Source organism: Pararhizobium gei (genome assembly GCF_029223885.1).
Taxonomy (GTDB): domain Bacteria; phylum Pseudomonadota; class Alphaproteobacteria; order Rhizobiales; family Rhizobiaceae; genus Pararhizobium; species Pararhizobium gei.
Window position 1 is genome coordinate 3,999,750 of sequence record NZ_CP119409.1, and the last position, 115,343, is coordinate 4,115,092.

Genomic DNA, 115,343 nt, shown 5'->3' on the forward strand with positions numbered 1-115,343 from the left:
CTCTGGAATGCGGGCTCAAGCCACCAGGACGCTTTGCGGCGGCTGCAATTTCGCTTAAGCCTGTGGCGTTGGCAGCGATCGGGGGACAAGGGAATGGACACAGGGCACGACACAAGCCAGTTGGAGATGGTCGTTCTTATGACGCCGGACATGGCGAATTTCAGCGGCAAGGTCCATGGCGGCGCCCTGCTCAATCTTCTCGACCGCGTCGCCTATTCCTGCGCCTCCCGCTATTCGCAGGAATATGCGGTCACGCTGTCCGTCGATCAGGTGGTCTTTCGCGAGCCTATTCACGTCGGGGAACTCGTGACCTTCAGGGCCTCGATCAACTATGCCGGCCGCACATCCATGGAAATCGGGATCCGCGTGGAGGCGGAGACCATCCGCACGGGCGAGCGGCGCCATACCAATTCTTGTTATTTCACGATGGTTGCGGTCGATGCGGAGGGACGGCCGACTGCGGTGCCGCCTTATGCGCCCGTCACCGAGATAAGGAAACGTCGGTTACGGGCTGCCGAAACACGCCGCAGCTTGCGGCGTGAGTTCGAGGAGCGGTTTCGCGCCGCGGGCTCGACCCACGACGCCTGAGCGACGGGAACGTTCGCGCCGAAATCAGTTTACAGCGGTCAATGTCATCGATGCGCCGCCTGCTGCGACATTCAGCCCAAGTTGGCCCGTGATGCTGACGGCCTGGAGATGGATCGAACCGGTGGTCCCGCCAACCAGCACGTTGGCGCCGATACCGGCCCCGAGCGTCGCTTCTGCGCTGGCGCCCTGATAGATGCCGCTCAGCGAGCCGCGATGATAGCCGGCGGTCGGTGCAAGCACGGCCCAGACCAGACGACTACGCGTTGTGAAGCCGAGATCGACACCAAGCTTGCGCACCGTGCCGACATAATGATCGGTAGATTTCCGGCCGACTGTCGATTTGAAATCGCAGGCAATCTCCCGGGCCGAGCCAAGCACGTAGCCAGCGCCGCCGGCAATATCGCAGGTGAGATATCCGATCGTGACGCCGTCGCGGTCATCCGGCTCTTCATAGGTTACGGCCGGCCCATTGGCGGAGAGGTCGGCAGCGCCTGCCAAGGTCGCACTGGCAGTCAACAGGGACGCTGCGGCGAGCGTTATAGCGAGGGTCTTTTTCATCATCTGTTCCTTTTTGTCGCCGACTGTGACGAACGGCAGTCTGGGTGCTGGCATGCCCGGTCCCGTGGTTCCGCGAGGCCGGGCGCGCTGTAAATTAACGGACCTTTCACACTTCGGCTGCCATTCGGACATTTCGAAGGCAGGGCGATTCGGGATAGGGCCAAGCTGGTGCGCTGCGTCCATCGCCAATCAGGACTCCGGAAACAAACGCCGTTGGGGAAATCTAGTTCCCGTTGACGAGGTTTAGGATCAGCTGGTGGATGTTGCCGCCATTGTTCAGCTCCAGCCGGTCGAAATCGCGACTCTGCTGCCTCTGAGCCTGCGACAGCGCGCCGAGTCTCTTCGTCATTTCCGTCTTGATCTTGCGGCAACCCGGATCCTCAGGGATCCTGAGGCCGACCGTCTGGCTCTCGATCTTGCGAACCATGTCCTTGATATGATCGCCATGGACCTGCTCATGCTTGCGCACGCCGTCTATGAAAATGTCCCAGTTCCGTTTTGTGGAAGCGGGTAATTTTTGCGATGGTTTCGGCAAGGTGTAGGTAATGACGAGTTTCGGCCGCGCGGAAACCAGAACGCAGGCGCCGTCCTGGACCTCGTATTTGCGGGTCCAGGTCAATTTGAAATTGGTCTGCGCGATGCTGCGGACATTCCCGCCGATCGTTGGGCCGCGCTCACCGATCGAGGCATAGAGTTCCGGGCCGGTTTTGCCCGCAATGGCGTAGGGCGCCGCCTTTTCCACCGCCTGCCAATCCGCGGCAGCCAGCCCCGGCAGCGCAGCAAGACACGTGGCGAGAAAACAGGTTCGTGCATCCATCGTCACAAGGCGCCTCATTTGATCGCGATTCTCCGCCCGCATGACTAAAGGACCGTGCTGCCGCATTCAATGCACCCATGCGCTTTGCGCCCGGTGCGGAGGACAGTTTCGCCCCATCATCGGGTGCTAGCCTGATTGACGCACTATATGCAGATCATGTGAACACTGCGCCGGAGGCTTGCCATGTCAAACACGAAAACCGCCGACACCCGTCCGGTTGTGGAAGTCGACGACGAGCAGCCGTTCTTCGAGCAACTGCGGATGATGCAAAAAGCGTTTTCCGCCTCGCCATCGCGCAAAATGATTTCCTGGCTCGCAGTCGGGATCGTTGCCGTCATCCTCGCCACCTCCTTCGGCCAGATCCTGCTCAACAGGTGGTACAAACCCTTCTATGACACGCTGGAGCGGCGTGACCTGTCAGCCTTTCTCGCACAGCTCGTTGTCTTTGCCGAAATCGCGGGCGTACTTCTTATCCTCAATGTGCTGCAAACCTGGCTTAACCAGTGGATCAGGATCAAGCTGCGCGAAGGACTGACCACGGACCTGATTACGGAATGGATGAAACCCGCCCGCGCCTTTCGGCTTGCCAATGCCGGCTCCATCGGCATAAACCCGGACCAGCGCATCCATGAGGATGCGCGTCACCTCGCCGATCTCACGGCCGGCCTTTCCATCGGGCTATTCCAATCCGGGATACTGCTTGCCAGCTTCGTCGGCGTTCTATGGTCGTTATCGGCGGGTTTTGTCTTCCATATCGCCGGCTATGCCTTCGATATTCCGGGCTATATGGTTTGGGCCGCATTTCTCTATGCAGGAATCGCCGCGGCTCTCAGCTGGTTCGTGGGCCGTCCGCTGGTCAATCTGAACGGCGAACACTATTCCCGCGAAGCCGGCCTGCGGTTTTCCCTGATGCGAGTCAATGAGCATATCGAAGCGGTTTCGCTGTCGGCCGGTGAGGCGAACGAGCAACGCCGCCTGCAGCGCGACCTTGCCTCGGTGCTTGAGATCAGCCGTGGCCTGATGATGGCGCTGACCCGGCTCACCTGGGTAACCTCCGGTTACGGTTGGATAACAGTTGTCGCACCAATCATCATCGCGGCTCCGGTTTACTTCGCCGGCAATCTCAGTTTCGGCGGATTGATGATGGCCGTAGGTGCCTTCAATCAGGTCAACACCTCTCTGCGCTGGTTCGTTGACAATATTGACAGCATCGCCGACTGGCGGGCGACGTTGCTGCGCGTTGCAGCCTTCCGTTCGGCAATGCTGATGACGGACACCCGCCACGAAAAGGACAAGCGCATAGAATTTTCAAAAACCGGAGGGCGCATGGTCATCGACAAGCTGTCGATTTCCGTGCCTTCAGGCAATATCCGGCTGGTCGAGCCGCATGTCGAGATCGTTCCGGGCGACCGCATTCTGGTGACCGCCGGTTCCGATATCGAAAAGGCACCGTTTTTCCGCTCGATAGCCGGATTGTGGCCTTGGGGACAAGGGCGCGTCACACTTCCGGACGACGAGATGACCTTCGTGCCGCGCACACCCTATTTTCCTCCCGGCACGCTGGCTGAGACGCTTGCCAGTCCCAGAAGCCCGGACAGCTTCACGAAAACCGCACTCGAAGGGGTTCTCGTGAAAGTGGGTCTCGGCAAGCTGACCGGCCATCTTGATGACGACATGCGCAGAAAGCTCAAGCTCAACGAGCACGAACTGCGACTTCTGGCGATCGCCCGGCTCGGATTGCACAAGCCCCGCTGGGTCATTCTTGATGAAACGCTGGATGCGTTGCAGCCCGATTCCTACCGCGCCATCCTGGCATTCCTGGATAAGGAACTGGCCGGTGCGGCTGTTCTCAATGTTGGCCGGCAGGAGCGCGACAACCGCTTTTTCAACCGCGTGCTCGAACTCACCAACGATCCGGCCGGAAAATCGCTGCGATTGTTGCGGCCAAAGAGCTTGAGAACGCCCGATCCGTATGTCGGTCGCTGAACCGACGAAACCGCCGGATTTTCGAAAAGCCGGCGGTTTCGGTTCATCGAAGGATTTCAGTCTTCCTTGAAGATCGGATCCTGGGTGAACTGCCCCCCCTGATAAAGGGCCAGCGGCTCGGATGGCCCGGGTCGCGGCATCGCGGCATCCAGTTCGGCACGGAACCGCTCGGCATTGTCCTGCGGGCGCCAGCCGAGATAGGCGGCATGGCTATTGTCCCACCAGCGGCTGTCATTGTCCGAAACCCCCCAGATAATGGGGCAGCCGAGCATCGGCGCGCGGAAAACGCAGGCAATCAGCGCATCGAAATCGTCGTAGGACATCCAGGTCGAGAGCATGCGGTGGTTTTTCGGCTTTTCCATGCAACTGCCGATCCGAACCAGCGCCGTCTCCTGACCGAACTTTTCGAAATACATGCGTGCCAGGGCTTCGCCGAAGCATTTCGAAACGCCATATAAACCGTCCGGGCGCATCGGCGCGGTCACGTCGATCTGCTCGTCCTGCCGGTAATAGCCGACCGTGTGATTGGAGCTGGCAAAGAGGATCCGCGGCTGACCATGGGCGCGGGCGGCTTCATAGAGATTGTGAAGGCCAAGAATATTGGCATTGATGATCTTGGAAAACTTGTCCTCGATCGAAATGCCCCCAAGGTGGAGAATGCCGTCGCATCCTTCGACAAGCCGGTGAACAGCGCTGGCGTCGCCAAGATCGCAAGCCACCAGTTCTTCATGGGGCGCTGCGGCTCCCAGATCGGCAATGTCGGACACCCGCACTTTCTCTGCATGCTTGACAAGCCGCGCCCGCATGGCGCTCCCCAACCCGCCCGCGGCGCCCGTGATCAGCAGTCGCTTCAAAATCGTCTCTCCTCACATGTTAAGCGTGCATTGCAGCCGATATCGACGGGAAACTGTTCTGGCTGCCGTTAATTCATCATACAGGTTGACAAACATCCGTCAATAAGTTGCATAATCCGCAGCCTCCGTTCAGCCGGCTTGACAGGAGATTGCGCCGGCGGTCTTGTCGCCAGGATGCATATTGCAAAGGAAGAGCTCCCAATGAGCACATTGGCAAAATCCGAGATCCCGACTGGCACGCTGACGATGCGGCTTGGCGAGACGCTGAGACGTGCCATAGCGGCCGGACAATTTCCACCCGGTACGAAATTGCCGAGCGAAGCACGATTGTCCGAAGCCCACGGCGTCAGCCGGACAGTCGTTCGGGAGGCGATTGCCGCTCTTCGCGCCGATGGGCTTGTCGAGGCAAAACAGGGCGCAGGGGTTTTTGTTCTTGAATCTACACCGCCTTCGGGGTCTTTTTTGTCATTGCAAGTTATTGATCCGGCACGCGTATCGTCGATGATCGAGCTGTTGGAACTCAGGACCGCCATTGAAGTGGAGGCGGCTGGTCTTGCGGCCTTGCGCCGCTCGCCGGCGCAGGAGGAAGTCATTATTGAGCGGCATTACGCAATACGGGCCTGTGTCGATGCCGGTATGCCCAGCGCGGAGGCTGATTTCTCGCTCCACGTGGCAATTGCAGACGCAACCAACAATCCTCGTTTTCGTGAATTCCTGGCGATGATCGGCAAAAACTCCATTCCCCGCGCAGCCTTGCGCGAGAATGATACCGAAACCGACCAGCGAGCCTATGTCGCGCTGCTTGACAGCGAACATAACCAGATTGTGGTCGCAATTTCGAATGGGGATGAAGAAGGGGCTCGGGACGCGATGCGCCGGCATCTGCGCGGAAGCCAGGCGCGATACAGGGCATTGCTACGGCAGCAGCGGAAACCTGTATGATGATTATTGACAGGTTATTGGCGTATATGTAGGACATGTTTGCCGGTGGAGGCAGACGGAGGAACTTCATATGACGCCGCAAGAGATCAAGTCCGCGCTGGGCGCGGGGCTGCTGTCCTTTCCTGTAACGCATTTCGATGCCGAGGGAAAATTCCGGCCTGATAGTTACCAAAAGCATGTCGAGTGGCTGTCCAGCTATGACGCGCCGGTGCTCTTTGCAGCAGGTGGAACCGGCGAATTCTTCTCGTTGACGCCGCAGGAAGTGCCGCTTGTCGTCAAGGCCGCCAAGGAGGCCTCCGGCAAGACGGCGATCGTTTCGGGCTGTGGCTACGGCACCGAGATCGCGGTCGATCTGGCGCGCTCAGTCGAGAAAGCCGGCGCCGACGGCATCCTTCTGCTTCCGCACTATCTCATCGACGCGCCTCAGGAAGGGCTTTACGCCCATGTGAAGCGCATCTGCCAATCTGTCGGTATCGGTGTGATGGTCTACAACCGCGACAACGCAATCCTCGGCGTTGAAGCCCTGAAGCGGCTGTGCGACGAATGCCCCAATCTGGTAGGCTTCAAGGACGGCACCGGCGATATCGGCCTCATCCGCCAGATTACCGCGACCATGGGCGACCGGCTGACCTATCTGGGCGGCATGCCCACAGCCGAACTCTTCGCGGAAGCCTATCTCGGCGCTGGCTTCACCACCTATTCGTCGGCGGTGTTCAATTTCGTGCCTGGCCTGGCCGTCGAGTTTTACAATGCTCTTCGGGGCGGCGACCGCGCGCGTTGCGAGACAATCCTGAAGGATTTCTTCTATCCGTTCATGGCAATCCGCGGCCGGCGCAAGGGGTATGCGGTCGCAGCCGTCAAGGCCGGCGTTCGCCTGCAGGGCTTCGATGCTGGAAAAGTGCGTCCGCCTCTGGACGATCTGTCCGCCGAGGAAGATGCCATGCTTGAAAAACTCATCGCGCCCTGGAAGCGCTAGGATGGGGAAGTGCTGAGATGAAGATCGCCGCCGTCCATACGCATCTGCTCGAGCATCGGCTCGCGGTGCCGTTCGAAAGCGCATCCATGCGCTTTGATCGCCGCCTGCATGTGCTGGTGGAGATCGTCTGCGATGACGGCACGATCGGCTGGGGCGAATGCCTGGGCCCCGCCCGGCCCAATGCCGCGGTGGTTGCGGCCTATACGCCCTGGCTGATCGGCGCAAACCCGCTGGAAACCGAAAAGATCTGGGCGCGGCTTTACAATGCCCTGCGCGACCAGGGTCAGCGCGGTCTTGCCTTGACGGCGCTGTCCGGCATCGACATCGCGCTGTGGGATATCAAGGGCAAGCATTTCGGTGTCCCCGTCTCCACCCTGCTCGGCGGGCGTTTTCGCGAGGAGATCCGGGCTTACGCGACGGGGAGCTTCAAGCGCGACGGTGTCGATCGCATCGAAGACAATGCGCAGGAGGCCGCCCGTTACCGCGCCGAAGGCTTCCATGCCAGCAAGATGAAAATCGGCTTTGGCATCAAGGAAGATCTGGCTGTCATCCGTGCCGTGCGCGAGGCGGTCGGGCCGGACATGCGGCTGATGATCGACGCCAATCATGGTTACGACGCCATGGAAGCCATCAAGCTTGGACGTCTGGCGGCAGACTACGATATCGACTGGTTCGAGGAACCGGTGGTGCCGGAACAACTCGCCGCCTATCGCGAGGTTCGTGCCAACCAGCCGATCCCGGTCGCGGGCGGCGAAACATGGCACAGCCGCTGGGGCATGCGCGAGCCGATCGAGACACGTGCCATCGACATCATTCAGCCCGACCTTGCCGGCGTCGGCGGCTTCACGGAGGCCAAACGCGTTGCCGACATGGCCGCGCTTCATGGCATCCGCGTTGTGCCGCATGTCTGGGGTACGGCCGTGCATATCGCCGCCGCCCTTCAGTTCATGGCGTCCATGGTGCCGAGCCCCGTGCGCGTCAACCCGATCGAACCGATCCTCGAATTCGACCGGACTGAGAACCCTTACCGTCAGGCTGTCGTCAAAACGCCGATCGAGCATGTGCAGGGGGTGGTCAAAATTCCGGATGGCCCGGGCCTCGGCATCGAGATCGATCGCGATGCACTTGCCGAGTTCCGGATGAAGGATATCTGACATGCTGATCCGCCCCCTCTCAGGCCACCCCTTGAAGACAAGCCTGCCACCCGGTGCGGTGGATGCGCAGATGCACATGTACTTGCCCGGTTTCCCGGCAAGACCGGGTGGCCCTGATCTGCCAGCCGGCACCCTACCCGATGCCGGACAATACAGGCAGTTCATGTCCTGGCTCGGCATCGACCGCGTCATCATTACCCAGGGCAACGCCCACCAGCGCGACAATGCGAACCTTCTTGCATGTCTAGCTGAGATGGGATCCGTCGCCCGGGGTGTTGCGGCCTTCGGCAGCGATATCACCGACAGGGAACTGGACGATTATGCCGAAGCCGGGATGGTCGGCGGGCGGATCATGGACCTGCCGGGAGGAGCCGTTGGCCTGAGCGAGCTCGAAGCCATCGATGACCGCGCCAGCGCCCGCGGCTGGATGGTCGCGGTACAGTTCGACGGAAGCCATATTCTGGACCATGAGCCGCGCCTGGCGAAACTGAAGTCGCGCTGGGTCTTCGATCACCATGGCAAATTCTTTTCCGGCGCAGCGCCGGACGGGCCGGAGATCGCTGCCGTCAAGCGGCTGGTCGACGGCGGAAAATGCTGGTTCAAGTTCGCCGGCGTCTACGAATCGTCAAAAAGCGGCGCACCGGATTATGAGGATGTCGCGGCCTTCTCGCGCGCCATTGCCGCGTATGCGCCGCAGCGCATCGTCTGGGGCAGCAACTGGCCGCACAATCTGGCGAAAACGACCGAGGATTACCCCGATGACGCCGCCCTGACCGACACCGTCCTTGGATGGCTGCCGGACGAACGGGCGCGCCATCTCGCGCTCATTGAAAACCCGGAAGAACTTTACCGCCTGCCGCCTTTCGAAAGCCGAGGCGGCTGACGGCCTGACTGCGTCCGGGACGAGGAGGTCCCGGCGTTCATTTCAACGGAGGAGAATGACAATGAAAATCGCAAAATCCCTTTGGCTTGCTCTCGGCATGACGCTTGCCGCGGGTGCGCTTCAGGCGCAGGAAATCACGCTTCGCTCTGCCGACATCCATCCGGACGGCTATCCCACGGTGGAAGCCGTCAAATATATGGGTGAGCTTGTATCCGAGCGGACCAACGGCCGCATCAAGATCGAAGTCATGAACAATGCCACGCTCGGCAGCGAGAAAGACACGATCGAACAGACACGCTTCGGCGTCATCGACATGAACCGCGTCAATGCCGCACCGTTCAACAATCTTGTGCCGGAAACAACAGTTCTCGGTTTGCCTTTCCTGTTCCGCTCGACCGAACACATGCACAAGACCGTGGATGGACCGATCGGCGATCAGGTTCTGGCGGCCTTCGAGCCGCATGGTCTTATTGGTCTCGCCTTCTACGATTCCGGCGCGCGGTCCTTCTACACGACCAAGAAGCGGATCGAGAAACTGGCCGACCTTAAAGGCATGAAAATCCGCGTTCAGCAGTCGGATCTGTGGATCGCGATGATGGAGGCCTTCGGTGCCAACCCGACGCCGATGCCGATGGGAGAGGTTTATTCTTCCCTTGAAACCGGTGTGGTCGATGGCGCTGAAAACAACTGGCCATCCTACGAATCCGCTCGTCACTTCGAGGTCGCCAAGAACTACACGCTGACAGAACATTCGCTCAACCCGGAGATTCTCGTCATCTCCAAGATTGCCTGGGACAAGCTGACGCCCGAGGACCAGACGGTTCTGCGGACGGCAGCCAAAGATTCAGTCGGCAAGATGCGCGAACTCTGGACCGCACGTGAAAAAGCATCGGAAGAAAAGGTTCGTGCAGCTGGCAACATCATCACCAAGGTCGATAAGGACGAATTTTCCGCCGCGATGAAGCCGGTTTACGACCGCTTCGTTACCGATCCGAAGATGAAGGCCCTGCTCGAACAGGTCCAGGCTGTTCAATAATTGGCGGAGTACGGTTCTGAAGGGGAGGGCCGTACTCCTTTTTCCAGCAGCATCCCGCCGGGGAATTTCGGGAGGATTTCGAGAATGCGGCATTTCATGCAGGCCATCCGGCCCGGCCTGACCTGGCTCAGCCGGGCAGCACTATATCTGTCCGGCATCGGGTTGATCGTGATGACGGCTATCGTGGGCTGGCAGGTTTTTGCACGTTATGTGCTGAACGATACGCCGAGCTGGGCAGAGCCTCTGGCGCTGCAGCTGATGTCCTGGTTCATTCTGTTCGGCGCCGCGGTCGGCGTTCGCGAAAGCGTGCATCTTGGGCTCGACTATGTTCGCCACTATGCTCCCGTCCCTGTCCAGCGCGCCATGGACCTTGTCAGCCTTGGCCTGATCATTCTCTTCGGGGCGGCCATGAGCTTCTACGCCACATTGCTGTCGATTGGCACATGGACCGCGACCATTCCGGTTCTGGGCTGGCCAGGCGGCGTCGATTTCTTCCCGATGATCGGTGGCGGCGTCCTGATTTCCATCTTTGCCGCTGAGCGCTTTCTCGATGTTCTGCTCGGCGAAGCCGTGGCAGCCGATGTCCTCGTGCAGGAGGTCGCATAATGACCTATACCATTCTCTTCGGCACATTTGCCGTTCTGATGATGATCGGCATGCCGATCGCCTTCTGCCTCGGCATCGCCTCCGTCGCGACGGTGCTCTACATGGGACTGCCACCCATCGTCGTCTTCCAGCAGCTCAATTCCGGCATGAACGTCTTTGCCATGATGGCGATCCCGTTCTTTATCTTCGCAGGCGACCTGATGGTGCGCGGGGGCATTGCCGCCCGGCTGATCCGCTTCGCGGCGGGGCTTGTCGGCCATATGCGCGGTGGTCTCGGCCAGGTCAATGTCGTGGCATCGACGCTGTTCGGCGGCATTTCCGGGTCTGCGGTTGCCGATGCCTCGGCCGTTGGCGGCCTGATGATCCCGCAGATGGCTGCCCGCGGCTACGACCGCAGCTATGCCGTCAACGTCACGGTAAACGCTGCGATCATCGCCCTGTTGATCCCGCCGTCGCACAACATGATCCTCTATTCGATCGCCGCCGGCGGCAATGTCTCTGTCGCGGATCTTTTCACGGCCGGCATCGTGCCAGGCATGCTGCTTGCTGCGGCCCTGATGGTCACCGCCTATGTCGTGGCACGCAGGCGCGGCTATCCGGCTGAGCCCTTTCCGGGCCTGCGCCGCCTCGGCTACTATTTTCTAGCTTCCGTTCCCGGCCTGCTTTTGATCGGCATCATCTTCGGCGGCGTGCGCTCCGGCGTGTTCACGGCAACGGAAAGCTCCTGCATCGCCGTGTTCTACGCCCTGATCGTCGCCCTTGCGGTCTACCGCGAACTGGACTGGCATGGCTTCGTCGAGGCCGTGATGCAGGCGGTGCGCACCACGGCCATGGTGCTGCTGGTCATCGGCACCGCCGCCTCCTTCGGCTGGCTGATGTCCTTCCTGCAGGTGCAGCAGGCCATGGTCGTCCTGATCAGTGCGATTTCCGACAATCCGATTGTTGTCTTGCTCTTGATCAACGTTGCGCTGCTGCTGCTTGGCACCTTCATGGACATGGCGCCGCTGGTCATCATTTCGACGCCGGTTCTGTTGCCCGTCGTCAAAGCCTTCGGGATCGATCCGGTGCATTTCGGCGTGGTGATGATCCTCAATGCCGGCATCGGTCTCAATACGCCGCCGGTGGGCACCGTGCTGTTTGTCGGTTGCGCGGTCGGGGGCATTACGATCCGAGAAGCGATGAAGACCATCTGGCCCTTCTTCGGCGCCAGCATCGCCGTGCTTCTGCTGGTCACCTATATCCCGGCCCTGTCTCTCTGGCTCCCGAGTCTTTTCAAGTAGCGACAAAGCCGATCCAAGCAATGGCCGCCATGTGCGGCCCTTGCTGCTTTACATGACAGGCAGGCCGTCTGCGCAAAACAGTCTAATCGACCACCGTCCGCTGTGCCTCCATTCTCGCACTTCGCCAGGTCGTCCAGATGAAGGCGAGAATGAAGATCGCTGTCATCAGCAGAACGATCGTCGGTGCCGGCGCACTGTCGATGAAGAAGGACAGATAGACGCCGCAGAAGGATGCGTAGACGGCCACCAGAACGGCAACCATAAGCATCCGTCCCATGGTGCGGGTGATGAGAAAGGCGATTGCGCCGGGTGCGATCAGCATGGCGATGGCAAGGATCAGTCCAACGGCCTTGAGGGCGCCGACAATGGTCAGCGACAGGATTGCCAGCAGCCCGTAATGCAGCCAGTTGACGGCAAGACCGACGGCTTTCGCCTGAGCGGGATCGAAGGCATGCAGCAGGAAATCGCGCCACTTTACGGCCAGAATGCCGGTGGCCAGCAGTGCGATCAGGCCTGTCTCGAGAATGTCTCCCCAGCCGATGCCGAGCATATCGCCGAAAAGGATGTGGTCGAGATGCACGTCGCTCTGGATCTTGGTGTAGAGCACCAGGCCAAAACCGAACATGCCCGAAAACACCACGCCCATGACCGTATCCTGCTTGATCCGGCTGTTTTCCTTGAGGTAACCGGTGAGAAGCGCGCAGGACATGCCGGCCGTAAAGGCTCCGATCGCCAGCGGCAGGCCGGCAATGTAGGAAATGACGATCCCCGGGAAAACCGCATGCGAAATGGCATCGCCCATCAGCGACCAGCCCTTGAGCACGAGGAAGCAGGACAGCAGCGCCGTCGGAATGGCAACGAGCACCGAGATCAGCAGCGCATTGCGCATGAACTCGAATTCGAAAACAGCGAGCATCATGTCGAGGGACATCATCGGCCTACCTCCAGGGCTTCCGCGGTCCGCCTGCGCGCGGCAAGCAGGCCGTGTTTCGGCGCAAACACGAAGGCTCCCAGGAAGATCAGCGTCTGCAACACGATGATGATGCCACCCGTCGCACCGTCAAGGAAAAAGCTGATATAGGCGCCGAAGAAGCTTGTGAGAGCGCCGATCGCAACGCTGATCAGGATCAGACGGGGAAATCGATCCGTCAGCAGATAGGCCGTGGCGCCCGGCGTCACCACCAGCGCGATCACCAGGAAGGCGCCGACGGTCTGGAGAGCCGCGACGGTGGAAGCGGAGAGAAGCGTGAAGAACAGCACTTTCAGGAATGTCGTGGGAATGCCGATCGACCGCGCATGGCTTTCGTCGAAGAAGGTCACCATCAGGTCTTTCCACTTTGCCGTCAGAATAAGCAGCGACACGACGCCGATAATGGCGAGTTGCAGCGTGTCCGCCGGGGTGATGGCGAGAATATTGCCGAGCACAATCGTCTGGATGTTCACCGAGGTCGGCGACAGCGACACCATGAACAGGCCGAGCCCGAAGAAGGAGGTGAAGATCAGACCGATGATCGTATCCTCCTTCAGGCGCGTGCGCTGGTTGAGGAACAGCATCGCCCCGGCTGCAAGCCCGCCGGAAAAGAAAGCGCCGAGCGAGAAGGGAAGCCCAAGCATATAGGCACCGGCAACGCCGGGTACGATGGAATGGGAAAGCGCGTCACCGATCAGCGACCAGCCCTTGAGCATCAGATAGGCCGACAGGAAGGCGCAGACGGCGCCAACCAACGCGCTGACCCACATGGCATTGACCATATAGCTGTAGGTGAAGGGTTCCAGAAGCGTCGTTGCGTTCATTGACGATCGGCCTCCGGATCCTTGTCCGGCCCGGCCTGCTGTTTTGCCATCTGGCCTTTCCCGCCATACATGACCAGCGGCCTTTCGTCGTCGCTGAACACGGACAATTGCCGGGGGTCTTCGTCGTCATGCAGGTGCTCGCCGCCAAGCACGAAATGGCGCAGGACACCGCCGAACGCCAGTTCCAGATTTTCGCGTGTGAAGGTGGTCGCGGTCGGCCCATAGGCGAGCACGGTATTCTTCAGAAGGATGGTGCGGTCGCAGAATTCCGGCACGCTGCCGAGATTGTGCGTCGAAACCAGCATGACCCGGCCCTCGTCGCGCAAACCGATCAGAAGCTGGATGATGGCGTCCTCGGTCTTGACATCGACACCGGTGAAGGGTTCGTCAAGCAGGATGACACGCCCGTCCTGCGCCAGCGCCCGCGCCAGAAACACCCGCTTCTTCTGCCCCCCGGACAGCTCGCCGATCTGGCGCTTGCGGAAATCGCTCATCCCGACGCGGGCAAGCGCCGAATCGACGGCGTCATGATCGGCTTTTTTGGCAATGCGCAGGAAATTCATATGACCGTAGCGGCCCATCATGACCACGTCTTCCACAAGGACGGGAAAGTTCCAGTCCACCTCCTCGGCCTGCGGCACATAGGCAACCAGATTTCGTCCGAGCGCCTCTTTCACGGAAAGGCCGAGAATCGTGATTTCCCCGCGCGCCACACGGGTAAATCCCATCAGTGCCTTGAAGAGGGTAGACTTGCCGCTGCCATTGACGCCGACCAGGGCGGCGATCGTGCCCGTGGGAATTTCAAAGGACGCATCGCGCAGGGCGCGGTGACCGTTGCGGTAGGTTACCGTCACGCCGCTTGCTCGAATGCCGCTGCCGCTTTTTTCCACTGGGCTGCTTGCCGGCTCGGCCTTGACCTGAAGGTTCATTGCGAAAGGCCTTTCACGATTGTTTCGGATGTCACGCGGAGAAGGTCGATATAGGTTGGAACCGGGCCATCGGTTTCGCTGAGGGAATCCACATACAGCACGCCGCCATATCTGGCGCCCGTCTCGCGTGCTACCTGCTCGGCGGGATCCGGCGAAATGGTGCTTTCGGAAAAAACGGCCGCGATCTTATGTTCGCGCACCGCATCGATGACCTTGCGCACCTGTTGCGGCGTTCCCTGCTGGTCGGCATTGATCGGCCAGAGATAAAGCTCCTTGAGACCGAAATCGCGCGTGAGATAGCTGAAGGCGCCTTCGCTCGAAACAAGCCAGCGCTTGTCTTCAGGAATGCGCTCCAGTTCGGCCCGGATCGGCGTGATCGCCGCTTCGATCTTCTGCTTGTAGGCCTGCGCATTCGCTTTGTAGATTTCGGCATTTGCCGGATCATATTTGACGAAGGCGTCCCGGATATTGTCGACATAGATCAGGCCCGAAGAGGGCGACATCCAGGCATGCGGATTGGGCTTGCCTGTGTATGGTCCCTCGGCAATGCCCATGGGTTCCACTCCCGCGGACACGACGACGCCCGGAACAGCGTCGAAATTCTGGAAAAACTTTTCAAACCAGAGTTCCAGACCCAGGCCGTTCCAGAGAATGAGCTTTGCATCATGCGCCTTCAGGATGTCACGGGGCGTCGGTTGGTAATTGTGGATTTCAGCGCCCGGCTTTGTAATGGATTCGACAGTTGCAGCATCACCCGCAACGTTTTTCGCCATGTCGGCGATCACCGTGAAGGTCGTCACCGCCTTGAACTTTTCCTGTGACATTGCAAGACCCGGGACAACCGCAAGGGCCGCCAGCATTGCCGCCGTCAAAAGGATTGCGCGTCTCATCTGCTCTGTCATCAGTGCTTCCTGAAGATTACCTACCCTAGACCTAGGGGAATGGTTTGCATAAGTCAATGCAAATGAGAAGCATTCGCAACTAGCTATTTTCAAAATCTTCGGTCTTGGCTAGTGTCGCACTATGAAGCAGAACAAGAACCGCATCGAAGAACTGGAAGGACACCTGCGGGACGGCGGCGTGCGCGTTACCCGGCAGCGCGCTGCCATCCTGAAGATTCTGGCAAGTGCTGAAGACCATCCGGATGCCAGCGAACTGCATCGCCGGGCAAAGGAACTTGACGCCACGGTATCACTTTCGACGGTTTACCGGACCCTCTCCGCGCTGGAGCAGCAGGGCGTAATCCACCGTCACGCCTTCGAAAGCGCAACGGCCCGTTTCGAAACCGCGGATGCGCCGCATCATGATCATCTGATCGATATCGAAACCGGCGCCGTGATCGAATTTCGTTCGGACAAAATCGAGCAGTTGCAGGCCGAAATCGCCGCCGAGCTCGGCTATGATCTCGTCCGGCACCGGCTGGAACTCTATTGCCGGAAGCGAAAGACCTGATCGCGGACAAGCAATCGCGGATGCCACGGATACACCATCACGAAGCGGCAAATCCGCATCCCGCAACAAGACGCTTCCGGATTTATGGGAATACAGCATGACGACACCGCCTTTGGTATTTAAAGGCCCCGTTATCGTGATGGGGGTGAGTGGTTGCGGCAAATCATCGGTGGGGAGCATGCTGGCAGACAGGCTCGGGCTGCCCTTCATCGAAGGCGACAGCCTGCACCCGGCGGCCAATATCGCGAAAATGTCTGCCGGCGTTCCACTGAACGATGAGGATCGCTGGCCATGGCTTGGCATCATTGGCAAAGCCCTCGCCCAGGCCGGCGAACCGGGTATAGTCATATCCTGCTCCGCCCTGAAACGAAGCTATCGGGACCTTTTGCGGCAGGCCGCGGGCGTTCCGCTGGCCTTTGTCTATCTCGAGGGCACACGCGACATCCTGTTGAGCCGAATGATCGAGCGGCCGGGACATTTCTTCAAGGCGACGCTTCTCGACAGCCAATTGGCGACACTGGAAAGCCCAACCGGGGAAAGACATGTGGTCACCGTCGATATTGCCGCCGCCCCGCAGATCATTGCGGAACGGGCGCTGGAAGGCCTGGCGGCCTTGAACGCACAGCTCTGACACCGCCCTCGTTCGATCTGGTCCAAAAAGCGGGTGACAAGACCGCCGCCGCGGGTCATCACTATGCCGCGCAAGATGGAGGAGAACATGGAGCGAGTCGGTTTAGGCATCATCGGATGCGGGAACATTTCTGACGCCTATCTGACGGCGGCGCCGAAATTTCCGGTGCTTCAGATCATCGGGGTGGCTGATATCAATGCGTCGGCCGCGCAGGCCAAGGCCGAGGCCTTCGGCGTAACCGCCATGACGATCGAGGCCCTGCTGGCCGATCCCCGGATTGCCATCATTCTCAACCTGACGACGCCGCAGCACCATGTTCCGGTGGGCCTGCAAGCAGTCAACCAGGGCAAGCACGTCTATTCGGAAAAACCACTGGCGACGACGCTTACAGATGCCGAGACACTTGTCGCCGCGGCCCGGCAGAACGGCGTGCGGGTCGGTTGCGCGCCCGATACTTTCCTCGGCGGTTCGCATCAGACGGCGAGACGGCTGATCGACGGCAACGCGATTGGCGCTGTCGTTGCCGGCTCAGCCTTCATGCAGGTCGCCGGGCACGAGATATGGCACCCCAACCCTGATTTCTATTACCAGCAGGGCGGCGGGCCAATGCTCGACATGGGGCCTTATTACCTGACCTGTCTCGTCAATATGCTCGGTGCCGTCAAATCGGTCACCGGACAGGCCAAGGCATCCTATCAAACGCGGACCATCGGCTCCGGCCCGCGCCAGGGAGAGACGATTGATGTGACGGTGCCGACCCATATTTCCGGCCTGCTCGACTTCGAAAACGGCGCGGCCGTCTCGATTACGACCAGTTTCGACGTCTGGAAGCATGATCACAACCACATCGAACTTTACGGCACCGCCGGCTCGATGATTGTCTCCGACCCGAACCAGTTTCAGGGCGACATCCGCACCAGCGAACGCAAGAACGACTGGAAAATCGCGGAACAACATCACCTTTATGGCGATGGCAACTACAGGATACTGGGGCTGGCGGATATGGCGCAAGCGATTCTGTCGGGCAGGTCGCATCGTGCAGGTCTCGACATGTCGCTCCACGTGCTGGAGATCATGGAGGCGATCATTCGCTCCGGTGAAACCGGACAGCGTTTGTCGTTGAAGCATGGCTGCCCTCGCCCGGCGCCGATGCGCCACGATCTGCCCTTCGGCATTCTCGATGAATAGGACGCAGAGCATGAGCAAGACAGCCTTGATCTTCTGGGGCGGATGGGACGGACATACGCCGGATCGCAGCGCCGCGGTTGTTGCCGAAATCCTGACCGGGCACGGGTTCGATGTGCGTGTCGAACACGGCACCTCGGTGCTGCAACAATCCGGGCTTGCCGGGTACGACCTGATTGTACCGATGGTGACGATGTCGGTGATCGAAAAGGCCGAACTGGAAAATCTGCTTGCCGCCGTGCGCGGTGGAACGGGCCTTGCAGGCTTTCACGGAACCATGGGCGACAGCTTCCGCAACGAGCCGGAATACCAGTTCATGACCGGCGGCCAGTGGGTTTCCCATCCCGGCAATATCATCGACTATACGATCGATATCGCAAAGCCCGACGACCCGATCGTCGCCGGCATCGACAGCTTCGCCTATCGCTCAGAGCAATATTACATGCATGTGGATCCGAGCAACGAAGTCCTGGCGACGACGACATTCGGCGGCGAGCATCTCGACTTCATCGATGGCGTCGTGATGCCCGTCGTCTGGAAGCGGCGCTACGGCAAGGGACGGGTTTTCTACAGTGCGCTCGGCCATGTCGCTGACGAATTCCAGGTGCCCCAGATGCGCCTGATGTTCGAACGCGGCGCGCTTTGGGCCAGCCGCTAGCGGATTTGACAGACAGGACCATCGGGAAGAGGCTCCGCCGTCCGGTCAGCTTCTCATTTCGCCGATCAGCCTCATACTCCGGCGCACTGCCGTCACCGCCGCACCGGCTGCAATGATGGACAGCGTGATCACCAATATTTCGTTGCGGCCATGCCAGAGCGGCTCTGCCACGGAAAGAAGCGCGCCGGCGGTGATCGCCGCCATGCGGTGCGGCTTTGCCATGGGGCCGCGAAAATCGCTTGGATGTCCCGTTGCCCGGCCAAGTTCGCGCACATAGGCCGTAAGAATGGCAAAGGCCGCAGCCGACCAGCCGAGGCCCGGCATGCCGATGCCATAGCCAGCGCCGGCAAAAATCAGGATGTCGGCGATGCGGTCGGGAAATTCGTTCCAGAAGGGACCGTCGGGCGCCCCCTTTCCGCCCTCTACGGCGACCATGCCATCAAAGAGATTGCACAACAGGCGCAATTGGCAGAAGAACGCCGCCACAACGAGGAAGATCGTCCGTGACCAAAAGCCGTCTTGCCCTGCAAGATAAAACGCTCCGCCGGCGGCGGCCGCTGCGACCATGCTCGCCTGGGAGATCTGGTTCGGCGTGACCGACCGCGCCGCCATCCATTTTGCCGCTCTTTGAGCCCATTTCGTATCGCGGCTGGCCAATGGCCGCCTGTCGCCCGTTGCCGTCATGGATTGTTCTTCCGCTTGATGTGGATGGAGTAGCTATAGAGCGCGGCATAGCTCGTCGAGACGGCCAGCGGCAGTGCGATCGTGTTCAACAGCTCCGGCGTGCCGCTCAAGGAATGCGCCGTGACAAGGGCTGCCGCCGAGCCTGTGCAGGCGATGAAGGGCGGCAGCACCAACGCGAAAAGCCCGGAAAACCGCTTCGACAAAATCTCGATGGTCGATTTGAGAAACAGGGTGAGGCAAGCCGAAAACAGGCCCTGCACCAACCCCGAGATAAGCGGCTGGGGCATGGGATGCGTCCGGTTTGCAAAGAGCGCCCAACCGCCCATGGCGAGGAATGCGACCGCGGCATGCACCGCGCCGTTGCCCGAGAGGCTGCGGACGAAGCTCATGACAGCGACCACCAGTACCGGGTGAGGTGGAAGAAGATCGGCGCCGAAAAGACCACGGAATCCAGCCTGTCGATCAGTCCGCCATGGCCCTCGATCAGATTGCCCCAATCCTTGACGCCACGATCGCGCTTGATCGCCGACATCACGAGGCCGCCGAAGAAGCCCATCAACGTGATGATGAGGGCAAGTAGTCCTGCCTGGAACGGTGTAAACGGCGTGATCCACCAGAGCAGAGCGCCGATCAGCGTGGCGCTGCAGATGCCGCCGACGAAGCCTTCGACGGTCTTTGACGGCGACAAGTTGGGTGCAATCTTGGTGCGGCCGAACAACTTGCCCCAGACATATTGCAGGACGTCGCTGAGTTGCACGACGATGACCAGGAAGGCGATCAGCAGGACGTTGCGCCCCTCGTAGCCGGGGATGTCGAGCGTCAGGAGAGCCGGGACGTGCGAGGCGCAAAAGACGCAGATCATCAGCGCCCACTGGACTTCGGCAATCCGGACGAGAAAGCGTTCCGTGTCGCCGCGCAGGACCGCGATGATCGGCATCAGCAAAAAGGCATAGACGGGGATGAAGATCGAGAAGATGCCGTATTCCCCTGCCCAGAGCAGGTAATACTGGATCGGAAGAACGATGAAGAAGGCCGAGGCAAGCGCCCAGTGGTCCGCCCGTTTCGTATCGATCAAGGTGATGAATTCCCGCAGGGCTGCAAACGAGCAGAAAGCGAACAGCATGAGGACGCCGGCCCGCCCGGCCAGGAAGGCGACGCCGATCAAAATCACCATCACCCACCAGGCCTTGATGCGGGCATTGAGGTTTTCGATCGCGGCGTTGCTTCCGTCCGGAGAGATGCGCCGCTGGAGAACGAAGCCGATGACCGAAGCGGTGATCAGAACGCCGAAAATCCCGGCGACAAGAGCCAGAAGGTCTGAATTCGCTGCGGTCATTTGCCTTTACCTGCCTGTTGCGGAGCCAGGGCCAAGAGTGCCGCCCTTGTTCTTTGAAGAAATGCGCCTTTTTCCTCACCAGCCTGGAGGTGGACACTACTGCCGAACGTAACGGTGCAGATCAGGGGGATCGGCACGATCGCGCCCTTGGGCATGACACGGTTGAGGTTGTTGATCCAGACTGGCACGAAATCGATATCCGGTCGCGCCATGGCGAGATGGAACAACCCGCTCTTGAAAGCAAGGAGTTGCTCGCCGGTCTGGTTGCGTGTGCCCTCCGGAAAGAGGATGAGAGATGATCCTGCATCGACCGCCCTTGCCATGAGGTCGATCGGGTCTTCAACCCTTTTGGCAGGATCGCGCTCTATCAACACGGCGTCGAACACATCCCGGCCGATGAAGCGGCTGAGCGAGGACTTGAGCCAATATTCGGCGGCGGCGACAGGCCGGGTTGTCTGGCGCATCCGCGGCGGCAGAACGGCCCAGACGAGAACGAAATCGCCGTGACTGGAATGATTGGCAAAATACACACATTGCCGGGAGGGAAGCCCGTTCTCCGGCCAGATCGCACGAACCGCCGTGATGGCCCGCGCAAACAGCACGATTGCCGCAGCGGCCGGCCTTGCGCTCAAAGCCCGTATTTGTTTGTTCATATGGGTTCGCAATTCATAAATTAACGAGGGCAGTGCAATCGGGCATACAGCTGGAATATTCCGCAGGTTAGGATAATTGCCGATGGCGAGTAAATACCGGGATGAGGACTTGGCTGTCCGTTCCGTATGGAACACCCCAAAAATGGTGCGTTCGCAAGACGGTGCCGCCCTTATGCGCCGCCCTTGTCCATGGTCACGACCGCAATCGGGATTGCTACCCGTCCTGGCCGGCGCGGCGGTCAAGCCACCGCATCACCGGCGTGACGGCAATGCCATGGACGACGATGGAAACCAGGACGGTCAGGAAAACGGATTGCCAGAGAATTTCCGTGCCGGGAAATTTCGCCTCTCCCGTTGCGAAGGCCAGATAGTAGAACGACCCGAGGCCGCGGATTCCGAAAATGCTGATGACCGCTTTTTCATGACGCGGCTGTGGGGCGCCGATCAGGCTGATCCAGCCGCTCAGCGGCCGCAGCACGAAGAGGATCAGCAGCGTCGCGACCGCCATGCGCCAGTTGAGCGCGTGCAGCAAAGCGCCATCGGCAATGACCGCGCCGAAACAGACCATCAACAGCATCATCAGAAGTCTTTCGACCTGTTCGGTGAAATCATGCAGGCTTTGGTGGTAGCTATTGCGCCATTCGGCAGCGCGCAATGTCAACGCCGCGACGAAAACGGCGACGAAACCATAACCATGGATCAGTTCGGTCACGCCGTAACAGAGCAAGGTTATGCCAATGGCAACGAAGCCATCGCCTGTCCGGGACAGTTGAGCCCTTTGCGGCAGATGGAATGTCAGATAACCCAGTATCCGACCCGTGATCCATCCAGCGGCCAGTCCCGCGAAAAGCCGCCATATCACATCCTCCACTATCCATCCGGCAAACCAGGCGGTGCCGTGCGTTCCCGCCAACGCAATCGCAATCGCCAGATAGACGAATGGGAAGCTGAGGCCGTCGTTCAGTCCAGCTTCCGACGTCAGGGAGAAGCGGACATCGTCTTCCTCGTCGGACATGGGCGGACCGACCTGAACGTCGCTGGCGAGTACCGGATCGGTGGGAGCAAGGGCCGCTCCGAGCAATATGGCCGAAGCAAGGGGAAGCTGCAGAACCCACAAGCCCACAAGCGTTATGCCCGCGATCGTCAGCGGCATGGCGATCCCCAGCAATCTCCAGGTCGTCATCCATCCTTTCCAGCTGAGCTTGCGATCGAGTTTCAGGCCGGCGCCCATCAGGGCGATGATGACGACCAGTTCGGTCAACCGCTCCGTAGCATCGCGATTTTCCAGCGGATTGGCGGCGGGCAGAGGTGAGAACGGAGACAAGGCCAGGATAATGCCGAAAAAAATGCACAGAATCGGCAAGGACAGGGGAAGTTTCCGCAGAACCATCGGCAACCATGCGGTCAACAATATGATCAGACCGAGGATCGTCAGTGAGATGATGTAATCGTCCACAGGCGCGCACTCCCGCGGTTGTTGCCTCCGTCGGAAATGAACTAGAAATGCAACGGGCGCCGCCAAGATGGCGGTACGGACTTTTCCGCAGTCCCCGGCATGCGGCATCGAATGGAACCGGCCGCCATGTCTGCCTAGTTCGCAAAGGGATTTTGCCCCTGATGACTTGATTGCTCCGGCGGATGACCTGCAAGCCGACGCGAATGTCGACGGTCAGTTCTTTTCGTGGAGAATGTCGTTGATGATCGCAACGCCGCGCTGGCCATCGCTGCTGCCGACCGAGGCGAGCGCTTCGAACACGCGGAGGGCATCGCCATAGCGCTTCATTTTGAGATAGGCGTAGCCCCGCAGTGACATCAGGTCTGTTCTTTCCGGTGTGATCTGCTTCAACTGGTCGAGAGCGAGCAGCGCCTCCCTGGGGCGGCCGGCATCGAAGGCGGCAATGGCCTTGTCGGAAAGGATTGCTTTTTGCAACTCCATGGCGCGGGCGCGGTTCTGCGGCGCCTTGACCGCTGCAACCGCCGCTTTGCTTGCAAGGCCTGCCCGCAGATAGGCAAGGCTCTGGCCATAGGCTGCGTCTTCACGCGCTTTGGAGGATGCGCTCAAAAGACCGACCTCGAAAGCGGCCGCTGCTTCGAGGGGCCGGTTGATTTCCATCAGACACCAGCCGCGCGTCAACGCCGCTTCCGGTGGAAGGATCTGGGGATCGATCGTCCTCCGGCAACCGGTCACCCGGACCGTGGCGGCCCTGCGCGGGCGCTGACGAACGACAACATCGTCGATTTGTGCTTCGTCTGAAGTCCCTGAAACGGCCACCAAGGGTGTGCGCGCCGGCTGCCTGTTCGGGCGGCGGCTATCGCTGGCAGCCACAGGCACCTGGCTGCGGGCTGCTATATCTTGCGGCTCCTGTTCCTCCTCGCCGAGTTTCGCAATCCGTTCCGATCTGCCGGCCCACAGCCGCTGCATCTGGGCCACGCCAACCAGGTCTTCAAGCTGCAGGTAGGTGATCGCCAGGCCATAGGCAGAGGGTTCGTCGTCCAGCTTCCATCCAAGCGCCGTCTTGAACCATTGAACCGCCGTCTTCGGCTGGTTCAACGCCCGCGCATACCAGCCGAACTGTTGGGCCGTCGCAGGATCGCGTGACTTGACCGTTTCCGTGGCTATTCGTCTTAGAACTTCGGGTTTTATGGCGAGCGGTGGATCGACGGCAAGCAAGTTTGCTGTTGCCGCGAGATAGACTGCTTTTGCTTCCGGCGAAGCGTCACGCCATCGGTAGATCACATCTTCCGCTTCGAGGGGCATTTTCCGTTCGATCAGGATGAGCGCGAGGCCCTGCGACGCGGTGGCGCTGTCTTCCTTGTCGCGGGCGCGGCGGAACCATTTTTCCGCCGCCACGCTGTCTCCGCGCGGCAAGTAATGCCAGCCAAGCAATAGCGCGTCGGATGGAAGGCCATTCTTTTCGGCCAATTGCTCGACTCGCGAAACATATTGCGGCGCAATCACGAGTTTTTCGTCGGCATTGCCCTCCGCTACGAAGCGGCGCGCCAGATCGTCGCGGATGGCTTCGAACTCGCCCGTGCCATCCGGAGCCGTCTTCTCCTTGGACATCAAGTCTTCGATCGACTTCAGCGGGAGCAGGCTGGCAGCCTTCTGGACTGTCGCAAGACGCTCGCCCGGAGCAGGGCAATTGTTGAGAACATAGGCATAGGCGTCGCTTGCCCTTTGCGGCTTTCCGGTGTGGAAAAAAGCCTCGGCGACACGCCAGAGAACATCGACCTCGCTGCAGGTCAGAAGGCTTGGCGTCTGCGCGCCGATCGTCACGACGGTTTCATATTGCTTGAGATCCGAAGCATTGATCAGGCGCAGCCTTGCCTCCGCAACGGAAAGCCGCTCGATCAAATCGGCCGGAGGCTTCCAGGTGGCGTCCGCCGCCTGCCTCTCGGCAATCGCCTTGCGGACCTCGGCATAAAGGGCTTGAGAATAGAGCTGCCACATGGTTTCCAGCTGCTTGTCCTCGTTTTGAGGAATAGCCAGCGGATCCTTCGGCGGCGTCCATTCGGGATAGAGAGCCTTCAGGCGGGAGATTTCAGCCTGAAGGCGCGCGGTGTCGCCCTGGCTTGCAAAATAGCGCAAGGCGCTCTCGTCCACCTTTGCGGCGGTCGCTGTTGCCGCAGTGACCACGGCATCGAGGGCTGCCGGCGCCGGCCGCTTGATCTCCTGGAACACCGGTTTTTTCTGAGCAAAGCCTTGAACCTGCGCAAGCCGCTCCTGCCGCGGATTTCCCGGCTGCGCTGCATCTTCGTCGCCGGATTGGGAAAAGACCGACAGGGCTTTTTGCAGATAATCCGGCTTCTTCAAACCGACAAAGCCAACGGCGGCAATGATTGCTGTGATGGCTATGAAGGACGGCTTCATAAACACTCCGGCTGCCTGGCAGCAGTAAACGATAGCCCCAGCAGATGGAGCGTGGACGGATAATACAGCGTTGGCGTGAATTGTTTAATATTCGCGGGCAACGCCGTCTTGTCCACCAAACAGGCCAGAATATGGTTAACAATTTGATAACCCGCATCGGAAAGCACGGCCCTTGGCGTTGCGGAATCAAGATCGTAGATCGCGGCGGATCCCTCCGGCAGGCTTCCCTGTCTGCGGAATCTGGACAGAATTTCCCGATCCGTCACGCCGCCACGGAGGAGGTAAAGCGGAATGCGCAGAGCATTATATCCATATTCTGACGGGAAGCCGATTGCAGGCCTCGGCGCAGCCTTGACCGACACCCAGTCTGCGGGAAGCTGCTGCACGCCGAAGCGCATCTCACCGAGAAGCGCAATTCCGTCGTCACCAAGCTTTTTCCACAGCGGCGACGGTGCCAACCGGTCGAGGACAGGGAAACTCTCGAATATCCAATAGGATGGATTGATCACCGGGCCATCTGGACGGTCGCTCGTGGAAAAGCCGCTGGCGGCCGGCAAAAGCAAAGTCCGGCCGTTTTTCTCGATGACGGTCTTGTCCAGAATGGCGCGGGCGATGGCTCTGCCTGCCGCGGTGTATTCCGGCTGTTTCCATCGTTCGCCGGCCAGACCCAGAGCGTACGCAATGAGGATGTCGCCATCGGTCGCATTGTTGATATCGGTGATGTGCGGCTTGGTCGTCGGGCTCCATTTCCAGGCTGCCAGCCCGTCGTTGCGCAGCATCAGTTCGGTGCGTGTGAAGAACCAGATCAGGGCAAAGTCTGGCGGACTGTCGGCAAGCACCGACAGCAGAAGGCCGTAGCCTTGCCCCTCGCTGTGGCTGATGCCGCCGTTTCCATCGTCGATGATACGTCCGGCAGGATCGAGGAACTTGCTCTTGTAAGCCTGCCAGACTTCTGCCGTGATCGTCGCTTGCTGTGCCGCGGCAGGAGCAATCTGAACAAAAAGAGACATGATGACGGCCGTAACAAGCTTCGCCAGCCTCGCCGTCATTTCCGCCGTCCGAGATTGCCCAGCAATGTTGCTGTCGCCAGTCCCAAAAGAACGCCAAGTGCCGCCAGAAGGACGGCATAGGACAGGATGTTGGAGGACAACCAGTTGGCGGCGATCAGCCGGTAGTTGGACAAAGAAGCTGGCTGGGTGGGAACGAAGCTGAATGCGTTGATCGGAACCGTCTCTACGGTGTTGGTGCCGCGTTCGTAGGTCGTGATCTGACCGGCAAGCTGCTGCCAGTTGTCTCTGGCGCTTAGCGCCTGCATGCCCTCACGCAGATCCTTGCCGGAGGGCGCTGCGACCAGGGACCATGTGCCGCTTCCGTCAGGGCTCGGACTCTGGGCAATCAACAGCGATGCTTCGCTGGAGGGCGTAAAACTCGTATTGCCTGCCGCTGCAAACCGCAATGTGGACAGGGATATATCGAAGTTTTGTTTCAACCATGTCTCGAGCGCATCAATCTGCGCTCCCCAGATGCCGCCGCGGAGCCTGCTGCTCCATTCGCTGAGCGCGGTCTCCGTGTCGATCGAACCGGCCTGCTCGCCGGTATCCGGCCCCCATGCATTGCGGCTCGCCTCGGCGATGTTCATCTGCGTCAGCAGCTTTTGCGGCATCTGCGACAGCGCGCCGATGAACACGGCGCTCCGGTTTCCGATTAGAGCAGGCGATGCCACCGTTTCCACGGCAATCGGGTGTCCGGAGGCCGCCGCAAGCCGGCCGAGAAAGGTCGCAGCCGCTGACAAGGTGTCGGCATCGACCCGGTCCAGGAAAAGCGGATTGGCAGTGTCGTTTCTGCCATAGGGGAACCCTGTCCCGGCCGCGGCGGCAAGATTGGGCAGTTGGGCGATCCGCGCGAAATCCGGCATATGGAATTCGGACGTGTCGAAGATTGCAAAGCGCGCTGTCTCCGAGCCCGTGGCACCCGGCACGCAGGTCGTGTCGTCTTCCGTCTGGAGAATCGCCTCGATCGCGATCGTGTTCACGCCTGGACGGAAATGCCGCATGGTCACATTGATCGGAAGATGGCGAAGGAGGCCCCCGCCGGAGGACGTGATCGGGATCGTCGAAGCGATATTGCCGTTGACGTAGACATCGATATGGCTGCCGGGAAGCACCGCTTCCGAATAGGCGGCGTCGAGCAGAATGACGGCTTCGCCATAGGCGTTGGCGTAGAAATCCGCTGGCACGCCGACGGTGAAATCAGTGCGGAACCGCCGTCCGGAAAATTGCTCGGTGTCGATGCCGAGTTGCGAAAAGCGCAGACGTGTATCGGAGAACAGGAACGGCGCATCCGGAGAGCGCCAGCGCTGTGTTGCCAGAACCTCCCGACGGGTGGCCGGGCCGCCGACATCCGTCGGTGCCACGATGCTTTCTATGGCGGCACTGATCGCCTGCCATGTCGGACCGCTGAGGACGAGGATGGATGACCGGCTGGCCGGGTCTTCGATAAATCCCGCAACGGGACCGGACGCCGCACCTGCGGGAAGCGACGGAAGAAGCGGCTGGATCTCTGCCGGCGTTCCGATGAGAACGGTCAATTCTCCCGGCTGGGTCTTTGTCAGATCGCGCTGGCTGAACGAAAACGACTGGTTCGGCATGTCGGTGAAAACGGCGAGACCTTGCGCCAGGCGCATGAGGGGGATCGTGGCGCCCGACTGTTCCAGGGCGGGCACCACGAAATTGAAGCCTGTCAGCCCCTTTTCATTGACACCGATGGCCCGGATATCGTCCAGGCTCTGCAGATTTTGCGCGGTCCGGTCGCCAAAGGAGATGTAGGTTTTTTCCGCATCGATGTTCGACCAGAGTTGGTAGGTTGATTCGACCGTGCAATCGGTCCTGTGGCGTTGGTTGTTTCGCATGCGGACGAGGTTCGCACCCGGCTTCAGCAGATCCTTGGGAAGGGCGAACCTGAGTTGCGAAACGGCATCCGGCGACTGTATGGCTTGATCGGCGACAATCGTATCGTTGACCTCGATCGTTAACCGTGAGGTCTCCGGCGCGACAAAGATCGAATTCTGATAACCGATATGGAGCTCGGCAGCCGTAGCCGCCTGTTGCGGAGTGAGATAGACCGACCAAACCCGGTTTTCGCGCTCGCCGTTCAGATCCAGCTTGCCATCGGGCAAAAGATAGCGCCTGAAAGTTTCATTTGCGGCCGGATCGCTGGCGGGCACGGTGACCGCAGGCTGGGTTGTCTGGTCGTTGGCCGGCTGTCCGTGGTCGGACGGCGCCTGCTCGACCTCAGGCGTCGCAGACCGCTCCGGGCTCATGTCGAAGGATGTTTGCGCCTGCAGGGAAGCGCCTTGTGCCAGAAGCACGGCCAGAGCCAGAAGCAGCAGCCTCATGTTCGCTTCGCCTCCTCGGCCAGCCTTGCCTTATCGCGGGCACCCGGATTGCTGAACAGATACATCAGGCCACGCGTCGTCTGGTAAAAGGCGAGCCCGAAGAACCAGATCGTGCCGCGCAAAAGTCCCGGATTGCCGCGCCGCGACATCTGGAATTGTGTCCATTGCTGCGAATTGGCAAAGATCAGATCGGCAATCAGACTATGATCGCGCGCCGCTTCCGGCAGATAGAGACAGCCGACGGTCACGATTTCCCCAGCAGCACTGGTGTTGCGGATCGCCACCGGCAGGATCTCTTCATGATCGCCGCTATAGGGCGTGAAGCGGATCAGGCCGCGCTTGTTCAACGGCAGACTGCCGAGATTTTTGGCATAAACGTTAACGCGCGCTCCGTTGACCGATACATTGTCGATCGTCGCTGGATACCATTGATCGTCGATCCCGAATTCACACCGGCGTGTGACGCTGACGCGGCGCGTGGCCGAGAGTTCACCGCGCTCGGACACCACACCGAGCGCGCAGCCGGCAAGGATCAGATTGAGAATGTTCCAGCCGCCGACCACCAGGGTGACATCCGCCTTGTAAGGCTCGGCATAGACGCGGTAGGCCGTTACGAACACGGCGAACAGAAGAATACCGAAGATCACGAAAAACGGCCGGCTGATTTCCGAGAGGCGGCTGACGAGCACGGATTCGTCCTTTGCCGTCACCTTGAAGCTCGGCTTGCGCGGATTGAGGATCGCTGAAACCACCGCGGGCAAGAGATGGATGGTCTGCACATATTCGTAGAGCTCGGAAATCCAAGGCCAGCGGAACGAGCCGTAGAGATAGTTCTGCATCATCAGGTTCACGAGCATGTAGGCGAGGGTATACCCAAGGAACTCGCCGCCGGACGCCGTGAAGATCTCCAGATCGAAGAACAGGTAGAAGAGCGGCGCAAACAGGAAGATTGTCCGGGGAAAAGGGAACAGCCAGAACAGGGTTGAAGACGTGTAACAAAGCCGCTGCGGTATAGACAGGCCACGTTTCAGGGGTGGGAACTTGAACCGAAGAATCTGCATCATGCCCTGGGCCCAGCGGCTGCGCTGGCCGATGAAACTGGCAAAGGTCGCCGGTTGCAACCCTGCGATCAGCGGCCGATCGACATAGACGCTGTTCCAGCCGCTGGCATGGAGGTCGATGGCGGTCTCGCAGTCCTCGGTGATGCTAACCCCGCTGAAACCGCCGGTCTGATCGAGTGCCTGGCGGCGCAGGACTGCTGCGGAGCCACAGAAGAAGGAGGCGTTCCACTTGTCGAGGCCCCGCTGAATGATGCCGTAAAACATCTCGTTCTCGCTGGGCATCCTCTCGAACGTCCTGAGATTACGCTCGACCGGATCGGGATTGAGAAAGAAATGCGGCGTCTGGACCAGAAACAGTTTCGGATCGTCCTCGAAATAGCCAACCGTCTCCAGTAGAAAATCACGTGTCGGGGCATGATCAGCATCGAAAATAGCCAGCAGTTCGCCTTGCGAATGCTTCATACCGTTGTTGAGATTTCCCGCCTTGGCATGCTCGTTTCGGTCGCGGGTCAGGTATCGAACGTCAAGATCGTTGCACAGCACCTGTAGGTCCTGATGCCGCGCCTTGGCCATCTGGTCTTCCAGCAGATTGGCGGAGTTGCGCTTCTGCAGCGTGCCGCCGTCATCCAGCAGCCAGACGGTCAGCTTGTCCGCCGGATAATCCATGGCCTTCGCCGCGGCAAGAGTGTTTGCAAGCAGCTCGGAATCTTCGTTGTAGGTGGGGACGAAGACATCGACGCTGGGGAATTTACCCTCCGAAGCCGCACGCGAAGGGCGCGATGGCAGCGGCATTGAAACCACGAACAGACTGAGCGCCAGCATCATCACGCTGTACATTTCCGCAAGATAGAGCAGAAGGCCGGGAATGAAGTTTTCGATCTGGTTGACCGGCGGAAGCGTGCTCGTCGTGCGCCAGTAGACATAGCGCATCACGATGGCCGTGCCGAAGGCAAGCGCCGTCAGGCGCCATGTCCCCTCGGCCCGCAGAATCTTGATCAGCGCCATGAACGTCACCACGGCAATGCTGGCGATCAACTGGGTCTGAAGATTGATGGGCAGCGTTACCAGCGCAATGACCCCGAAGGAGGCGATGGCCCAGAAGAGGATGATACCAACCTTGCGCATGGCTTCATTGCCTTTCAGGAGACGCCCGCTTTCCGTTCGCAGGCGCATTCCTCGTGCCACGATCGACAATCATGCGATCGACCTTCGTAGCTGACGAAACTACTTACACGCCGCGGCGTCCTCCGGCTGCGTTACACAGGCTGGCGAGGGAACAACGACAGCCTCTATATCCGCGCTTGTTGGTAAAGGAAGGGTTTCTTCCCGTACAGCTTCCCTCGCAGGCTGCACTTTTTCCAGAGTCCTTAGCGGCCGGACCGTCGTTTTAACCGGTCGAGGCCGTGTTTCACGGATAACTGGGACCGCCGCATCGCGCAGATCCTCCGTTTTCGGATAGATTGGATTGCCCGTGCGCCCAAGGCCTGGATCGGCTTTCGACGGCTCACCATAGGGGTTCCAGCCGGCCGCGTTGAATGCGCCACGGATGGTGTAGCCGTACATGACGCTCAGCAGCTTTTCCTCGCTGGCGCCCTCCTCGCAAAGGCGCAGGCGCACCTGGATCGTTCCCCTGTTCTGGAAAACCGTCCGCTCGCCATCGAGCGACCGGACCTGCTGCCAGGCATAGATACAAGCATCGTTTCCCCGCCCGCGGCCATAGGCATAGCCGAAGGGACCATAATTGTTCTGCAGGAAGAGTGGAGACCGCGCCAAGGCAACGCCCGGTATGGCGGCGCGCATCTCCTTTGAAATCTCGCTTGCGCGGATGGAAGAGTAGCCGAGAGACTTTTGCCCGTCCATCTGAAGGCCGACCGGCCCGAAAAGCTGGACGCGCAGGAAATTCTGCCCGGGTGTCGAGGCAGAGGTGAACAGGAAGATATCCTGCTGTGTGCTGTTGCTGAAACGCCGTTCGACGATGCTGACGACCGAGGGGCCGCCGGCCGCCGGCAGGGCGAAGGCCGTTTCGTCCGGGACCGATATGGCCGCGTCGGACAGGCGGACGCCGTCGCGTGCACCACAGCCGGCAAGTGTCACCAGGGTCAGAACGCCCGCAAGCACTTGCCGAAGAGATGGAGAGGCAAATACAGGCAAAAAATCCCCTTTTTCCCGGCGCGCATCGCCCATCGATGCGAATCGACCGAATCAGGCCGTTACCACTGTTAGAACATGAGGGGGGATTCGGGAATCCTCATTAGGTGCAGTCGCTGCGTTGCCCGTGTTGACGGATCGCCACTGGTGCATCCTGGTCACGTCAGTTCAGAAAGACGCGGACGCTTGTTGCCCTGCCTGCAGCGTCGATGACCGTAAGGGTGGAATAGCCTGCGCCATCCGGAACCCACTGGTTGACACGGCGGCGTGACGTCTCCGCCAGCGGCTTTCCATTGGCAAGCCAGCGGAAGGGCGCCCGGCCGCCCTGCAGCTTTAGAACCAGCGGCATCGGTTGACCTGCCGCATCCACGCCCAGTTCCACCCGCGCACCCTCCGGAGGATAGACGATCTGCGGCGCTGCCTCCCTGAAAGCCGAAGAGGCAAGGCCGCCCGCGGACCAGGAAAATCGCCTCTGGCTGATGGGCAATTGCGCCTGGGTAAGGCGCACCGCACCGATAGGCGGGCGCGGAAGCGGCGTGACCGCGAGGCCGGATTTCACAAACCCCTCGAACAGGATGGGGGCGGCGCTGCCATAACCCGTAATGCCGGGAACGGCGCCGTTGTCCGGCCGGCCGACCCAGACGCCGAGAACATGGCGGCCGTCGAAGCCGACCGACCAGGCATCCCGGTAGCCGTAGCTGGTGCCTGTCTTATACGCGATGCCGCGCTGCACGGCACCTGCCGGCGGCAGAACGCCGGACAGGATATCCGAAACCTGCCATGTGGCGGCAGGATCGAGCACCGGCTCGCCGTCGATCTGGCCGGGCTGATCCTGGATTCCGTCGCCAAGGCGCATCGGCTTTCCGCGATTGGCCAGAGCCACGTAAAGCTGAACGAGGTCTTTCAGGGTGATGCCGAGGCCGCCGAGACCGATCGCAAGCCCGGGAGCCTCATTCTGCTGCAACACCGGCCGCACATCCGCCCGTCGGAAGCGCATCATCATCCGGCTTGGACCGACGGCATCCAGCAGCCGGACGGCAGGAACATTCAAGGACAGTTGCAGCGCCTGACGAATGCTGACATCGCCCTGATAGGTCATGTCGAAATTGCGCGGACGATAGCCGAAGAAATCGGCCGGCCGGTCCTCGATAATGGTTTCCTGAGCCACAAGACCTTCCTCGAAGGCGAGGCCGTAGATGAAAGGCTTGAGCGTCGATCCCGGCGAACGCGAGGTGCGCGTCATGTCGATCCAGCCCGAACGGCTTGCATCGAAATAGTCGGCCGATCCGACTTCGCCGATAATTTCGCCGGTGCGCGCATCCGCCATGACCATGGCGATCGAGACGCGGGGTCCGAGCTTTGCTGCCGCATCCTTTGCCACCGCCTCCAGCGCCTTTTGAACCGGGCGCCGCAGGGTCGTCTGGTGACGGATCGCTTTTGGCTCTTTGCGTAACGCTGCTTCCGCGACATGGGCGGCGAAGGCCGGAAGCTGCAAGCGCCGGCCGGGAACAGCAACGAGGCCTGCCCGCTCCGCCTCACCCTCCCCGATCACCGCCGAGACGGCCATGCGTTCGAGAACGCGCTTGCGCGCCGCTTCGGCCGTTTTGAGATGCCGGTCCGGTCGCCGCTTCTCCGGCAATTGCGGCAGTGCCACCAGGAGCGCGGCTTCGGACACGCTCAACCGGCGCGGCTCCTTGCCAAAATAGGCAAGGCTTGCCGCACGAACGCCTTCCAGATTGCCACCATAGGGCGCATGGGTGAGATAGAGATCGAGGATTTCAGCTTTGCTGAGACGCCGTTCGATCTGGATCGCGCGCGCGAGCTGGCGAAGCTTGGCGACGAATGACCGGCTTTCGCGCGGTTCGAGCAGGCGCGCCACCTGCATGGACAAGGTCGATGCGCCGGACACGATCCGACCATGCGTCGCAAACTGCCAGCCGGCCCGCAACAATGCCAGAGGATCGATGCCCTTGTGCTGCCAGAAGCGTTGATCTTCATAGGCAACCAGCATCCGGACGAACTGCGGATCGACATCCCTGGCCGTTGTTTTCAGCCGCCAGCGTCCGTCCGCTGTCGCGAACGCCCGAAGCAACTGATCGTCCTTATCCAGGACTTCGGCCGAGACGATCTTTCCAGCCTCCAGCGGTGGCGGAAAGGCTTGGTCGGCCGCCACAAGCCCGATAGCGGCCGCCACACACAGGAAGGGCGCGGCGGCCAGAGCAACGAAACTCGGTCTCCACATCGCCATTACTCAACCGCCCGAACCTCCATGCGCCCGGTCGCGGTGCGCGCGGAAAACTGCGGCCGGTACATGTCTTCAATGTTGGCGGCAGGATGGTCATAGGTGCCCGGCGTGACCGCGCGCACGACATAGGCGAAGGTAATCGACCGGTTGTCGCCAGCGGAACGATCGAAAGCGGCGACGAAGCGGTCGCTGCGGAACTCCGTATGGGCGGCCTCGATATCGCCGATCCATTCGAAGTTGGTGAGCTTGGCACTGTCCACGAGGCTCGGATTGTCGATCTCGAAACCGGCCGGCAGGAGGTCGGTGATCAGAACCCGCGACGGCCAGGAATTGCTCTCCGTGGCATTGATGACGACGACATAGCGCTCGTTCTGCCGGGCTTCGGTGACATTCGCCTCCTGTCCGTCCAGCGTGTAGTAGGTTCTCTGGATCGAGAAGCCATTACCGCCGGCTGGCAGCGGGAACGCGGGTGCCGCGACGGTGGTGACAACCGCGGTGACAGGATCGGCGGATGTGTTGGCGATGGTCATCGGTTGGTCGAGAACCTCGTCGCCGGTGAGGCGTGCCGCGTAGCCGCCGCTGCGGGCCGTGCCGTTGATGGAAAGCCGTATCCCCTCGTCTCCCTGTCCGACAGCCCGCGCCGCAAGCAGCGTCCACATCTGCTCCTGCGTGCTGGTATAGGAAGCCTGCTCCCAGTCCTTCGCGACGATCTTCGACATTTGCGGAATGATGGCCGGCACCGGCCGGCTTTCGGCAGCCAGCGTCAGCACCGCCGCATTGTCGCGCAAGGGCGAGCCATAGTCGGAGCGGTCGAGACTGTTGAGCTTAGCGTCTGACGCCATCTGCAGCGCTTCGCCGAAGATCGTTCCCGACCGCGGCGCGTCGCCATACAGCGCAAGCGCCGCCGCCAGATGTCCCTTCGACAGCGGTGTCGGGAAGTCCGCAAGCTTCGTGTCGGCATAATAGCGCAGGTCGCTGATCGCGGCCTTGCGGTTACGGGCGAGCACATAGAGCGCATAGGCGATTTCGTTGCCTTGGGTCTTCACATCGACATCGTAGCTCAAGGCATTCTGCAGGTTGTCGAGCGCCTGGATCATGGCCTGGTCCGGTACCTGGTATTTCTGCTCGCGGGCCCGGGTCAGGAAATCGCTGACATAGGCATCCAGCCAGAGATCGCCGGAACCCGGGCTCCAAAGGCCGAAGCTGCCGGTCGAGGACTGATAGGAGAGAACGCGGTAGATCGCTTCCTGCACCCGCTTTTGTACGTCGGGCTCGTCCGGCAGGCCGGACTGTTTGGCCAATTCGCTGAGATAGAGCAACGGCAAGGCACGGCTGGTCGTCTGCTCGGCACAGCCATAGGGGTAGCGCTCGAGTGACGTCAGAAGGGCCGGTACATCGAACGCGGCGGACCGAGTGACGCTGACGCTGACGGCGGAGCCCTGCAGCATGCTTTCGGCCAGCAATTCGCTGTCAATGCGCAGGCTGGCATTCGGCTCGATGACCACCGGGTGACGGGTGGTCACCGGAAGGGCCGCCGGGCGGACCGGCACGAAGACCGACTGCAGCAGCGATAGCCCATCCGCGCTTGTCAGTTCGATGAAAACAGCACCCGCACCCGGATGAATGCCGGAGATCGGCAACGTCACGTCGAACTTGCCGCCTGGCTTGACTGTAAAGGTCTGGGTCGCCTTTTCGGCGTCGATGACCAGGGAGGAGTCGCTCGATACCTTGAGGTTGAGTTCACCGGCGGGGCTGTCTGTATTGGCGATGTCGAGACGCAGTTCCGCCTTGTCTCCCGGCGCCAGGAATTGCGGCAGGCTCGCCGTGACCACCACGGGATCGCGGATCACCACATCCGCGCTTGCGTGACCGACGCCGGTTTTCGACCAGGCGACCGCCATGACGCGGGCCGTGCCGTTGAACTGCGGAATGTCGAAGCTGATGATCGCCTTGCCGCTCGCATCGAGTTCGACGGGCCCGGAGAAGAAAGCGACGAGCTTTTCCTTGGGAGGGTTTCCTTGCAGCGGCATCTGTCCACCGTCGCCGCCGGTCCGCAGGCGGCCCGTGGCGCCGAGCGACCCGTCGATCAGCCGGCCGTAAATGTCGCGGATTTCAAGCCCGAGCTGCCGCTGGCCGAAATACCAGCCATCCGGATCGGGAACCGTGTACCGCGTCAGGTTAAGGATGCCGACATCGACGGCGGCCACCGTGACATAGGCTTCCTCCCCCACCCCGGCGCCAGCGACTTCGACGGGGATATTCAGGGTCTGGCGCGGCAGTGTTTTTTCCGGAACGTCGAGCTTGACGGACAACTTGCGGTCTGCCGGATCGACAGCCAGCCATTTGACGCCGATGGAACGCATCGGCAGGCGGCTTTCCTGCGCGTCGCCGGGACGGTAGAGAGTTGCCGTGACATAGGCTCCGGCACCGAAATCACCGGTCACCGGAATATCGATTTCGCCACCGCCTGCGGCGATCGTCGCCGTCCTGGTGGCAACCAGTTTTTCCGAGCCGATCGTAATCAGCGCCTCGCCGGCGAAACGGGGCGAAATCCTGAGTTTCGCCGTGTCGCCAACTGCGTAATGTTCCTTGTCCAGCGCGATTTCGAGGCCATCTGGCGTTTCCGTGGAGCTTGCCGCGACATACCAGCCGGAATCGAACTCGACGCTCGATGTCGGTCCGTCGGGGTCGGCGGTTTCGACTTCCAGCCGGTATCTGCCCCAGCCTGCCGAAAGCGAAATCTCGCCCCCGTCCGTGGTTAAATCCAGCCTGCCGGTCGAAACCTGCTTTGTGGAAATAACCGGCTCATATTTCCAGGACGTGCCGTCCCGATACCATTGATAATCCTGCTCGACGCGCAGCAATTTCCAGATCAGGCCGGTCTTTGCCAGCTTGCTGCCGTTTTGATCGACGGCAATCACATGGAACCGTCCGACGGCATTTTCGCCAAGCTCGCCCGAAAACTGCGGCTTGATGCCGATCATTTCGCCGTCCTGCTTGACAGGCAGAACCAGCGACCGCTCGACGGCGCGACCGCCGGCTTCCTGGACGCGCACCGTGATCGTGGCATTGAGCAATTGCGTGGTGGACGGCATATCGGAGAGATTGACGTCGAATGTCGCCTTGCCATCCACGTCCAGCGGTTCCAGCGCTTCGAGCGGCGTACGGCTCTCTTCCGTCGCCTCCTCATCCGACAGACCGAAAGCATAGCCCTTGAAGTTTGCATTGTCGCGTGATGGCTTCAGGCTGACTTCGCCTTCAAGTTCAAGTCCCGCGGCCGGAGCGCCATACAGGAAGCGGCCTTCGATGGTGACCGGCGCAGGCTGGCCGACCTCAATTTCCTTGACGGCGCTCGCCAGATCGAATTCGATCCGGTCCGGCACGAAATCATCGACCTGAAACTGCTTTTCGCTGATCGCCGTGCCCTTGGGATCGGTGTAGATCTGTACTGTCCAGGTGCCGCGCATCGCATTGGGTTGCAGGTCGAAATCGAGCGTATAGCCGCCGGCCTGGCCACCATTGTTGACGACGCGCCGGTCTTCGACCCCGTCCGGACGCATGAAGACGAAGGTCAGGGGTAGCGTGTCGATCGCGACGGATGCACTGTCGCGCGCAAGGGCCGACACATGCACGGTCTCCCCGACACGGTAGATGCCGCGTTCCGTCCAAGTCAGAACATCGATCGCACCCGGCGCCGCACGGCCGGTGACGCCCCGATCGGACAGATCGAAGCCGGCACGTGTCAGATCGAGGAACACGTAGTCGTCGTTGCTGCCCTGTGCCGTAATGACGGCGGCGCTCATGGCCGCCGTGCCGCGCAGAAGCCCGGCATCGAAGCTTGCCCGGCCATCCGCATCTGTTGTTGCGGTTCCGAGGATCTCGTTGTTCTTGGCAAGGAGATCCAGTTTTACGCCGTTCATCGGCCTGGCTGTCGCCAGCGAGCGCGCGAAAACGCTCAGGCCATCGGTGCCGGAATAGGTTGAGAGGCCGATATCGGAGACGACGAACCACTGGGTGGCCTGGGCGTCCCATTCGTTGGATGCCGCAGTCGCCGAGACGGCGGTTAGCACGTAGACGCCCGGCTTGCGCTGCGGCAGCGCCTCATCGACCGGAAAGCTGGTTACCACTTCCTTGTTGATATCAGTGGCGATGTCGATGGTTCCCTGCCAGACCATCTCGCCGCTTTCGTCCTGGATGCGCTGGGCGCTGTATCCATCCAGCTGCGTCAGGAACTGCGAGGCCGTCAGCAGCGAAGCGATATTACGGTCGCCGACCCGGTAGAGCTTGAGATTGGCGCTTGTCGTATTGACCGAAACGATCGGGATGCCGCGGCGCGCGGTTCCAGGCAGAACAAAGCTGTCACCGGTGAACCGCACGAAGGCGGCACGGTCGGGAATATAGACGTCGAGATTGAGAGGGGCTTCCAGAGCTTCATCGGCAATGGACGAAGGAAGCCCTGGCCGAAGCGCGATTTTGTAGCGCTCCCCATGGCTGAGGCCCTCGACGCAGATTTCGCTGCCTTTCGCTTCAAGCGCCTTTGGGGTCGCGCCGTCCAGTGTAACAAATGGCGTGTAATCGACCCCGGCCTTGACGAGGGGCTCTGAAAATTGAACGCAGACGCGCGGTATCGCACTGTCCGAATCGATCTTATGTTCGGTGACGCGGAAACCCTGCCGGTTCCTCAGCATCATGTAGGATTCCCGGACGCTCTTGGCCTCGACAAGCGCGAGGCTTGATTTGTAGGCGCTCAGCGAAGCCCTGAAGTTTTCGGAATTTTCCAAAGCCTTTGCGAGCACCGCAAGCGCATCGGCCCGGCTCTGGGTTGACCGTGTCAATTGATATCCATTGATCGCGGCAAGAGACGCCTGAACGGCAAACGACGTATTGCCGTAAACCCGGTTGGCGGCCCTCGCCGCTTCGACCCACAAGGCGCCGTCATCCGGCGCGATTGCCAGCGCCCCCTGAAACGCCTTCAACGCCGGAGCGACATTGCCTGCGGCCAATTCCCGATAGGCGACTGCGACCAGACCGTTCAGCCCGAGACCTTCCTGATCCGGCTCCAGCGCCAGCCGGGCCTTGGCGGTGCGCGCATCGTCCAGTTGCTGCTGCGTCAGAAACGGCAGGACCGGCGGCGCGCCGATGTCGGGTTGCGACATATTTGTTTGGACGATTTTGCCGGCAATGGCGCCGTTGAAGCTGTTGATTTTATTATAGTCAGACTTCAGGAAGCACCATTTGACCTTGGGATTGTAGGTAAATGCGCGGCAGGAGGCATCGCCGATGCAGACTTTTTCGCATTCGGCAAGCGTCACGTCCTGCTCTGTACGCAAATCAAATCCGAAATAGTCGCTGTTTTCCGTCGTAACGACCCGCCGTCCCGTTTCCTCCGCATGAATGCTCGAAGAAAAAGCGATAGCCGCAACGATTAACACACAAATTCGGATGAACGCCTGCATAGAATAATCCCCCAATGCTTCCTGACCCCGATTTACTCTTTTCCACTTGGCATTGGTTGTCAATCGATGCAGCCGGCAGCCAAACTGAGATCTTATTGGGTCTTACGGATGAAGGGAGGGTTTTATTCGGCACAGATCGCTATAAGAGCGCCCACGTTGCACTTGAATAAAACAGCACGGCCGATGCGGCGAATTCTTGAAAGAAAATGCCGTGTTTGATTCATGTTCGTCCGGGACGGAACGTGCACTTAGCCGGCCTGCAGATGCGGCTGAGATCTTGCGTTGATCAGTGCCGCCGCGGCATAGGCCTGGGCCACGATTTCCGGAACGAGGTCGATGTCCGGCAACGAGCCCAGACCAAGAGGTCCCACGGCGAAAAGACCGGCGGGCCGGCCGTGCGGCGTCAGCAACTCGCCGGCAGGATTGACCGCAAGACCAAGGCCCAGCTCGTCAGGGGTCGCCAGTCCGGCGCGGAGCGCCGCGGCAATGGCAGGGTTATCGAGATCCGGAGCAAGGCAGCGGCAGTCGATGACGTCGTCTGCGGCAAAAAACTCTTCGAGCGATCCGCCCGCCCAGCGCACCAGCAGACCGCCCGGCAAATGTTTCAACGTCGTGCCGCGTTTCAATTCGGTCAAACCGCCGGAAAGCTCCCGTTCCAGTCGGGCATGCAAATCTGCCGGCAGCCTGTTGCGATGACTGTCGTAGATCGCTCTCAAATGGCGGTTGAACTGACGCTTTTCGCTGGGGGGAAGCGATGCCCACAGGGTCCTGGCCCGCTTGCGCAGGCCGTTGATCGCCGCCTGCCAGCTCCAGCCGTTTTCCTCGGCCTCCGCGCAGGCTTTGCGCACGAAACGCACGATGTGCCGAAGCTGAGACGGCATCGGCTCCGAAGGGAAAACCGCGTCGGCGGGCATGCGCGTATGCGGCTGCGGAAGAAAGCCGCGACGTGACAGGATGGTAATATGACCCTCATACCCTCCGTCGCGCAACTGAAGGACCTGATCCACGGCGCGCAATCCATTGCCCATCACCACGATATGACGGCCAGTCTTCAAAACAGAGCTGTGATCCCCGGCAAAGTGCTGCGCTTGATCCTCGGTCGCCTTCAAGCCGTAGCCGGTGGCGAGGATTGCGGCATCATAGGCAGCCTCGGCACCATCGGGGCTTGTCAGCACAAACTGTCCAAGATCGGTGCGGCGGATATTGTCAATGCCAGAATTGGACATCTGGACCGACACGTCGGTGCGCTGAGCAAGAGCCTCCGAAAAACGCTGATAGACATATTCGCTGAATGTCGCCTTCGGCACGAAGATCTGGCCGAAGCCGGGTATCGCGGCGGAGACAGCTTCCCGGAAATCCGGATTGGCTTGCAGCCACCGGGTGAAGTCCTTGGGCTCACCCATGGAGACCGACAGATCCCGCGCGCGACTGTTCAATATTTCGGTCGAGCGCGCAGTTGCCAGGGCCTGCCCTCCGCTGACGATCGGCTGTGGATCGAATATGCGCAGATGAAAGGGCTGACCGACGGTCTTCAGCAAGGCGATTGCCGCCATCAGACCCGAGAACCCGCGTCCGACGATCGCGATCTGCGGAACGTCTTTCCCATAAGTATGCGGTGAAAAGCGGCGTACGGTCATGTCATCCTTCCCCCGCTTTACGCGGCCGGGCTAATGGAACCTTGGCACTGTCAATCACACGCCCGCATCAATGCGGTAGTCTACTAATTTTGTCATATAATCACGACAACTGGTTTGTATCAAGCGGTTTGAGCGGCCTGCCTGTCTTGCAGGCGATCTGCCGACGCCGGCCCTATAGGGTGCCAGCCGGCTTGGTGCGTATTGTCCCGATTTTGTGAATGAAAGCATTGACGTCGCCGCCAAGCCGCAACTCCCGCTTTCGGATGAGCACGGCCATCACGCGCGCAGCCGTCGAAAACGTGATCTCATCCAGGGGGCCGTTGTTCAACGGCCTGGTGAGCCGCTCGGTGATGGCGCTCACCATGTTGTTGGGCAGGATATCCGTGCAGTGTCGCATATGATCGAAGACCTGCTGGATCGAAATTTCCGTTCCCTGAAAATCGACAGTTGGCGCCGGCGCGCCCTCGTTCCAGTCGTCATAAGCCTCCAGCGCATCACGAAAAAGCTGATGCAATGTGATCGGCGCATGCCCCTCATGAAGGGGAGGGAGTAAATAGCTCATCTGAACATCCTCGCATCGTTGAACACGGTGTTTGGTGCCGACACACATCGACTTAACTTTGAACGCGGCCGGCCCGGAAAGGTTGCATAAGCTGGAAGGATATCGATACCACTTTCCAGATTCTGCCCCAGTGATAGACGTCGTAACTTCCCTTTCGTCAAAAGCTATAATATAGCTTTATAAAAGCAATATGATTAAATGAGTCTGTGGAACATGACGGGCAGCGGAGGCGATTTTGTTACGGGCGCGATCGCATCGATAACGCGTTTGATCCGTGATAAAGAGCTCAAGCCGGGCGATCACCTCCCCGCCGAAGCTGTTCTTTCGTCACAGTTGCAGGTGTCGCGGACAGTGATACGCGAAGCTTTGCGCTCGTTGGCGGCCCTTCGTCTGGTCGATCTCGGCGTTGGCAAGCGGCCTACCATTGCTCAACTCGATGATGCCTCCATGGCCATGATGATCGAGCACGGGTTTGTCACCGACCAGATCGACATCCTGCAAATATACGACGTGCGACGCACGATCGAAACCCGCACGGCAACGCTGGCAGCCCTCAGGCGCACGGATGCAGAGGCGCTTCTGATCCTCCGACACGCTCGGGAAATGGTCAATGCCTTTGGCGATCCCGTGGCGATCATGGAGCATGACATTGCATTTCATGTCGCGATCGCGCGCGCATCGCGCAATCCGGTCTTCGCCCTCATCATCGGCGCGTTTCAGGGCGTAACGCGCGAGACCTGGCCGATCAGCTGGAAGAGCCGCACCGGTGATAGCGAACGCCGGGCGATGAATGCTCTTCATGCCGAACTGGCACAGGCCATTTCCGACAGCGATCCACAGGCTGCGGCGACGTTGATGCACCGCCACTTCGATCTCAGCATCAAGGCCCTGCTGGCGGCAGGGCTCACCTGATAAAACGAAGGACATGTCATGAAAATCACCGGCCTCGAAACTGTCCGCGTCGCGGAGCGTGCCAATCTGCTCTGGTTGCTGGTCCATACCGACGAGGGTATTACCGGCCTTGGCGAGACTTTTTTCGGCGCCCAGACAGTGGAAGCCTATGTACACGAATATATCGCGCCGCGGGTCATCGGATGCGATCCGCTGCAGATCGACCTTCTGGCCGCAGACCTTGTCGGTTATCTCGGTTTTCGATCATCCGGCGCCGAAGTGCGCGGCAATTCGGCCTTTGACATCGCGCTCTGGGACATTTTCGGCAAGGCGACCGGTATGCCGATTGCGCAGCTCCTGGGCGGCTTTACCCGCCGCGAAATCCGAACCTACAACACCTGCGCCGGGACCGAATACATCAAGAAGGCGACCGGACAGACCACCGCCAATTACGGCTTGTCCGAAGGTCGGGACTATGACGACCTCAACGGCTTCCTGAACAACGCCGACGAACTTGCCCATTCTCTGCTGGAAGAGGGCATTACGGCGATGAAGATCTGGCCCTTCGATGCCGCCGCGGAAAAGACCCGCGGTCAGTATATCTCGATGCCCGATCTCGACCAGGCTTTGCAGCCATTCGAGAAGATCCGTGCGGCGGTTGGCAACAGGATGGATATCATGGTCGAGTTCCATTCGATGTGGCAGCTTTTGCCCGCCATGCAGATTGCCAAGGCGCTCGCGCCATACCAGACCTTCTGGCACGAAGACCCGATCAAGATGGACAGCCTGTCGAGCCTTGCGCGCTATGCAGCGGTATCGCCGGCGCCGATTTCCGCATCGGAGACCCTTGGCTCGCGCTGGGCCTTCCGCGATCTTCTGGAAACTGGCGCTGCCGGGGTTATGATGCTCGATATTTCCTGGTGCGGCGGCCTGTCGGAGGCGCGCAAGATCGCCGCGATGGCCGAGGCCTGGCATTTGCCCGTGGCGCCGCACGACTGCACCGGCCCTGTCGTGCTCTGCGCCTCCACCCACCTGTCTCTCAACGCACCGAATGCGCTGGTGCAGGAAAGCGTGCGTGCCTTTTATCGCACCTGGTACCGGGATCTGGTAACGGCCTTGCCGGAAGTGAAAAACGGGATGATCACCGTTCCCCCGGGCCCGGGCCTCGGCATGGAGCTCAACCCGGAACTGGACCGCGCCTTTACAGTCAGTCGCCGCCTTTCGGATGCGGCCAGCCTGTAGCGCTTGAACGAAAAGACATATGGGAGGCTTTACGTGACAACGATACAAACCCGCAGCGCTGGTTGGGGAGCATCGGCGATGGCAGGTCCGATGATCATGCTGCTCGGTATGCTGATGTTTGCGCTCAACGATGCGATGGGCAAATGGCTGGTGGCGAGCTATGGATTGGGACAGGTCATCCTGATCCGCAGCCTGGCGGCCCTCGTCATCCTGGCGCCGTTCCTCTGGCAGGCCGGCCTTACGTCGATCACCTCGGCCGAGCAGCCCTGGATGCAGTTTGCCCGCGTCGTGTTTTCCACATTGGAGGTCTTCTGCTTCTATTATGCAGTGATGTATCTGCCGCTGGCCGATGTCATGACCTATTGGCTGGCAGCACCGATCTATGTCGCGGCGGCCTCTCCTTTTCTACTCGGGGAAAAGGTCGGCTGGCGGCGCTGGTGCGCCATCGCTGCCGGATTCGTGGGTGTCATCATCACCCTGGAGCCGTCAAGCGCGATGTTCACCATGCCGGCCCTCATCTCGATCATCGGCAGCGGCGCCTTCGCCTTCATGCTCCTGTCCGGACGCGGCCTGCGCAACACGCCCGACAAGACGCTGGTGTTCTTTCAGGTTACGGGAGCGGGTCTCGCGGGCCTCGCCTTCGCGCCGGTCGACTGGTCGCCGATTTCATCCGGACTTGATCTGGCCCTGCTCAGTTTGCTGGGCATCGTGGCGATGGCGGCCCATATGCTGGTCAACCGCGCGCTAAAAATCTCGGATGCGGCCACCGTCGCACCGCTGCAATACACACTTCTGCTCTGGGCCGTGGTGTTCGGGTGGATTTTTTTTGGAGACGTGCCAAGGCTCGGCATGCTGGCAGGCGCAGCCCTGATCGTTGCCTCCGGCCTGTTCATCTTCTTCCGTGAACGGCAGTTGAAGAAGCGCGATGCGGTCCTGCCCGCCCTATCGGAGTGATATTTACGCAGGAAGGCCCATACGCGCAGTCATGAAAGAGGCCGGGCATTTCTACCCGGCCCCTGCTAGATCTGGGTCAATCAAAGTTTACTTACGGATCGCTGCAAGCTCGGCGATGATTGCATCGACCACCTCGGCGCCGATTTCGGCCTTGTGCTTTTCGTAGACCACCATCGACTTCTCGCGAATGCGGGCCTGCTCTTCGGCAGACAGAACATTCACTTCCAGACCGGCGGCCTTGATCTTTTCGAGCGACGTCTTATTGAGTTCCTGAATGACCTTGCGCTCCTCGTCACGGCCGACAACCGCGCATTCGCGCAGGGCCGTCTGTTCTTCCGGCGTATAGGTATCGAAGATCGCCTTCGAGAAGAGCAGCAGGAACGGCGTGTAGGCGTGGTTCGTCTCGGTGATGTACTTCTGCACTTCGAAGAACTTCGACGTGTCGATCGTCACATAGGGATTTTCCTGCGCGTCGATCGCATTGGTTTCCAGAGCCGAGAAGACTTCACCAAAGGCCATCGGCGTGGCGTTTGCACCCAGATTCTGGAACGTGTCGAGGAAGATGTTGTTCTGCATGACGCGAACCTTCATGCCCTCGAAGTCTTCCCACTTGGTGACCGGACGCACAGAGTTCGACAGGTTGCGGAAGCCGTTTTCCCAATAGGCGAGATTGACGAGGCCGGCCGCTTCCAGTTTCTCGTTCATCATGTCGCCGAACTTGCCGTCGAGGACCTGATAGGCCTCCTGTGGTGTGGCGAACAGGAACGGCAGGTCGAACACGCCAAGCGCCGGAATGATGCCAACGAGGGGCGAAGACGAGGTAACGACGCCTTCCTGCACGCCCGAGCGAAGAGCCTGGGTCGCCTGAAGGTCACCGCCGAGAGCGCCGCCCCAGAAGGCAGTAATTTTCAGCTTGCCTCCGGACTTTTCATCCAGGCATGTCTGCATGGCCTTGATGCCATTGCCAACCGGGTGATCGGCATTGATGCCGTTCGAAATGCGGATGTTGCGGTCGTTGAACTCGGCAAAAGCCGGAACGGCGGACGCGAGGCTGAACGCGATCGCGGTGGTGGCTAGAAGCAGTTTTCTCATAATATCCTCCCTGGATGGTTGAGTGAGACTGTGGGGTCGCCGGCCGTTAGCGCAGCCATTGAGCAGGCAAGATGACGGTGTCCGGAAACAACACCAGCATGAAAAGAACAAACACCTGTGCGGCGAGGAACGGCAACACGCCGATCGTAACCTTGCCAAGCGGGACGCGGCCCACGCCGCTGACGACGTTGAGAACAACGCCGACAGGTGGTGTCAGAAGACCGATGCAGCAGTTCATGATGAACATCACACCGAAATAGACAGGGTCAATGCCGGCTTGCTTGATAATCGGCATCAGGACCGGCGTCAGGATCAGGATGGTCGGCGTCAGGTCGAGCGCCGTGCCGACGACCAGCACCAACACCATGATGGCGAACATCAGCAGGATCGGGCGGTCGATCAGCGGCTCGATATAGCCTGTGATTTCAGCCGGAATATTGGCAGCGGTGATCAGCCAGGCCGATACGAGGGCTGCGCAGACCAGGAACATGACCACGGAAGTGGTTTTTGCTGCCTGAAGGATGACGCGCGGCAGATCCCGTAGGCTCAGTTCACGATAGATGGCCATGCCGACGAACATCGCATAGGCGGCGGCGACCACGGCGGCTTCCGTCGGCGTGACGACGCCTGCCTTGATGCCACCCAGAATAATCACCGGCATGCCAAGCGCCCAAAGTGCCCGAGCCGTAACCCGCATGCGCTCTTTCATTGCGGTCTTCGGCAGCGCCTGAACATTGTCCTTTCGAACGACGATCAGCCACGTCACGATCAAGGCCACGCCCATCAGAAGGCCGGGCACAATGCCGGCCATGAAGAGCTGCGTGATCGACACGTTGGCAGCGACACCGAAAACGATGAACGCCATCGACGGCGGGATGACGGGTGCGATAATGCCGCCGGCGGCAATAAGACCCGCCGAGCGCGGCACGTTATAGCCGGCCTTGGCCATCATCGGGATTAGAATGGCGGCAAGGGCTGCAGTGTCGGCGGCGGCCGATCCGGAAATGCTGGCCATGATGATCGCGGCCATGATGGCAACAATGCCGAGACCACCGCGAATATGGCCGACACAGGCAATGGCGAATTCGATGATGCGGCGCGACAGGCCACCGGCATTCATCAGTTCACCGGCGAGAATGAAGAACGGAATCGCCAGAAGCGTGAAGGTATCGGCGCCCGCGATCATGTTCTGCGCGATGATCTGCGTGTTGAACATGCCCATGAACCACATGAGCACGACGCCGCAGAACATCAGAGAGAAGGCGACCGGAACGCCGATAGCCATGGCGCCAACGAGAGAGACGATGAAGACGAGCAAGGTCATTGGCTGCGCTCCGCCATCTGCTCGACCGTCATGTTTTCGCCGGCAAAGGCTGCAATCTCCTCATCCGTTACCCGCCCCGTCAGCAACCTGATCAGCCGCTCGACGGCGATGAGAACGACGCCGGCACCGGTGAAGAGGCCGATTCCGTAGACCCAGATCATTGAAATCTTGGTCACCGGCGCGTCCATGCTTGCATTGATTGGATACTGTTTCCAGGTCCCCCAAAAGAAGATCGCCGAGACGCCGATGATGATGATGTTCGACAGGATCATGCAGAGGATTCGCCCTTTGCGGCCGAAAAGCGCGACCAACGTTTCCACCCCGACATGCGCATGTTCGCGAAACGCCACGACTGCGCCGATAAACGTCACCCAGACGAAAAAGTAGCGGGACAGCTCGTCCGAAATATTGAGGCCGGAATTGAAGCCGTAGCGCATGACCACATTGACGAAGACCATGATTGCCATGCCGGACAAAAGCAGGATGAGCAGGAGTTCGAGAAAACGGAAAAAGAGATCGGTCGCCTTTTGCATGACTTACGCCTTGTCCAAAAGACCGCGGCCGGCCAGATTACGGATAAGCGCACTGACGCCGAAGGTCCATTCGGGGCATGCGTCGCTGCGCTCTACCCAGTTAACTAGGCGACCGAGCTTGCTTGTCGAGATTTCAACGCGATCGCCGATTTCATGGGTAAATCCCTGGCCCGCCCCGCGCCGGTCCTTGACCGGAGCGAACATGGTGCCGAGAAAAAGAACGGCGCCGTCAGGATATTGATGATTTCTGTTTCTGAGTTGCGACGCCAGGTTTTCCGGTGACCGGCTGATAGCCTCCATCGGGCTTTCGCCGGTCATCTCAAAACCGTCTTCTCCATGAACCCGAAGCGCAACCCGAACGCGACGCAGGTCTTCCATTGTAAAGCTGTAGTCAAACAGCCGGATGAACGGGCCGATCGAGCAGGAGGCGTTGTTGTCCTTGGCCTTGCCGAGCAGCAGCGCCGAGCGTCCCTCGACATCGCGCAGGTTGACGTCATTGCCAAGGCTGGCGCCGACGATGGTGCCGTCGGACCGCAGCACAAGCACCACTTCGGGCTCCGGATTGTTCCATTGCGAAATCGGATGGATGCCGACAAGCGCACCGCAGCCGACGGAAGACATGGGCTGGGACTTAGTGAAGATTTCCGCGTCCGGACCGATGCCAACTTCGAGATATTGCGACCAGAGGCCCATGTCCTGAAGCAGCGTCTTGACCTTTGCCGCCTGCTCCGAACCGGCAACCAGCCCACGAAGGCTATCTCCGAGAACGGGCGCAAGCTTGCCGCGGATCGCCTGGGCGCGAAGCGGATCTCCCTTGGCCTGCTCCTCGATGACACGTTCCAGCATGCTGTCGGCAAAGGTTACGCCAGCGGCTTTTATGGCCTGCAGGTCGATCGGAGCGAGAACCGTGCCGTTTTCACCGGACAGAAAGCTATCGAGGGAGCCAAGATCGTGCAGGCCCGACGCGTCCCGCAACACGGTGACGAGATTTTCCGCTTCGAGAAGAGCCGACATGGTGGCAGCAATCGCCGTCAAGTCCAGAACGCGGCCGCCGGAAAGCATCACCGGGCATGGACCAGCGCTGGCCTTCGCCCAGACCCGCCCCACCAGAAGAGCATCGGCAGCGTCATCCGGCAAAATGGATTCTGCATGCAGTACATGTTCGGATTTCAACGCCGTCCTCCTCCTTCGAAACAGCCTGCCCTCCAGCACCGCTGCCCTATTGTCAGGATGTCTGACAACACCCGAAACTTTCTAGAGTGACTTGTTTCGCCTGTCCAGAGCCGAAGCCCAACACCTGCGAAAAACATGCATAAGACAATCCAGGAGCCATCGACCCGACACTGTCAGTTTATCTCGAGCGTCAGGCCCAACCGCCCTGCAGCGCCGATTATGTGGTGACGCATCGCGGCGCGGGCCTGCGATGGGTCTCGCGTCACCACGGCATCCCGGATGGCGACGTGCTCGGCGATTGTGGTCTCGACGATTTCCTCCAGGATGGCCGCGGCGCGGGCCGCATTGATGGCCAGGCTGATGCGCTCCGCGATGAAGCCGATGAAAAGCGGAAAATACTCGTTGTGGGTGGCCGTAGCCAAAGCCCGATGAAAGGCCAGATCGGCGACGATGCCCTGATCCGTCCATTTCTCGGCCCCGGTCATCCGGGCAAGCGAGTCATCCAGTTTCCGCAGGTCGGCGTCATCGTGATGCAAAGCGGCAAGCCCTGCGGCCTCGATCTCCAGCGGCATGCGCAATTGGAAGAGACTGCGAAAGCTGACGCGATCGCGCAGTGCCGTCTGCGCGATCCGAATGGATCCCCGCCCCTCCGCCTCGGTGACAAAGGCGCCGACACCCTGGCGCGTTTCCACCAGCCCCTCGTTTCGCAACTGTGCAATCGCCTCACGCACGACGGAGCGACTGACACCGAAGGTTTTGGCGAGCAGATGCTCGGTCGGCAGCTTGTCACCGGGCGCAATTCGTCCGTCGGCAATTTCCTTGCCGATGCGCCCGGCGATGCGCGCCGGGAGATGCTCGATCCGTCTGATCTGGCTGAAGTCTGCTGTCATGCACGTGTCCGCCCCCTGATGATGCCAACTGTTCTACGACAAGACGGGCTATTCTACGATGGGCCGGGGAAACTCAACTGGCAGCCAGGGTTCATCACCATGGCGGGATCGATGGCCTGCTTCAGGGCCGTGAGCAATGCCCGTCGCGCCGGATCAAGCCGCTCTTCGAAATCGGCGCGTTTCAGCCGGCCGATGCCATGCTCGGCGCTGATGCTGCCATTGTAGCTATCGACAACCCGGTTCACCACGGTCTTGGCCCTGTAGATCCTGGAAGCGGACTCATTTGGCGAACTTCCAGTTGGCGGCAGTACGTTGAGATGCACATTGCCGTCGCCGACATGGCCATAGGACACACTGATACAGTCAGGAAGCGCGTCGGTCACGGCCTGCTCGGCATCATGCACAAAATCGGCAAGGCGGGAGAGCGGGACCGAGATATCGGTGCGCATATGGGCTCCCCGCCTGGCCTGCCCCTCGTTCATGCCTTCACGGAAGAGCCAGAGATTGCGTGCCTGAGCCTGCGAGGCGGCGATGACGCCATCGACCACAAGGCCTTCCTCCATGACGCCGCCGAGGAACCGCTCCATCAGGTCGGCGATGTCGACCAGGCCGGAGCCGGAAATTTCCATGAGCACATATGCAGGGTAGTCGCCGGCAATGGGCATAGGCAGATCGGGGATCGCCTCGCGGGCCAGCACAAAGGCCAGCGGCGGCATGAATTCGAAGGCAGACATCAGGTCGCAGCAATCGCGCCGGGCGCGGCGGTAGAGCGTAATGGCATCGTCCAGGGACTTCAGCCCCAGCAAGGCGGTTGCCACCTGGTCGGGCAAAGGTGCCAGCTTGAGCGACACGGCAGTGATGATGCCAAGCGTGCCTTCTGCGCCGATGAAAAGCTGCTTCAGGTCGATGCCGCGATTGTCCTTGCGCAGGGTCGACAGGCCGTTGAAAATCGTGCCGTCGGGCAGCACCACCTCCAGACCGAGAACCAACTCGCGCGTCATGCCATAACGCAACACGTTGATACCCCCGGCATTGGTCGAGACATTGCCGCCGATACGGCAGGAGCCTTGGGCGCCCAGCGCCAGCGGGAAATACATGTCCTTCTCGGCGATCCGGTCTTTCAGTTCGGACAGGATGCAGCCGGCCTCGACAACAGCCGAAAAGTCGTGAACGTCGATATTGCGGATCGCCGTCATGCGCTCAAGGCTGAGAACGACTTGGCTTGCCGGCATATCGGGAATGCCGCCCAGCACCAGACCGGTATTTCCGCCTTGCGGGACGATCGAGAGCCCAAGGTCGCGGCAGGCGCGCACGGCAGCGGCGACATCGCCGGTCGAGCGCGGACGCAACACGGCAACGGCACTGCTCGTGACGTCACCGTGCCAATCCCGGCAGAAACGCCGCATCTCATCCGGGTCCGTCAGCACCATGTCGTGCGTCAAAGCGGTGCGCAGGGAAGCGTGTAGGGCCCCAGAAGCGTCTGTGGCGTTCGCCATCATTGTCTTGCCTTCCTCCCGGATCACCCTTTCGACTGCCTGCCCCTGATGAAGGCCAGCAGATTTTCGCGGGCGTTCCGATATTCTGTTTTCAAGCGAAGCATATAGGGTTATCAGACAACCTTACAAGAAATTTTCGACTGCCTTTTTCCGAAGCTCCTGCAAGGTTGAGGTGGTGGAATTCAGGGGAGGAGAGACACGATGCATATACTGATCATTGGCGCGGCCGGCATGGTTGGACGCAAACTCGCTGCCAAACTGGTTTCGGAGGGCCAGCTTGACGGCGAGCCGATCACAGAAATGACTTTGGTGGACGTGGTAAGGCCTGAAGCTCCCGGAAGCTTTGCCGGCAAGGTGAGCGCAACAGAGGCGGATCTGTCGGCCCCTGGCGAAGCCGAATCACTCGTTGCGGCCCGGCCCGACGTGATCTTCCATCTGGCAGCAATCGTCTCCGGTGAGGCCGAACTGGATTTCGAAACGGGCTACAGGATCAATCTCGACGGAACACGCTACCTCTTCGACGCCATTCGACTGGCCAACGGCGTGGACGGCTACAAGCCGCGCGTCGTTTTCACCTCGTCGATCGCCGTTGTCGGCGCGCCGCTGCCCTATCCGATACCGGACGAGTACCACACGACGCCGCTGACCAGCTACGGCACCCAGAAGGCGATCTGCGAACTGCTCTTGTCCGACTACAGCCGCCGCGGCTTTTTCGACGGCATCGCCATCCGCCTCCCGACGATCTGCATTCGTCCAGGCAAGCCGAACAAGGCGGCGTCCGGCTTCTTCTCCAATATCCTGCGTGAGCCGCTGGTCGGAAAAGAAGCGATCCTTCCCGTATCCGACGACGTTCGCCATTGGCATACCTCGCCACGCTCTGCGGTCGGCTTCCTCATCCATGGGGCAACCATCGACTTGGAAACGGTCGGGCCGCGCCGCGCACTTTCCATGCCGGGCCTCAGCGCCACGGTCGGGGAGCAGATTGAAGCTCTGCGCCGGGTGGCCGGTGACAAGGCCGTCGCGCTGATCCGCCGCGAGCCGGATGAGATGATCATCAAGATGGTCGCCGGCTGGGCTCCGGGCTTTGAAGCGACGCGCGCGAAAGCGCTTGGCTTTACCGCAGAAACCTCCTTTGATGAGATCATCCGCGTGCATATCGAGGATGAGCTGGGAGGCAAACTGTGAGCGAAAAAACAGGTCCGAAGCAAAGCCGGCAGCGCCGGATCGCCTTTCTCGGAACGGGGCTGATGGGTGCGCCGATGGCGCGCCGGCTGCTGGCCGCCGGTCATCCGGTCACGGTCTGGAACCGCGATTTTTCCAAGGCGCAGGCTTTGGTTTCTGACGGTGCGGCGATCGCCGAGACGGCTGCTGCAGCCGCCACGGGATGTGACATCGTCTTCACAATGCTAAGCGACGGAAAGGCCGTCGATGCGGTATTGTTTAGCGGCGGTGTGGCCGACGTTTTGGCCAAGGGCGCCATCGTGATCGACAGCAGCTCGATCTCACCGTTGATTGCCAGAGACCATTCGGCGCGCCTGAAGGCGCTTGGCATCAAACATGTCGATGCGCCGGTATCAGGCGGCGTGGTCGGCGCCGGGGCGGGAACACTGGCCATCATGGCTGGTGGCGACGCGGATGTGATCGATGAACTCTCAGATGTGTTTGCAGTCCTTGGCCGGGTCACGCATGTCGGGCCTTCGGGTGCCGGGCAGATCTGCAAACTCGCCAACCAGCAGATCGTCGCCATCACCATCGGCGCCGTGGCGGAAGCGATGATGCTGGTCGAAGCCGGCGGGGCGTCCCGCGAGAAGTTCAGGGAAGCGATCCGCGGCGGTTTTGCCGAGAGCCGGATTCTGGAGCTGCATGGCGCGCGCATGGTAAAGCGCGATTTCACGCCCGGCGGACCGTCGAAGCTGCAACTCAAGGATCTCGACGCGGTCAAGGAGATGGCCGGTCTGTTTTCGTTGGACCTGCCCTTGACCGAGCAGGTGCGCCGCGAGTTTTTCGATTTCGTGGCGGGTGGCGGCGGTGATACGGACCACAGCGGCCTGCTGTTGCATCTGGAAGCAATGAATGCCGCCAAGGGCGGGGAGGGAAATAATGGCTGAGGACAACAAGGGCGGGCGTCGTCTGCGCTCGCAGGACTGGTTCGACAATCCCGATCATCTCGACATGACGGCACTCTATCTCGAACGCTTCATGAATTACGGTACGACGCCGGAGGAGCTTCGCTCCGGCAAGCCGATCATCGGCATTGCCCAGTCGGGCAGCGACATCAATCCCTGCAACCGCCATCATCTCGACCTTGCCAAGCGGGTCCGCGACGGCATCCGTGACGCTGGCGGCATCCCGATCGAGTTTCCGACACATCCGCTGTTCGAGAACTGCAAGCGGCCAACTGCGGCGCTCGATCGAAACCTGGCCTATCTCGGCCTGGTCGAAATTCTCTACGGCTACCCGCTCGACGGCGTCGTACTCACCACCGGCTGCGACAAGACCACGCCTTCGGCGCTTATGGCGGCCTCGACCGTCGATATTCCGGCGATCGTTTTCTCCGGCGGGCCGATGCTCGACGGCTGGCACGATGGCGATCTGGTCGGCTCCGGCACGGTGATCTGGCGGGCGCGTCGCAAATATGCGGCAGGCGAGATCACACGGGAAGAATTCCTCCAGTCAGCGCTCGATTCCGCCCCGTCGATCGGCCATTGCAACACAATGGGTACTGCCTCGACGATGAATGCCATGGCCGAGGCGCTCGGCATGTCGTTGACCGGTTGCGCCGCCATTCCGGCCGCCTATCGCGAACGCGGCCAGATGGCTTATCGTACCGGACGCCGTGCGGTGGAACTGGTGCAACAAAACATCAAGCCGTCGGATATCCTGACACGCGCGGCGTTCCTCAACGCCATCCGGGTCAATTCAGCGATCGGCGGCTCGACCAATGCCCAGCCGCATCTGGCCGCCATGGCCAGGCATGCCGGCGTCGATCTCTATCCCGACGACTGGCAGATCCATGGCTTCGACATTCCACTGCTGGCCAATGTGCAGCCGGCCGGCGCCTATCTCGGCGAACGCTTCCACCGGGCCGGTGGCGTCCCCGCCATCATGTGGGAATTGCTCAAGGTCGGCAAACTGGAGGGCGGCTGTCCGACGGTTACCGGCAAGACCATGGCCGAAAACCTGCAGGGCCGGGAATCCACCGATCGGGAGGTCATCCTGCCTTACGACGCTCCGCTGAAGGAGCGCGCCGGTTTTCTGGTGCTGAAGGGCAATCTGTTCGATTTCGCCATCATGAAGATGAGCGTGATTTCGCCCGGTTTCCGCGAACGTTATCTGAGCGAACCGGGCAAGGAAGGCGTGTTCGAAGGCAAGGCGGTGGTCTTCGACGGCTCCGAGGATTACCACAAGCGTATCAACGATCCGGACCTCAACATAGACGAGCGCACGATCCTCGTCATCCGCGGCGCCGGTCCGCTCGGCTGGCCGGGATCGGCCGAAGTGGTCAACATGCAGCCGCCGGACCACCTGATCAAAAAGGGCATCCTCAGCCTTCCGACAATCGGCGACGGTCGCCAATCCGGCACCGCCGACAGCCCATCGATCCTCAACGCCTCGCCGGAAAGTGCGGCCGGCGGCGGCCTCGCCTATGTGCGCACAGGCGACGTCATCCGCATCGATTTCAACCATGGTCGCTGCGATATGCTGGTGACGCCGGAAGAAATTGAGCTGCGCAAGACGGCCGGCATTCCGGCTGTTCCGGCCGATGCCACGCCTTGGCAGATGCTGTACCGGCGCACGGTCACGCAGCTTTCCGACGGCGCCGTCATCGAGGGTGCACCAGAGTTCCGCAAACTGGCAGAGAGGCTGCCGCGACACAATCACTGAGACGTGAGACGCATGCCGCCGGATGGATTTTGTTCGGCGGCTGATGACATTTGCAAAAGACTGGCCCTCAGATCAAGCGGCAGCCTTCTTCGCCTTGCTCAATCTTTTGAGCGCCTGATCGAGCGGTCTTTGTCCATCGCAATAATCCTGCCAAGCCGTGGCTTTTTTCAGCAAGTCCGGTACGGTCCGGATGGTGAAGCGCGTTGGATCGAGGCCCGCCTTGACCTGGGTCCAGTTGAGCGGCATCGAGACCGTTGCGCCCGGCCTCGCCCGTGGCGACAAGGGCGCCACGGCCGTCGCCATCCGATCATTGCGCAAATAGTCGAGAAAGATCCGGCCCTCGCGCTGGTTCTTGGCCATCTTGATCAGGTAGAGATCCGGGTTATCGCGCGCCATTCCCTGGCAGACATCATGGGCAAAGCCCTTGGCCTCATCCCAACCGAGCTTCTTGCCCTTGGCAACGGCAAGCGGGGTGACGACATGCAGGCCCTTGCCGCCCGTCGTCTTGCAGAAGCTGACAAGCCCGAGATCTTCGAGCCGGTCCCGAATTTCCCGGGCGGCGTCGACGACAGACGTGAATTCGACGTCAGGGCCGGGGTCAAGGTCGAAGACCAGACGGCCCGGCACGTCCGGCTGCCCCGGCTCGCAGTTCCAGGGATGCAGTTCGATCCCGCCGATCTGGGCTATGGCGGCAAGTCCTTCCACACGATCGATCTGCAGATAGGGTTTTTTGTCGCCAGACACGGTTACGAGTTCCAGCAGGTTGGATGTCCCCGGCCCGGCATGGCGCTGAAAGAACTGCTCGCCACCGATCCCGTCGGGCGCGCGGATGATCGAACAGGGGCGACCCTTGATATGATCGATAAGCCAAGGGCCGACAGCTTCATGATACCGGGCGAGATCGACTTTGGTGACCGGTTTGCCGTCACCGGCATCCGGCCAAAGCGCCTTTTGCGGACTTGAGATCATCACCCCCATGATCTCTTCTTTTCCGCCCCTGCGCGCCTTCTTGGCCGGGGGGTTGGCGGCTTCAGGATCAGGAAGGGACGTTTTCGAGGGCGCCGCGGGCTTATCAGCTTGAACCTCTTCAGCCGGCTTGTCTTCCCGCAGGCCCTTGAACGCAGCCTGACGAACCTGACCATCGCCTGTCCATCCGGCAAATTCGATCTCGGCAACAAGCTCGGGCTTGAGCCAAACAATATCAGCGGTTTTCTCGGGCGCACCGATCCCGGTGAAGGGCGATGTCTCCGTCTCCATTTCCTTCAGCCTCGGCAGCAGGGTTGCGACGGTTTTGGCGCCGTAACCTGTGCCGACTCGTCCGACATAGACGAAGTGATCGCCACGATTGACCCCAACGAGCAGAGAGCGAAATTTGCCACCGGTCTTTGCATACGCGCCGATCACCACCTCATGGCCGGCGCGGCATTTCGATTTTGCCCAAGTATCTGTCCGCCCCGATCGATACGGTGCCGCCGCCTGTTTCGAGACGATGCCTTCGAGTGACAGGCGGCAGGCCGACTTGAGGACCGCATCGCCGCCGGTTTCGAAATGTTCGACGAAACGCAGGCGCGGATCCTCTCCGGCATCCGACAGCAAGGCCGCAAGCCGCTTCTTGCGCTCTGTCAGGGGCAACTCGCGCAGGTCCTCACCTCCAAGGAAGAGCAGGTCGAACGCGAAATACACGAGCGCATCGGTCTTGCCTTCGGACATTGCCGCCTGAAGGGCGGCAAAATCCGGCGCACCGCTTTCGTCCAGCGCACAAATCTCGCCATCGATAATGCAGTCGGGAAGGGCTGATGCCGATTTTGCGATTGCTGAATATTTGGCAGTCCAGTCGAGACCTTTGCGCGTCTTCAACGTCGCCTTGCCGCCCTGCGTCAGCATCTGGATGCGATAGCCATCCAATTTGATCTCGTGAATCCAGCCGCCGGCCGATGGCGGACGCGACAGGCTCTCGCAGAGTTGTGGCGCGATAAACCCGGGCATGGTATGTGTTACTTCGGAAGGAGATGGCTTTCCCGCGGCCTTCGCACCCGCTTTTGCCCCTCTCTTTCGTTCGTTAGCGGCGAGCCCCTGACTGCTGTCCCAAACGGCATCGGATTCGACCGCCCCGACGTCCGTCATGAACGGTTTCGGCTTTTTTCCCTTGCCCGAAGCGATAGCCTCCATTGTCCGTCCGGATGCTATCGATGTGTTATTCTCCTCAAGAACCGCCGAACCATTCTCATCGATGGCAGCGTCATCGCGATGTTTGATGAGAAGCCAGTTGGTCCGTTTTCCACCATCCCGGTCATGACGCATCCGCACGAGAACAAAGCTTCCATGCAGCCGTTTTCCCTTGAGCGTAAAGTTGAAATCGCCTTCGGCCAGAGCCTCCTCCGGCGATTGATTGCCCTGCGCCTCCCAATAGCCACGATCCCAAAGCATCACCGAGCCACCGCCATACTGGCCTTTCGGTATAGTGCCTTCGAAGTCGCCGTATTCCAGCGGGTGGTCTTCCACCTCGACGGCAAGGCGCTTGTCCTGTGGATTAAGGGACGGTCCCTTGGTCACGGCCCATGACTTGAAGACGCCGTCCAGCTCTAGCCGAAGATCATAATGCAGGCGTGTCGCATCATGCTTTTGTATCACGAAGCGCCTGCGGTTCGATGGCTCGACCGATGCTTCACCGCTCGGTTCGCCTGTCTTCTGGAAATCGCGCTTGGCGCGGTATTTCGAAAGAGTGTCGGCCATGAATTTCCGGTCCTCCATGGAAAGCCGAGCCGGTTTCAGCCAGCTCAATGCTGCCTATCGCCCCGAGACGCGGATGGCCCCCGCCTCGCCGAAGCTACGCTGGACGGCAGCGATCTGACTTGCGGCAATGTCCGCAGACACTTCGATTTCCCCGCCAAAGGGTGCATCCTGGCGTGCGCCGTCTTCATGAGAAGCATCGCCTCCCGATGGGGCCGAGCCAACGGTATTTTGTGCCGTCGTGGATTGAATAAAGATGTCCGGCCTCGAGATACCATGCTGCTGAACGAGATGTTCGACCGCAAGGTCTGCTGCTGCGCGCGTATTGAAAGTTGCCCTGATTGTCGTCGTGCTGTCGTCAGCCATCAGTCCGTCTCCTGTTGCACATGTCACGACATACCAACGCGCTGGAGGCAAGCTGGTTTCCAGGGGCTATGCAGTTAACAGCTATGTCTGTTGGATCTTGATCCGAAGGATGGTATGTTCTCTCTTTGTTCAAAAACAGAAGATGGCTCGCCGCCTTGGATGCTCTGACTGCACTGCCCATTCGTAAAATCATTCATGTCGATATGGATGCCTTTTATGCATCCGTGGAACAGCGCGATAACCCGGCGCTGTGTGGCCTGCCGCTCGCCGTTGGCGGCTCCGCGGCGCGTGGCGTAGTGGCTGCCGCCAGTTACGAGGCAAGAGCCTTTGGCGTGCATTCGGCCATGCCATCGGTCACCGCCAAGCGCAAATGTCCGGACTTGATTTTCGTTGCCCCGCGTTTCGATGTCTATCGACAGGTCTCACAGCAGATACGGGAAATTTTTGCAGACTATACGGCAATGATCGAGCCGCTTTCCTTGGATGAGGCCTATCTCGATGTGACTGAAAATCTGAAGGGCATGGAAATCGCGACTGAGATCGCAGCGGAAATTCGCTCCCGGATCAAGCAGGTCACCAACCTGAATGCGTCCGCGGGCATTTCCTACAACAAGTTCCTCGCCAAAATGGCCAGCGACCTGAACAAGCCGAACGGCCAGGCCGTCATCACACCGAAGAACGGCCCGGGTTTTGTCGAGACGCTTCTGGTCAAAAAATTCCATGGTGTCGGGCCGGCCACGGCAGAGCGGATGAAACGGCATGGAATCGAGACCGGGCTCGATCTCAGGTCAAAATCTCTCGGCTTCCTTCAGCAGCAATTCGGGAAAGCCGGGCCATATTTCTACGGCATCGCCCGCGGCATCGATGAACGACAGGTCAGACCTGATCGCATGCGCAAATCGATCGGCGCCGAGGACACGTTCGTCGAAGATATCGAGGCGCTCGATCTGGCGAAAGCCGAGTTGCGGCCTTTGGCTGAAAAGGTCTGGCGCGCCTGCAAGACGCACGGCATCAGGGGAAAGACCGTCACCGTCAAAATCAAATATTCGGACTTCAGCCAGGCGACGCGGAGCCGGACCGTGCCTGGAGCCATTTCGGATACTGACATGATCCTGGACGTTGCGGAGACCCTGCTCGCCTCAGTGTTCCCATTCAAACGTCCGGTGCGGCTTCTGGGCGTCACACTTTCGTCGCTCGACGCCTCAGGCAGCGGGACAGAGCCGCAACTCGATCTCGATCTTTGATCGTGACCGGCCACAAACGAAAAAGCCTGCCGCGGGAGGAGGTGCGGCAGGCTTTCCGAAAAGAACCGAACAGTAGCTGGGAGGAGGAGAGCCACTGTTCCGACAGACGCCCCATGGGAGGAGGATTGGGCCGCCTGAATTCGAAGCTCTGCGGGAGGAGGTGCATCGCTTCGATACAAACATCATACCCCATCTGCCCGCACATGAAAGAGACATTGCTGCAGTGCAGCTATGCAGAGAACGCATAACTGGAACGCCCCTTCCTTCCCTTTACAAGGTGGGTTGATCGCCCGACTGTATCTGGCAGGTTCTGCGGATAAACAACCTTCAAGCATACCGGCTATAAGGGAATTCCAGGCTATACGGGCTTTGGATCAGGCTGCAATGTCGGCGATCTCGCCGAACTGGATCAGGATACGAGGTGAGGTCATGTCGCCGCTCTCTTCGTCCACCTGGACGGAGTAGGCCGCGACGCCGACATGGCGTGGAGCCATCGCCGTTGCAATTTTTTCGGCACTGACCGCATTCGACGCCTGACGCATTTCACCGGGTGCCAGGCCGCCGCGGACCCGCTTGAACGGCAGGATGATGAATTTTTCGGCCATGATGCGTTCCTCGATATACCGTTCTCTTAATGTTCTCTAATTGGACACAGGTCAAGCATTATCGGAACGGGACGGTCCGCTTCGGGAAGCAGTGCTGGCGACATTCCCTGCAGGTCTGGAAAAAGCGCCCGTTCGTCTCCATCTACAAACCGCGACATGTTGCGGAGAAAAACATGGAAACCGGCACCCAACATCTTGACGAACAGAAGATCGAGATTATCCCTCCGGCGCCCAAACCGCGCCAGGAAGTCAAGACCCTGCGCTGCGACTGTTGTCGGGAGCGCTTTGTATCGGATGACGAGGATTACGGGATCTGTCGACATTGCCTGGAATGTTGATTGCTTCAGCGAAGAAGTCCTGCCGTCCGCAGCGCCTTTTCAATAACCGATTGTATCGGGTTTACGGTTTCCGCATCGGGCATTGACTGCCCGGAAACATCTGCTGCCGGCTGCGGTGCAGCGCTTGGCCGGCGGTCGAAGGATGCGACAAGACCCCATGAGCGCGCGATATGCAGCGTCGAGGATATGCCGACATCGAGCATGAAAGGCCCGCTCTTGCCGTAGCCCGACGCGACGTCGAGAGGCGTTCCATGGGCAAGGCCAGAGATCTGATAGAGCTCGATGACATCCTCGCCCGCGCTGCTGCGCCAAACGGTCCGCGAATGCCCGTCGATCTTGTCTGACATAGTGGGCCGGCTGCCTGCACCGTGCACGCCGCGCCATTGCTCCACGATTGCAACTGCAGCCGCCGGAACGACTGTCGTATCGCTTGTGCCATGCCAAATCGAGATGCGCGGCCAGGGTCCTGTGTGTGGTGCCCCGCTTTCCAGCTTGCTCTGCAAAACCGCCGGCGTCGGGATACCGTGGCCGCGCATCCGGTCGAAGGCTTCCGGCACCGTCGATGCGGTCGCGTAGGGAAGCCCGGCTATGATGGCCCCGCCGGCGAAAACCTCGGGATAAGTCGCCAGCATGGCATTGGCCATGGCGCCGCCAGCCGACAGGCCTGTGATGAAGATGCGCCGTTCGTCGATTCCATGCGCCGCCGTTACCGACGCGATCATCTGCCGGATCGACAGAACCTCGCCGTCGTCGCGACGAATGTCCTGCGGATTGAACCAGTTGAAGCAGAGATTGCTGTTGTTGGCATGAACCTGCTCAGGGAAAAGAACGATAAAACCATAATCATCCGCGAGCTTCGACCATCCGGATCCAAGATCGTAGCCAGACGCCGTCTGCGTGCAGCCGTGAAGCACGACGACGAGCGGCGGCGAGGCGGCCAGTTGCTTGGGCACATGATACCAGGCGGATAACGCCCCTGGATTGCTGCCAAACCCCTGAAGTCGCTGCAGACGGGACGCCGTCGCAGGACCACCGGTCTGGCCGCGAAGCCGTGCAAGACGTTCAATCGTATCGGCCATGGATCTCATCTATTGCCTCCAGCGTGGACGCCTTAGCGGCGCGCGCCTGTTAACACACGAACGGCACTATGGTTGCCGCACTGCACAAACTAATCCACTTACCTTTTAAAGCAATCATCGAGCGCTCCGTGGGATACGTATAGGGGGCTTCGCGCCGGAGGTGGCAAGCCGCGCATCCGGCTTGCCAGCCCAGGGCCAGACTCAGGCTGCCTGCCGCGATGCCAGCGCTTCCTCGGCCAATTTGCGTGCGGCGACGAAATCCACCTTGCCCGAGCCCAGCACCGGCACCTTGCCAACGGTCACGTCGGCAGGCACCATCATGTCCATGGCGCCATTCGATTTGGCAAAAGCCAGGAACTCGCTACGGGTGGCCTGCGGGGCATCGGTGAGAAGAAACAGTCGCTCACCCTTCTTTGCATCCGGAAGGGACGAGACGACGGAAAGGGCATCTGGCCAGAGCTTGCCGGCCAGCGCCTCGACGGCTGCCAGCGACACCATTTCCCCGCCGATCTTGGCGAAGCGCTTGGCACGGCCGCTGATCCTGACGAAACCTTCCGCGTCGATCGTGACGATGTCACCGGTATCGTGCCAGCCGCCGGCAAGCGGTTCGAGCACGCCGGGATTTTCGGTGCGCAAATATCCCGCCATCACATTGGCGCCGCGCACATGCAGGCGCCCGCCCTCCTCGATCCCCGGCACGGGCTCGAGCTTCCATTCCATGCCCGGCAAAATCTTGCCGACCGTGCCCGATTTGTTGAACATCGGCGTATTGATGGAGATGACCGGCGCGGCCTCGGTGACCCCGTAACCTTCCAGAATGCGCAGGCCGAATTTCTCCATATAGGTCTCCCGGGTCGAGGCTTTTACGGGCTCGGCCCCGGAGAAAATATAGCGGATCGAACGGAAGTCGTAGGGATGGGCGGTGCGGGCATAGCCGTTGAGGAACGTGTCGGTGCCGAAGATGATCGTCGCGTTCGAGGCGTAGATCAGTTCCGGGACGATGCGATAGTGCAGCGGCGAGGGATAGAAATAAACCGGCACGCCGGAGATCAGCGGCAGAATGGTGCCGGCAGTCAGGCCGAAGGAATGGAACACCGGCAGGATGTTGAAGACCTTGTCGCCGGCATGGAAATCGATGCGCGCGGCGGCCTGGGCGGCATTCGAGAGAATGTTGGCATGCGTAAGCACCACGCCCTTCGGCGTTCCCTCGGACCCCGATGTGAACAGGACGATCGCGGGATCCTGCGCATTTGCCTTTCTCAAAGGCCGGCTCCTGCGCAACAGTCCGACGACCTTGTCGACAACAGTGAATGAGCTTCGCAGATCGTCGAGCCAGACGATCGTTACATGCTTTTCCATTTCCTCGATGACGGGCCCGAGCTTCGCCTGGGCAATGAAGGCGCGGGAGGTGAGGACATGCCTGACCTCGGCCGCGGTGCAGGCGGCCAGAATATTGCTGGCGCCGGCGGTAAAGTTCAGCATGGCCGGGACCTTCCCCGCTGTCATGACGCCAAGAAGCGTGGCAACGGCGCCATTGGCGTTGGGCAGCATGACGCCCACCGTCTTTTCCGGAAACATGGTGATGAAACGGGCGCCAAGCACTGCTGCTCCCGTGAGAAGCTTGCCGTAGGAGAGGGAGCCGGTAACCGGATCCTCCGCCGCAAGCCGTCCCATGCCGCGTTCACGCGCCGTCTCGATGACCTTTTCCAGCACGGTCTTCGATGTGTCGGTGGTGCGGAACATCAGCATGGACATGACCTGATAGAGTGCAGCACCCGCGGCGATGCGCCGCTTCCGCCCTTTCAATTCTGCAGGCACATCAAGCCTGACCGGTTCGAGGATCGTCACCTTGACCTTCGGAAACAGACGGCGGCGAACCTGTCCGCCTGATAGCCGTGAGAAATAGCTTCTTTCCAGCCCGTCAATACGGACCGGCACGACCATCGAACCGGTCTTGTCGGCGACCATGGCCGCACCGTCGTAAACTTTCATGAGCGTGCCGGTGACCGTCAGGCGGCCTTCCGGGAAGATGCCGATCGAGTTGCCATCCTGCACGATCTTGATCAGCGACCGGGTTGCCATCGGCTTCGTGGGATCCAGCGGCAGGAATTTGCACATTTTCAGGAAAGGCTTGACCCACCAGGCCTGCGCGATCTTGTAGTCGATGGCAAAAACCGGTTCCTCCTCGGTAATCGCAAGGGCCAGGGCCCCGTCGAGGAAACTGACATGGTTGAGCGCGATGATCGGCGCCCTGCCCGCTTTCTTGATGTTTTCCAGTCCTTCCACCTCCAGGCGCATGAAGGCGCGGAACAAAATCGAGAGGAAATCCCGGAAGGGATTGGTCGGCAAGGTCGCCAGCATCAGCCAAGCAATGCCGATATTGAGGATGGACAGGCCGAGGATGATCATCGGAACCGACATCCCCGCAGCCTGCAGACCGGCCACCAGCGCGAGGCCGACGGTAATGAACATGGCGGAGAGCACATTGGCGGCGCCGATGACGCGGGCGCGACGGTCCTCATGCGCCCAGCTCTGCATGGCGGCAAAGGTCGGGACGGCCAAGAAGGCGCCGCCGACGGCCATGCCCGCGAGATCGATCGCCACGCGAACAGTGTTCTGGCCGGCAAAAAAGGCGCTTATCGTTTCGGCCTTGGCAATCGATTGCAAGCCCCAGAGGTTCCAGGCCAGATCCATGCCGAACAGGGCGATAATCAGCGTTCCGATCGGTGCGGGCAGCAGCACGACGCGGCCAGCCGACATCCATCCGGCAATGGCCGAGCCGATCGCGATCGAGACCGCAAAGACCGCGAGATAGGCGGGCACGACGACCTCCGAACCGCCGAGAATTTCCGTGACCATGATCGGCAGCATCGACATGACGAAGGCGCCGACGAACCAGAACCAGCAGTTCATCAAGGCCGAACGCCAGATGCGTGTGTCGTCCCGCAGTTCGCTGACAAGCGTGTAGCTCGATCGAAACACATTGCGGTCGACGACCAGACCGGGCGCTTTTGAGCCCGTGGGCGGGATCATGCGCGCGGCGATCCAGCAGAGAACCGACAACCCCATCATCATCGGGCCGAAGACCCAGACATTTTCGCCCTTGGTAAAGGCAAGCGCTGCGACGATGGTGCCGGTGAGGATGGCGATGAACGTGCCGCCCTCGATCCAGGCATTGGCTTTCGGAAGATCCTTGCGTTCGAGATGATCCGGCAGGATGCCGTATTTGATTGGCCCGAACAGCGCGGAGATGACGCCGAAGCCGAACAGGGCCAGCATCAGGACCGGAATGGAGGAAAAGGCGATACCGACCACCGAAATGGCTGCGACGGCAATCTCCGAACGCTTCAGGATTTCGGCGAGCCAGGCCTTGTCATATTTGTCGGCCATTTGCCCGGCCATTGCCGACAGAAGCAGGAAGGGAAGGATAAAGATACCACCCGCGACCGTGACCAGCGATGCGCCTTCCGACGCCATCTGGGCAAGAATGATGAACACCAATGTCTGCTTCAGGAAATTGTCGTTAAAGGCCGAGAGAAATTGCGTCCAGAATAGCGGCGCGAATTTCCTCGATGTCATCAGATTGCTGCGCATGCCGGTTCCCCATTTGTCAAAACAGAAGGCCATAGAGATGTTACGCAAAGGTTGAACCCGCAAACAACTCATTGGTGTGGTAAACGAATATTAGCTCTCGCCATTGCGATTGAAATTAACAAGAAGCTTTTCCGTCTTGGCGTCTTCGATCCTGCGGATCAGCTTGTCCGATTCGGCGTTGTCGCGCAGCGTCTTGGTGATGTTGACCGTGGTCTGCACCAGCATCAGGATCCCCATGGTGAGATAGCCCTTGCCCCAAAGATCGAGCGGCATGGTGTAGAGGCCAGCAGCGAGCATGAAGGCCGCGGTGCCGAAGGAAATATAGGAAAAGCTCACCCAGCTGGAGGAGTGCTTTTGAATGCTGTCGGTCATCATAATGGTCCTTTTTCAATAGTGACACCAGATCAAGCGGCGGAGTTCATGTGGTCGCCAAGGCAGGCAAGGACATCAACCGGATTTACTGACCGGGGTGCGTGCGGAAGGCTGCTTAAGACTAAGTCCGCCGCGCGCAATGAGCGAATTGATTTGAACATGCCCCGTCTCCGATGTATGAACGGCGTTCATGAAACGAGATATATCGAATATCTGAACAACGTTCAAGAATTATTTTGAACGTTGTTCACGACTTGAATTGGAATGGGTTAATGAGTGGGCGAAGGGAAGAAAAGCGCGAGGATTTGCGGGCGCGTCTGATCGAGGCGGCCCGCAACCGCATCGCCGCCGATGGTTTGACGAACCTGAGGGCCCGTGACGTCACGCAGGACGCCGGCTGCGCACTTGGCGGCCTCTATACCGTGTTTGCCGATCTCGACGACCTGATTTTTCACGTCAACTCGGGCACGCTGAAATCGCTGGAAGCGACATTTGCTCTCGCGGAGGTCAAGGACCGCACGCCCACGGATGAGTTGCGCAATCTTGCGCGTGGCTATCTGACTTTCGCCGTCAACCATCGTCATCTCTGGAAGGCTTTGTTCGAGCATCGCCTGTCGGAGGGGCGGGAATCACCCCAGTGGCATCTCGACGAACATCTGTTCCTGATGGACGTGATCGCCGCGCCACTTGTCGACCTGCAGCCCGGCTTGTCCGCAGAAGAACGCGCCAGCCGCGCCCGCACGCTCTTTGGTGCGGTGCATGGCGTTATCAGCATCAGTCTGGAAGCGCGGTTTGTCGGCGTTCCCACCGAAAAGCTCGAACGGGAACTCGACGACTTCGTACTGACCATCGCCGCCGGCTCGAAAGCCCGACAGAAGGATTGATCGCTCGACAAGCGATGTCTCCCACGGGCAGGAACGCCGTCGCTCCCTGCCCGCAGCCTCGCTTCTCAATCGTCGTCAGGGACAGGCGTTTCGATGCTATCGCGGACCCCGGAGAGGATCGTGCGTTTGCCGACATGGTTTGCCGCCCCCACGAGCCCTTCCTTTTCCATGCGCTCGACCAGCGAGGCGGCCCGGTTATAACCGATCTGCAAGCGGCGCTGGATGTAGGATGTCGAGCATTTCTTGTCTCTAAGCACCACCTTGACGGCCTTGTCATAGAGATCGTTGCCGTCTTCCTCGGCCATTGCTCCCTTGTCGAACACGGCGCCGTCTTCTTCCGCAAGCTCGTCCGTATCTTCGGCATCTTCCGTCACGGTGCCGAGATATTCCGGCCGCCCTTGCGTTTTCAGATGCGCGACAACCTTCTCGACTTCCTCATCGGATACGAACGGTCCATGAACACGGGCGATCCGCCCGCCGCCGACCATGTGCAGCATGTCCCCCTGCCCCAGAAGATGCTCGGCGCCCTGTTCGCCGAGGATCGTCCGGCTGTCGATCTTGGAGGTGACCTGAAAGGAGATGCGCGTCGGAAAGTTGGCCTTGATCGTGCCGGTGATGACATCGACCGAGGGACGCTGCGTCGCCATGATCAGGTGAATGCCGGCCGCACGCGCCATCTGGGCCAGCCGCTGGATCGCACCCTCGATCTCCTTGCCGGCGACCATCATCAGATCTGCCATCTCGTCAACGATAACGACGATATAGGGCATGGGGGCGAGATCCATTTCCTCCTGTTCGAAGATCGGCTCTCCGGTCGAGCGGTCGAAGCCGGTCTGGACCGAGCAGAGAATCGTCTCGCCTTTGGCCCGCGCAGAGGCAGCCCGCGCATTGAAGCCGTCGATATTGCGAACCCCGAGACGCGACATCTTCCGATAGCGGTCCTCCATTTCACGCACGGCCCATTTCAGCGCCATGACGGCTTTCTTGGGATCGGTGACCACCGGCGTCAGCAGGTGAGGAATGCCGTCATAGACCGACAGTTCCAGCATCTTCGGATCGACCATGATCAGGCGGCACTCCTCCGGCTTCAACCGGTAGAGCAGGGAGAGGATCATGGTGTTGATGGCAACAGATTTGCCCGACCCGGTCGTGCCGGCAACGAGCAGATGCGGCATCTTGGCAAGTTCCGCGACCACCGGTTCGCCGCCGATGGTTTTTCCAAGGCAAAGCGCCAGCTTGAAGCGTGTCTCGCCATAGCTTTCGGATTCGATCATCTCCCGGAAGTAGACGGTTTCCCGAATGGGATTGGGCAGTTCGATGCCGATGACATTACGGCCGGGAACGACCGCGACACGCGCCGACAACGCCGACATCGACCGGGCGATATCGTCGGACAAACCGATGACCCGCGAGGATTTCACGCCCGGCGCAGGTTCGAATTCGTAAAGGGTGACGACCGGGCCGGGCCGGACATCGATGATCTCGCCGCGGATGCCGAAATCTTCAAGAACGCTTTCCAGCAGGCCGGCGCTCTGCTCAAGCGCTTCCTGGCTGATGATCGCGGTTTCCTGGGTCAACGGCTCCTGCAGCAGGGTGACAGGGGGAAACTCATATTCGCCGCTCGCCACCGGTACTCGAGCCGTTCTTTTCACAGGCTGCGGCGCGGCGATCACGATCCTCTCGACCGGCGGATCGATAACGACCTCGGCCGGCGCGCTATCGTCTTCAGACTGAAGGGCAGGCGCTGGCTCGCATGGGGGCTCAACGATTTCGCTTTCCATTGCCTGCAAAGGCGGCAACTGGGGGGCGGTCGCCGCGGCCTGCCAAATCGCGGATAAACCGATCGATTGCGGTCCGGCTGCACGCACACCGATCTCGCGGTAAAGTCCAGTCACCGAATGAAGCGCTGGTACAACGTCAGGAGCGTGCCATCGTGCCGGCTCAACCTCGACATCCATCGCGGACGTCAGATCCATGGCGCTCCAGAACACGTCGTCCGACACATTGTACAGCGCGCTTGGCAGCTTCCTGGTCAGCCCTGCTTCCGTGGGCACATCGCTCTCTTTCGGCAGCAAGAATGCCGGATCGATCGGCATCTCCGAAGTCTCCGCAACGGCTACGGGCGGCACCTCGACTTCCTGCTTCAAGCGCATGGCCAACAATTGCACGCCGGATGCGCCTCCTGTTGCACCATCAGAAACCTGTTCTTGAGCAGCGAAGTCCTGCCGGAGAGCCTGTTGCGGAGGGACGCTTTCCGGCAATGGCGGTACGTCCGAACCCACTGCGGCCGGCTCACCCAATGCTCCGGTTTGCGCGCGCTTGGAATAGGCGCTTTCAGGCGTGCGTGTAAAACGGACATTCGGCCTCAGCATAAAGGCGCTTTGCCATACCGGCACGTCTTCACGCCCTTCGACCGAACTGGCAGCCAGAACATCCTCATCAGCACGCGAACCGCTGCCCGCCGAGAGATTATCCATCACCGGGGAAGAGGCAGGCCGATGGTCCATTTCCGGACCGAGTTCTCCACCCGTATTGTGCTCGGCTCCCGCTTGATTGAGGCGGTTTGGAAGATTTGTTCGGGAAAGACGCATCGGGACCTGCTCACTCAAAATTCACGGGCAAAAGGCTCCCTCAATTCAATAGAAAATAAAGGTTAATCACCCCTTTCCAGCTCGGCTTGTTTACCGGATTTTCCAAGTCCGCCGCGTCTTCTCGCGAGCTAGGACCAGCAGCTGCGCCAGTCCGCAATGTCAAATAAAATACCGCTTTTGCACAGCGCGCCGACTATCAAAAGGAAAAAGGGGCGGCACTGGCCACCCCTTCCTGGAAACATAAACAGCCACGATCTGCAGACTACTGAAGAATCTGCACGACGGTGTGCGTCTGCGGATCGACGATCACGCGCTGGTCGTTGACGATCACATAGGCGTAGCGCGGATCCCCCTCAACCGGGACAAGCACCACCTCCTGCGGGATCGGCTTGCCGACCGCCAAAGGCTGCTCCACCACGATCGACTGCTGCACAGGCTGCTGCTGCACATAGGTGACCACTGTCTCCGGCGGCGGCTCCAGCGCCCCGCCAGCGACCGCGCCCACGACGGCACCGACCCCTGCGCCAACCGGTCCGCCAATGATTGCGCCTGTTGCCGCCCCGCCGACCATGCCGGTGGTGGCGCTTTCCTGCGCCAGTGCTGCCGTCGACATCAAACCCAGAATGGCTGCGGTGATGATGGCGTGTTTCATGACATTCTCCTCAATTTTCAATTCCATGTGTCCCTGCGAAAACAATGCGGCAGCGCATGCTTTGGTTCCGTTGGGATTTAGGAGGGTGATGCGCATGACGGATGCGTCATGGTTGCGCTGCACTGCAACGATCTTCGCAGTGAGCCGCAGAACGGCTTCCCTGTCATCCGCAACGGCAGTAAGAAGCTGAAGTTTCGGGTGAGATGTATCTGCAGGGAGACGGACTTGAGCCTTAAATTCGGAACAAGTGGATTGCGCGGCCTGTCCGTCGAACTGGCGGGGAAACCGTCCTTTATTTACGCTGCGGCTTTTGCAACCTTTTTGCTGAAAAACCGGATTGCCGCACCAGGCGATCGCGTTCTCGTCGGGTACGACTTCCGCGAGTCCAGTCCTGCAATTGCCGCAAATGCAAGACGGGCGATTCGCGCATCAGGGCTGGAACCGGTCGATTGCGGCACGGTGCCGACACCGGCTCTGGCGTTTTACGGCCTGAAAACCGGGGTGGCATCGATGATGGTGACGGGATCCCATATCCCGGCAGACCGGAACGGCATCAAGTTTTATCTGCCGAGCGGCGAGATCGACAAATCCCACGAGCAGGGAATTTCCGCCCTCGCTGCAGAGTTCGGGAATTGGGACGTCCCCATATCGCCGGACGCGACGGCCGACCCCTCTGCGGATGTGGCCGCCGTCTTCATGGAGCGCAGCAAAACAATTCTCCCGCACCGTGCACTCGATGGCATGCGCGTCGGCGTTTACCAGCACTCCTCCGTTGCCCGCGACATGCTGAGCGAGATTCTAAGTCACTATGGCGCGCATGTGGTCGATCTCGGGCGTTCCGCAAATTTCATCCCGGTCGACACGGAGGCAGTATCGGCATCGACCATCGCTTTGCTGACAGGCTGGTCGAGCAAGTTCGCGATCGACGCCATCGTCTCGGCCGACGGAGATGGCGACCGGCCGCTGATTGCAGACGAGAAGGGCGTGCCGGTGGCTGGCGATATATGCGGCCTGATAACCGCGCGTTTCCTCGGTGCCGATGCGATCGTCACGCCGATCACGTCCAATTCGGGCATAGAGGCTTCCGGCAATGGCCACGTCATCCGGACGAGGGTCGGGTCACCCTACGTCATCGCCGGCATGCTGGAAGCGCAGAAAACCCACCATCGCATTGTCGGCTTCGAGGCGAATGGCGGAACGTTGACTGCCTCGCCTTTCAAGCTCGCATCCGGAGACCTCGAGGCTTTGCCGACACGGGACGCCTTCCTCCCCATTCTTGCGGTTCTGGGCACGGTGGCAACCTCGGGCCTGTCTCTTGCGGGCCTGACGCGGGCACTTGGTCTTCCCGCGACTGCGGCGGACCGGCTTGAAAATTTCGCTACGGACAGAAGTGCCGCCATCATGGCGTGGCTGCGGGCGGACCGAACCAATCTCGAGCAGTTTGTCGCTCCTTTGGGCCAGCCCATAGACGTCAACGAACTGGACGGGCTTCGCATCACCCTGCACAATGGCCGGATCATTCATTTCAGGCCATCAGGCAACGCGCCGGAAATGCGCTGCTATGTCGAAGCCGACAGTGCCGATGCGGCAGCGGAGATGCTTCAAGCAGGTCTTCGGCTCCTACGGGAATTCGCCGCATGACATGATCCGCGGCGTAACGGTCCGGCGCAATGGGGCTGCAACGTCTCAACTCCTAAGTGCCGCCGCCGGGGGCTGCCTGTAGGCGATGAAGGCTGGAAGGGCGGCCAGGATTGCAGCCGAGGCGAGAAGCAATGCCGCAAAGACGATGTCCTGCATCTCAAAGGCAACCGGGAGGGTAACGCCGCTGTCGCTTGACATCACATTGGCAATCGCAACCGAACCGGCAAAGCCGATGAGGAAGCCCAGCCCGACGCCGAGGGCGATCAGAATGAACAGTTCCAGCCAGACGATCGCGAACAAGGCGGTACGCGGAGCGCCAAAAGCCCGCAAAGCGCCGATCTGCCGCCTTCGCTGCCCGACATGAATGACCGTTACCAGAAGCAGCGCGGCTGCGATCAGAACCTGCGTGCTGACCGCAACGGCAAACAACACGAGCTTTGCATCGCCCAGCGTGCCGTAAAGCCGGGTCAGAACCTCTCCGGGGAAAACGGCAAGCGTCGGGCCGGCGCGGTAGTCCTGCCGGAGACGATAGGCGTCTGCGATCGTTCTCGGCTTGACGAGAATCGCAGGCAGGCCCGGCATGTGATCCGTCCAGGTCTCCTTAAGGGGTGCATCCGGGCTGGCAACGCCGTCATGGTCGTGATTGTCATGATCGTCGGCATCGAAGGATGGGGCGATGCCGCCCTCGGCCTCCTCGTGGTGGTCTTCACCCATGCCATGAATGTGCCAGACAGCCTGTATCGGAACGAGGATCGCCTTGTCCCAGGCAGTGCCGGTCGGCAGGAGACGGCCGGACACGGTGTAGGCAAGTTCCGTATGGGTTTTGCCGCCCTCTTCAGCCGTTCCGTGCATCGGCTTGATTATTGTACCGAGCGGCATGGCAACCATCGCTCCGATCACCGCCTCACCTTCGCGGGCAAAAACACGGCCTTCCTGCAGCCCTGCCGAAATATTCGAGACGAGCGTCGTTGTCGTCCCCACGACAGGATAGCCGGCAAAGGAATCGCCAAAACCGATCGGTGCTGCCCAGGCAACCCGCGGATCGGTGCTAAGCTTTGCAAGGACGGAACCCTCCATGAGCGGCAGCGGCGACGCCTGAAGAAAGACGGAGGACAGGACAAGCTGTGTCTCGCTACCGGCGGCGCCGATCACAAGATCGAACTTGTCGGCGGCCCGCGCGCTGCCCAGCCGCAAGGCTCTTTCCTGCAGGGTGACGGCGACGCCGAGCGCCACGGACAGAGCGACGAGAAGAACGACGACACAAGAGCCGCCCCAATGGCGGCGCAGGTCGGCAAGAATGAACCCGATCACGCGGCAAGCTCCATGACGGTGTCGCTGACCACACGGCCGGAATCAAGGACGATGCGCCGGTCGAGGCGAGCGGTCAGCCGGGCATCATGCGAGACGACGATCAGCGTGCTTTTCTCTGCTTCCGCCAGTTCGATCAGCAGATCGCCGACCGCATGGCCGCTGCCAGCGTCGAGGCTGGCTGTCGGCTCGTCCGCGACGATCACGCCGGGTCTGCGGACAAGGGCCCGGGCAACGGCGACGCGCTGCATCTCGCCGCGCGACATGGTCTCAATGCGCTGATCGGGACGGTTCAGCCCGGTTTTCCGCAGCAGCAATCGAGCCCGCTCGATGACATCAGCGCTGATATCCCGGGAAAGCCGAGCCGGAAGAAGCACATTGTCGAGCGCCGAAAGGCCCGGAAAAAGATGAAAATCCTGCATGACAAGGCCGATATTGATCGCCCGCCACCGGTCACGACGGCTTTCGGACAGGACCGCTATATCCGTGCCGCCCCATTCGACCCGTCCACTCGTGCAGCGCTCAAGCCCGGTGATGATGTTGACCAACGTACTCTTGCCCGAGCCTGAGGCCCCGTTGACAGCGATACGGCTGCCTGCCGCGATGTCCAAAAACGCGATGTCCAGCACAGGAGCCGAAAGACCGGGAAAGGACATCGAAACTGCTTCAAGCCTAAGCGCGAGCATCTAGGCAGTCCAGTAGCGGGCATCACGCAGACGCAGCCTGCTGACGAAGCCGGTTTCCGGGTCCGTCCAGCTGCCCATTTCCAGAGTTCCGGAAACATCGATGCGCGTCCCCGGCTGAACGAAGGTCTGCTTTTCGTCGAGATAGATCACGACGATATTGTCCGGCCAGTCGGAATCCGACGAGCAGAACGGGCAGATCGACATCGGGATTTCCGTCAGGACGAAGAAATTGGCTTCTGCCTTGAGAGGTGGCGCCATGAAGCCGCTCATGGTGACGGATTGCCCCGTCAAGTCTTTCACCTTCTGCGAAAATTCCAGCCCGAGTACGCTGATCTTGCCGTAGAGATCGTCAAAGCCGATTTCCGCATTTGCCGCAAGCGTTTGGCGTGAAGCGCCAGCCGATAGCGGCACCAGCACCAAGGCTGTGAGGAAATGACGCCTGCACAGAGAAAGCCTTGGATGATTTGCAGATGGCCGAGTGTTCGACATAGCACCTATCCTTGCAGAGGAAAGAAACGCAAAATTCCGGGCGGTGCAGACCGCCCGGAACGACATTCAAATCGGCAGATTACTTGCCGGCGACCTTGGTCGGTGCGCCAAGGGCAAATGCATCGGCAAGAACGCGATAAACATCGCTTTCTTCCATATAGCCCTTGAATTCTTCCGAGCCAGGACCGGTTGCCTGCAGCACGACGTCGTCGACGGCGTGAACGGCACTGTCGGAGGTGCGCGGAAGATTGCCCTCGCGCAGCACGGCGCCCGGAATATCCTTATAGGCCGGATTGGCGATATATTCCTTCTTTTCGTTCTGGATCGACGGCTCGAACGGTCCGTCCATCTTCGGGCGGAACGTTTCGTAGTAATCCGGGTAGTTGTTGGAGAAGACAGCCAGACGCTTGCTCACATCGACCTTGTCGGGGAACCCGTCGCCATCCTTGTCTTCATAGTTCGGGAAGCCGGCCTCTGCATAAACGCCCACCTTTTCCCGCATTTCCGTACCCGGCTTGCTGTCGTCGATCGTGCCGATGATGGAAACGCCATGCGCATGGTCGCCGGTGACGACGATCAGCGTGTCGGGGTTCTTTTCGGCAAATTCGCGGGCCAGACCAACGACCTGGTCGAATTCGATTGTGTCATACAGCGCACGATCCCAGTCCATCGGATGCGACATCTTGTCGACCGAAGCCGCTTCCACCATCAGGAAGAAACCTTCCGGGTTCTTGGACAGCTCGCTAAGGGCTGCCTTAGTCATGTCCACGAGGCCCGGCTGGTTCGGAAACTTGTCGACGGTGCCTTTTTTCAGGAATTTGCGGTCAAGGAGCGTGTCCATGTTGCCGGTGTGGAACAGGCCGAGAAGTTTGCCGGTGTTGTTGCCGGCAGCGGAGTCCAGTTCGGTCTTGTCGGTCGCCAGCGCGTAGCCCGCATCCTTGAACAGCTGGATGTAATCCTTGTCGTCCTTGCGCTTCGAGCCCGGCGTCGCCTGCGGCAGGAAGTAAGCGGAACCGCCGCCGAGGATGACATCCGGCTGAACGTCGAGGAACATGCCGACGATATCGGCCTTGTCGGCGCGCTTGCGGGTATGGGAGACGACGGCGGCTGGCGTCGCGTCTTCGATTTCCGCCGTCGAAACGACGCCGATGGATTTCGTCGAGGTACGGCGCACAGCTTCGGCAATGGTCTCGACCCTGGGGTCGTCAAGGCTGGAAGGCGTGCGATCGGCATAGACGCCGAGCGCATTGACCGCCGCCTTGTGGCCGGTCATGTAGGCCGACATGGTGTTGGCGCTGTCCGTTGCGATCGCGTCCGTGGCGGATGTGCCGATGAAGGCCATGCGGTCAAGATCGTCCATGTTCAGGCGGCCATTGGCCTTGCCTTCGGTCATGCCCTTGGACATCAGACGCGCGCCGGTGCGGTGCGCCACCGACAAGCCATCGGCAAGAAGGAAGATGACGTTCTTCGCCTTCGGCGCTTCGGCTGTGCCGTAGACATCCCAGGTTACGGATTTGGTCTCGGTGCCCGAGGTAACGTCCACTTTATAGGCGCCCGGCTTGGAAAGCTTCAGTGCGCGCAGAACAAGCGCTGACCCCAGGCTTTTGTCTTCCTTGCCTTTTTCATCGGCAACGAATTCGGCATCCGACCCGAACAGGGTCTTGTAGTCTTCGCCGTTGACGGTGACCTTTACATCTTCCGGCTTCACGACGCCGTTCAGCTCGACCTTGAAATCGAAGGGCGAACCGGCGAGGATCGTTGCCCTGTCCAGCGGATAGACGGTGGTGGCATGGGCGGCGCCCGTAAGAATGGTCGTGGCGGCGAGTGCCGCAAGAAGAAGACGCATGTAAAACCTCGCTTTTGACATCGTGCGTTGGCGGATGTGGCTGCAATATCGTCTGTCCGTGACGGCTGCATGACGCCGTAGTTTTCCAACCGTTCTCATTTCAGCCACCGCAGGCAGATGCCAGACCAAGCAATTCAACGAAACGCCGGTTTTGAACAGAGGCAGCATCGGGCTCGACAGCGTGAAGCCGCCTGAAAGAGCCTGCCCGATAAGCACGGCCTCTTCTGCCGCGCACGCATGCAGCGCATCACGGTCGCAACAGAACAGACGGGGGTGCTGGCGATGCCCGATTTCCTTGCCGTTCAAATAATGAGACAGGCAATTTCACCGCGATTTTTGATCGGAAAATCCCGCCTTACAACGGTATCGTATCGTGCTTGCGCCACAGTTGCTCTTTGCGCTTGCCCTTAAGCGAGGCAAACGCTCGCGCAATCCTGCGACGGGATGAGTGCGGCATGATCACTTCATCGATAAAACCGCGTTCGGCGGCGATGAAGGGGGTGGCGAAGCGTTCCTCGTATTCCTTTGTGCGTCCTGCGATCTTTTGTGCATCGCCCAGTTCGGAGCGGTACAGGATTTCGGTGGCGCCCTTGGCGCCCATGACGGCGATTTCGGCGGTTGGCCAGGCATAATTGATGTCCGCCCCGATATGCTTCGAGGCCATCACGTCATAGGCGCCGCCATAGGCTTTTCGCGTGATCAGCGTCACCATCGGCACGGTTGCCTGTGAATAGGCAAACAGCAGCTTGGCACCGTGCTTGATGACACCGCCATATTCCTGCGCGACACCGGGCAGGAAGCCGGGAACATCGACCAGCGTCAGGATGGGAATCGAAAAGGCATCGCAGAAGCGAACGAAACGGGCAGCCTTTCGCGAGCTGTCAATATCCAGGCAGCCAGCCAGAACCATAGGCTGGTTGGCGACGACGCCGACCGTCTGTCCTTCGAGCCGCATGAAGCCGGTGATGATGTTTTTCGCAAAGGCTTCCTGCAGTTCGAAGAAATCGCCCTCGTCGGCGACCGCGTGGATGAGTTCCTTCATATCATAGGGTTTGGTGGAACTGCCCGGGATCAGCGTGTCGAGCCGCATCTCGATGCGGGCCGGATCGTCATGGAACGGTCGTACTGGCGGCTTCTCACGGTTGTTGGCCGGCAGGAAATCGAACAGCAAGCGCACATGCTCCAGCGTTTCGATATCGTTCTCGTAAGATCCATCGGCGACGGAGGATTTTTTCGTGTGCGTGCACGCACCGCCCAGTTCTTCGGCCGTGACGATCTCGTTGGTGACCGTCTTGACCACATCCGGGCCGGTGACGAACATGTAGGAACTGTCGCGCACCATGAAGATGAAGTCGGTCATGGCAGGCGAATAGACAGCGCCGCCGGCGCAGGGACCCATGATGACCGAAATCTGCGGAATGACGCCCGACGCCTCGGCATTGCGGCGGAAGACCTCGGCATAGCCGGCAAGCGAGGAAACGCCTTCCTGGATGCGGGCACCTCCGGAATCGTTCAACCCGATCACCGGCGCGCCGTTTCGCATGGCCATATCCATGACCTTGCAGATTTTCTGGGCATGGGTTTCCGACAGCGAACCGCCGAGAACCGTGAAATCCTGGGAGAAGACGTAAACCTGCCGGCCGTTGATCGTGCCCCAGCCCGTGACGACACCGTCGCCTGCGACCTTCTGTTCAGCCATACCGAAATCCACCGCACGGTGGGTGACGTACATGTCGTATTCCTCGAACGAATCTTCGTCCAGAAGAACCTCGAGCCGCTCCCGCGCCGTCAGCTTGCCCTTGGCATGCTGCGCGTCGATGCGCTTTTTCCCGCCGCCGAGCCTTGCCTCGGTTCGCCGCGCCTCAAGCTGCTCTAAAACGACCCGCATTTTTCCTCCTCGAAGACTGCGCATGGCAATCCTGTAGCCAATGCCAGAAGTTCACAAAAGCGTTGGCCGTGCAAGGACGGGTACATCATAAAATAGTAGTGGAGAACTTGAATTGTGCCCGGCAACAGCCGACGGGCGGCCCCTTTAATCCGCCTTCATCAGCGCGGCCATGTTGCGCCTGATGTCGTGAGATAGATGGCATAAAGCGACTGTGTGGCCGTGATGAACAGACGGTTGCGGCGCTGGCCGCCAAACGTAAGATTGGCGACCGTCTGCGGCACCTTGATCTTGCCGATCAGGGTGCCGTCAGGCGCAAAGCAGTGCACTCCATCGGCAGCGCTAGACCAGAGATTGCCGCTCACATCGACGCGCAGTCCATCCGGAATACCATTATCGATCGTGCAGAAAGCCCTTCCGCCCGACAGCGACCCGTTGGGGCCGATGTCAAAAAGCCGAATATGGCGAGCCGCGGTTTCGTCGTGGCTGGCACCGCTGTCGGCGACATAGAGCTTGGTTTCGTCCGGTGAAAAGGCCAGGCCGTTCGGCTGCAGAAAATCGCTGACCACAGCGGCGAGATCGCCGGTGGAGGGATCCAGCCGGTAGACATTGCGGGTCGGCTGTTCCGGATTTGCCTGATACCCTTCGTAATCCGATAGAATGCCGTAGGTCGGATCGGTGAACCAGATGGTGTCGTCCGAGCGGACGATCACATCGTTGGGAGAATTGAGCCGTCTGCCCTGATAGCTGTCGGCCAGAACCGTGATCGAGCCATCCGTCTCCGTGCGGGTGACGCGCCGTGTGCCGTGCTCGCAGGAAATCAACCGGCCCTGCCGGTCGCGGGTATTGCCGTTGGTGAAGTTCGACGGTGCGCGGAACACGGAGACCCCGCCATCCGGCACCCAGCGCATCATCCGCTGGTTGGGAATGTCGCTCCAGACGAGGTGTTGCGCATCGTCGAACCAGACCGGGCCTTCGGCCCAACGGCAGCCGGTGCAAAGTTCTTCAAGCGCGACACTGCCGATGAACAGCGCCTTGAATCTTGGATCATGGACTTCGTAGGGAGATGTTTGAAGCATGGGACTGGACCGGACTAACGTTGGTTTGGATTGCGGCCGCCTGCGACCACGATGACGGCAATGATGATGAGGCCCGTCATGATCAGCCTGATGCCGGCGCCGGCCCCATAGGTATTGAGCATGGAGACGACAAGAAACATGAAAAGCGAGGCTCCCCAGATTCCGGCCACGTTGCTGTTGCCGCCGGCAACCGCCGTGCCGCCGATGACGACGACGGCGATCGACATCAGCAGATATTCCGATCCCATGTTGAGCGCGGCACCGCCGGAGAAACTGGCAAGCAGGTAGCCGCAGATCGCGGCCAGAACGGAACAAAGGACATAGGTGGCGAAGCGCGTGCCATCGACGGGGATGCCGGCCATCCGGGCGGCGCGGATGCTCTGGCCGATCGCCGCGATCCAGCGTCCGTAGACCGTCTTTTGCAAGAGGATGAAAGCGAGAACCGAGAGGATCAAGGCAACGAGAGCGACATTCGGGATCCCGATCGTCGTCGCTGTGGTGAATTTAGCGAGGGCTTCCGGCGGTTTGATGCGAAGGCCGCGATTGGTCCAGATCGCCGTTGATTGGACGATGAAGCTCATCGACAGCGTCGCGATGATCGGCGGGATCTGCAGGAGCTTGATCAGGGCATAATTGCCGATGCCGACCGCGACGCCGATGGCAATGGCGACGGCAAGTCCCGGCAGGATCAGTGAGTTATCGACCTGCATGAATTTCAGGGCGACTGTGCCCGCAAGCGTCATGGTGGCAGGAACGCAGAGATCGATATTGCCCGGCCCAAGCGTGATCACGAACATCTGGCCGATACCGACAAGGATGGAGAAGGCCGCAAATGTCAGCGCCGCCTGGCTGAGGCCGATTGTGCCTGCACCGCCGGTAAACAGGAGCGTGGCGATCCAGACGACGAAGGCGGCGACAAAAGACCAGATCCAGGCTTTGCGCGATAAAATAGCGAACGTCTTCATCATTGCTTCCCCCGGTTCTCGAGGAGATTGAGCAACAGACGGAGCCCCAGCACGACGATCAGGATCGCACCCTGCGCGCCGATCTGCCAGTCCGGCGAGATGCGCAGGAACGAAAGAAACGAACCGGCAAGCGTCAGCGTCAATGCGCCGATAACCGCGCCGATCGGAGAGACCCGGCCGCCCGTGAACTCGCCCCCGCCCAGAATGACACCGGCAATCGACAGAAGCGTGTAGCGAAGCGCGATATTGGCGTCGGCGGAGGTCGTCAGTCCCACCAGCGAGATGCCGGCGAGAATAGCAAAAAGCGCTGCAAGCGCGTAGGTCGCCGCCCGGGCTCCCAGGATGGACCAGCCGGCGCGCTCCACGGACCGGGCATTGCCGCCGACGCCGCGCAGGATGACGCCGAAGGAGGAGCGCATGATGACGAAATGCGAGACCGCTGCAATGATGACGCAGGCGATGATTGCCATCGGGACCAGCGGTGGTCGCGAGATCATCACGGCCCGCGCCCATTCCGGCGCCTGCCCGCCCGGCGCTGGCAGTATGAGGACTGCAAGGCCGCTCCAGACGAAACTCATGCCGAGCGTGACGACGATGGACGGAAGATTGCGGGCATGAATCAGAATGCCAAGTGCAGCATAGACGGCAATCGAGGCGGCAAGGATGAGAATTCCAATGACGGGAGTGGCCTGCAGGAATGTCGCAGCGACACAGGCAACGAAACTGACGAAAGTCCCCATCGACAGATCCAGATCGTTGACCGTCATGATGAGCATCTGGGCGATGGTGGCGAGCGCAATCGGTACTGCCAGATTGAAAAGAAGGTTCAGTCCGATATAGCTCATGGCCCGCGGCTGCAGGTAGAAGACGGAGATCAAGAGAATGGTCAGCGACAAGGCGGGTAGCAAAAGACGGATTGTATCAGAGGATAGGACTTTCCTCATGCTGCGGCACCCATGAAGGAAGCGGCCAGGACATTCTTCTCCGTCACGGTGTCTCCCTTGAGTTCGGCGACGATCACACCATTGTTGAAGACATAGACCCGGTCACAAAGGCAGACTTCGTCCATCTCCGTCGAGTACCAGACGAATGTGCGTCCCCTGTCCGCCTCGGCCCGCAGAATGGCGTAGACCTCCTGCTTGGTGCCGATGTCGACGCCGCGCATCGGATCGTCCATCAGCACCGCGGCTGCCGGCGTCGCCAGCGCGCGGGCAAACAGCACCTTCTGCTGGTTGCCGCCGGACAGCGACAAAATAGGGTTATCAACATCCGGTGTGCGGATCTCGATACGTTCTTTCCAGGCCTTTCCGAGACTGGCTTCGGCCGGCTCGCTGACGAAGCCCCGCCGGGAGAGGCCGGCAAGATCGGCGATCGTCAGGTTCTTCAGGATGCTCCACAGCGGAAAGACGCCGTTCAGTGCGCGATCCCCGGCGACGAAGGCAAGCGCAGCTTTTCGCCCGCGCAACCAGTTGCCGGTACGGGCCAGATAGAGATCAATCAGCATATCGGTCTGGCCATGCCCGCCGAGGCCGGCAAGACCGATGATTTCACCAGGGAAGGCCTCGAAGGCGAGACCCTTGCCGCGACGCGGGGGCTGCGACAGAAGAGGTGTCAGGCTTGCGATGTCCAAAACGCGTCTCTCTTGATCGCGCCGCTTGACCACGCTGCCCATGGCCGCGACCAGACTGTGCTCGTCGAATTCATCGGCCGGCCGCTCACTCACCACCTTGCCGTCCTTCATCACGACGATACGGTTGGAGGTTGACAGTATCTCGCCCAGGATGTGGGAAATGAAGATCACCGATCCGCCGGTCCCGACGAAGCTGCGGACATAATCCAGCAACTGGGTCGCAAGCCTCGCGTCGAGCGACGAGGTGGGCTCATCGAGAATGACGAGCTTCACGGGTTGCGCGACCTGCGAGAAGGCCGTGGCGATCTCCACCATCTGTCGTTGTGCGATCGAAAGATCGCTGACGACATCGCCGGGGTTGATCCCGTGGCCAGGGAAGATCTCATCGAGCTTGCCGCCGATGACGCGGGCCGCCCGCCGACGCCAGCCCCAGCCCGTGAGCGTGCGGTGCATGATGCGCGTATTTTCGATAACCGTCAGGTTCGGGCAGAGCGACAGTTCCTGGAAGACGCAGCGTATCCCATTGGCGCGGGCAGCAGCAATGCCGTAACGCTGCATAGTCTCTCCTGCGCAGGCGATGGTGCCCTGATGCGGTGACAATCCGCCATTGATGACGTTGACGATCGTCGATTTCCCGGCACCGTTGTGTCCGACCAGGCCAACGCACTCGCCCGGCAGAATTCTCAACGTCACGCCATCAAGCGCCTTGACCGCACCAAAGGTGACCTTGGCATCCGCAATCTCGATGACCGCGTGCCGCAGCGGTATTGCCGTCATGCTTGCATTCCCGGAAAGGCATGGTTCTGTCGGGTCCCAAAACCAGACAGAACCATAAGGTGGGAGAATCGTTTATTTCGCGTCCGCTATGACCTTTTCGGCATCGGCCTGTGAATATTCGACATTGGCAACGCCGCCTTCCTGGGTGCTGGCCAGATTGGTTTCCAGCGTATCCTGGCTGATGCTGAGGAACGGGACGACAAGGTCCTTCTTCACGTCCTTGCCGTCGAGAATCTGTTGGGCAACCCAGAAGGCAAGGGTCGATACGCCCGGTGCGATCGAAACAGACATGGTTTCATAACCATTGGCATCCTTCTGTTCCTTCCACCATTTCAGCTCGTCCTGCCGATTGCCCATGACGATGGTCGGGATCGGGCGTTTGGCGGCTGCGAAGGCTTCTGCCGCGCCATAGCCATCGCCACCCTGGGTAACGACGGCCGCAATCTCGGGCAGGCTGGGGAGGATGCCGGCGACGGCCTTCTGGGCCACGTCCTGCGCCCAGTCGCCGTGCACGGAGCCGACGATCTTGAACTGCGGGAATTGCGCCACGCCGGCATGGATACCGGCGGAAATCTCGTCATCCACGAAAACGCCGGCAAGACCACGGATTTCCAGCAGGTTGCCACCGGCCGGGATTTTCTTGGACAGGTATTCGACCTGGCTGCGGCCCATCTCCTTGAAATCGACGGCGATGCGCCATGCGCAAGGTTCGGTTACGATGCCGTCGAAGGACACGACTGTGATGCCGGCATCGCAGGCCTCCTTGACCGCGCCATTCAGCGCAGTCGGAGACGCTGCATTGATCACGATGGCATCATAGCCCTGCAGGATCATGTTCTGGATCTGTGCTGCCTGCTCGGTCGCCTGGTTTTCGGCGGTTGTAAAGGGATCTGCCGCCGCAACGACCCCGGCCTTTACGGCTTCGCCGGTCACCTTTTCCCAACTTGTCAGCATCGCCTGCCGCCAGGAATTGCCGGCATAGTTGTTGGACAGCGCAATCTTCTTGGCGGCCGTGTCGGCCATCGCCTGAATAGGCATGGCGGCGCACGCAAGTGCTGCCGATGCCAGAAGCATCTTCTTGAAATTCATCTCTCTCTCCCAGTTGATCCGGCTTTCATCGAGCAGGATCTTTCCATCTTGGCCGAAGCGGTGACGAGCGTTTGTGATGTGCCGAGCTTCCTCCTCCCGGCTCATGCAGGATGGTATAGAACAGGAGACTTGCATAGGAAGATTGAAGCAGCGTGTTTGCGGTATCTGCTGTAGATGATGCGGGATCCTGCAGGACGCGCGCTGCCCTTCGGGCGCTTACTGAGGGATAAGGAAACAAGCCGGACTTTGACCGTGGAGGCGGGACAGGGTCGGCGGGAGGAGATGCTGCATGCTCAAGATGGCGCCATCGGTGCTTCTCGAACATTATCTGGGAATATCGCGCCTGCTTGCCGGACAGCTTGAGTTCCGATCAGCCATCCGTGCAGTAGCCGCGCAGATCTCCCATATCATTCCGCATGACCATCTCGACGTCTGCATCATCATGCATGGCGGAAAATACCACACGGCTTATGAGACCGGCCTCGAAACGGCCTGGGGCAATCGCCCGCCGGCGCTCGTTTCGGACAGCCCGATCCGGGCGCTTCTCTGGGGCGAGGTCTCGTATTTTCTCACCGACGATGCAGGAACCGATCCGCGCTTCAACTTCGAGAACGCCTTCACCCTGCCGATTTTCGACCAGGGGCTGCGCAGCCGAATCCATGTGCCGCTCAAGGTCGAAGGAGACATCATCGGCGCACTCAGCTGTTCGTCGCATCAGGCGGGACTGTATACGATGGAAGATATCGTCAATGCCCGCTCCATCGCAGATTTGCTTTCGCCCTATTTTTTTGCCTTGCGGGCTGCGGGACAGGCGCAGCAATCGGCGATCGTCGAGGCCGAGGCACGGGCTCGCGAAGAAGGATTGCGGCTTGGCGCGCTCAAGCTGACGGAGGCCCTGGAGCGTGAACGGCAGCGCATCGGCATGGACCTGCACGATCAGACGCTGGCCGACCTTACGCGCCTGTCCCGCCGGCTGGAACGGCTTACCCATGAGCCGGACATTGCCGGAGAGGCATTGGAACCCCTAGTGCGCAGCCTGCAGCACTGCATGCAGGATCTCCGCCAGATCATCGAGGAGGCCAAACCCTCCGTCCTTCAGCTTTTCGGCTTTGTCCAGGCTGTGGAGAACCATCTCGACCGGTCGGTGCGCGACAGTGGCCTCTCGATCGATCGCCAGTTGATCGATGAGACGGAGGGCAGTGTCGACAGCCTGGATCCGACCGTCTGCGTTGCGCTGTTTCGCATCACCCAGGAGGCGATCAACAACGCCGTGCGCCATGCGCAGGCGGACCGCATCGTGGTGCGGCTGGGCAAGCAACAGGACGGACTGTCCGTCGAGGTTTATGACGACGGTGTCGGCATCGCCAAGCAGCGGCGCCGCAATGGTGGCGGTATCGACAATATGAAAACGCGGGCCCGGCTCATTTCTGCCAGGTTTTCCATCGGTGCCGGTCGAAACAATCTCGGGACCGCCATCGGCGTGCATTTGCCTGTGGCGGCGCAAACGTCGCGCCAGCCAGACCCGAGGAACGAAATATGAAAGTCCTGATCGTCGAAGACGACCCCCTGCACCGCTCCTACCTGCATGAAGCCGTCAGCGCCGCCCTGCCGGAGTGCGAAACCGTGATCGAGGCGGAAAGCGGTACCATGGGCGAACACCTTGCCCGCGACCACCGCTCTGCCCACATCGTGATGGATCTGCAGATGAACAATCGCAACGGCATAGAGGCCGCCCGTACGATCTGGAAAGAGCGGCCGGATACGCGCATTCTCTTCTGGTCGAACTATTCCGATGAAGCCTATGTACGGGGCGTTTCCCGCATCGTGCCGGACGGCGCGGCTTACGGATATGTGCTCAAGTCCGCCTCCGACGAACGCTTGAAACTGGCTTTGCGCAGCATCTTCGTCGAGGCGCAATGCGTCATCGACCGGGAGGTGCGCGGAATGCAGCAAAAGAGCCTGGGGCAGACGAAGGGGTTCAGCGACACGGAGTATGAAATTCTGGTCGATATCGCGCTTGGCCTGACGGATCGGGCCATTGCCAGGAGGCGCAATCTGTCGCTTCGCAGCGTCCAGAACAGATTGCAGCAGCTGTATGAAAAGCTTGACGTCTATCAAACAGCAACAGACGACCACGAAGATGGCCGCTTCAACCTGAGAGCAAGGGCGGTAACCATCGCGATGCTGCGCAAGCTTCTCAACTACAGCGCGCTTGAACGCGCAGAGAGCGAGCTGGCGGAATGGCTGAAATCCGTCTAGTTGCCCTGATCACAAGCGGTAGAGACCGGTGTGCAGCCAAGACAAAGACAGTCTTATCCGAACAGTTTAAGTTTGCCGGCCGCAGCGTTCGCTTCGTCCATGGAGGCATCCAGTGTTGCTTTCAGAATGCGTAATTCCGCAGAAAGGCGAGGACTAAGTTGCAGTTGCTGCCAATCGCTCAGTTTCTGCTGCCACTGGGCAACTTCGACGATGAGCTCCCGAGACCGATGCTCTGTTTCGGGATTGACCTCTCTCGCTGCGCGTTCTGCATTTTCTGCCAGTTCAACAAGCTCCACCGTGCTGACCAGCCACAGGGGCAAAGCTGCACGCAAGGTTTCAATTTCCCCCACGACCGCTGCGTCGGCGTTATGATCCGTCATGCCAAATTCCTTTCATGATAAAACAACCACCCACGGACGATAGCGGCGACCGATTTGTCACTGTCGTCTTCCGATAATGCTCGGTTCGATTCTCCGTGTTACGGCTTCTTCATCATTTCATTCCGGCAAATGCCGGAAATTTTCCCCATGCCGCATCAACGCCAGGCCCCACGGTGTGGGTCGACAGTGAACCCGTGGCGGATGGGTTTGTTCCGGCGTTGCATTGCCAAAAACCCCTTGCCTCGTTGAAGGGGGCTGATATTTTAGATCGGCCTCCCGAAAAGGCCTAAAATCTTCAAGCCACGGGCGCTATGGCAGGTTGTCTCGTCCATCCCGAAAGGAGACGCTCTTTTGTTGTGGGGAGGAAGGAGCCGCTTTTCACAAGCGACTCCACAGAACAAGTCAGAAACCTTCCAGAACCACCTTGCCTTTGGACTTTCCGCTTTCGAGCTTGGCATGTGCCGTCTTGAGATTTGCGGCATTGATGGGTGACAGGGTTTCAGTGACCGTGGTGCGGATTTTGCCGCTGTCAATCAGTTGGGCAACCTGATTGAGCAGTTTGCCCTGCTCGTCCATATCGGCCGTCTGGAAGATCGAACGGGTAAACATCAACTCCCAATGAACGGAAACCGCCTTGCGCTTGAACCCGAGCACATCGAGACTTTCCGGATCGTCGATGAGCCCGAACCGGCCCTGCGGCGAAATCAACTCGATAATCTCCTTCAGATGGCGATAGGTCTCTGTGGTGGAGAAGACGAAGGCGGGAGCACCTATGCCCAAGGCGGCGACCTGTTCTGCAATCGGCCTGCTGTGGTCGACGACATGATGCGCTCCAAGGCTTTTCACCCAGTCTTGCGTTTCCGGTCGGGATGCAGTGGCGATAACCGTCAGGTCCGTCAGCGCCCGGACAAGTTGGATAGCGATGGAGCCGACACCGCCCGCGCCGCCGATGATGACGACAGCGTTGGCGGCACCTGGCACTGGCTTGCGGATGTCGAGTCTGTCGAACAGCATTTCCCAGGCTGTGATCGCTGTCAGCGGCAGCGCTGCGGCCTGTGCGTTCGACAGGGTCGTCGGTTTTCTCCCGGCTATGCGCTCGTCGACCAGATGGAACTCACTGTTCGCACCGGGCCGGGTCAGAGATCCCGCATAAAACACCGTGTCGCCGACTTTGAAATCCACCACCTCCGGACCGACATCGACCACCGTGCCGGCGGCATCCCAGCCCAGCACCTTCCACTGGTCCTGTTCGGCCGAGACTGTCTTGCGGACCTTGGTATCGACGGGATTGACGGATATCGCCGCAACCTCCACCAGTATGTCGCGCGCCGACGGCGTCGGACGGGGAAGGTCGATGTCGAGAAGGGAATCGTGACGATCTATTGCGCCAGCTATCTTATATCCGATTGCTTTCACAGTTCTACTCCTTGGCATTGAAGCTGTTGATGTAAGCCAACAATGGCCTTATGATCGCAATCTATCAATACGCACAAAATAAGCATGTAGTATCAAAAAGGATACTGTAATGGCCAAGGCACGCTATTCCCGCTTCGACTGTTCCCCCGGCTGTTCCGTCGAGGCAGCCATCGGTCTCATCGACGGCAAGTGGAAATCGGTGATCCTGTTCCATCTTCTGTCTGGCACGCTACGTTTCAGTGAAATCCGCCGGCACGTCGTGAATGTGACGCCGCGCATGCTGACAAACCAGCTTCGCGAGTTGGAAGAAGATGGCCTGATCAGCCGCAAGGTCTATGCGCAAGTGCCGCCGAAGGTGGAATACAGCTTGTCTCCTCTCGGCTGGAGCATGGAGCCGATCCTTCTTGCCCTCAAAAGCTGGGGCGATACCAATATCGGCCTTTATGGCAAGCCGCACGGCATCGATCCGCGCGAACCGGCATTGGAAACAGCGCAATCAGTGTAGCCGCGAAATCCAACCGTGGTTGCTTCATCACCAGCAGCAAAAGCCGCCATCGACGAGAAGATCAACGCCGGTTACGTAGCTTGCTGCATTCGACAACAGGAAGACGGCAGGACCTACCATTTCGTCGACGGTCGCCATGCGCTGCATGGGTGTCTGCTCTTCGAAAAGTTTCGTCTGGTGCACCATTTCCGGGCGGGTATTCATCGGTGTTGCCGTGTAGCCCGGACTGATCGTGTTGACCCGGATACCGCGGCCGACCCACTCCATCGCCATGGATTTCGACATGTGGATGACACCGGCTTTCGAGGCATTGTAGTGGCACTGGTTGAGGCCGCGATTGACGATGACACCCGACATTGAGGCAATGTTGACGATCGCGCCTCGTCCGTTCTTCAGCATTGCCCGGGATTCAGCCTGGCAGGAAAGGAACACACCTTTCAGATTGATGTCGATCATCGTCTGGAACTGGCTTTCCTCCATCTCTTCTGCAGGATTGGCATTGGCGATCCCGGCAGCATTGACGGCAAGGGTCAGTGCGCCCAGCTCGGCTTCCGTGCGGGTGACCGCATCGTTCAATGCTGCGCTGCTGGTGACATCCGCCGCAATCTGGATGCTGCGCCGGCCTGCCCTGGCGATGAAATCGGCGGTGTTCGCCAACCCATCATCGCTGCGTCGGTCAAGCAGAGCGACATCCGCCCCGCATTGTGCCAGCCCCATGGCGATGCGCTGGCCGATACCGCTGCCGGCCCCTGTCACCAGGGCGATATTGCCGGAAAGATCGAACAGTTTCGGCGCGTTGAGCATTATGTCGGACATGTTTAGTTTCCTGTTCAGATGGTTGCCAGTTCCATCACCGAGACGTCGTTCGCGTCCTTGCGGTCCAGAATGCCGGCCTGCTTGCCTTGTGCCATGACCATGATACGGCTGGAGACCCCGAGAACCTCCTCGAGATCGGAGCTGACGACAATCACCGCGACGCCCTCCCGAGCCAGATCGATGATCAGGTCATAGATCGATGATCGGGCACCGACATCGATGCCGCGCGTCGGCTCGTCCAGAACCACGACCTGCGGCTTGCGCGCCAGCCACTTGGCCAGCACGACTTTCTGCTGGTTGCCGCCGGAAAGTTCGCCGGCTTTCTGCTTGCCGCGTCCCTTGACGCCGAACCGCCTGATATACTCATCAGCGAACTGATGGAGCCGGCGGGACGAGATCCAACCCTTACTGGAGATTTCGCCCAGATTGGCGTAGGCGATGTTTTCCGCGATCGAGTGATCGAGCACGACGCCCTGAAGCTTCCTGTCTTCCGGGACCAGCACGATGCCGTTGCGGATTGCGTCGATCGGCGAGCGCGGCGTCACGGGCTTGCCGTGCAGCAGCACCTCGCCAGCGGAAATAGGGTCCGCTCCGGTTATGGCGCGAACAAGTTCCGTGCGCCCGGCACCCATGAGCCCGGCGATACCGAAGACTTCGCCTTTGCGAACCGAAAAGCTGATATTTCTAAACGTGTTCGACGGCGAGGTGAGGTCTCGAACTTCAAGCGTCACTTCATCTGCGGCCGCTGGCAGTGCGGGGAACATACGCTCCAGGGAGCGGCCGACCATTGCCTCGACGATGGCACGGATAGGCGCATCGCCCTCGGCAAATTCCTTCACTTTGGCACCATCGCGCATGACGACGATTCGGTCGGCAATCTGCCGTATTTCCTCGAGACGATGCGAGATATAGACGATCCCTACGCCTTCGGACTTCAAGCGCTTGATTTGCTGGAACAGGAGCTGCGTTTCCTCGCCGCCAAGCGCCGCGGTCGGCTCGTCGAGGATCAACAGGCGCGCATTCAGCGTCAGCGCCTTGGCGATCTCGATCAATTGCTGCTTGCCGGTCGACAGCCCTTCGACAAGACGGTCGGGCGGCACGTCGAGACCAAGCCGTTGCAGGCCGGCGCGGGCGCGCTCCTCCATCGCTTTTCGGTCGATCCGCCCGGCGCGCATCGGATAGCGGCCGAGAAAGACGTTTTCCGCGATCGAAAGCTTCGGCAGCAGCTTCAGTTCCTGGTGGATCATACCGACGCCAAGATCCATGGCAGTGCGGGGATCAGCCGGGGCATAGGGCGCCCCAAGCCATGTCATCTTGCCGTCAGACGGCTGCACGGTACCGGAAATAATGTTCGACAGCGTCGATTTTCCGGCACCGTTTTCGCCCAGCAGCGCCACGACTTCACCGGGACCGACATCGAAATCGATCCCGTGCAACACCTTGACCGGTCCGTAGGATTTCCGGATTCCACGGAGCGACAGGATGGAAGGCTGTGTTGTCATGGCGCTGCTGCCTTTCGTTCAAGACAGGTTACGGATGATTCTTGACGAATTCCGGCGCGTTGTCGCAGGTCGTTAGAACGGCATTCGGTGTCTGACGCTCTTCGACCTTCTGGCCTGCAGCAACGGCGAGCGCCGATTCGACCGCGAGAACGCCCATCTTCTGCGTGCTCTGCGTCGCGGTGGCGATGAACGGTCCCTTGCACTTTGCAAGATATTCGAGTGCCGAACCGTCCCCGTCATAGCCGCCGATGATCACCTTGTCGGAAAGGTTGGCAACGTCCATGGCCTTGGCCGCACCCATCGCCAGACCGTCAGCCTGGCCGAAGATGATGGTGATGTCAGGATTTGCCTGCAGCATGTTCTGCGCGATCGAGAAGCCCTCGTCCGCCGACCACATCTGACTCCACTGCTGATCGACCAGTTCGACGCCGGTATTCTCGTCGATGGCGCGCTTGCAACCGGTGAAGCGATCGACTTCGGGCGTGGTGCCCTTCTGGCCGTGGATGATGGCCATCTTGCCCTTGCCGCCGGCCTTTTCGATGATGTGCTTGCACACGGCGTAGGCAGATTCGACGCTTTCGCCCGCGATGAAGGTGTCGCCCGGCGCACCGTCCGGCACACGGTCGACGTTGATCACGGGAATGCCGGCTTCGCGCGCGAGACGGGTCGGCACGGCGGCCGCGGCCGCACCTGCGGGGATGTAGATGAACGCATCAATCCCCTGGGTCATCAGGTCCTGCACCTGGCTGACCTGGGTAGCAGTATCGTTCTTCGCATCGACGACGATGACCTCGATGCCTTTTTCCTTGGCGTATTTTTCGACGCCGAGCTTGATCTGGTTGAAGAAGTCCGCCTGAAGGTTCGGAACGGCGAGGCCAATCTTCTTGACCTCCGCGGCCGAAGCGCCGAACGGGGACATCATAAGCGCGGCCGCAGTGGCAGCCATCAGAAATCTGGACAGTTTCATGGTTTCTCCTCCGAGTTGAACATGTCGGCGTCCTGCTCTGCAGGAGCCCTCTCCCTTGCCGGCCTGCACCATTGCTGGCCGATATCAGCATCCGGAACGCCATCGCGACCGGATGAAATCGATTACCGTCGCTTCTTGTAGGTCTCAGCCGTAACCGCCAGAACAATGACGGCACCAATGATCACCTGCTGCAGGAAGGGTGATACGCTGAGCAGGTTGAGCCCGTTGCGCAAAACGCCGATGATGAGCACGCCGATGATGGTGCCGCCGATCCCGCCCGTGCCGCCGGAAAGCGACGTACCGCCGATGACGACAGCCGCGATAGCGTCGAGTTCATAGGATACGCCCGACGATGGCTGCACGGAGTCGAGCCGCGCTGCGAGAACCATACCGGACAAACCGGCCAGAAAGCTGCTGACGACGTAAACGAGTACCGTCGCGGTCTGCACATTGATCCCGGCAAGCCGCGCCACTTCGGCATTGCCGCCGATGGCATAAAGAATGCGTCCGCCGTGGCGATAGCGCTGGTAAAGCAGGCCGATCAGGAACACGGCAAACATCACCGCAACCGTCAGCGTCAGGAACCCGCCGAAGCGCACGATGGCCATCATGTTGAACCAGGCCGGAAAGCCAATGATCTGCTGACCGTCGGTAATCATGTTGGCGACGCCGCGCGAAATCGACATCATGGCCAAGGTCGCAATGAAGGCGGGCACGTTGAATCGGGTGATAAGAAGCCCGGCAATCAGACCGTTCAACGATGCAACCAGCAGCGCTGCCGGGATTGCGACACCCATCGGGAGGCCGACAACGACATTTAGGTAGCCGAGAACCATCATTGCCAATGCCATGACTGACCCTACGGCCAGATCGATGCCGCCGATGAGGATGACCATCGTCATGCCCACGGCCATCACTCCCAAGACAGTGATCTGGTCCAGAACGTTCAGAAAGTTGCGGACTGAAAGGAACCTGTCTGTCACGAGCGTCAGGAAAAGACATAGGAAAAGCAAGCCGATGAGGGGACCTGTGGCCCCGCGCAGCGAGGCAAAGATCTGGCTAGCAGCAATACCCTGCTTCTCCTTCGGAACCGCAAGCATGACGTTCTCCCATTCCCATCAAAGCCAGTCACGATTGATTATTTGCATAAATATGCATGACCGTGTGTAAATTCGTATATGATCGATAGACGTCATGTCAATATCAAGAATGATCAATTATACGGCAAAAGCTGCAAAATTAGCTTGACTTGAATTCAAACACTGCAATTATATAGGAATATGAATATTTATGCATTATGAGGGATTCATGCAGCCGAACGATCTCGACAGCATCGCCCGGCAGATTCGCCTTCGCGATCTGCAGGCGGTTTTTGAAGCCGGCGCTGGCCATATCGGCGGCGAGATGTCCGCCATCGACATTCTTACCGCGCTCTATTTTCGCGTGCTGCGAATTTGGCCGGATCAGCCGAAACATCCAGACCGTGACCGCTTCATCCTCTCCAAGGGGCATGTTGCGCTTGCCCTCTATGTGACGCTGGCCAAACGCGGCTTCCTGCCCGAAGAGGAAATCAGCACCTTCCTGAAGCCGCATTCACGTCTGAACGGGCATCCAAACTGCAACAAGGTGCCCGGTGTGGAGACAAATACCGGGCCGCTCGGCCATGGTCTACCGGTCGCCGTCGGTATAGCGAAAGCCGCCAAACTGACTGGCGCTGCCTACCACACCTACGTCATGACCGGTGATGGCGAGATGCAGGAAGGTTCCAACTGGGAAGCCATTTCGTCTGCTGCGCAGTTCGGCCTCGACAATCTGACTTTGATCATCGACCACAACCGTTTCCAGCAAGGTGCCGCCCTGAAGGACACCAACAATCTGGCGCCCTTTCCGGCCAAACTCGAAGCCTTCGGTTGGGATGTATCCGAAATCAACGGCAACGACATGACGCAGATCATTCCAGCGTTGGAGCAGCGGGGGGGGCGCCCGCACTGCATCGTCGCCCACACCAATAAGGGACAAGGCATCTCGTTTATGCAGGACACGGTCGATTGGCACCACAAGGTGCCCAGTGCCGAACAATACAAGATCGCCGTGGCTGAGCTTTCGGAGGGAATGTGATGAACGCTTTGACAACCCCACCCAAGCTGCATGATTGCCGCGATGCCTTTGTTGCCGTTCTGGAGCGTCTCGCAGCCGAGAATCCAAGGATCGTGGCAGTTTGCAACGACTCGGTCGGCTCATCGAAACTGGGCGGCTTCAAGGGAAAATGGCCGGAGCGGCTAGTGAATGTCGGCATTGCCGAACAAAATATGGTGGGCGTCGGTGCCGGCCTTGCCAATGGCGGCCTTCTGCCCTTCGTCTGCGGCGCCGCCTGCTTTCTCACAGGACGCTCGCTCGAACAAATCAAGGCCGACATCGCCTATTCGAACGCCAATGTGAAGCTGATCGGCATTTCCTCCGGCATGGCCTATGGCGAGCTGGGGCCGACCCATCATTCCATCGAAGACTTTGCCTGGCTCCGGGTGTTGCCGAATTTGCCTGTGATCGCACCCTGCGATTCGATCGAGACGGCTGCGGCTGTGGAATGGGCAGCCAGCTATGACGGCCCCGTGTTCCTTCGCCTGTCGCGCGTCGGCGTGCCGGATCTGCTGACAGCCGGTCATACATTCGAACTTGGCAAGGCGAACCTGCTTCGGGATGGCGATGCAGTGACGCTGATCGCCAACGGCACATTGACCCACCGCGTCATGACGGCCGCCAGCCTTCTTTCGGAACAGGGGATCGAGGCGCGTGTGCTGAATATGGCAACGGTTCGGCCCATCGACGTCGAGGCTGTGGTGGCCGCGGCTCAGGACACCGGCGCCATTCTCACGGCGGAAGAACATTCCACCTTCGGCGGCCTGGGTTCGGCGATTGCAGAAGTCGTTGTCGCCGAAGCGCCAGTACCCATGAAAATTCTCGGCGTACCCGGCATTTTTGCACCGACCGGGTCGGCTGAATTCCTGCTGGATGAATTCGGCATGTCTCCCTTAGCCATTGCCGAGGCAGCTATCGCATTGATCGCACGAAAGTCTTCCCGCGCCTAGTATAGCGGGTCCAGATGACGTGCCGGGCGCGGCAAAACCTCCCTGATGCCGCGCCCTATTTTCGCCTGTCGGAGCAACCATGACGACCGCCATACTCGCCATTGATCAGGGCACCACCAATTCCAAAGCGGTGCTTGTTTCCACGACCGGAGACATCCTGTCGCGCGGGTCGGCTTCCGTCGGCATAGAACACCCGCAGCCCGGCTGGGTCGAGCAAGACCCGATGCGCATATGGGCTTCCGTGCAGGAGGCAATCGCTATCTGTCTGCAAGCCGGCCCCAATTCCGACATCTTGGGCATCGCGGTTTCCAACCAGCGCGAATCCGTCACCGTCTGGGATGCGGCCACGGGAGAACCGCTTGGCCCGGTCGTCAGCTGGCAATGCCGTCGCAGCGCACCCGCTTGCGCCGCGTTGATTGCCGCAGGCCATGCTTCCCGTGTACAGGAGCTCACCGGCCTGCCCATCGATCCGATGTTCCCCGGCCCCAAGATGAAATTGCTTCTGGACCGCGTTCCCCCCGGGTTCGAAGCGCGACTGGGCACAATTGATGCGTGGTTGATCCACTGCCTGACGGGCGGCGCGGTTCACGCATGCGACGCGTCGAATGCGGCCCGCAGCCAGCTTTATGATCTTAACAGCCGGACATGGAGCGACGAGCTTTGCACGCTGTTCGGCGTGCCGAAATCATGCCTGCCGCAGGTTCGCGACAGTGCGTCCTCGTTCGGCGTGACGAAAAATGTCGCGGGACTTCGCGACGGCATTCCGATTTGCGCGGCGATCGGCGACAGCCATGCCGCACTGTTCGGACACGGAGCCTTCAACCCTGGCGACGGCAAGGTCACGTTCGGCACCGGCTCCTCCATCATGACGACGCTGCCGCGCTTCATCGCGCCGCGCCACGGCATAACCACGACGATTGCCTGGTCCATTGCCGGTAAACCGACCTTTGCCTTCGAGGGAAATATTCTCGTGTCCGCCGCCGCCCTGCCCTGGATGGCCGAGATGCTGGCCCTCCCCGACGTGCAGGCCCTGACGGATCTTGCCGCCACCGCAGAACCCATGGGGCCTGGCTTCGTGCCGGCCTTTGTCGGACTTGGCGCACCCTACTGGCACGCGGATGCGCGAGCGTTGTTTTCCGGCATCACCTTCAACACGACCCGCGCCCAGATGGCCCGCGCGGTGACGGATTCCATGGCCTTTCAGGTCCGGGACGTCTTTGAGGCGATGTCGGCGCAATCACCGACACCGCTCGGCCGGCTCTTTGCCGATGGTGGGCCGAGCAAAAACACCTTCCTGATGCAGTGTGTCGCCGACATGCTTGAACACCCCATCATCCAGTGCGACGCTCCGGAGGCTTCGGCGCTGGGGGCCGCCTATCTGGCGGGCCTGTCTCTGGGGGTCTGGCCCGACCTCGCCGCGATCGCGGCCCTGCCGCGTGCCGGAAATATTTTGCAACCGCGCGCTTTCGATTTGCAAGGCAAGCGCAACACCTGGAAAGACGCCGTCAATCGCTCGACCATGTCATTCGCTTCGACTAAGGGTGAATAAAAATTCACACATGGAGGTGTCGATGGGACGGATCAACGAGCTGAGACTGATTGCCCGCATTGCTCAGATGTATCATGTGGAAAGCAAGCGTCAGGCAGAGATCGCCGAAATCATGCACATGTCGCAGGCAACCGTGTCACGCATGTTGAAACGTGCCGAGCAGGAAGACATTGTCCGCACCACGGTCATCCCTCCACCGGGAACATTTGCCGAATTGGAAACGGCTCTCCGGGAACGCTATGGTCTGACGGAGGCCATCGTCATCGACTGCTCGGAAGATCGCGACGGCGCAATCATGGCGCGGATCGGCGAAGCGGCTGCTCATTTTCTGGAAGTCACACTTCAACAGGACGAGATCATCGGCGTTTCGAGCTGGAGCCAGACGATCCTGCGAATGGTGGACAACATCCACCCGTTCAAGAATGCCAAGGCCAAGTATATCGCGCAAATCCTCGGCGGCATGGGCGATGCGTCCGTGCAGACCCATGCCACACAGTTGACAGCACGCCTTGCTAGGCTGACGGGCGGCGAGCCGCGCCTGCTGCTCGTTCAAGGCATCACCTCGTCGCGTGAAGCCAAACTTGTCATGCTGGCCGATCCGGTCGTGCGGGGAACGCTGGATCTCTTCGGACGATTGACCCTCGCTATCATTGGCATCGGGGCAGTAGAGCCATCGGAACTGCTTGCCCGCTCCGGCAACGTCTTCTCGCGCCAGGAAATGGCGATGCTTCAAGATGCCGGCGCAGTCGGCGAGATCTCGTATCGATTTTACGACAAGGACGGAAAGCCGGTCGAGACACCGTTGAATGAGCGCGTGATCGGCATTTCGCTCGAGGATCTGAAAAAGGCCGGCCGCGTCATTGCATTGGCAGGTGGAGAATCAAAAACCCAGGCGATCGCGGGCGCCCTGAAACTCGGTGTCATCGACGTTCTGGTTACCGACAAGTTCACTGCAGCAAGGCTGACGGCCTGATCTAGTCCGAGATTATCGCTTGGCTTGCTGCGCATCATGGAGGAAAGACGATGAGACGCTTTGCAAATCAGACAGTTTTCGTGACGGGGGGCAACAAAGGCATCGGCCGCGGCATCGCCAAGCGCTTTGCCGAGGAAGGCGCCAAGGTCGCAATAGCAGCCATCGAGAAAAACACGGCCGATATTGCGGCAGCACTCGCACAGGAAGCCGGCGGAGAGGTCATCGGTTTCACCCTGGATGTGACCGACGCCAAGGCCGTACAGGAGGCCTATGGGGAGGCCGAGGCGAAACTCGGCGCCATCTCCGTATCGGTGCAGAACGCGGGCGTCATCACCATCGCCAAAATTGAGGATCTGACCGAGCGCGAGTGGGATCTCAACCTGGACGTCAACACCAAGGGTGTCTTTCTGTGCTGCCAGGAAGCTGTTCGCCGCTTCCGCGCGAGTGGCACGAAGGGCCGTCTGATAAACACCGCATCGGGCCAGGCCCGCCAGGGCTTCATCTATACACCGCATTACGCCGCGTCGAAGTTTGGCGTGGTCGGCCTGACGCAGAGCCTCGCCAAGGAGCTTGCCCGCGAAGGCATAACCGCCAATGCCATATGCCCCGGCATCATCCACACCGAGATGTGGGACTACAACGACCGCGTCTGGGGCCAGATGCTCGGCGAATATGGTCCTGGCGAGTTGATGGCCGAATGGGTCGAAGGCATCCCCATGGGCCGGGCCGGCACTCCCGCCGAAGTCGCCGCTCTTGTTGCTTTCCTAGCCTCTCCGGACGCGGCCTACATCACGGGCCAGACGATCAATGTGGACGGCGGATTGATCATGTCGTAACGTCGTGATCGGGCGGATCAAACTCCAGACCAGCGCGTTGCAGGCACGCTTCCCATTGCATGGTCCGGCGATGCCGTGGGCTGAACCCGTCAAACATCAATGTCTCCAAACCTATTTGGGAGCTTTCCATGCCGCTTTCTTTGTCGGGTTCGCTCGTTTCCACCGCATGGCTGGCGACACATCTCGATGATCCGAAGCTCGTCATTCTCGACGGATCCTTCAAGCTGCCCGGCGTGATGCCGATTGCCTCGGACGATTTCGCTGAACGTCACATTCCCGGTGCACGCTTCTTCGACATCGACGCAGTCGCCGATCACGAGACGGCGCTGCCGCACATGCTGCCGTCCGCCGCCGCTTTTGAACGCCATGCATCGGAACTGGGCATCTCGAACGACAGTGTGGTGGTGGTCTACGACACACCTGGTCTCATGTCGGCAGGACGCGTCTGGTGGACCCTGCGCACCTTCGGCCATAAGCAGGTCGCAATCCTCGATGGCGGTCTGAAGAAATGGCTGGCGGATGGATACGCCGTGACGAACGAGGTCACGGCGCCCGCCAGCACTCGTTTCCGCGCCAGTTTCGATCCTGCTGCCGTGCGCTCGAAGGGAGAGGTTCGCGACAATCTGGAAAGCCGTGCGGAGCAGCTGATCGATGCGCGCTCGGCCAGTCGCTTTGCCGCAAAGGAGAAGGAATCACGCCCGGGCTTGCGTTCCGGCCATATCCCCGGCAGCCTCAACCTTCCTTTCAATCTTCTGACCAACCCCGAGACTGGCGAGATTATTCCGGTGGCGGACATCCGCAGGGTATTCGAGACGGCCGGTCTCGATTTCTCGCAGCCGGTGATTGCCAGTTGCGGGTCGGGCGTCACCGCCGCTGCACTCGCGTTCGGACTGCACCTGGCCGGTAAGAACGATGTCGCCATTTACGACGGCGCCTGGACCGAGTGGGGCCAGCCGGGCGACACACCTGTCGAGACTGGCAACGGCGGGGATGGAAAATGAACGTTCTGTCCCCGGCGCTGCGCAAGCGCTAACCACGCTCTGTCGAGCGCTTCTCGACAGAGCCGGCCTTGGCGAACAGTCGCGGCCGAGGATCACGACAGCCTGAACGGATAGGGGCTTCGGGGAAATCATGTGTCAAAGGCGAAATATCTTCCTCAGTGGCGCTCAATCGCTATGATGTGTCCAAGGCAACCAAATGCAGGGCGCGATGACAGAACGAAACGATGGTCATTCCCGGGAACGCATGACCATCGTCGGCGATCTCGATGCCCCCTCCTTCGTGCCCTGGATACGGCGCCATGCTGCCAAGCTTGGGCTTTCGCAAGCCATTTCCCACTCCAGTGCCGAACGGATCGAGCTTGAGGTCGATGGGCCGGAAGAGCTGATCGACATGATGGAAATGGGCTGCTCGCTCGGGCCCATCGACGTCTGGGTCGATACGATTGTGCGCAAGCCTATCAGCCCCTGAAATCATCTGACGGCCACGCGAAGCTCTACGGCAAACACAACCTCTGCACTTTATTTGATCATTCTTGCCAATGCGGAAATTTTATGCAAACGTGATCGCTGCCGGGAAACCATCGCGTGCGGCGCCGCGCTCATTTTCCGTTACGATTTGATTTCGTTCAGAAAGTCTCAACCATGCATTCCGACACGACGGGCTCGTGGACGCCAGTCGCCCTTTCCGGAGATCTGCCGGCCGGAGCCGTCATGTCGGCCCAAATCCCAGCCGAGGCCATTGCACTCTGGCGAAGCGCTTCCGGCCGTTTATCCGCATCGGCGGATCGCTGTCCGCATCGCGGCATGCGCCTGTCCCATGGCTTCGTGCGCGGCGAGGCGCTGTCCTGCATCTACCACGGCTGGAGCTATGCGCAGACCGGACATTGTCTGCGCATCCCGGCGCATCCCGGATTGGTTCCCCCGGAAACCATCCGGGTGGCGACGCATGCCGTCGAGGAATCCGGCGGCATCATCTGGGTTTCCGCCGGCAAGCCCATGGGCGGGCCACCGCGGTTCGAAGGCCTGGCTCCGTTGCGTTCCCTGACTGTACACGCTGACATCGCCACCATCGAGGCCGCCGCCGTTGCAAAGGCAGGGCCGGAGGGTCTTCTGGAGCTCGATCGGGGTGCCGGCCCCATCTGCGTGCTTCTTTCCGTGCAGAAGGACAACACGACGCTGATGCATGTTCTGCTCTCCGCCACAGCCGAACCCGCCGCGGGCATCGCGGCTTCCCGGGCTGTCGAAAGCCTCCGCCGAAAGGCCGAGGCGCTGCAGACGACAGGGGTCGCGCCATGCAGGCAATGATCGACGAATGGTATCCGGTCGGCCTCTTCAGCCAACTTGATCGGGCGGGGCGCAAGACTGCGCTGATGGGCGAGCCGATAAAGGTCGCTTGCGACGAGAATGGCGATGCGAGGGTGACCGGCGCAGACGGGCGTGTCCTGCCGGCATGCATCCGCTACGGCCATGTCTGGTCATCCCTCGGCTCGCCAAAGAAGGCGCTTTTTCCGATCCCGGAGGCCGATCAGCCCGGCCGCCGATTTGTCGACGTCGGCGTGGTGCGCGTACGCTGCTCCCCACTGCGGGCTGTCGAAAACTTTCTCGATGTCGCCCACTTCCCCTTCGTACACACGGACATTCTTGGCGCCGAGCCACATACGGAAGTTCAAAACTACAAGGTCGAAATCCGCGAGGATGTCGATGAGGTCTGGGCAACGCAGGTCAAGTTCTACCAGCCGCAGGCGGCGAAATCGGCAAGCGGCGGCATCACGACGGAATATATGTACCGCGTGCCGGCCCCAACCTGCTCGGTGCTCTACAAGACATGCCCGCCACGCCCCAGCGAATGGGATGTCATCACCCTGTTCGTCCAGCCGCTGGCCGAAGACCTGTGCGACGTCTGGCCATGGATGGCTTTGTTCGACGACACGACCTCCTTGACCGATCTGATCCATTTCCAGCAGACTATCTTCCTGCAGGACCGGTCTATCCTGGAAAACCAGATCCCACGCCTGCTGCCGCTCGACCCCGGCATGGAAATCCCGACACGCGCCGACCTCACCTCGATTGCCTATCGACGCTGGCTCAAACGCCACAACTACACCTATGGTGCGCAGCTGGTGGCACAATGAAGCTTTACGATTACATCCTCTCCCCCAGTTGTTACAAGGTGCGCCTGATGGCGGCGCTGACCGGCGTGACACTCGATATCCGCCCCGTGGATTTTCACCCTGGAGCCGAACACAAGGGCGCCGCGCTCCTGGCGCTCAATCCCGCCGGCTCCATCCCAATCCTTGAAGATGGCGATCTGATCCTGACCGAATCCTCGGCCATTCTCGTTTACATCGCGGTCAAGGCGGCACCGGAATGGCTTGCCGGCAGCCAGTCCGGCGAAGCCGCGCGCGTGCAGCAATGGCTATCCTATTCCAGTCGCCTGACCGCAAGCCTCGGCGGCGCAAGGCTTACAGAGATGTTGCTGCGGCCCGGCGATATCGGCGCACTGCAGGCGCAGGGGGTTCTTGCGCTCAGAGAATTGGAAGCGGGCCTGGTGGAGCAAGGCCTGCGCGGCATGCGCTTCCTGGCGGCGGACAGGCCAACGGTTGCCGATATTGCGTGCTTTCCGTATGTGGCGCTGGCGCCCGACGGCGGTGTCTCGCTCGACCCTTATCCCGCGATCCGCCTCTGGTCGCGCGCGCTGCGCAGTCTTGATCATTTCATCGAAATGCCCGGCATTCATCGGCTGCATGAATTGAAGCCCGAACCACATATTGAACCGGGCGAGGCATAACATGACCGGCTATCTTCTGAAAAACTGCGCGGCAGTAGTGGTCGATGACGGCAAGGGGCCGGTCGTCCATCGCAACGTCGATCTCCTGACCAATGGGCCGGCGATCCAGGCGATCGGCGAAAACCTTGGGGCCCAAGCGCTGCCTGCCGGCACAACGATCCAGGATGCCAGCGGCTGGTTCGTCTATCCCGGCCTCGTTAACACCCACCATCATTTCTTCCAGTGCTTCGTGCGCAACCGCGCCGATCTCGACTGGACGAAGCTCTCGGTCATAGAGTGGCTCGACCGCATCTACCCGATCTTCTCGCAACTGAACGAGGAGTGCTTCTACCATTCCTCGGTCACGGCCATGGCCGAGCTGATCAAGCATGGCTGCACCACGGCCTTCGACCACCAGTATAATTTCCCCCGGCACGCAGGAAAGCGGCTGATCGACCGGCAATTCGAAGCGGCTCAGATGCTCGGCATGCGTTTCCACGCCGGTCGCGGCGGTAACACACTTCCGAAGTCGCAGGGCTCCACCATCCCCGACGAAATGCTGGAAACGACGGACGAATTCATTGCCGATTGCGCCCGGCTGATTGATGCGTATCAAGACCCCAACCCCTTCAGCATGCGCCAGGTGGTCGTGGCGCCGTGCCAGCCGGTCAATTGCTACCGTGAAACCTTCGTGGAATCGGTGGCGCTGGCGCGCGATCGGGATGTGATGATGCACACCCATGTCGGAGAGGGTGAAAGCCCGGTCATCCAGGCCCGCCACGGCCTGCGCACGGTCGATTATCTGGAAGAACTCGGCTTTGCCGGGCCCGATGCCTTCTATGCGCATTGCTGGGAACTGACTCATGACGAATTGAAAACGATGGCGGCAAGCGGAACCGGGGTTTCGCATTGCCCGGAGCCCGTCTATCTGGTCGGCGCCGAGGTCACCGATATCCCCGCCATGTCGGCCTTTGGCTTGCGTGTCGGGCTTGGCTGCGACGGCGCGGCCTCCAATGACAATTCGAACCTGATGCACTGCCTGCACTCGGCCTACATGCTGCAGTGCCTTGTCGCATCTACCCGCACCCATCCCGTACCGCCTTCCGTTGACTTTCTGGGCTACGCCACGACGGGCGGCGCAAGCCTGCTCGGGCGGCACGATATCGGCCGGCTGGCGCCCGGCATGGCTGCCGATCTGTTTGCGATCGACACGCGCCGCATGGACTATGTCGGCACGCGGCATGATCCGCTGAGCCTGATCCCCCGCGTCGGGATCGGCATGGCCGCCGACATGACCATGATCAACGGCCGTATTGTTTGGCAAAAGGGTGAGTTTCCCGGGCTCGACGAAGCGAAACTGTTTGCCGATGCCGAGGCCGCACTCGCCACTGCAAATTTCTGATGTGATTTCTGAAAAACCGAAAAGGGAACCGACACCATGAACAACCTGACCCGCCGAAATCTGATGAAGGCCGCCGCTGCCACCGGTCTCGCCGGCGCATTCGGCAGCCGCCTTGCCCACGCAGCCGACGAACCGCTCGGCATTACGCTTGTCATACCCTCGCCGGTTGGCGATGTCGGCTGGGGGCATGCCCTCGCCGCCGGCCTCGATCCCGTCAAGGCGGCCTATGGCGACAAGGTGAAAGTCACCATTCTCGAAAACATCCCCGAAGGCCCTGACGCCGACCGTATCATGAACAAGACTGTCGCGGACGGAAACAAGTTCCTGATTGCCGGTTCGTTCGGTTACCAGAACGGCGCGCTGCAGATCGCCCGCCGCGATCCGAGCGTCACCGTGCTGCACGCATCCGGCTTCCAGGTCGCCCCCAATTTCTCGCCCTTCGCCGCCAAATATTTCCAGGGTTCCTACCTTTTGGGCATGGCTGCCGCCGCGCTCAGCAAAACCGGCAAGCTCGGCTCCGTATCCGCCTTTGCGATCCCCGAACTGATCACCACCATCAACGCCTTCACGCTGGGTGCCCAATCGGTCAAGCCCGACATTGAAGTGTCGGTCGTGTGGGTGAATTCCTGGTTCGACCCCGCCAAGGAGCAGGAAGCCGCAAAAGCCCTGATCGCGCAGAAATGCGACGTCATCTTCTCGAATGCGCAGGACACGCCCTCCGTCATCGCCGCCTGCGAGGAGGCCGGCGTCTATGCGTTCAACCTCAACTCCTCGATGAAGAAATATGCGCCGAAAATGTATCTCGGCTGCGTTTCGACGGACTGGTCGCCCTTTTTCAAGGCCTCGGTCGATGCGCATTTCGCCGGCACGTTCAAGGGCGCCAACACCTTCCTCGGTGTCAAGGAAAAGGTCGTTGAGGTCGTGGACTGGAGCCCGGATGTCCCAGCCGACGTTATGACCAAGATCAAGGACGTCGAGGCGAAGATCGCAGATGGCAGCTTCTCGCCCTTCACCGGGCCGATCAGCAAGGCGGATGGCAGCGAAGCCGTGCCGGCCGGCACGGCCCTGACCGATGCCGAGATCGTCGCCCTCGACTGGCACGTCAAGGGCGTCACCACGCCGCTGCCGAAGTAAGCCATGTCCATCCCGCTCCTGTCGCTGCGCGGCATTTCGAAGAGCTACGGCCAGATCCATGCCAATCAGGCGATCGATCTGGACGTGGCTCCACAGTCGATCCATGCGATCCTCGGGGAAAACGGGGCGGGAAAATCGACGCTGATGAAGCTGATCTATGGCGTCGAACAGCCGGACGACGGAACCCTCGTCTGGGAAGGAGAGCCCTTGGACCTTGCCTCCCCTGCGGATGCCAGGCGCAAGGGCATCGGCATGGTTTTCCAGCACTTCTCGCTTTTCGAGACGCTGACGGTGGTGGAAAACATCCGGCTGGTCGTTCCGGGGCGGAAGGCCGATCTTGAGGAAAAAATTCGGACACTCGGGCGGGAATTCGGCCTTGACGTGGATCCGCGCGCCCATGTGCACGCACTGTCCGTTGGCGAACGGCAGCGGGTGGAGATCGTCCGCTGCCTGATGACCAATCCGAAGCTGCTCATTCTGGACGAGCCGACCTCGGTCCTGCCGCCACAAATGGTGGAGACACTGTTCGACACCTTGCGCCGCCTGCGTGACGGCGGCGTTTCCATCCTGTTCATTTCCCACAAGCTGGAGGAAATCCGGGCAATTTGCGACCGGGCGACCATTCTGCGGGGCGGGCGTGTCACCGGCGATGTCGATCCGCGGGCGCATGATGCTCATGACCTTGCCCGTATGATGATCGGGCGCGATATGCCGGCGCCGATGCCTGCCATTGCGCGCGCCTCCGGGGAAAAGCAGCTTGAGATCATCGGCCTCGACCACACGCCCGCCGATCCTTTCGGCGTGCCGCTCTCCGGCATCAGCCTAAAGGTGCGGGCCGGCGAAATTCTGGGGATCGCCGGCATTTCCGGCAACGGACAAAGCGAACTCGCCGCGCTGATATCCGGCGAGACTTTGCTTGGCCCTGAACAGCGCGACCGGATTTTCATGATGGGAAAGGATGTCGGCAGGCTCGGTGCCGCCGCCCGCCGCAAGCTTGGTTTTGCCTTCGTTCCTGAAGACCGGCTCGGGCGAGGCGCCATCCCTGAAATGTCGCTTGTCCTCAACAGCCTGCTGACGGCCCATCCGCTCAAGCTCCTGCGGCACAGTCTTGTCGACAGAGCGCGCGCGACCGCCTTTACCGAGGAATGCATCCGCCAATACGATGTCCGCACACCAGGCCCGCAGGCCGAGGCGGGCAGTTTGTCCGGGGGGAACCTGCAGAAATTCATCGTCGGCCGGGAAATCATGCTCTCGCCCAAGCTCTTGTTCGTGGCGCAGCCAACCTGGGGCGTCGATATCGGCGCGGCGTCGGCCGTGCGCAGCCGGCTTGTCGCGCTGCGCAACGAGGGTATGGCAATCCTCGTGATATCCGAGGAACTCGAGGAACTGTTCGAACTCTGCGATTCAATTCAGGTACTGCATCACGGAGCACTGAGCCGCCCACTTGTCACCCGAGAAACCAAACCCGAAGAGATCGGCCGATACATGATCGGGGTACAGCATTCGCCGGAAAAGGCGCACGCATGAATATCTGGTCGATGGCCCCCAGTTTCGTCCGCCGCGAGCGCGCATCATCGGCCGCGACCGTGCTTGCGCCTGTTGTCGCGCTTACGGTCGCCATCATCCTCAATCTCGGCCTTTACGTCGTGATCGGCCGCGATCCCCTTGCCGTCATTCACGCGATGCTTCTCGAGCCATTCCTCTCCTTTGCGTCCTTTTCGGAAGTGCTGCTCAAGGCCGGCCCGCTCCTGCTGATCGCCCAGGGGCTGGCGATCGGCTTTCGGGCAAAGGTCTTCAATATCGGGGCAGAAGGCCAGTTCATCCTCGGCGCGATTTCCGCCTCCGCCATTCCCGTCTGGTTTCCGCAGGCGACGGGCCAGTGGATCTGGCCGGCAATGCTCCTGCTCGGCGCAATCGGCGGCGCGCTCTGGGCGTCGATCACCGCCTTCTGGCGGGTTAGGCTGAATGCCAATGAAATACTGGTTTCGTTGATGCTCAGCCTTGTTGCTGCACAGCTTCTGAACTACCTCTTGCTCGGCCCCTGGAAGGACCCGAACGGCTTCAATTTCCCGCAATCCGTGATGTTCCAGTACGATGCGATGGTGCCGACGCTGATTTCCGGGACACGCGTCAATGTTTCGCTTCTGATCACGCTCGCCCTATCGCTGGCCGCATGGATCTTCATGCAGAAGAGCTTTGCCGGCTACAAGCTGCAGGTTGGCGGGCTTGCGCCCAGAGCTGCCGGCTATGCCGGCTTCAGCCAGAGTTGGGCAATCTGGCTCTCCCTGCTCATCGGCGGCTTTGCCGCAGGACTTGCGGGAGCGGCAGAAGTCGCCGGGCCGCTCGGCCAGTTGCAACGCTCGATCTCCACCGGCTACGGTTATGCGGCCATCATCGTCGCCTATCTCGGCGGCCTGCATCCGCTTGGGATCATCGTTTCCGCGCTGGTCATGGCTGTCATCTATATCGGCGGGGACAATGCCATGGTCTCGGCCAATCTGCCGATCGCCGCCGTTCGCGTCTTTCAGGGCAGCTTGCTTCTGGCCTATCTCGTCGCCATTGCCTTCGTGCGCTACCGCCTGGAGTGGCCTCAAGCCGCCAGAAAGACCGTCCATCGGAGCCCGTCATGAATGCCATTGAGTTCATCATTTCCGGCATGCTCGCAGCCGCCACGCCCTTCCTTCTTGCCGCCCTTGGCGAGTTGGTGGTCGAGCGTGCCGGGGTCCTCAACCTCGGGGTCGAGGGGCTGATGGCCTTGGGCGCAGTGCTCGCCTTCATCACCGTCTATCACGGCGGCGGACATTTCTTGGGCTTCGTCGCCGCCGGGCTTGGGAGCGCTGCTCTTTCTCTGGTGTTCGCAGTCGTCGCGCTTGGATTTCGGGCAAACCAGGTGGCGACAGGCTTGGCAATCGGCATCCTCGGCCAGGGGCTCTCGGCACTTTTCGGGAAAACCTATGAAAGCCTGACAGTCAAGGCGCTGCCCAAGCTCGCTTTTCCCTGGCTCTCTGACATTCCGGTCGTCGGGGGGCTCTTCACCCAGGACATCGTCGTGTGGATTTGCCTGCTAGCGACGCTTTGCATATGGGCGATGTTTACATTCTCAAAACTCGGTTTGATCATCCGCGCAGTCGGAGAAAACCCCAAGGCGGCCCACGCTATCGGCTACCCGGTCGTCACCGTGCGGGTTCTGGCCATTGCCTTCGGCGGCGCCATGGCTGGTTTCGCCGGCGCCTACGCGGCGGTGATCTACACCCCGCTTTGGGCCGATGGAATGATCGCCGGCCGTGGCTGGATCGCAATCGCCCTCGTCGTCTTCGGCACATGGCTCACCGGTCGCATATTCCTCGGCGCCTGCCTCTTCGGCGCCGTCTCGCTGATGGGGCTCGCAGCCCAGGCAACAGGAATGGACGTTCCCTCGCAATTGCTGTCGAGCCTGCCCTATATCGTCACGATCATCGTGCTCGGCATCATCTCGTCAAACCGCCGCCTGCTGAAGCTGAACGGCGTCGCCTCGCTCGGCGAGCCCTTCGAGCGGTAAGTTGCAACCCCCAAGGCGCACGTGAGGCCATCGGTATCTGGTTCTTGTGCAGGCTGCATGGCGTATCGTCCTTCGGAGCACTTACCGGCGAGAGCAGATAATGTTCCAGCGTGGACGTCGGCACCCAGTCACAGTTCACCGCTTGGTCGGAACCACTGGAACACCTGCACCGTCCAACGAAGCGCCGCTCAGGCTTTCCGACAGGGCCGATAGGCGCTTTGCCGTATCCGGATCCATTGCCCATGGACCCTGCCCTACACTGCAGCACCGCCACGTCGCAGTCCGTTCACGCCGCCCCATGCCGTCATGGTCGGCCTCAGATGCCGAAGCCCGGAATCCCGCAGGGCCGCTGGCGGAAACTTCATCGAACAAAGCGGAACACACCCGTCCAGAATGGCTGAAAACATAAAAAGCCCCGTCATTGCTGACAGGGCTTTTGGTCTTACTTTCGAAAATAGCGGCTATGCAGCTTCTTCCTGGGTATCTTCTTCTTCAACCGTCTTGCCGCGCTTGGGACCCTTGGCAAGGTTGGTTTCAACGAGACGCACGGCTTCGGTTTCCGACATCTTGTTCACGGCGGCGATTTCGCGCGCCATGCGGTCGAGGGCGGCCTCGTAGAGTTGACGCTCGGAGTAGGACTGCTCCGGCTGGTTTTCCGCACGATAAAGATCGCGAACGACTTCGGCGATGGAAATCAGGTCACCGGAATTGATCTTGGCATCATATTCCTGCGCACGGCGCGACCACATGGTCCGCTTGACGCGCGCCCTGCCCTGGACCACCTTCAATGCACGCTCGACGAAATCCGTTTCCGACAGCTTGCGCATGCCAATGCTGACGGCTTTGGCGACCGGCACCTTAAGGCGCATTTTATCCTTTTCGAAATCGATTACAAACAGTTCGAGCGTCATGCCCGCAACCACCTGCTCCTCGATTGTGACGATCTGTCCGACACCATGAGCCGGGTAAACGATCGATTCACCGGTCTTGAAGCCGTGGCGTGCTGAAGATTTTTTCTGCTGGGTCGTCATTCGTTTCAAAAACTCCCTGTTACGCTCCCGGGCTCTGCCGGGGCCGGGTCAGTCAGGCCCGGAATGGACGGGGACACCGTCGGGTGACTCCATGCTGATCCGTGCCAACGGTCGTCAAATCAATCTTCTGCGGGGCGATCACACACAAGCAACAGACGTTGCGTATTTGGGGTCAGCCGCGCCTTGGGATTGTTTTGCTTTCGTGATGGTTTTCGGACGCATGTTTGCGTCGTGGTGTGGATCAGTTTTTAGACCCTATCACAAAAATCTGCAGAAATCAATAATTTGCTTTACAACAGCAAACGACTCTCACCCGTCCGGCAGGGACATGGTTAAGCCGCAATTCCCCAAATTTCGCCACTTTCCAGAAGGCGCTTTGCCCTCCCGAAAATCACATGCCCTTAGGGTCAATCGCCTTTTCCAGGCTCCGGCGAAAAGTATTTCTCGTACTTGCCCTCTATCCCGTCCATCTCTTTGGCTTCCGGCAAGGGATCGCGCTTGATCGTTATGTTCGGCCATTGCGTGGAAAAATCGGCATTCACCTTCAGCCACATGTCGAGACCCGGCTCGGTGTCCGGCTTGATCGCGCCGGCCGGACATTCGGGCTCGCAAACGCCGCAATCGATGCATTCGTCGGGATGAATGACCAGAAAATTCTCGCCTTCGTAGAAGCAATCCACCGGGCACACTTCCACGCAATCGGTATATTTGCAGCGCACGCAATTGTCTGTCACGACATACGTCATGAGGTACTCCAGCGATGTCACAATCGGATGGCGGAGATGGACGGGACGCCCGCCGGCCGCTTACGTTCGGTATATCAGCAGCCCCGCGTCATCGCGATCCGCTGCCGGGTGAGTGCGTGAGGTAAAGGCTTTGCAGGACCATTGCAAGGATTATCCATGCGCCGAAACCCCTTCTGGCAAGACAGTTTTCTAATCCGTTTCCCAGTCCGGCCGCAGCCGGTCCACGTCGCGCCGTTCCTTTTTCGTCGGCCGCCCGGCGCCGCGTTCACGGGTCGCCTGTTCGAAGGCGGTCGGCTTTTCACGCGAGGCCGGCGGCGTCATGTCTTCGTAAAGCAGCTTCGCCTCTTCAAAGGGACCACGCCGCGTACCGGCTTGCAGCACCCGCGCGACAAAAGTGTGCCGATCGAGCGAAAGGGAGACGACATCTCCGAATTTCAGCAGAAAGGACGGCTGGGTGACGCGTGCGTCGTTAACACGGACATCCCCTTTCTCGATCGCCTTCTGGGCGATCGAGCGCGATTTCTGCAGGCGGGTAAAAAACAGCCATTTGTCCAGACGCTGGCGAAGGGCCGGCAACGGGGGAAGCTGCGTCTCGCTCATGCCTATTTCTTCATCTGTTCCTTGAGAGCGGCGAGCTTTGCAAAGGGCGAATCCGGATCGACCGGCTTTTCCTTGCGGGGTGGGCGGGCCTCGAATTTCGCCGCCTGCGGCTTTCCGCCGCGGTCGTTGCGATCCGGCCGGTCCTTCCGCTCGCCCTTGTCCGGACGCGGTCCGTTTTGAGGCTTGCCGCCGTCACGGCTGCGATTGCGATCCGGCCGGCCACCGCCACCGCTCTTGCGCTTGTCGTCGTCGCGGGGTTCACGACGCGCCTCGCCGCGCGGTTCGCCGGTTTCGCGACGGGTCTCGGCCTGCGGAGCGCGATTGTTGGCGCCACGCTGATTGGGGCGCCCGCCCGTTCGCTGGTTGTCGTTGCGCCCGCCAGGGCGCCACAGGAGAACGGGCTTGGCTTCGACAGGTTCGGCGGCCTCAACCACGGCAACTGCTTCGGTCGCGACGGCCTCGATCTCCGTTGCAGCTGCAGCCGTCTCGGGCTCCGCAGTCTGATCGGAGGCTGGCTGATCGGAGACAGTATGATGGGGGGCGGTCGGCCCGGCAGCCGGCTGTTCAACGGCGCTCTGTTCGTCCGGCTGGGCCGCATCGGCCGGGGCATCGGCAGCGTCATGATCCGCCGCGTCCACAGGCTCGCCGGCTGTCTGCGCCACGGGTGTGGTGGCCTGACCGGCCTGAGCAGCCAGAAATGCTGCAGCGTCTTCTGCCTTCACTGCGTCGGCGCGGTAGCCGAGGCCCTTCAGGATCTCTTCCATATCGTCCGGCGTCGCACCGAGGATGGACAGCATGGCCGTCGTCGCGGTAAAGCGGCGGCCATCATAGGCGCCTTCGGGCCGAACCGTGCCCGGCTTCCACTGCAGAAGCGGACGGATAAGATCCGCCAGACGCTCAAGGATGTCGATGCGCACGGCCCGTTTGCCGAGGAACCGGAAACCCGCAAGTTTGTAGAAGCTGCGCTCGAAGGACGGATCGGTGACGACGGAGGTGCGACCTGCAGCCAGAACAGGGATGAGATCGCCATAGCCGGGCTTGTCCAGACCGTCGTTCTTCAGCGCCCAGAGCAACGTGATCAGTTCCGCAGGCGCCGGCTTCAACAGCGCCGGCATGAAAATATGATACGCCCCGAAGCGAATGCCATGACGACGGATCGAGGCACGCGCCTCCTGGTCCAGCGACTTGACATCGTCCGCCACATCGCGACGGAACATGACGCCGAGATTTTCCACGAGCTGGAATGCCAGGCCCTTGGCAAGGCCTTCCAGATCTTCAGCGCGGGAGAGATCGTCGAGCGGCTTCAGCACGGTCGAAATATGGTGGTTCACGAAACGCTCGATACGCGCCAACACATGGTCGCGCGCAATGCCCTGAAGCTGTTCGTCGGCGAGAAGGATAACGCGCGGGCGCATAACATGGTCGCTGGCAGCAAGACGTGCCACAGGATCGCCGACCCAGCGGACCAGACCGTCTGAGGCAAGCGCCAGATCCGAATTGCCGGCCGCATGCAAGCGCGCAGCCCGGGCTTCGAATTCCAATGCCAGTGCCTTCTGTGCGGCACCCTGTGCCGCACGCGCATCCAAACCATCGGCGCCGGTCGCCAGCGTGAAACGGAACCCGGCCAATTGTCCCACATGATGTCCTTCAACAAAGACATCGCCATTTACACTGATTTCAGCTTCCAGCATCGCATTCTCTCTCAGGCGCTTCATGAGCACAGATGTCCTGCGATCAACAAAGCGTTTCGTCAACCTTTCATGTAACGCGTCAGACAATCGATCTTCGATTTCCCGCGTCTTTTCCTGCCAGTGTGTCGGATCGGCAAGCCACCCCGGACGATTGGACACATAGGTCCACGTCCTTATCTGCGCTATTCTCGCGGACAGTGTGTCGATTTCACCATCCGTATAGTCCGCACGCCGGACCTGTTCAGCCATAAAATCTTCATTCACTGTGCCACGCCGGACAAGATCGGCATAGATGGTCGAGATCAGATCGGCGTGTTGCGCCGGCGTTATACGACGATAGTCCGGAAGTGCACAGGCCTCCCAGAGTTTTTCTACACGCTCCGGTGTGGTGGCGACCGATATGACTTCCGGATAGCGAGAAAGATAGTCCAGCGCCTGCTGATCGACCGCCGGCAGCGCACGTGTCAGGCCGTGAACCGCCGGCGGTGTTTCGAGACTTTTCTTCAGCGTTGCGATGGAGGCGTAGTTCACTGCCTTGGACCGCCACTGCAGCACCCGGACCGGGTCAAAGTGATGCGACTCGATCCTGTGGACCAGTTCCTTGTCGAAGGGCTCGACCCTGGACGTAACGCCGAACGTACCGTCGCGCAGGTGACGGCCGGCACGGCCGGCGATCTGCGCGAGTTCGCCGGGATTGAGATCCCGGAACTGATAGCCGTCATATTTGCGACTCTGGGCAAAGGCCACATGGTCGACATCCAGATTGAGCCCCATGCCGATCGCATCGGTCGCCACCAGATATTCGACCTCGCCTTCCTGATAGAGCGCCACCTGGGCATTGCGGGTGCGGGGCGAGAGCGCGCCGAGCACGACCGCTGCGCCGCCCCTTTGCCGGCGAATCAACTCGGCGATCGCGTAGACCTCCTCGGCCGAAAAGGCGACGATGGCCGAACGCTGGGGCAAACGGGTGATCTTCTTGGAACCGGCATAGAGAAGCTGCGACAAACGCGGCCGCTCGACGATGGTGATACCGGGCAGCAGATGCTCGAGAATGGGCCTCATGGTGGAGGCCCCGAGAAGCAGGGTTTCGACACGCCCGCGCAGATGCATCAACCGGTCGGTAAAGATATGACCGCGCTCCAGATCGCCGGCAAGCTGGACCTCGTCGATGGCGACGAAAGCAGCCTTGGTCTCGCGCGGCATGGCCTCGACGGTGCAGACCGAAAAGCGCGCCATATGCGGGGTGATTTTCTCCTCGCCGGTTATCAGCGCGACATTGTGGGCACCAACCTTCTCAACGACACGCGTATAGACTTCGCGCGCAAGGAGACGCAGCGGCAGACCGATAACGCCGCTTTCATGCGCAACCATGCGCTCGATCGCATAATGCGTCTTGCCGGTATTGGTCGGGCCGAGGACCGCGATCACGCCGCGGCCACTCAAAATCATCGGTTGGTCAGGCACTGTGTCGATCCTGCGCATTTCCATTCGCAACGGCCGTCAGACGCGCATGGACCACGCAACCGACTGGCCACACATGCCTATCGCCGCCTTCAAACACAAGGGCGGCGATCGAAAAGATTGAAAATCGGCGAAATGAGTGCGGTCGCAACAGCGCCAGCGGAACAGGGATGGAACGAATCGGCGACGAATCGCTGACACACTGGAATTCGCTCTTTGTTCGCGCCGTATCCTTGTTGGGGTCCGCATCCGTCAGACGAAGAACTGACCGCCGTTCGCGGATATGGTCGATCCGGTAATGAAGCCCGCGTCATCGGAAGCGAGGAACACCGCGATACGGGCGATTTCTGCCGGCTCTCCGAGGCGTCCCACCGGGATTTGCGGGATGATCCTCTCGTTCAAAACCTTTTCAGGGATCGCACGCACCATTTCCGTGCCGATATACCCCGGACAAATGGCGTTGACGGTGATGCCCTTGGCAGCGCCTTCCTGCGCCAGCGCCTTGGTGAAGCCAAGATCGCCCGCCTTCGCGGCGGAATAATTGACCTGGCCCATCTGGCCCTTTTGGCCATTGATCGAGGAAATATTGATCACCCGGCCGAAATTGCGATCCCGCATTCCGGTCCAGACCGGATGCGTCATATTGAAAAGGCCCGTCAGGTTGGTATCGACAACGGCCGTCCATTGATCCGGCGTCATCTTGTGAAACATGGCATCGCGTGTGATGCCGGCATTATTGACGAGAATCTCGACCGGACCGAGATCGGCTTCGACGCGGGCAAGGCCGGCAGCACAGGCCGCATAGCTGGAGACATCCCATTTATACGTGGGAATACCGGTTTCGGCAGTGAATGCCTGGGCTTTTTCATCATTGCCGGCATAATTGGCCGCCACCGCGTATCCGGCGTCCTTCAAGGCAGCGGAAATAGCCGCCCCAATGCCACGCGATCCGCCCGTAACCAGTGCTACTCTGCTCATTCGTATCTCCCCCCGTTTTATCCGTTTTTTATAACACCGTCGCCCGCCTTGGTACGTCCCGGCCAGCGGGCCAGGACGTACCAGGAAATCGGACGTTTAAAACCGCTCGACACACATGGCTACACCCATGCCGCCGCCGATGCAGAGCGTTGCAAGGCCCTTGGAAACGCCGCGGCGCTTCATCTCGAACAACAGCGTGTTGAGCACCCGCGCACCGGATGCGCCGATCGGATGGCCGATGGCGATGGCGCCGCCATTGACATTGACGATCGATGTATCCCAGCCGAGATCCTTGTTGACGGCGCAGGCCTGCGCTGCAAAAGCCTCGTTGGCTTCCACAAGATCGATATCGCTGACCGACCAGCCGGCCTTTTCCAGCGCCTTTCGCGAGGCCGGGATCGGACCCGTGCCCATGATCTGCGGATCGACGCCGGCCGTTGCCCAGGAGACAATGCGGGCGAGCGGCTGGATGCCACGCCGACCAGCCTCATCTTCCGTCATCAAAAGAGCCGCAGCGGCGCCGTCGTTGAGACCCGAAGCATTCGCTGCCGTCACGGTTCCGTCCTTGTCGAAGGCCGGGCGCAGCTTGGTCATGGATTCCAGCGTTGCCCCATGGCGAATATATTCATCCTGGTCGACGGTCACGTCGCCTTTGCGCCCCTTCACCACGAAGGGAATGATCTCGTCCGCAAAACGGCCTGCCTTCTGCGCGGCTTCGGCCTTGTTCTGCGAACCCACGGCAAACTGGTCCTGTTCGTCGCGCGACAGCTGCCACTTCTTGGCGATATTCTCGGCCGTCGTACCCATGTGATAGCCGTAGAAGGCGTCGGTAAGCCCGTCCTTGATCATGGTGTCGACCATCTTCAGATCGCCCATCTTCACGCCGCCGCGCAAATGCGCGCAATGCGGTGCCATCGACATGGATTCCATGCCGCCGGCCACGATGATCTTTGCGTCGCCGGTGGCAATCTGTTGCATGCCGAGCGCAACCGCGCGCAAGCCCGAACCGCAGAGCTGGTTCATGCCCCAGGCTGTTGCTTCCTGGGGAATGCCGGCCTTCATTGCCGCCTGGCGCGCCGGATTCTGGCCCTCGCCGGCAGACAGCACCTGCCCGAGGATCACCTCATCGACCTCTGCGGGGTCGACGCCCGCCCGTTCGAGCACACCCTTGATGACGGCGGCCCCGAGTTCGTGGGCCAGTGTATTGGCAAAAGAGCCGTTGAAGGCGCCGACTGCCGTCCGGCCGGCACTGGCGATGACGATGGAGGGAGTGCTCATGAAATGTTTCCTCGTTCATTTTTTTAGCAACTGGCCAAAGACTGACAAAGGTCTGCCCGCAAGTCAAACGGGATCGTTGACGCGCAACGTCCACTGTTTGAAACCTGGTGTCAGCGCGAAACCTCGCGCTTGCGTCGCCGCATCGCACAAAGAGATTGTCAGAAGAGGTTTTTTCCGGATACTCTAAAAAAACATAATAAAGACGGGACCATGGGGAGGAGACCCAGATGGCTAAACACGACGGCCAGATCGTTATCAAGAAATACGCCAACCGACGGCTCTACAATACCGGCACGAGCACCTATGTCACGCTCGACGATCTCGCGGTGATGGTGAAAAAGGGTGAGGAATTCAACGTCCAGGACGCGAAATCCGGTGATGACATCACCCATTCGGTGCTGACACAGATCATCTTCGAACAGGAATCCAAGACCGGCAACACGCTTCTGCCTATTTCCTTCCTGCGCCAGCTTATCGCTTTTTACGGCGACCAGATGCAGATGGTCGTGCCGAGTTATCTCGAACATTCGATGCAGGCATTCACCGACCAGCAGGTGCAGATGCGCGAGCAGATCAACAAGGCCTTCGGCGACACGCCGCTGGTCAAGAATCTGGCCGTTCCGCTGCAGTTGGTGGAGGAGCAGGTCCGGCGCAACACCGAGATTTTCAATCAGGCCATGCAGATGTTCTCGCCCTTCATGGCGGCAACACCGGCCGCCAA

99 protein-coding genes (1 of these 99 only partly in view) are annotated in these 115,343 nt (G+C 60.3%); 42 read left to right on the top strand and 57 right to left on the bottom strand.

Annotated elements, in window-relative coordinates; all coding sequences use genetic code 11:
* Nucleotides 1-93: 93 nt before the first annotated feature.
* Entirely contained in the window at nucleotides 94-588 is a 495-nt protein-coding gene (locus PY308_RS19405; RefSeq protein ID WP_275785879.1) for an acyl-CoA thioesterase, read from the top strand.
* 24 nt (nucleotides 589-612) lie between these two features.
* Here PY308_RS19405 and PY308_RS19410 read toward each other — a convergent pair whose 3' ends face one another.
* Together PY308_RS19410 and PY308_RS19415 are read right to left on the bottom strand one after the other, a co-directional pair.
* Nucleotides 613-1,146: a DUF992 domain-containing protein gene (locus tag PY308_RS19410; RefSeq protein WP_275791202.1), complete on the bottom strand. Its 534-nt coding sequence runs from the start codon at nucleotides 1,144-1,146 to the stop codon at nucleotides 613-615.
* A 223-nt stretch (nucleotides 1,147-1,369) separates the two neighbouring features.
* Nucleotides 1,370-1,981, bottom strand: coding sequence for a DUF922 domain-containing Zn-dependent protease (locus PY308_RS19415; protein ID WP_275785882.1), 612 nt, complete (start codon nucleotides 1,979-1,981; stop codon nucleotides 1,370-1,372).
* Between the two features lie 165 nt (nucleotides 1,982-2,146).
* On the opposite strand from PY308_RS19415, the gene PY308_RS19420 reads away from it, so the two are divergent.
* Nucleotides 2,147-3,949: an ABC transporter ATP-binding protein/permease gene (locus tag PY308_RS19420; RefSeq protein WP_275785885.1), complete on the top strand. Its 1,803-nt coding sequence runs from the start codon at nucleotides 2,147-2,149 to the stop codon at nucleotides 3,947-3,949.
* A gap of 56 nt (nucleotides 3,950-4,005) precedes the next feature.
* On the opposite strand, the gene PY308_RS19425 is transcribed toward PY308_RS19420, so the two are convergent.
* Entirely contained in the window at nucleotides 4,006-4,803 is a 798-nt protein-coding gene (locus PY308_RS19425; RefSeq protein ID WP_275785887.1) for an NAD-dependent epimerase/dehydratase family protein, read from the bottom strand.
* 201 nt (nucleotides 4,804-5,004) lie between these two features.
* Between PY308_RS19425 and PY308_RS19430 the strand changes: the two genes are divergently transcribed.
* The 7 genes from PY308_RS19430 to PY308_RS19460 all read left to right on the top strand — a co-directional run bounded on the left by PY308_RS19430 (nucleotide 5,005) and on the right by PY308_RS19460 (nucleotide 11,680).
* Nucleotides 5,005-5,745: a FadR/GntR family transcriptional regulator gene (locus PY308_RS19430; protein WP_275785889.1), complete on the top strand. Its 741-nt coding sequence runs from the start codon at nucleotides 5,005-5,007 to the stop codon at nucleotides 5,743-5,745.
* Between the two features lie 70 nt (nucleotides 5,746-5,815).
* Nucleotides 5,816-6,721, top strand: a complete 906-nt coding sequence (gene kdgD, locus PY308_RS19435) for a 5-dehydro-4-deoxyglucarate dehydratase (RefSeq protein WP_275785892.1) — start codon at nucleotides 5,816-5,818, stop codon at nucleotides 6,719-6,721.
* Nucleotides 6,722-6,738: 17 nt separating this feature from the next.
* Nucleotides 6,739-7,875, top strand: a complete 1,137-nt coding sequence (locus PY308_RS19440; protein ID WP_275785894.1) for a mandelate racemase/muconate lactonizing enzyme family protein — start codon at nucleotides 6,739-6,741, stop codon at nucleotides 7,873-7,875.
* 1 nt (nucleotide 7,876) lies between these two features.
* Nucleotides 7,877-8,758, top strand: a complete 882-nt coding sequence (locus tag PY308_RS19445) for an amidohydrolase family protein (protein WP_275785896.1) — start codon at nucleotides 7,877-7,879, stop codon at nucleotides 8,756-8,758.
* A 61-nt stretch (nucleotides 8,759-8,819) separates the two neighbouring features.
* Complete coding sequence (locus tag PY308_RS19450; protein WP_275785899.1) at nucleotides 8,820-9,794, top strand: TRAP transporter substrate-binding protein; 975 nt, start codon at nucleotides 8,820-8,822, stop codon at nucleotides 9,792-9,794.
* An 84-nt stretch (nucleotides 9,795-9,878) separates the two neighbouring features.
* Complete coding sequence (locus PY308_RS19455) at nucleotides 9,879-10,400, top strand: TRAP transporter small permease (RefSeq protein ID WP_275785902.1); 522 nt, start codon at nucleotides 9,879-9,881, stop codon at nucleotides 10,398-10,400.
* Nucleotides 10,400-11,680: a TRAP transporter large permease gene (locus PY308_RS19460; protein WP_275785905.1), complete on the top strand. Its 1,281-nt coding sequence runs from the start codon at nucleotides 10,400-10,402 to the stop codon at nucleotides 11,678-11,680. Before PY308_RS19455 ends, PY308_RS19460 begins: the two co-directional genes overlap by 1 nt.
* Before the next feature lie 82 nt (nucleotides 11,681-11,762).
* Here the strand turns inward: PY308_RS19460 and PY308_RS19465 are convergent, their stop codons facing one another.
* From PY308_RS19465 to PY308_RS19480, 4 genes are read right to left on the bottom strand one after another with little or no spacing between them, the layout of a single operon-like run.
* On the bottom strand, nucleotides 11,763-12,614 hold the full coding sequence (locus PY308_RS19465; RefSeq protein ID WP_275785908.1) for a metal ABC transporter permease: 852 nt from the start codon (nucleotides 12,612-12,614) through the stop codon (nucleotides 11,763-11,765).
* On the bottom strand, nucleotides 12,611-13,474 hold the full coding sequence (locus PY308_RS19470) for a metal ABC transporter permease (protein WP_275785911.1): 864 nt from the start codon (nucleotides 13,472-13,474) through the stop codon (nucleotides 12,611-12,613). The genes PY308_RS19465 and PY308_RS19470 overlap by 4 nt, the downstream gene beginning before the upstream one ends.
* Entirely contained in the window at nucleotides 13,471-14,403 is a 933-nt protein-coding gene (locus tag PY308_RS19475) for a manganese/iron ABC transporter ATP-binding protein (protein ID WP_275785914.1), read from the bottom strand. The genes PY308_RS19470 and PY308_RS19475 overlap by 4 nt, the downstream gene beginning before the upstream one ends.
* Nucleotides 14,400-15,305 carry a metal ABC transporter substrate-binding protein gene (locus PY308_RS19480; protein WP_275785917.1) on the bottom strand — a complete coding sequence of 302 codons (906 nt, stop codon included), beginning with the start codon at nucleotides 15,303-15,305 and terminating at the stop codon, nucleotides 14,400-14,402. The genes PY308_RS19475 and PY308_RS19480 overlap by 4 nt, the downstream gene beginning before the upstream one ends.
* 121 nt (nucleotides 15,306-15,426) lie before the next feature.
* On the opposite strand from PY308_RS19480, the gene PY308_RS19485 reads away from it, so the two are divergent.
* The 4 genes from PY308_RS19485 (at nucleotide 15,427) to PY308_RS19500 (ending at nucleotide 18,329) form a co-directional block, all read left to right on the top strand.
* Nucleotides 15,427-15,855, top strand: a complete 429-nt coding sequence (locus tag PY308_RS19485; RefSeq protein WP_275785920.1) for a Fur family transcriptional regulator — start codon at nucleotides 15,427-15,429, stop codon at nucleotides 15,853-15,855.
* 97 nt (nucleotides 15,856-15,952) lie between these two features.
* Nucleotides 15,953-16,486: a gluconokinase gene (locus tag PY308_RS19490; RefSeq protein ID WP_275785923.1), complete on the top strand. Its 534-nt coding sequence runs from the start codon at nucleotides 15,953-15,955 to the stop codon at nucleotides 16,484-16,486.
* 87 nt (nucleotides 16,487-16,573) lie between these two features.
* A complete protein-coding gene (locus PY308_RS19495) occupies nucleotides 16,574-17,674 on the top strand; it encodes a Gfo/Idh/MocA family protein (RefSeq protein WP_275785925.1) in 1,101 nt (366 codons plus the stop codon).
* Between the two features lie 10 nt (nucleotides 17,675-17,684).
* The gene (locus PY308_RS19500; RefSeq protein ID WP_275785928.1) at nucleotides 17,685-18,329 is read left to right on the top strand and encodes a ThuA domain-containing protein; all 645 of its coding nucleotides are present in this window, start codon (nucleotides 17,685-17,687) and stop codon (nucleotides 18,327-18,329) included.
* Between the two features lie 45 nt (nucleotides 18,330-18,374).
* On the opposite strand, the gene PY308_RS19505 is transcribed toward PY308_RS19500, so the two are convergent.
* The 14 genes from PY308_RS19505 to PY308_RS19570 all read right to left on the bottom strand — a co-directional run bounded on the left by PY308_RS19505 (nucleotide 18,375) and on the right by PY308_RS19570 (nucleotide 41,376).
* Entirely contained in the window at nucleotides 18,375-19,013 is a 639-nt protein-coding gene (locus PY308_RS19505; protein WP_275785931.1) for a CDP-alcohol phosphatidyltransferase family protein, read from the bottom strand.
* On the bottom strand, nucleotides 19,010-19,402 hold the full coding sequence (locus PY308_RS19510; RefSeq protein WP_275785934.1) for a hypothetical protein: 393 nt from the start codon (nucleotides 19,400-19,402) through the stop codon (nucleotides 19,010-19,012). Before PY308_RS19510 ends, PY308_RS19505 begins: the two co-directional genes overlap by 4 nt.
* A complete protein-coding gene (locus tag PY308_RS19515) occupies nucleotides 19,399-20,349 on the bottom strand; it encodes a phosphatidate cytidylyltransferase (protein ID WP_275785936.1) in 951 nt (316 codons plus the stop codon). Before PY308_RS19515 ends, PY308_RS19510 begins: the two co-directional genes overlap by 4 nt.
* Nucleotides 20,346-21,002 carry a lysophospholipid acyltransferase family protein gene (locus PY308_RS19520; RefSeq protein WP_275785939.1) on the bottom strand — a complete coding sequence of 219 codons (657 nt, stop codon included), beginning with the start codon at nucleotides 21,000-21,002 and terminating at the stop codon, nucleotides 20,346-20,348. The genes PY308_RS19515 and PY308_RS19520 overlap by 4 nt, the downstream gene beginning before the upstream one ends.
* A gap of 214 nt (nucleotides 21,003-21,216) precedes the next feature.
* A complete protein-coding gene (locus PY308_RS19525) occupies nucleotides 21,217-22,458 on the bottom strand; it encodes a cation:proton antiporter (protein WP_275785942.1) in 1,242 nt (413 codons plus the stop codon).
* A 213-nt stretch (nucleotides 22,459-22,671) separates the two neighbouring features.
* The gene (locus PY308_RS19530; RefSeq protein WP_275785944.1) at nucleotides 22,672-24,873 is read right to left on the bottom strand and encodes a cellulose synthase; all 2,202 of its coding nucleotides are present in this window, start codon (nucleotides 24,871-24,873) and stop codon (nucleotides 22,672-22,674) included.
* Nucleotides 24,870-25,922 carry a family 8 glycosyl hydrolase gene (locus PY308_RS19535; RefSeq protein ID WP_434064173.1) on the bottom strand — a complete coding sequence of 351 codons (1,053 nt, stop codon included), beginning with the start codon at nucleotides 25,920-25,922 and terminating at the stop codon, nucleotides 24,870-24,872. Before PY308_RS19535 ends, PY308_RS19530 begins: the two co-directional genes overlap by 4 nt.
* Nucleotides 25,919-28,267, bottom strand: a complete 2,349-nt coding sequence (locus tag PY308_RS19540; protein WP_275785950.1) for a cellulose biosynthesis cyclic di-GMP-binding regulatory protein BcsB — start codon at nucleotides 28,265-28,267, stop codon at nucleotides 25,919-25,921. The genes PY308_RS19535 and PY308_RS19540 overlap by 4 nt, the downstream gene beginning before the upstream one ends.
* Nucleotides 28,264-30,453: a UDP-forming cellulose synthase catalytic subunit gene (bcsA, locus tag PY308_RS19545; protein WP_275791203.1), complete on the bottom strand. Its 2,190-nt coding sequence runs from the start codon at nucleotides 30,451-30,453 to the stop codon at nucleotides 28,264-28,266. Before bcsA ends, PY308_RS19540 begins: the two co-directional genes overlap by 4 nt.
* A gap of 99 nt (nucleotides 30,454-30,552) precedes the next feature.
* Nucleotides 30,553-31,479: a cellulose biosynthesis protein BcsN gene (gene bcsN / locus PY308_RS19550; protein ID WP_275785952.1), complete on the bottom strand. Its 927-nt coding sequence runs from the start codon at nucleotides 31,477-31,479 to the stop codon at nucleotides 30,553-30,555.
* Between the two features lie 160 nt (nucleotides 31,480-31,639).
* Nucleotides 31,640-33,724 (bottom strand): penicillin-binding protein 1C, encoded by a 2,085-nt coding sequence (gene pbpC / locus PY308_RS19555; protein ID WP_434064174.1) that lies wholly within the window; start codon nucleotides 33,722-33,724, stop codon nucleotides 31,640-31,642.
* Nucleotides 33,724-39,177: an alpha-2-macroglobulin family protein gene (locus tag PY308_RS19560; RefSeq protein WP_275785954.1), complete on the bottom strand. Its 5,454-nt coding sequence runs from the start codon at nucleotides 39,175-39,177 to the stop codon at nucleotides 33,724-33,726. The genes pbpC and PY308_RS19560 overlap by 1 nt, the downstream gene beginning before the upstream one ends.
* Before the next feature lie 248 nt (nucleotides 39,178-39,425).
* A complete protein-coding gene (locus PY308_RS19565; protein WP_275785956.1) occupies nucleotides 39,426-40,814 on the bottom strand; it encodes an FAD/NAD(P)-binding protein in 1,389 nt (462 codons plus the stop codon).
* A gap of 172 nt (nucleotides 40,815-40,986) precedes the next feature.
* The gene (locus PY308_RS19570; protein WP_275785960.1) at nucleotides 40,987-41,376 is read right to left on the bottom strand and encodes a BRA0787 family protein; all 390 of its coding nucleotides are present in this window, start codon (nucleotides 41,374-41,376) and stop codon (nucleotides 40,987-40,989) included.
* 213 nt (nucleotides 41,377-41,589) lie between these two features.
* On the opposite strand from PY308_RS19570, the gene PY308_RS19575 reads away from it, so the two are divergent.
* The 3 genes from PY308_RS19575 (at nucleotide 41,590) to PY308_RS19585 (ending at nucleotide 44,463) form a co-directional block, all read left to right on the top strand.
* Entirely contained in the window at nucleotides 41,590-42,288 is a 699-nt protein-coding gene (locus PY308_RS19575) for a FadR/GntR family transcriptional regulator (protein WP_275785964.1), read from the top strand.
* Nucleotides 42,289-42,306: 18 nt separating this feature from the next.
* The gene (locus tag PY308_RS19580; RefSeq protein ID WP_275785966.1) at nucleotides 42,307-43,509 is read left to right on the top strand and encodes a mandelate racemase/muconate lactonizing enzyme family protein; all 1,203 of its coding nucleotides are present in this window, start codon (nucleotides 42,307-42,309) and stop codon (nucleotides 43,507-43,509) included.
* 78 nt (nucleotides 43,510-43,587) lie between these two features.
* Nucleotides 43,588-44,463 (top strand): DMT family transporter, encoded by an 876-nt coding sequence (locus tag PY308_RS19585; RefSeq protein ID WP_275791206.1) that lies wholly within the window; start codon nucleotides 43,588-43,590, stop codon nucleotides 44,461-44,463.
* Nucleotides 44,464-44,550: 87 nt separating this feature from the next.
* Here the strand turns inward: PY308_RS19585 and PY308_RS19590 are convergent, their stop codons facing one another.
* From PY308_RS19590 to PY308_RS19615, 6 genes are all read right to left on the bottom strand, one after another.
* Nucleotides 44,551-45,555: a TRAP transporter substrate-binding protein gene (locus tag PY308_RS19590; RefSeq protein WP_275785969.1), complete on the bottom strand. Its 1,005-nt coding sequence runs from the start codon at nucleotides 45,553-45,555 to the stop codon at nucleotides 44,551-44,553.
* Between the two features lie 46 nt (nucleotides 45,556-45,601).
* Nucleotides 45,602-46,879, bottom strand: a complete 1,278-nt coding sequence (locus tag PY308_RS19595) for a TRAP transporter large permease (protein WP_275785971.1) — start codon at nucleotides 46,877-46,879, stop codon at nucleotides 45,602-45,604.
* The gene (locus tag PY308_RS19600) at nucleotides 46,876-47,412 is read right to left on the bottom strand and encodes a TRAP transporter small permease (protein WP_275785974.1); all 537 of its coding nucleotides are present in this window, start codon (nucleotides 47,410-47,412) and stop codon (nucleotides 46,876-46,878) included. Before PY308_RS19600 ends, PY308_RS19595 begins: the two co-directional genes overlap by 4 nt.
* Before the next feature lie 3 nt (nucleotides 47,413-47,415).
* The gene (locus PY308_RS19605) at nucleotides 47,416-48,585 is read right to left on the bottom strand and encodes a fumarylacetoacetate hydrolase family protein (protein ID WP_275785977.1); all 1,170 of its coding nucleotides are present in this window, start codon (nucleotides 48,583-48,585) and stop codon (nucleotides 47,416-47,418) included.
* A 173-nt stretch (nucleotides 48,586-48,758) separates the two neighbouring features.
* Nucleotides 48,759-49,475, bottom strand: a complete 717-nt coding sequence (locus tag PY308_RS19610) for a FadR/GntR family transcriptional regulator (protein ID WP_275785979.1) — start codon at nucleotides 49,473-49,475, stop codon at nucleotides 48,759-48,761.
* 53 nt (nucleotides 49,476-49,528) lie between these two features.
* Nucleotides 49,529-50,974 (bottom strand): FAD-binding oxidoreductase, encoded by a 1,446-nt coding sequence (locus tag PY308_RS19615; RefSeq protein ID WP_434064175.1) that lies wholly within the window; start codon nucleotides 50,972-50,974, stop codon nucleotides 49,529-49,531.
* A 198-nt stretch (nucleotides 50,975-51,172) separates the two neighbouring features.
* Here PY308_RS19615 and denD point away from each other — a divergent pair, with 198 nt between their 5' ends.
* The 3 genes from denD (at nucleotide 51,173) to PY308_RS19630 (ending at nucleotide 54,856) form a co-directional block, all read left to right on the top strand.
* Nucleotides 51,173-52,156: a D-erythronate dehydrogenase gene (gene denD, locus PY308_RS19620; RefSeq protein ID WP_275785980.1), complete on the top strand. Its 984-nt coding sequence runs from the start codon at nucleotides 51,173-51,175 to the stop codon at nucleotides 52,154-52,156.
* A gap of 62 nt (nucleotides 52,157-52,218) precedes the next feature.
* Nucleotides 52,219-53,079: an NAD(P)-dependent oxidoreductase gene (locus PY308_RS19625; RefSeq protein ID WP_275791208.1), complete on the top strand. Its 861-nt coding sequence runs from the start codon at nucleotides 52,219-52,221 to the stop codon at nucleotides 53,077-53,079.
* Nucleotides 53,072-54,856 carry an IlvD/Edd family dehydratase gene (locus PY308_RS19630; RefSeq protein WP_275785982.1) on the top strand — a complete coding sequence of 595 codons (1,785 nt, stop codon included), beginning with the start codon at nucleotides 53,072-53,074 and terminating at the stop codon, nucleotides 54,854-54,856. The genes PY308_RS19625 and PY308_RS19630 overlap by 8 nt, the downstream gene beginning before the upstream one ends.
* A 72-nt stretch (nucleotides 54,857-54,928) precedes the next feature.
* Here PY308_RS19630 and ligD read toward each other — a convergent pair whose 3' ends face one another.
* A complete protein-coding gene (gene ligD, locus PY308_RS19635) occupies nucleotides 54,929-57,589 on the bottom strand; it encodes a DNA ligase D (RefSeq protein WP_275785984.1) in 2,661 nt (886 codons plus the stop codon).
* A 54-nt stretch (nucleotides 57,590-57,643) separates the two neighbouring features.
* Complete coding sequence (locus PY308_RS19640; protein WP_275785986.1) at nucleotides 57,644-57,952, bottom strand: hypothetical protein; 309 nt, start codon at nucleotides 57,950-57,952, stop codon at nucleotides 57,644-57,646.
* Between the two features lie 203 nt (nucleotides 57,953-58,155).
* Between PY308_RS19640 and dinB the strand changes: the two genes are divergently transcribed.
* Complete coding sequence (dinB, locus tag PY308_RS19645) at nucleotides 58,156-59,196, top strand: DNA polymerase IV (RefSeq protein ID WP_275791210.1); 1,041 nt, start codon at nucleotides 58,156-58,158, stop codon at nucleotides 59,194-59,196.
* A 374-nt stretch (nucleotides 59,197-59,570) separates the two neighbouring features.
* Here dinB and PY308_RS19650 read toward each other — a convergent pair whose 3' ends face one another.
* A complete protein-coding gene (locus PY308_RS19650; protein WP_275785989.1) occupies nucleotides 59,571-59,801 on the bottom strand; it encodes a hypothetical protein in 231 nt (76 codons plus the stop codon).
* Nucleotides 59,802-59,974: 173 nt separating this feature from the next.
* Here PY308_RS19650 and PY308_RS19655 point away from each other — a divergent pair, with 173 nt between their 5' ends.
* Entirely contained in the window at nucleotides 59,975-60,139 is a 165-nt protein-coding gene (locus PY308_RS19655) for a hypothetical protein (RefSeq protein WP_275785992.1), read from the top strand.
* 5 nt (nucleotides 60,140-60,144) lie between these two features.
* Here PY308_RS19655 and PY308_RS19660 read toward each other — a convergent pair whose 3' ends face one another.
* The 3 genes from PY308_RS19660 to PY308_RS19670 all read right to left on the bottom strand — a co-directional run bounded on the left by PY308_RS19660 (nucleotide 60,145) and on the right by PY308_RS19670 (nucleotide 65,184).
* Nucleotides 60,145-61,227, bottom strand: coding sequence for an extracellular catalytic domain type 1 short-chain-length polyhydroxyalkanoate depolymerase (locus PY308_RS19660; RefSeq protein WP_275785994.1), 1,083 nt, complete (start codon nucleotides 61,225-61,227; stop codon nucleotides 60,145-60,147).
* A 192-nt stretch (nucleotides 61,228-61,419) separates the two neighbouring features.
* Entirely contained in the window at nucleotides 61,420-64,812 is a 3,393-nt protein-coding gene (locus tag PY308_RS19665; RefSeq protein ID WP_275785996.1) for an acyl-[ACP]--phospholipid O-acyltransferase, read from the bottom strand.
* 90 nt (nucleotides 64,813-64,902) lie between these two features.
* Nucleotides 64,903-65,184, bottom strand: coding sequence for a YiaA/YiaB family inner membrane protein (locus tag PY308_RS19670; RefSeq protein WP_275785998.1), 282 nt, complete (start codon nucleotides 65,182-65,184; stop codon nucleotides 64,903-64,905).
* 272 nt (nucleotides 65,185-65,456) lie between these two features.
* On the opposite strand from PY308_RS19670, the gene PY308_RS19675 reads away from it, so the two are divergent.
* Nucleotides 65,457-66,068 (top strand): TetR/AcrR family transcriptional regulator, encoded by a 612-nt coding sequence (locus PY308_RS19675; protein ID WP_275786001.1) that lies wholly within the window; start codon nucleotides 65,457-65,459, stop codon nucleotides 66,066-66,068.
* 65 nt (nucleotides 66,069-66,133) lie between these two features.
* Here the strand turns inward: PY308_RS19675 and PY308_RS19680 are convergent, their stop codons facing one another.
* Nucleotides 66,134-68,659: a DNA translocase FtsK gene (locus PY308_RS19680; protein WP_434064176.1), complete on the bottom strand. Its 2,526-nt coding sequence runs from the start codon at nucleotides 68,657-68,659 to the stop codon at nucleotides 66,134-66,136.
* A 262-nt stretch (nucleotides 68,660-68,921) separates the two neighbouring features.
* Entirely contained in the window at nucleotides 68,922-69,311 is a 390-nt protein-coding gene (locus PY308_RS19685) for a DUF1236 domain-containing protein (RefSeq protein WP_275786003.1), read from the bottom strand.
* Nucleotides 69,312-69,536: 225 nt separating this feature from the next.
* Here PY308_RS19685 and PY308_RS19690 point away from each other — a divergent pair, with 225 nt between their 5' ends.
* Nucleotides 69,537-70,952: a phosphohexomutase domain-containing protein gene (locus tag PY308_RS19690; protein ID WP_275786006.1), complete on the top strand. Its 1,416-nt coding sequence runs from the start codon at nucleotides 69,537-69,539 to the stop codon at nucleotides 70,950-70,952.
* Between the two features lie 45 nt (nucleotides 70,953-70,997).
* On the opposite strand, the gene PY308_RS19695 is transcribed toward PY308_RS19690, so the two are convergent.
* The 10 genes from PY308_RS19695 to PY308_RS19740 form a co-directional block, all read right to left on the bottom strand.
* Complete coding sequence (locus PY308_RS19695) at nucleotides 70,998-72,263, bottom strand: FtsX-like permease family protein (protein WP_275786008.1); 1,266 nt, start codon at nucleotides 72,261-72,263, stop codon at nucleotides 70,998-71,000.
* Nucleotides 72,260-72,946, bottom strand: coding sequence for an ABC transporter ATP-binding protein (locus tag PY308_RS19700; RefSeq protein ID WP_275786010.1), 687 nt, complete (start codon nucleotides 72,944-72,946; stop codon nucleotides 72,260-72,262). Before PY308_RS19700 ends, PY308_RS19695 begins: the two co-directional genes overlap by 4 nt.
* On the bottom strand, nucleotides 72,947-73,435 hold the full coding sequence (locus tag PY308_RS19705) for a hypothetical protein (RefSeq protein WP_275786013.1): 489 nt from the start codon (nucleotides 73,433-73,435) through the stop codon (nucleotides 72,947-72,949).
* A gap of 79 nt (nucleotides 73,436-73,514) precedes the next feature.
* On the bottom strand, nucleotides 73,515-75,281 hold the full coding sequence (locus tag PY308_RS19710) for an alkaline phosphatase (protein WP_275786016.1): 1,767 nt from the start codon (nucleotides 75,279-75,281) through the stop codon (nucleotides 73,515-73,517).
* A gap of 355 nt (nucleotides 75,282-75,636) precedes the next feature.
* On the bottom strand, nucleotides 75,637-77,169 hold the full coding sequence (locus tag PY308_RS19715) for an acyl-CoA carboxylase subunit beta (RefSeq protein WP_275786019.1): 1,533 nt from the start codon (nucleotides 77,167-77,169) through the stop codon (nucleotides 75,637-75,639).
* Nucleotides 77,170-77,327: 158 nt separating this feature from the next.
* Nucleotides 77,328-78,245: an SMP-30/gluconolactonase/LRE family protein gene (locus PY308_RS19720; RefSeq protein WP_275786021.1), complete on the bottom strand. Its 918-nt coding sequence runs from the start codon at nucleotides 78,243-78,245 to the stop codon at nucleotides 77,328-77,330.
* Between the two features lie 14 nt (nucleotides 78,246-78,259).
* Complete coding sequence (locus tag PY308_RS19725) at nucleotides 78,260-79,210, bottom strand: ABC transporter permease (RefSeq protein WP_275791212.1); 951 nt, start codon at nucleotides 79,208-79,210, stop codon at nucleotides 78,260-78,262.
* Nucleotides 79,210-80,154 carry an ABC transporter permease gene (locus PY308_RS19730; protein ID WP_275786024.1) on the bottom strand — a complete coding sequence of 315 codons (945 nt, stop codon included), beginning with the start codon at nucleotides 80,152-80,154 and terminating at the stop codon, nucleotides 79,210-79,212. The genes PY308_RS19725 and PY308_RS19730 overlap by 1 nt, the downstream gene beginning before the upstream one ends.
* On the bottom strand, nucleotides 80,151-81,617 hold the full coding sequence (locus tag PY308_RS19735; protein ID WP_275786027.1) for an ATP-binding cassette domain-containing protein: 1,467 nt from the start codon (nucleotides 81,615-81,617) through the stop codon (nucleotides 80,151-80,153). The genes PY308_RS19730 and PY308_RS19735 overlap by 4 nt, the downstream gene beginning before the upstream one ends.
* A gap of 72 nt (nucleotides 81,618-81,689) precedes the next feature.
* A complete protein-coding gene (locus PY308_RS19740) occupies nucleotides 81,690-82,706 on the bottom strand; it encodes an ABC transporter substrate-binding protein (protein ID WP_275786030.1) in 1,017 nt (338 codons plus the stop codon).
* Nucleotides 82,707-82,995: 289 nt separating this feature from the next.
* Here PY308_RS19740 and PY308_RS19745 point away from each other — a divergent pair, with 289 nt between their 5' ends.
* Both PY308_RS19745 and PY308_RS19750 read left to right on the top strand, forming a co-directional pair.
* The gene (locus PY308_RS19745) at nucleotides 82,996-84,246 is read left to right on the top strand and encodes a GAF domain-containing sensor histidine kinase (RefSeq protein ID WP_275786033.1); all 1,251 of its coding nucleotides are present in this window, start codon (nucleotides 82,996-82,998) and stop codon (nucleotides 84,244-84,246) included.
* The gene (locus PY308_RS19750) at nucleotides 84,243-84,965 is read left to right on the top strand and encodes a response regulator transcription factor (protein ID WP_275786036.1); all 723 of its coding nucleotides are present in this window, start codon (nucleotides 84,243-84,245) and stop codon (nucleotides 84,963-84,965) included. Before PY308_RS19745 ends, PY308_RS19750 begins: the two co-directional genes overlap by 4 nt.
* Nucleotides 84,966-85,018: 53 nt before the next feature.
* Here PY308_RS19750 and PY308_RS19755 read toward each other — a convergent pair whose 3' ends face one another.
* Both PY308_RS19755 and PY308_RS19760 read right to left on the bottom strand, forming a co-directional pair.
* Entirely contained in the window at nucleotides 85,019-85,345 is a 327-nt protein-coding gene (locus tag PY308_RS19755) for a hypothetical protein (protein WP_275786039.1), read from the bottom strand.
* A gap of 402 nt (nucleotides 85,346-85,747) precedes the next feature.
* The gene (locus tag PY308_RS19760; RefSeq protein WP_275786040.1) at nucleotides 85,748-86,761 is read right to left on the bottom strand and encodes a zinc-binding alcohol dehydrogenase family protein; all 1,014 of its coding nucleotides are present in this window, start codon (nucleotides 86,759-86,761) and stop codon (nucleotides 85,748-85,750) included.
* A gap of 109 nt (nucleotides 86,762-86,870) precedes the next feature.
* On the opposite strand from PY308_RS19760, the gene PY308_RS19765 reads away from it, so the two are divergent.
* The gene (locus tag PY308_RS19765; protein ID WP_275786043.1) at nucleotides 86,871-87,266 is read left to right on the top strand and encodes a winged helix-turn-helix transcriptional regulator; all 396 of its coding nucleotides are present in this window, start codon (nucleotides 86,871-86,873) and stop codon (nucleotides 87,264-87,266) included.
* Nucleotides 87,267-87,293: 27 nt separating this feature from the next.
* On the opposite strand, the gene PY308_RS19770 is transcribed toward PY308_RS19765, so the two are convergent.
* The 4 genes from PY308_RS19770 to PY308_RS19785 form a co-directional block, all read right to left on the bottom strand.
* Nucleotides 87,294-88,082 carry an SDR family oxidoreductase gene (locus tag PY308_RS19770; RefSeq protein ID WP_275786045.1) on the bottom strand — a complete coding sequence of 263 codons (789 nt, stop codon included), beginning with the start codon at nucleotides 88,080-88,082 and terminating at the stop codon, nucleotides 87,294-87,296.
* Between the two features lie 14 nt (nucleotides 88,083-88,096).
* The gene (locus PY308_RS19775) at nucleotides 88,097-89,584 is read right to left on the bottom strand and encodes a sugar ABC transporter ATP-binding protein (protein WP_275786048.1); all 1,488 of its coding nucleotides are present in this window, start codon (nucleotides 89,582-89,584) and stop codon (nucleotides 88,097-88,099) included.
* Between the two features lie 28 nt (nucleotides 89,585-89,612).
* A complete protein-coding gene (locus PY308_RS19780) occupies nucleotides 89,613-90,551 on the bottom strand; it encodes a substrate-binding domain-containing protein (protein ID WP_275786050.1) in 939 nt (312 codons plus the stop codon).
* A gap of 122 nt (nucleotides 90,552-90,673) precedes the next feature.
* Entirely contained in the window at nucleotides 90,674-91,651 is a 978-nt protein-coding gene (locus tag PY308_RS19785; protein ID WP_275786052.1) for an ABC transporter permease, read from the bottom strand.
* A 208-nt stretch (nucleotides 91,652-91,859) separates the two neighbouring features.
* Between PY308_RS19785 and PY308_RS19790 the strand changes: the two genes are divergently transcribed.
* The 15 genes from PY308_RS19790 (at nucleotide 91,860) to PY308_RS19860 (ending at nucleotide 106,837) form a co-directional block, all read left to right on the top strand.
* Nucleotides 91,860-92,669, top strand: coding sequence for a transketolase (locus PY308_RS19790; RefSeq protein WP_275786054.1), 810 nt, complete (start codon nucleotides 91,860-91,862; stop codon nucleotides 92,667-92,669).
* On the top strand, nucleotides 92,669-93,637 hold the full coding sequence (locus PY308_RS19795) for a transketolase family protein (protein ID WP_275786056.1): 969 nt from the start codon (nucleotides 92,669-92,671) through the stop codon (nucleotides 93,635-93,637). The genes PY308_RS19790 and PY308_RS19795 overlap by 1 nt, the downstream gene beginning before the upstream one ends.
* Before the next feature lie 79 nt (nucleotides 93,638-93,716).
* Nucleotides 93,717-95,186, top strand: a complete 1,470-nt coding sequence (locus tag PY308_RS19800) for an FGGY family carbohydrate kinase (RefSeq protein ID WP_275786059.1) — start codon at nucleotides 93,717-93,719, stop codon at nucleotides 95,184-95,186.
* 22 nt (nucleotides 95,187-95,208) lie between these two features.
* A complete protein-coding gene (locus PY308_RS19805; protein WP_275786061.1) occupies nucleotides 95,209-96,159 on the top strand; it encodes a sugar-binding transcriptional regulator in 951 nt (316 codons plus the stop codon).
* A 50-nt stretch (nucleotides 96,160-96,209) separates the two neighbouring features.
* A complete protein-coding gene (locus PY308_RS19810) occupies nucleotides 96,210-96,995 on the top strand; it encodes an SDR family oxidoreductase (protein ID WP_275786064.1) in 786 nt (261 codons plus the stop codon).
* Between the two features lie 128 nt (nucleotides 96,996-97,123).
* A complete protein-coding gene (gene sseA, locus PY308_RS19815) occupies nucleotides 97,124-97,996 on the top strand; it encodes a 3-mercaptopyruvate sulfurtransferase (RefSeq protein ID WP_275786067.1) in 873 nt (290 codons plus the stop codon).
* A gap of 208 nt (nucleotides 97,997-98,204) precedes the next feature.
* Nucleotides 98,205-98,465, top strand: coding sequence for an acylphosphatase (locus PY308_RS19820; protein WP_275786070.1), 261 nt, complete (start codon nucleotides 98,205-98,207; stop codon nucleotides 98,463-98,465).
* Nucleotides 98,466-98,638: 173 nt separating this feature from the next.
* Nucleotides 98,639-99,301 (top strand): Rieske 2Fe-2S domain-containing protein, encoded by a 663-nt coding sequence (locus PY308_RS19825; protein ID WP_275786073.1) that lies wholly within the window; start codon nucleotides 98,639-98,641, stop codon nucleotides 99,299-99,301.
* Nucleotides 99,289-100,128, top strand: a complete 840-nt coding sequence (locus PY308_RS19830) for an aromatic ring-hydroxylating oxygenase subunit alpha (RefSeq protein ID WP_275786075.1) — start codon at nucleotides 99,289-99,291, stop codon at nucleotides 100,126-100,128. Before PY308_RS19825 ends, PY308_RS19830 begins: the two co-directional genes overlap by 13 nt.
* On the top strand, nucleotides 100,125-100,784 hold the full coding sequence (locus tag PY308_RS19835) for a glutathione S-transferase family protein (protein WP_275786078.1): 660 nt from the start codon (nucleotides 100,125-100,127) through the stop codon (nucleotides 100,782-100,784). The genes PY308_RS19830 and PY308_RS19835 overlap by 4 nt, the downstream gene beginning before the upstream one ends.
* A gap of 1 nt (nucleotide 100,785) precedes the next feature.
* The gene (locus PY308_RS19840) at nucleotides 100,786-102,165 is read left to right on the top strand and encodes an amidohydrolase (protein WP_275786083.1); all 1,380 of its coding nucleotides are present in this window, start codon (nucleotides 100,786-100,788) and stop codon (nucleotides 102,163-102,165) included.
* A 36-nt stretch (nucleotides 102,166-102,201) separates the two neighbouring features.
* Nucleotides 102,202-103,299, top strand: a complete 1,098-nt coding sequence (locus PY308_RS19845) for a BMP family ABC transporter substrate-binding protein (RefSeq protein ID WP_275786087.1) — start codon at nucleotides 102,202-102,204, stop codon at nucleotides 103,297-103,299.
* Nucleotides 103,300-103,302: 3 nt separating this feature from the next.
* On the top strand, nucleotides 103,303-104,826 hold the full coding sequence (locus tag PY308_RS19850) for an ABC transporter ATP-binding protein (protein ID WP_275786090.1): 1,524 nt from the start codon (nucleotides 103,303-103,305) through the stop codon (nucleotides 104,824-104,826).
* Nucleotides 104,823-105,929 (top strand): ABC transporter permease, encoded by a 1,107-nt coding sequence (locus PY308_RS19855; RefSeq protein WP_275786092.1) that lies wholly within the window; start codon nucleotides 104,823-104,825, stop codon nucleotides 105,927-105,929. The genes PY308_RS19850 and PY308_RS19855 overlap by 4 nt, the downstream gene beginning before the upstream one ends.
* Entirely contained in the window at nucleotides 105,926-106,837 is a 912-nt protein-coding gene (locus PY308_RS19860; protein ID WP_275786094.1) for an ABC transporter permease, read from the top strand. The genes PY308_RS19855 and PY308_RS19860 overlap by 4 nt, the downstream gene beginning before the upstream one ends.
* Before the next feature lie 461 nt (nucleotides 106,838-107,298).
* Here the strand turns inward: PY308_RS19860 and PY308_RS19865 are convergent, their stop codons facing one another.
* From PY308_RS19865 to PY308_RS19890, 6 genes are all read right to left on the bottom strand, one after another.
* Nucleotides 107,299-107,868: a CarD family transcriptional regulator gene (locus PY308_RS19865; protein ID WP_275786097.1), complete on the bottom strand. Its 570-nt coding sequence runs from the start codon at nucleotides 107,866-107,868 to the stop codon at nucleotides 107,299-107,301.
* Between the two features lie 407 nt (nucleotides 107,869-108,275).
* On the bottom strand, nucleotides 108,276-108,614 hold the full coding sequence (gene fdxA, locus PY308_RS19870; protein WP_275786099.1) for a ferredoxin FdxA: 339 nt from the start codon (nucleotides 108,612-108,614) through the stop codon (nucleotides 108,276-108,278).
* Between the two features lie 189 nt (nucleotides 108,615-108,803).
* Nucleotides 108,804-109,214, bottom strand: a complete 411-nt coding sequence (locus PY308_RS19875; RefSeq protein ID WP_275786101.1) for an RNA-binding S4 domain-containing protein — start codon at nucleotides 109,212-109,214, stop codon at nucleotides 108,804-108,806.
* A gap of 2 nt (nucleotides 109,215-109,216) precedes the next feature.
* The gene (locus PY308_RS19880; protein WP_275791213.1) at nucleotides 109,217-112,354 is read right to left on the bottom strand and encodes a helicase-related protein; all 3,138 of its coding nucleotides are present in this window, start codon (nucleotides 112,352-112,354) and stop codon (nucleotides 109,217-109,219) included.
* A gap of 264 nt (nucleotides 112,355-112,618) precedes the next feature.
* Nucleotides 112,619-113,344, bottom strand: a complete 726-nt coding sequence (gene phbB, locus PY308_RS19885; protein ID WP_275786104.1) for an acetoacetyl-CoA reductase — start codon at nucleotides 113,342-113,344, stop codon at nucleotides 112,619-112,621.
* Between the two features lie 96 nt (nucleotides 113,345-113,440).
* Nucleotides 113,441-114,622, bottom strand: coding sequence for an acetyl-CoA C-acetyltransferase (locus tag PY308_RS19890; RefSeq protein ID WP_275786107.1), 1,182 nt, complete (start codon nucleotides 114,620-114,622; stop codon nucleotides 113,441-113,443).
* 227 nt (nucleotides 114,623-114,849) lie between these two features.
* Between PY308_RS19890 and phaR the strand changes: the two genes are divergently transcribed.
* On the top strand, nucleotides 114,850-115,343 hold the 5' portion of the coding sequence (gene phaR / locus PY308_RS19895; RefSeq protein WP_275786110.1) for a polyhydroxyalkanoate synthesis repressor PhaR. The gene runs 88 nt beyond the window's last position; 494 of the gene's 582 nt are visible here — the first part of the coding sequence; its start codon is at nucleotides 114,850-114,852; its stop codon lies off the right edge, out of view.

Coding starts and splice junctions, on each gene's coding strand:
- PY308_RS19405 (WP_275785879.1), top strand. CDS start 94: ATGGACACAGGGCACGACACAAGCCAGTTGGAGATGGTCGTTCTTATG.
- PY308_RS19410 (WP_275791202.1), bottom strand. CDS start 1,146: ATGAAAAAGACCCTCGCTATAACGCTCGCCGCAGCGTCCCTGTTGACT.
- PY308_RS19415 (WP_275785882.1), bottom strand. CDS start 1,981: ATGAGGCGCCTTGTGACGATGGATGCACGAACCTGTTTTCTCGCCACG.
- PY308_RS19420 (WP_275785885.1), top strand. CDS start 2,147: ATGTCAAACACGAAAACCGCCGACACCCGTCCGGTTGTGGAAGTCGAC.
- PY308_RS19430 (WP_275785889.1), top strand. CDS start 5,005: ATGAGCACATTGGCAAAATCCGAGATCCCGACTGGCACGCTGACGATG.
- kdgD (WP_275785892.1), top strand. CDS start 5,816: ATGACGCCGCAAGAGATCAAGTCCGCGCTGGGCGCGGGGCTGCTGTCC.
- PY308_RS19440 (WP_275785894.1), top strand. CDS start 6,739: ATGAAGATCGCCGCCGTCCATACGCATCTGCTCGAGCATCGGCTCGCG.
- PY308_RS19445 (WP_275785896.1), top strand. CDS start 7,877: ATGCTGATCCGCCCCCTCTCAGGCCACCCCTTGAAGACAAGCCTGCCA.
- PY308_RS19450 (WP_275785899.1), top strand. CDS start 8,820: ATGAAAATCGCAAAATCCCTTTGGCTTGCTCTCGGCATGACGCTTGCC.
- PY308_RS19455 (WP_275785902.1), top strand. CDS start 9,879: ATGCGGCATTTCATGCAGGCCATCCGGCCCGGCCTGACCTGGCTCAGC.
- PY308_RS19460 (WP_275785905.1), top strand. CDS start 10,400: ATGACCTATACCATTCTCTTCGGCACATTTGCCGTTCTGATGATGATC.
- PY308_RS19465 (WP_275785908.1), bottom strand. CDS start 12,614: ATGATGTCCCTCGACATGATGCTCGCTGTTTTCGAATTCGAGTTCATG.
- PY308_RS19470 (WP_275785911.1), bottom strand. CDS start 13,474: ATGAACGCAACGACGCTTCTGGAACCCTTCACCTACAGCTATATGGTC.
- PY308_RS19475 (WP_275785914.1), bottom strand. CDS start 14,403: ATGAACCTTCAGGTCAAGGCCGAGCCGGCAAGCAGCCCAGTGGAAAAA.
- PY308_RS19480 (WP_275785917.1), bottom strand. CDS start 15,305: ATGACAGAGCAGATGAGACGCGCAATCCTTTTGACGGCGGCAATGCTG.
- PY308_RS19485 (WP_275785920.1), top strand. CDS start 15,427: ATGAAGCAGAACAAGAACCGCATCGAAGAACTGGAAGGACACCTGCGG.
- PY308_RS19490 (WP_275785923.1), top strand. CDS start 15,953: ATGACGACACCGCCTTTGGTATTTAAAGGCCCCGTTATCGTGATGGGG.
- PY308_RS19495 (WP_275785925.1), top strand. CDS start 16,574: ATGGAGCGAGTCGGTTTAGGCATCATCGGATGCGGGAACATTTCTGAC.
- PY308_RS19500 (WP_275785928.1), top strand. CDS start 17,685: ATGAGCAAGACAGCCTTGATCTTCTGGGGCGGATGGGACGGACATACG.
- PY308_RS19505 (WP_275785931.1), bottom strand. CDS start 19,013: ATGACGGCAACGGGCGACAGGCGGCCATTGGCCAGCCGCGATACGAAA.
- PY308_RS19510 (WP_275785934.1), bottom strand. CDS start 19,402: ATGAGCTTCGTCCGCAGCCTCTCGGGCAACGGCGCGGTGCATGCCGCG.
- PY308_RS19515 (WP_275785936.1), bottom strand. CDS start 20,349: ATGACCGCAGCGAATTCAGACCTTCTGGCTCTTGTCGCCGGGATTTTC.
- PY308_RS19520 (WP_275785939.1), bottom strand. CDS start 21,002: ATGAACAAACAAATACGGGCTTTGAGCGCAAGGCCGGCCGCTGCGGCA.
- PY308_RS19530 (WP_275785944.1), bottom strand. CDS start 24,873: ATGAAGCCGTCCTTCATAGCCATCACAGCAATCATTGCCGCCGTTGGC.
- PY308_RS19535 (WP_434064173.1), bottom strand. CDS start 25,922: ATGACGGCGAGGCTGGCGAAGCTTGTTACGGCCGTCATCATGTCTCTT.
- PY308_RS19540 (WP_275785950.1), bottom strand. CDS start 28,267: ATGAGGCTGCTGCTTCTGGCTCTGGCCGTGCTTCTGGCACAAGGCGCT.
- bcsA (WP_275791203.1), bottom strand. CDS start 30,453: ATGCGCAAGGTTGGTATCATCCTCTTCTGGGCCATCGCCTCCTTCGGG.
- pbpC (WP_434064174.1), bottom strand. CDS start 33,724: ATGGCGATGTGGAGACCGAGTTTCGTTGCTCTGGCCGCCGCGCCCTTC.
- PY308_RS19560 (WP_275785954.1), bottom strand. CDS start 39,177: ATGCAGGCGTTCATCCGAATTTGTGTGTTAATCGTTGCGGCTATCGCT.
- PY308_RS19565 (WP_275785956.1), bottom strand. CDS start 40,814: ATGACCGTACGCCGCTTTTCACCGCATACTTATGGGAAAGACGTTCCG.
- PY308_RS19570 (WP_275785960.1), bottom strand. CDS start 41,376: ATGAGCTATTTACTCCCTCCCCTTCATGAGGGGCATGCGCCGATCACA.
- PY308_RS19575 (WP_275785964.1), top strand. CDS start 41,590: ATGACGGGCAGCGGAGGCGATTTTGTTACGGGCGCGATCGCATCGATA.
- PY308_RS19580 (WP_275785966.1), top strand. CDS start 42,307: ATGAAAATCACCGGCCTCGAAACTGTCCGCGTCGCGGAGCGTGCCAAT.
- PY308_RS19585 (WP_275791206.1), top strand. CDS start 43,588: ATGGCAGGTCCGATGATCATGCTGCTCGGTATGCTGATGTTTGCGCTC.
- PY308_RS19590 (WP_275785969.1), bottom strand. CDS start 45,555: ATGAGAAAACTGCTTCTAGCCACCACCGCGATCGCGTTCAGCCTCGCG.
- PY308_RS19595 (WP_275785971.1), bottom strand. CDS start 46,879: ATGACCTTGCTCGTCTTCATCGTCTCTCTCGTTGGCGCCATGGCTATC.
- PY308_RS19600 (WP_275785974.1), bottom strand. CDS start 47,412: ATGCAAAAGGCGACCGATCTCTTTTTCCGTTTTCTCGAACTCCTGCTC.
- PY308_RS19610 (WP_275785979.1), bottom strand. CDS start 49,475: ATGACAGCAGACTTCAGCCAGATCAGACGGATCGAGCATCTCCCGGCG.
- PY308_RS19615 (WP_434064175.1), bottom strand. CDS start 50,974: ATGATGGCGAACGCCACAGACGCTTCTGGGGCCCTACACGCTTCCCTG.
- denD (WP_275785980.1), top strand. CDS start 51,173: ATGCATATACTGATCATTGGCGCGGCCGGCATGGTTGGACGCAAACTC.
- PY308_RS19625 (WP_275791208.1), top strand. CDS start 52,219: ATGGGTGCGCCGATGGCGCGCCGGCTGCTGGCCGCCGGTCATCCGGTC.
- PY308_RS19630 (WP_275785982.1), top strand. CDS start 53,072: ATGGCTGAGGACAACAAGGGCGGGCGTCGTCTGCGCTCGCAGGACTGG.
- ligD (WP_275785984.1), bottom strand. CDS start 57,589: ATGGCCGACACTCTTTCGAAATACCGCGCCAAGCGCGATTTCCAGAAG.
- PY308_RS19640 (WP_275785986.1), bottom strand. CDS start 57,952: ATGGCTGACGACAGCACGACGACAATCAGGGCAACTTTCAATACGCGC.
- dinB (WP_275791210.1), top strand. CDS start 58,156: ATGGATGCCTTTTATGCATCCGTGGAACAGCGCGATAACCCGGCGCTG.
- PY308_RS19650 (WP_275785989.1), bottom strand. CDS start 59,801: ATGGCCGAAAAATTCATCATCCTGCCGTTCAAGCGGGTCCGCGGCGGC.
- PY308_RS19655 (WP_275785992.1), top strand. CDS start 59,975: ATGGAAACCGGCACCCAACATCTTGACGAACAGAAGATCGAGATTATC.
- PY308_RS19660 (WP_275785994.1), bottom strand. CDS start 61,227: ATGAGATCCATGGCCGATACGATTGAACGTCTTGCACGGCTTCGCGGC.
- PY308_RS19665 (WP_275785996.1), bottom strand. CDS start 64,812: ATGCGCAGCAATCTGATGACATCGAGGAAATTCGCGCCGCTATTCTGG.
- PY308_RS19670 (WP_275785998.1), bottom strand. CDS start 65,184: ATGACCGACAGCATTCAAAAGCACTCCTCCAGCTGGGTGAGCTTTTCC.
- PY308_RS19675 (WP_275786001.1), top strand. CDS start 65,457: ATGAGTGGGCGAAGGGAAGAAAAGCGCGAGGATTTGCGGGCGCGTCTG.
- PY308_RS19680 (WP_434064176.1), bottom strand. CDS start 68,659: ATGCGTCTTTCCCGAACAAATCTTCCAAACCGCCTCAATCAAGCGGGA.
- PY308_RS19685 (WP_275786003.1), bottom strand. CDS start 69,311: ATGAAACACGCCATCATCACCGCAGCCATTCTGGGTTTGATGTCGACG.
- PY308_RS19700 (WP_275786010.1), bottom strand. CDS start 72,946: ATGCTCGCGCTTAGGCTTGAAGCAGTTTCGATGTCCTTTCCCGGTCTT.
- PY308_RS19705 (WP_275786013.1), bottom strand. CDS start 73,435: ATGTCGAACACTCGGCCATCTGCAAATCATCCAAGGCTTTCTCTGTGC.
- PY308_RS19710 (WP_275786016.1), bottom strand. CDS start 75,281: ATGCGTCTTCTTCTTGCGGCACTCGCCGCCACGACCATTCTTACGGGC.
- PY308_RS19715 (WP_275786019.1), bottom strand. CDS start 77,169: ATGCGGGTCGTTTTAGAGCAGCTTGAGGCGCGGCGAACCGAGGCAAGG.
- PY308_RS19720 (WP_275786021.1), bottom strand. CDS start 78,245: ATGCTTCAAACATCTCCCTACGAAGTCCATGATCCAAGATTCAAGGCG.
- PY308_RS19725 (WP_275791212.1), bottom strand. CDS start 79,210: ATGAAGACGTTCGCTATTTTATCGCGCAAAGCCTGGATCTGGTCTTTT.
- PY308_RS19730 (WP_275786024.1), bottom strand. CDS start 80,154: ATGAGGAAAGTCCTATCCTCTGATACAATCCGTCTTTTGCTACCCGCC.
- PY308_RS19735 (WP_275786027.1), bottom strand. CDS start 81,617: ATGACGGCAATACCGCTGCGGCACGCGGTCATCGAGATTGCGGATGCC.
- PY308_RS19740 (WP_275786030.1), bottom strand. CDS start 82,706: ATGAATTTCAAGAAGATGCTTCTGGCATCGGCAGCACTTGCGTGCGCC.
- PY308_RS19745 (WP_275786033.1), top strand. CDS start 82,996: ATGCTCAAGATGGCGCCATCGGTGCTTCTCGAACATTATCTGGGAATA.
- PY308_RS19750 (WP_275786036.1), top strand. CDS start 84,243: ATGAAAGTCCTGATCGTCGAAGACGACCCCCTGCACCGCTCCTACCTG.
- PY308_RS19755 (WP_275786039.1), bottom strand. CDS start 85,345: ATGACGGATCATAACGCCGACGCAGCGGTCGTGGGGGAAATTGAAACC.
- PY308_RS19765 (WP_275786043.1), top strand. CDS start 86,871: ATGGCCAAGGCACGCTATTCCCGCTTCGACTGTTCCCCCGGCTGTTCC.
- PY308_RS19770 (WP_275786045.1), bottom strand. CDS start 88,082: ATGTCCGACATAATGCTCAACGCGCCGAAACTGTTCGATCTTTCCGGC.
- PY308_RS19775 (WP_275786048.1), bottom strand. CDS start 89,584: ATGACAACACAGCCTTCCATCCTGTCGCTCCGTGGAATCCGGAAATCC.
- PY308_RS19780 (WP_275786050.1), bottom strand. CDS start 90,551: ATGAAACTGTCCAGATTTCTGATGGCTGCCACTGCGGCCGCGCTTATG.
- PY308_RS19785 (WP_275786052.1), bottom strand. CDS start 91,651: ATGCTTGCGGTTCCGAAGGAGAAGCAGGGTATTGCTGCTAGCCAGATC.
- PY308_RS19790 (WP_275786054.1), top strand. CDS start 91,860: ATGCAGCCGAACGATCTCGACAGCATCGCCCGGCAGATTCGCCTTCGC.
- PY308_RS19795 (WP_275786056.1), top strand. CDS start 92,669: ATGAACGCTTTGACAACCCCACCCAAGCTGCATGATTGCCGCGATGCC.
- PY308_RS19800 (WP_275786059.1), top strand. CDS start 93,717: ATGACGACCGCCATACTCGCCATTGATCAGGGCACCACCAATTCCAAA.
- PY308_RS19805 (WP_275786061.1), top strand. CDS start 95,209: ATGGGACGGATCAACGAGCTGAGACTGATTGCCCGCATTGCTCAGATG.
- PY308_RS19810 (WP_275786064.1), top strand. CDS start 96,210: ATGAGACGCTTTGCAAATCAGACAGTTTTCGTGACGGGGGGCAACAAA.
- sseA (WP_275786067.1), top strand. CDS start 97,124: ATGCCGCTTTCTTTGTCGGGTTCGCTCGTTTCCACCGCATGGCTGGCG.
- PY308_RS19820 (WP_275786070.1), top strand. CDS start 98,205: ATGACAGAACGAAACGATGGTCATTCCCGGGAACGCATGACCATCGTC.
- PY308_RS19825 (WP_275786073.1), top strand. CDS start 98,639: ATGCATTCCGACACGACGGGCTCGTGGACGCCAGTCGCCCTTTCCGGA.
- PY308_RS19830 (WP_275786075.1), top strand. CDS start 99,289: ATGCAGGCAATGATCGACGAATGGTATCCGGTCGGCCTCTTCAGCCAA.
- PY308_RS19835 (WP_275786078.1), top strand. CDS start 100,125: ATGAAGCTTTACGATTACATCCTCTCCCCCAGTTGTTACAAGGTGCGC.
- PY308_RS19840 (WP_275786083.1), top strand. CDS start 100,786: ATGACCGGCTATCTTCTGAAAAACTGCGCGGCAGTAGTGGTCGATGAC.
- PY308_RS19845 (WP_275786087.1), top strand. CDS start 102,202: ATGAACAACCTGACCCGCCGAAATCTGATGAAGGCCGCCGCTGCCACC.
- PY308_RS19850 (WP_275786090.1), top strand. CDS start 103,303: ATGTCCATCCCGCTCCTGTCGCTGCGCGGCATTTCGAAGAGCTACGGC.
- PY308_RS19855 (WP_275786092.1), top strand. CDS start 104,823: ATGAATATCTGGTCGATGGCCCCCAGTTTCGTCCGCCGCGAGCGCGCA.
- PY308_RS19860 (WP_275786094.1), top strand. CDS start 105,926: ATGAATGCCATTGAGTTCATCATTTCCGGCATGCTCGCAGCCGCCACG.
- PY308_RS19865 (WP_275786097.1), bottom strand. CDS start 107,868: ATGACGACCCAGCAGAAAAAATCTTCAGCACGCCACGGCTTCAAGACC.
- fdxA (WP_275786099.1), bottom strand. CDS start 108,614: ATGACGTATGTCGTGACAGACAATTGCGTGCGCTGCAAATATACCGAT.
- PY308_RS19875 (WP_275786101.1), bottom strand. CDS start 109,214: ATGAGCGAGACGCAGCTTCCCCCGTTGCCGGCCCTTCGCCAGCGTCTG.
- PY308_RS19880 (WP_275791213.1), bottom strand. CDS start 112,354: ATGATTTTGAGTGGCCGCGGCGTGATCGCGGTCCTCGGCCCGACCAAT.
- phbB (WP_275786104.1), bottom strand. CDS start 113,344: ATGAGCAGAGTAGCACTGGTTACGGGCGGATCGCGTGGCATTGGGGCG.
- PY308_RS19890 (WP_275786107.1), bottom strand. CDS start 114,622: ATGAGCACTCCCTCCATCGTCATCGCCAGTGCCGGCCGGACGGCAGTC.